The organism is Paenibacillus sp. ACRSA, from assembly GCF_022346845.1.
In the GTDB taxonomy this organism is placed as follows: Bacteria; Bacillota; Bacilli; order Paenibacillales; family Paenibacillaceae; genus Paenibacillus.
The window spans coordinates 115,344-230,686 of sequence record NZ_JAKRNP010000007.1 but is presented as its reverse complement, the minus strand read 5'-3'; the positions used below and the strand labels follow the sequence as shown (position 1 = coordinate 230,686).

The following is a 115,343-nucleotide window of genomic DNA, read 5'->3' as shown; positions in this document are numbered from 1 at the left end:
ATGTTGTGTATTTGTAGGATAAACTACCGTAAGAATTTACACTGCCTCTAGAAGGGCTGCGTATTGTGGATAGGTTGTGTATACGATTCCATTTGGTTCAGGCATGTGTCTTCAATTCCTGTTCTATTTGCCAATCAGCAAGTTGCCCTGCCGTCTCTTGTGGATGAAAAATCGGAAACTGGTGTCCATAAGGAAGCTCTGCACACTTCAAGGAGGTCGGAAGCTCCTGTGGACGCCCGTATCCGGTATCTTCCCTCCCCCACACGAATAGTGTTCTTATCGCTTCATCATAGGTTGGAACGACAGCTCGATCCGGACACTGAATCCAGCGAAGAAGATCGGCATTGGCTCCAGCGATCCGAGGGGATCGCAAGCTAGTAGAGACTCTCTCGGCATATGCTAGAAGTGTTGTTTCATCTATCGTAGTGGAGTCTGCACGTTTGAATTGCCTTACTAGGCGCCGCGGGCTCATTCGGGAGAGTTGTTTTTGCAGCATTCTTCTAGGTAGCTTAGAGGCCAACCGTTGAACTTGGTCCTCAGAAGCTGTCCATACCGGTTGTAGCACAGCCAGTTGAACATTCTCCCGTTTACATTCTCGCAGGACTGCTCCAGCTATGTTTGCTCCAATAGAGTGCCCTACGAGTCTGAATGAACCCGATATCTCATTCAACACCCCCGCAACCGCCGTAACCTGACCTTTAAAACCCACTTCCACTTGCAACGATCCTAGAGCTGGAGAACGACCAAATCCAGCAAGATCCACTAGCCAAATTGGATTCCCCGTTAAACGCTGTAACGCCTGCCCCAGAGGTAACATTTCATCTGCACTACTCATTAATCCATGGATGATTACCCATGGCTCGCCGTGACCTTCGTGGACAAGCACCGCTAGATTGCCTTTTCTTGTCCGCACCCAACCTTCAGGTAGAGCTTTGGCTGCAACGATCGGACTAGTCAAACGATAGTCTAGATCAGCAATGACATGGGGTAGTAACGGAACGACATTAGGTATTTTTTGCCCCATGCGAAGAAATAACTGCTCCGTCTGTTCCACGTCAAAATGCTGCTTCGTAATAAACGAGATGGACTCTGGCGGAATACCGCTAATTCGTTCTCCACCAGCCTTCATCGCTGCATGAATCATTGGAAGAGGAGCCGACCACTGAGGTGAAGGCACGTCCAATGTTGTCGCCATAAGTTGAATGAGTTCCTTCATATTGGGACTGTCCTCCTTTGGCAATAATACAGGGTAAGTACCTCCGTTCGACTCTACTTCTCTGGATAGATAAACAATGGTTTGTGCGACCACATCATTGGATATGAGAGGCAACCAGTGAGATGCTCCCCCAGGAATGATCGGCATTCTTCCCTTACTCATTGCTTGTACAAGCATGCCAATGCCACCTGTTTGTTCTGTTTCCCCCGTTGGATATGCACCCACAACTGTACTTGGGTTCACAACGGATAGAGGATAAGCACACCTCTCCGCGTGTTGACGAATATATGCGTCTGCTTCGAATTTCATATGTTCATAGGCACTCTCGGTATGCAACATGTTGCTGCTCGTGCTACGCCAATTTTCTGATGGAGTGAGGGAAGTTTCCTCAGTAGAACCCTCTGCTTCTGTAGCGTTTTTCCCATACGGACTCATAAAACCAACAACGTGGATTAAATGTTTTAGTCCATGTGCACGATGAATCTCTTCAGCAAGCGCTGCTATTTCCCTAGCCCCATTCATAAAAATACGCTCTGCTACCGTTCGCTCCAGTGTCACATCCATCGTTCCACCCGCATGAATGATGACATTCGCTCCGATTGCTAGCTTATAATCTTCTGTACTAAGCCCAAGTCCCGAAACGGATAGATCCCCTTGAACAAATGTAATTCGACTAAAGTCGGCTACACCGTATGCTTCTAGTGTGGCTTTGGCTTTTACTTTGGATCGTACAAGCAGGATCAAATTCGAGTTTTCATCAATGAGTTGTCTAACTGCCTCCTTACCGATGAATCCAGTGCTACCTGTAAGTAAAATGGTTGTTGCTTCATGATCGGTTAAGCTCATTTCTGTTGTGTATGTACGATATTCCATTATCATATATCCGCCTCTCGAGTAGTACTATGTAGTACTAATTATATTCAAAAAAAGAGCTTCGTTTAACGAAGCATCTGACAAAATGTCCGTACGGACTGCTCTATTACGGATGTATCCCGAGCGGTCTCCGCAAGAACGAGCGAACCCTCTAGTGCTGCAATAAATAGTGAGGATGCAGAATGAGGTTCAATTCCCTTGCGGAATTCAGCGCGATCAAGCCCTTGCTGCAGCAGCTTTTCGACCATTGGCTGCATCTCACGGAAGAAGCGTGATATGCTTTCTTTTACCTCCGGCGCACTCGCTGGTGTCTGCATGTAAAGGGTAATAAAGGGGCAGCTCCCCTCATAATTACGTGCTTCAATGCCTGCAGACAACATGGAGATAAACGAATAGATTCGTTCCTCGACTCCCCGCTCATGCTGGCTGAGCAGCAGATATAGCTGTGACTCATACTGTGTGATCCAGTGCTGTACAACCGCTTGCAGCAGTTCCTCCTTGTTTTTGAAATGATAATAGATGTTAGATTTCGATACTCCACTTGTTCGTACAACCTCATCCATGCTGACATAGCTATAGCCTTGGCGCAAAAACAACTCTGCGGCAACTTCCACCGCTTTTGTTCGATTCAATGGACTTGAGCTCTTAGATCGGGTAGACTGAGTATTCTGAGTTTTGGGTTGTTGTTCTTTCATGATTAGAACTATATAGTACTAATCAATAAAATGCAATATAGATAATAGTGAACCCTATAAATTCGTTAGACCTATCCACATCTAGTCGTTTCTAGTCACAGGATATCCACATGTGGTGGATGAACTGGATAACATGTGCTTAATCGTATGAATCTCTTACTTCGATTATCCACATTTCCTAAAGACAATTTGAGTTATTGTCCGTTCTAGATGAACATTCTTCCTAATTGTCCGGCAGATCACAAGAAAAAGCCAACCAGAAACGATATTCTGGCTGGCTTTACTCGCGTTTTGTGCATTCTTTTACTTTTTTTCATTTCGTTAACTGGTGTGGATAACCTTTTTCTGTGGATAATATTTAATTTTTAGCGAATTCGTACATGTATTGTCATTAGAATAGCTTTTGTTTACTTTTTCAGACTATCCCAGTTTTGCTGCAAGGCATCAAGCAAGCCGTCTTTATCTGATTTGCCTGCTACATAGGCTTGAATCGTGCTACCATATTCTTGTGGAACCCCTTCAGGGAAACGGTTGAAGTTCCAGCTTAATGTTTTGTTCTCCTGACTGTATTTCATAATGTCTGTAGCCAAATCACCCAGATCCTCTTCTGATGCTTCAATCGTACTGAATGCTGGGATGAATTTGAACTCTTTCGTCATGTACTGTTTACCCACATCAGAGGTTACGAGCCACTCCAGAAATTGTTTAGCTTCGTCTTTTACTTGCGAATTCTTGTTCACGACCCAGTAGTTCGGCACACCCACAAACAATTTATCATTTGGTTCGTTCGTAATTGGCATCGGCAAGATACCCAGGTTTAGGTTAGGATCAATTCCGTCAATCTGTACTTGCGTCCAGTTCCCTTGTTGCATCATCGCAGCTTCACCGGTAGCAAATAGAGTTACTTGCGTATTGTAGTCCGTAGTCAACGGGTTTTTGTTACTATACTTCAGTGTTAAATCGAGCAAGTTGATCCAATCTGCAAATACTTGGTTGCCTGGAATTTTCTCTGTTCCTTCATTAAGTCCTGCAATGAATTTCACTGGATCCGTTTGGTTGGCAAATGCTACGTTCACGTTATGATTACCGAGTACCCACCATTCTTGATACCCGTTAGAAAACGGTGTGATTCCTGCCGCTTGTAACTTCTGCGCAGCTTGATCCAATTGCTCCAGTGTCGTTGGAATTTCTGTGATGCCCGCTTGGGCAAACAGATCCTTATTGTAGATGAAGCCGTATCCTTCTAATGCCAGGGGCTGCCCATAGAGCTTGCCGTCTTTCATCATAGGCTCCTTCGCTACTTCTAGTGCATCCTTCGCCCAAGACTCATCAGACAGGTCTTCCAAGTATTCCAGCCATGTATCTAGCTCACGATATCCCCCTACGTTGAAGATATCCGGCTGCTCACCTGCGGCGAACTTCGCTTTCAATGCTGCACCGTAGTCACTACCACCGCCCACGGTTTGAATATCCAATTTGACGCCAGGATGGGCTGATTCATACTCAGCTTTGAGTCGGTTAAGCGCTTCCGCAATTTCCACTTTGAATTGAAAGATTTTAATTGTTTTATCGCCTGTAGCGGCTTCTCCGCTCCCTTGCGGATCAGTGTTAATAGGGCTACCACTTTTGTCGCCATTACCGCAGCCTGCAAGCATAACGGAAAACGCAATGAGCATGAGCAGCGTAAACTTCGTCATTTTTTTCATACATACACTCTCCCTAATGTAGTTTAAATGAAGTGCCCCTCGCATAGCGAGACTTGCCTTATTCTTTCCCAGGATTGTGCCCAAGGCTTGCGGGCATAATCCCCTTCGACTCCCTTCGTGCGAGGCAGGAGCGGAGGGATCAGGATGCGCTGGAGAAGCGAAGCGCTCGCCTTTGATACTCGGTGGCTTCCTTGCATCCATACATTCAGACCACCGAGGAGCAACAGTGATCGAAAGCGCACCTGATCCCAGAGCGACCTCCCTCGGGCACCTGCTTTTGACCTTCTCTTTCCCAGGATTGTGCCCAAGGCTTGCGGGCATAATCCCCTTCTACTTCCTCCGTGCGAGGCAGGAGCGGAGGGATCAGGATGCGCTGGAGAAGCGAAGCGCTCGCCTTTGATACTCGGTGGCTTCCTTGCATCCATACATTCAGGCCACCGAGGAGCAACAGCGATCGAAAGCGCACCTGATCCCGGAGCGACCTCCCTCGCACCTATCCCTTAACTGATCCAGCAGTAATCCCCTGAATAATGTATTTCTGCATCAACAGGAAGAAAATAATGATTGGCATGATGCCCAGGACTAGAGCGGGTAATGCCAAATCCCATTGCTTCGTATATTGACCGAAGAGCGCAAAGGTCGCAATCGGGATTGTACGTAAGTTTGAGCTTTGTAGAATCAAGGATGGTAATAGATAGTCATTCCAGATCCAGAGGGTGTTCAAAATAATGACGGTCACATACATCGGCTTCATGAGTGGGAAGACAATGCGGAAGAATACGCCATAAGCGGAGCTTCCATCCACGCGTGCTGCCTCTTCGATCTCAAGCGGAACCGATTTAACAAACCCGTGGAAGAGGAAGACCGACATCGGTGCACCAAATCCGAGATAACAGATGATTAAGCCACCTAGACTGTCGATCAGACCCAGATTACTTGTTACAGTAACCAGTGGAATCATGATAGACTGAAACGGAATTACCATAGCTGCGATAAACATCCCGAACAAGATGCGATTAAACAGGGTGTTGCTGCGAACCATCCGGTACGCTGCCATAGAGCTGATTAGTACGAGCAGCAGATTACTCACTACTGTCACAATAAGCGAGTTCATCAGCGCAGAAGGGAAATTTATTTTTTCCCATGCGTTAGCATAGTTACTCCACTGGAACACTTCCGGCCATGCTGCTGAGTTGGTAAGCAGGTCACCAAATGTCTTGACTGAATTGACGAACAAGAAGTAGAACGGCACCAGAAACAGAATTCCAAGCAACACCATAACAATCTCAGTGGCGATGGTACTTAACCGGTAGTTACTCTTCGTTTCCATCTAAGCCTCGACCTCCTTGCTCTTCGTCAGACGTACCTGAATCATCGTGATGATGGCAACGATTACGAAGAATATAAGTGCTTTTGCTGTCCCGATTCCGTACCGATTGTTCACGAAGGCCTCATTGTAAATATTCAAGGCTACGGACTCGGTTGAACCGAACGGTCCACCTTTGGTTAAGGACAGATTCAGATCGAACATTTTGAATGACCACGAAATGGCAAGGAACAGACAGATCGTGACACCAGGCATCACGAGCGGTAAAATAATGCTGCGCAGTACCTGCCACCGGCTAGCCCCATCAATCTCAGCCGCTTCCAGCAGGTCAGGGGATACATTGGTCAAGGAAGAAATATAGATGACCATTAGATACCCTGCAGTCTGCCAGACAAATACAATGACAATACCCCAGAAGGCGGTCGGTTCATCCCCCAGCCAGGGAAGGTTGAAGAAGGACCAACCGGTCACGTCGCCAACTGCTGAAAACCCTTTCACAAATATGAATTGCCAGATAAAGCCGAGTAACAACCCACCGATCACGTTAGGCATGAAGAAAATGGTACGTAGGATGTTTCTCGTCTTGAGTGGTTTGGTCAGGAAGTACGCAAGGAAAAAACCAATCACATTGGTCAGGATTACACCGACCACCGTAAAGCGCACTGTGAACCAGAACGCAGTTTGGAACTTCGGATCATTCGTAAAGATATGCAAGAAATTGTCAAACCCAACCCAATTAATACTCGCGGATACCCCGTTCCAGTCTGTAAAGGAATAGTACGTTCCCAGCAGGAAAGGAACTACGATGATGAGAATAAAAAAGACGATGGAGGGACCCACGAACACAAGCTGCTGTAACAGCTGGGATGAATGCCGATGCTTCATATCGTTCTCCCCTTCTATTGGATGAAATTGGTCTCTTCGTCTATTAAACCCCAATGAAGCGCAAGGAAACACCGATGCTTGTGAACAGTTGGGGGGAAAATATTGTCCTTTCCTAACCTGCAACCAGAAGGGGTGCAACGATGACAAAATATTATAGTATCCGTACCAAACTGATCGCATTTATGCTAATTGCTACAACTCTACCTCTGCTCGCGTCCATGAGTATGACGTTTATTCAGACCAAGACAGCCTTGCGGGAGCAGGCCGTTGCCGAGAACAAACGCCTGATCTATCAGGCATCAACCAATCTGAATAACTACATCGATAATGCGGCAAGGGCTTCGCTCGCAGTATATAATGACCCCCATTTTCTACGCAATCTAGCGAAGATTCCTGGGGATTATCGCGCAGTGGCAGAGGTGTACACCACGTTACAGACGATCCGTTCGGCTGTTCCGGATGTATTCCAGCTCTACTTGCACTCATTTGCAGCAAATCAGTCTACACTCATCACGAACCCTTTCCCGAAACGGGAAGAACGTAAGCAGGCTTATTCTGATTCGCTTCATGGACAGACGAATGGAAACCGTCAGGATATATGGATCGAATCAGCTCACGCCAGCCACACGTATGGATTCAAGGCTGCCTCTGCGGATGACCCTTCAAGAACAGTGATTACGCTCCATCGCGTTATCATGGACATCCCTTCAACCGAACGTCTGGGTGTACTGTCAATTGATCTTAATATGGACAGCATTGCGGCGATCAGCAGCCGACTATATGACCCAGCGAAGGAACAGATTTATATCGTGGATCGCCATAATCAGATCATCTATCAGGGAGATTCACAGGTTAGTGATAGCCTTGTATTGAACAAGCAGGTTGCTGCCGAATTAAATGATATTCGTGCGGGGAAGGTACATTTTCAGACAAGTACAGGTCATTTCGAGCAAGAGCATTCCATGTATGTCTATCAACAAATAGGCAGTACATTTGCAGACTGGACCATCATTAAACAGATCCCTAATGAAACGTTATATGCGCGAGCGAACACGCTAACGTGGAACAATGCTCTAATCGCAATCGCTGCACTAATCATGGTCATTGTGGCTACACTGTTTATCTCCATTCGAATTACAGGTCCGCTCAAACAATTGATGCGTTATATGAATCAGATTCAGGCAGGCAGGCTACATGTGGATATCCGCTTAACAAGTCGGGATGAGATCGGCGTTCTTGCCCGTCATTTTCGAGATATGATGGATACGGTGAATAACTTGATCTTGAGGGAGTATCGACTTGAACTCGCCAACAAAACCAATCAGCTTAGAGCCTTACAAGCTCAGATTCATCCACATTTTCTATACAATACGCTCCAATCTATCGGTACACTTGCCCTTCAACAGCAAGGACAACGAGCTTATGCACTGCTCTCTTCCTTATCCAAAATGTTGCGCTACAGTATGCGAGATCAGACTTGTGTAACTTTGCGGGAAGAAGCCGAGCATGCCCGATTATATCTGGAGCTGCAGCAGGAGCGTTTTGGTGAACGTTTAGAGGTGAATCTGAATTTTGCCGAGGATACACTGTCTGTGGAGATGCCGCGCATGACACTTCAGCCGCTGATTGAGAATTATTTCAAGCATGGAGCTGATGTTCAGCCTGGCAAGGGATATATTAGCATTCGTAGTCATCTGACAACCGATCATTGGGTTGAAATTCATCTGGAGAACAACGGTCCGTCGATTCCAGAGGAGAAGCTTATCGAGATCCGGGAATGGTTCCGCGAGGAATTAAGTACATCGGAGATCGTAGGAAAAGAGACAGACGAGAACGAGTCCATTGGGCTACGTAACGTCGGTCAAAGACTGCGGCTCAACTCCTCTACAGAACACCCGGCAATGATAGATATCCGCAATAGGGAGCCACATGGCGTGCAGATCATCGTTAAAATTTACGCGGGAGAGTGAGCAACATGAAAGTACTAATTGTCGATGATGAAAAACACGTCCGCGACGCAATTAAGCTACTGGGGCAGTGGGAAGTTGTGGGAGTAGACACGTTATTGGAAGCAGCAGATGGCCACGAAGCAATTGACATCATCACTGAACATGAGCCGCAAATTATACTGAGCGATATGCGTATGCCAGGCAAAGACGGCATGGAGTTACTGGAGTGGATCTCTGTCCATACCCCACATAGCAAAGTGTTAGTTATCAGTGGGTACGATGATTTTCAGCTTGTTAGGCATGCCATTCGTTATGGTGGGATGGATTATCTATTAAAACCTGTCGAAACGGAGGAACTTAATGCATCCTTGTTAAAAGCTATTAAAGCTTGGCAGGAAGATGAGACCCTTCGTGTGCAGACGATGCAACAATCCATGGTCATGAATACGATGCGCCCGCATTATCATGACCGCTTGCTTACGGAATTAGTCGTTGGGCGTGGCAACAGTACTACTCAAATGGAGAGAATCCGTAATGAGCTGAACATCTCCCTGCTCGTAAGTACATGCAACATCGCCGTCACGAGTCTATCTCAACTCGATGCTGGTTGTCAGGCGAAATATCGCAGCCAGCCTGATCTGCTCGTTTTCTCCGTTCTCAATATCTGTGCAGAGATGTTATCCACTCCTAATGAAGGGGTCGTGTTCCGCCACCTAGATCAGCCAGACCAAGTTGTATTGCTGCACTGGGGTTCGCCATCCTCTATGCAGGCAGTGCTGGAACGTGTGAATACTGGACTGGAACAGACGATTCAGCGTCGTCTTCACTATGGTATTGCTTCTTGTGAGGTATTCCCATCTGGTATTCCCAATACGTATCAGGAAGCGAGCCAGCGGCTGTGGCGACGAAATGCTTTACAGACTAAGCATAAATTCCATGCTTCATTGGACTCGTTCATAACAGCTAAAGGTCTTCGGTTATCCACAATGGAAGAGCCCTTGCGATTAGCAGCGATAAGTGGGCGTGAATCTAATGTATCTGCAACCGTAGCCGAGTGGATCGATCCGCTTACCCGGCTTGATACGGTTACACCTGAACAGGTTCTCCAGTGGGTTCAAGAGATGGAATGGATGCTGGGGCGTTGGCTTGACGACACGGCAAGTATGTCTTCCACAGAGGAAGAGGATAAGCTGGATGAGCAATTCTTACCTTTTGCTGAGCTGCCATTTGATCGTGAAGGGAAGTTGTCTCTCCCGCTCCTTCGCTCTTTGTTAGAACAGCGACTTATCGCTGCTGGGAAAGCTCTAGCAGCGCAGCACCATACAAGCCATGACCCGATGAAAGAGATTGCACGTTATATGGATGCTCATTATCAGGAGGACTTGTCTCTGCAACAGATCTCTGCCCGTTTCTATCTCAGCCGCGAATATATCTCTCGTAAATTCAAACAGCAGTTCGGTCTGAACTGGTCGGAATATCTTGGGAAGCTACGGATTAATAATGCCAAATTACTGCTTCAAAATCCTTCCCTGCGCATTGCCAAAATCTCTGAGATGGTTGGGTTCCAAGACGAGAAGTATTTCAGCAAAGTATTTAAGAAAATGGAGGGACTGACACCTGGAGATTATCGAAAATCTCTAGACCAATAACGACCTAATCCTGTATTAACACGGCAGGCACCACACGAATATAAATCAACTCTCCCGCCAGCTCAACAATCGTCTGCGTAACAATTACAGCAGCCGTTATGGCAGCCCATTCTGCAGGAAGCGCGAGTGCCAAGGGAAGTACAACCAGTGAATTGCGTGTAGAGGCGCTGAAGATCAGTGCCCTGCCTGCACCCACATCAAGTCGGAAGATACGTGCAATTATACGGGAGAATAGCGGCATTACGATCATAAAGGCGACGTATATAGGAAGAACGTTAACAATAACAGCCCACTCCTCATACACCTGCCCGATCTGAGAGGCAACCACGACAATCAGTGCAAGAGCCATCAATGGGACGGGTAGCCAAGCCGTGGCATTTAATACGGCCTCGCCCTTAGGTCTGCCTTTAGATACGACCTGAGTACAGATCGCCAGCAACAACGGAATGACAATCAGGAACAGAAACGCCTCGGCAAAAGGGCCAAGCTGCATAATCTGCGCTGCTTCTGCACCCATGAACAACCATAGATACACCGGTAACATCATCATCTGCACCATGAACAGCATCGGGGTGGAAGCAAGCATAAGTTTCTCATTTCCCCTCCCAAGCTGAGTGAATACAATAACATAGTCAATACACGGAGTTAGTAAAACCAGATAGACCCCTAACGAAACAGCAGATGTTTGCGGGAATACGAGGACAAGTAACCATACAACCATAGGAACCACAACAAAGTTAGCAACTAGTAATGCGCCTATAAACCGAAGATTTGATATCGATTCTCTAAGCTGTAGAAAAGGAATCTGCGCAAACATGCTGTATAACAAACAAGCGAGCACAGGTGAAACGGTATACACCAGAGCCGAACCCCAATCGGGCATACCCAGCCCAATGCCTGCCCCCACAAGCAAAGCAGCTACATAAAACCAAGTCTGTTGCTTCTCCATCACTTCTCTTGTAAACAATCTTCTTCCCCCGATCAGCTCTATTAATTAGCAAAGCGTACTTATTGTTTTATAGATAAATGTACAAGAAGTCCATTATATCGGCATATTATGGATTCAACTTGCGTACATTGGGACAGACTGGGATTAAAATGTGTCTCCATGCGTGAATTTTTCTAGAATCTCATAATGTCTTGGATATTTTTTTGCGTGCTCCTTATTAAAATGTGGGAGAACTGGGTATATTCATTGTAGACTGACCCGTGGTTCATTCATTTCTGTTAAACCAAGGAGGAAATACCATGTCACGTAATAATCCGTACAAGTGGTTAAACGCTATTGGTTTTATCGCTGTTATCATTGTGAACTACCTCTCGAATGCGCTGCCTATTGGCGGCAGAACCAACAAAGAAGTGTCGGATATGTACCCTGTCTTACTAACCCCTGCGGGATATGCGTTCGCCATCTGGGGACTGATCTACCTCTTGCTCGCTGGCTTCGTCATTTACCAGTTTGTCCCGGCATCCTGGAAACGAGATTCGATCACTCGGCTCGGATATTGGTTTCTGGCCAGCTGTGCCTTTAACGTGGCGTGGATCTTTGCTTTTCAGAACCTACAGACAGGTCTCGCTCTACTGATTATCGTATTGCTCTTACTATCTCTGATTGTGTTATATCTCAAAACACGTGCCATCACTCTACCGACAACTGCCGAGATGTGGCTTGTAAAGCTGCCATTTAGCATCTATCTTGGATGGGTGAGTGTAGCCACCATTATCAACGTTGCGGTGTTATTATACAAAATCGGTTGGGACGGCTTCGGCATCAGCGAACCAACTTGGACGATTATTATGCTTATTGTAGGTCTTGTTCTCGCAGTCCTCGTGAGTTTCCCTTATCGCGATAGCGTATATCCACTCGTCTTCACGTGGGCATACATTGCCATTGCATTGAAGCAAAAAGACGTCACTTCCGTCTATTATACAGCGATCTCCTTGGCGATCGTCATTGCCCTTTACGCGGTATGGCTCTTCTTCGCCCGTAATCAGGATCGGGATTAACCTATATATACTTACCACCAGGATGAGTTTTTCAACATCATCCAACACGAATGCTTGGTTGCTCCAAGCATATCATTGCATAGTACATTGTAACTCAAAAAGCCGACTCTCTGGTCGATAAGACCAGAGAATCGGCTTTTTATGTATTTCTATATTGTTGTATGATTTAGCTTGTCCTATTTACGGGCAATAACTTCAATCTCAACAAGTGCATCCTTTGGCAGACGAGCAACCTCAACTGCACTACGTGCTGGGTATGGCTGTGTGAAGAATGTGCTGTACACTTCGTTCACAGGAACGAAATCGTTCATATCTTTCAGGAATACGGTTGTTTTCACAACGTTGTCCATTGTTGTACCAGCCGCTTCGAGGATCGCCTTCACATTGCTTAGGGAAAGACGAGTCTGCTCTTGTACATCTGCACCGAACTCTCCCGTTTGCGGGTTCAGCCCCAGTTGACCGGACGTGTAGATAAAATCACCTGCATCGACAGCTTGGCTGTATGGACCAATAGCGCCTGGCGCCTGATCCGTAGAAATTGGTTTTTTCATGGATTAACTCTCCTTTATGTTCGTACTCATGCCACCTTAGGGAGCAAGCGATGAACTCATTTGTGATGCTTATTATACCACGGAAGCTTCTGTTCCAAGCACATGAATAACTTCATTGGAATAAACATGATGACCTCTTGTTCCCACAAGTGCAATATTGATCATCGCCTGGGCAATGGTTGCAGCAGGGATCGCTCGATATTTAGCAGCCTTGCCTGTCATCCACCGATCCAGCAGCTTCATCGCGTAAGCACCCAACTGCTCGCCAATTCTAGTCTCATTCCGATCTCCTAGAATGAGAGAGGGGCGGAAGATTTGCAATGAGTTGAAGCCAAGGACAGTTAAGGCACCCTCCATCTCCCCTTTGGTTCGGCTGTAGAACACGCGCGAATCCGCATTCGCACCCATTGACGAGATCACTAGCATCTGAGAAACACCGTGCTGCTTTGCAAGTTTTCCTGCTTCTACAACATAGTCATAATCCACTTTGCGGAAATTTTCCTGACTGCCAGCTTTCTTGATCGTTGTTCCAAGGCAACAATACAGATCCGATACACCTGTGAACCAATCAGCAGCCTCATGAAGTTGATCCCAGTCTACGATGTGTTGCTTCAGTTTGGGATGCTCTAGCGTCAATGGACGCCTGACAAATACATGAATCTCACGGTAGGATGAATGCTTAAGCAAACGATCTACTAATAGACCGCCGACAAGACCGGTAGCTCCGATCACCACTGCCTTCTTTTCGATATGCTCCATAATCATCCCTCCTCTTCTCTATATTAAATGAACTAAAGGATATTACACAGGCGACTCTAATAACAGAACAATCTTCTGATCACTCTTATCGCAATAAAACCCGACGACCCAGGGTAAACGTTAAAATTAACATCGCTGCACCTACACCCATCTGAAAGCCATACGCCGAAAACCATGTCATCGGTTCAGGCCAATTCTCCATTTTCTCATATAGCGAGCCCCCAATTAATGGCCCAAGAAAGGAAGTTACCCCGGTTAATGCTGAATATACCGCCACAAACATCGGACGTTCGCTTTTGGGTGTATCTCCAATGGTGAAGTTAAAGGCAAGCTGGTTGAAGCCTCCCACACCAATGCCAAGAAAGATATGAGAGCAAAATAGCGCTACCAAAACTGGCATAAACGACATCAATCCCCATGATAAACAGGAGAGTGCTATGATCGGCAACGTCCAGAACAACAACGTTTTGTTGCTGAATCTAGCATTGAGATTACCCCAGAGGTAGAATCCCATCATCATAACCAAGGTCTGTACTACGGTAATGATGGATACGGTCTGATAGTTTACGTTAAGCAAATCAAGCATAACATAGGAATATAGCGGAACAATTAGCGTTTGAATGAGCAACCAAGCCGCCAAGAAGAGTGTTGCCTTTAAGAACGACTGATCTTGAAATGGCTTCTTGAACATACGCCAAAAACCTTTTTCCGTAGAACGCTCAAAGGGCACATCGGGATAAAAGAAATAAATGACGGTATTCGCAATCGCACAGATCCATACGGGAATGAACAAAATGAGGAAACCCGTCCCGCCTGGAAAACGATCCAGAACAATACCTCCAACAAATAAGCATACGCTTCCAAGAGCGTTCAGAATCGTGTTTCGTATTCCGAAATAACGCCCTCTGACCTTGGCTGGCACAATGTCTCCAATAAGCGATGTCCAGATCATACCGCCGATGGTATTGGCAATAAACGCTACAGTATACATCCCTATAAAAATAGCTACCCACCATTCCTGCGGGAAAAGAAATGGGATAAGCCCTGTTGCACTCCATAGAATGCGGTGCGCCCCAACGAACAACAGGAGCATGCGCTTTCGACTGCGAATGCGCTGCATCCAATAGGCTGCGCCAATCTGTGCAATGTTTACAAACGTCGTAATGGCGAGCACAAAACCAATTTGTCTTGACCCTGCTCCAAGGTACAGCAGAAATCCCGTTAAAAATGGGCCACCCAGCAAAGTCTGTAGAATAATTGCCGGTACACCCTCCCACGTTGCAATTGCTAAATTGGTACGTTGTTTCGAACCCTTACGCCGTAGTTTGCTTGCAAACGAGGGAGGGTTTACTTTGACCATCTTCTGAATGGGGATACACTCCTTAGACCAGGCTTCTAACGCCGGCCAATGCTAGTTGTCACCCCAAATTCTACTCACAGTCCAATCATTGTCAACCCATTTTTTCACGATTCAACGGAAGGTATAAGCGGAAGGTGCTTCCTTTGCCTTCGACACTCTCCAACTGGATGTTTCCATCCAACAAACGTGCCAAATCTCGGCTGATGGACAGACCCAATCCCGTACCGCCATATTTACGACTAATGGAGCCATCAGCTTGTTGAAACGCTTCAAAAATAGACTCAAATTGATCTTCCGAGATGCCAATTCCTGTATCCTTTACCGCGAATACGAGCCAGCGTCCTGGTCTTGAGAGCTTGTTCGATTGTTCGGTGCTTATCGTCAACTGCACTTTACCCTGAGGAGTGAATTTGATAGCATTCGACATCAAGTTTCGCAAGATCTGCTGAACACGTTGGGGATCTGACCATAATGTCTCGGGCACACCTTTTTTGCGCTCCATCACAAGTTCGACACCTTTTTTCTCCGCGACCAATTGAAAGTGACTCATGACATCCTCAATCAATTGAGCGATACTGATATCCTCCAATACGATGTCGAGCCTGCCTGCCTCTACTTTGGATAGATCCAATATATCGTTGATTAACGTTAATAACTCTTGACCAGAATGATCAATCATCGTGGCAAAACGTACGATATCCTCCTGATCCATCGTATCCGCGTTCTCGCTAATCATCTGCGCAAAGTTAATGACACTATTCAGCGGGGTACGCAATTCATGAGACATATTGGCGAGAAATTCAGACTTGTATTGCGAGGCGATCATCAATTGTTTGGCTCGATCCTCTAGCACAATCTGCGCTTTCTGCAATTCTTCTTTTTGCACAGACAACAATCGGTTCGTACTCTGTATAAGTAAAATACGATTCTGTTCATTCTGGAAGTCTCGTAGTATGAAGGCAAAAATAAGACTTAGCAAGAGGCCTGTAGGAAGTGTATAAGGCATGATGTGTGAGAAAAAGTATGCCGCCGGAATAACGCCCACAATAGCAATATTGATCGTGTTGACCACATTTACGATGAGTGTGACGAGAATGCCTTTAATAATCAGCCTGTAGTTGCTGCGCCTCATCCATATATTTAGACCTGCGCACATCACACCCAGCATCGACATATTAATGACGGCGGCCAACGTCGCATCTGTAATGCCAAACGTTAGCCTCGATAGCCCAATCCCCACACCAATGATGATTACGCTATAGGGTTGCCTATAGGTCAGAACGGCAACAATTAGAGGAACGTATCGGAGATCAAAGACGACTTCCTCCGTGAGACGGAATCCAAAAACCGTACTAATCCAACCCGCAAAAATGAGAAGAAGTACCGAACTAATCTGTTTTACCCGAGAAGAGGCACGTATTACGATATATTTATAGAAAACACTAGCGAGATATGCAATCGTAATCAGCATCCCCATATTCAATACGAACATTTTTGAAAATTGCATTCGCTCACTCCTGTTGTCCGACTTTACTGGCTTTAGCGCCGCCTGTCCGTATGTACCTCTATCATATCATGCCCACTTCCGCTTCCGCATTTCTTATTCGTCAAAAGAATACACAAATATACACAAATCAGGATTCAATTTGTGGTCTGGACGTAGTAAAATATATTGTTGTTTAAATTTGAACTAGTTGAATTGTGTGATCATGTTCGTACCTGAACATGAATGAAAGGAGAAAGCCTGCTGTGCAATTATTAAAAAGTAAATCCTACTGGCTGTCGCTAAGCTTGATGCTGTCCTTGGCTGTCATGGGAATGTTCTATGATATTCTGAATAGCCCAGAACGCGGATTCGTTATATTGAGCTCCCCTGTCGACCAAATGATTCCGTTCTTGCCCGCAATGTCCATACCTTATCTCGGCTGGTATCCGTTTGTATTTGGCGTATTGGCGTATCTGTGCGCTAAGGATCGACTCATGTATTACCGCGTCTTGTTGTCTATGAACATCTGTGTCTGGATCTGTTATCTCATTTACTTTAACTTTCAGACCATGGTGCCGCGCCCGGAGCTAACGGGGACAGGTCTTGGTACCTCTATTGTTGGATGGCTCTACAGTCAGGATCGCCCATATAATTGTTTCCCAAGCATTCATGCCCTCCATTCCTATCTGGTCATGCGTGCTGTACTCTCCGTTCCGAGTATTCGTAAATCCATCAAACGATGGGTAGCTGGCGGAGCTGCACTCATTATCGTATCCACACTGTTGATCAAACAACATGTCATCTACGATGCGCTGGGTGCAGTCATCCTCGGAGAATGCGTGTTCACCATCATCACTGGCCTGGCTCTCCACCGCCGACGCAGAAAAGAATCAAAATGGACCCAAGGGATCAGCTAATCTCTTGCCCAGGCGGTTTTTGAAGATGCTGCCGTTGCCGTCGCCACTCGTCAATAAACAAACCTGCAAAATAGGGATCCCACTGGGATCCTTTTCCTTCTTCTAGAATCATTAATGCCTTCTCATGGCTCATCCCGTTCCGATAGGGACGATCCGAGGTCATCGCATCAAATGCATCCGCTACTGCGATAATGCGGCCAAAGAGCGGGATATCCAGTCCTGCCTTACCGTCTGGATAACCTCTTCCATCATACCGTTCATGGTGGGATCTGACGCCAGGTAAGAAGTCTGCCATAGCATCGACCGGCTCGATCTGCAGCAATATATTTTCACCCAGAACAGGGTGAGTTTTAATAATTGCGAATTCCTCATCACTAAGTTTGCCATCCTTCAACAGCACTTCATCAGGTATGCCAATCTTTCCGATGTCATGCAGCAATGCGGATTTGTACAATAAGTCAGCCTGCTCTTCATTCATGCCACTGAGCTTGCCAATAAGAAGCGAGTATTCTGCGACCCGCATGGAATGACCGGCCGTATACTTATCCCGTGCATCCAAAGCAGCGGCTAGCGTCGAGAAATAGCTCTGAAGCAGCTGTCTATTACGCTCCTGCCTCATCTCCAGCCGGTTAATCATCATGTTAAATCCAGATATTAGTGCAGAAAATTCATCTGCATATAAATCCGGGGCTCGTCTCCCCAGATCACCTTCCTGAATTCGGTTCATCTCTTTCGTTAAATCAGCAACAGGATCCCGTACATCGCGGATGAGCAGCCAGCTACCCACAAGCGCAAAGCCTGCCCCTAACACAACAACGAGCACCGCCCATACGATATACTCTTTGGCAAATTCGGGGTCCATGTACTGTAACCGAATAAACGTTGCCAGGAAAAACAAAAACAAGGGAAATAGTCCGATTAGTGCTGTACTAAGCTGGAACTTACGCTGAATCGACACAAGCACACGCCCATCAAGTGAGGGCTCGATCCCAAACTGCTGCTTACCTTGGCGGCGAATTTCTAGCAAAAGCGGCCTTACCGCCCGAACTGTAAGGAAATATTCGATCAGTGCATGCATTACTGCAATCAAAATAGCGCATGCTGCTGCAAGCGAAACATAAAAGGTGGGGAACTCCACCCAACCCCTATCAAGCATCCATAGTGTTAATCCCGCAGCGGGTAGTGAGAATCCTAATAGATGTGGAATCATGATTCGGTAGATGGTTCGTCCTGGAAAACGGTGAATTTTCTCATACATGTTGTCCATCTGTGCCTTTGAATGGCGCTCTGTTGTAACAAAAAAACGCCGGATTGGCATAAGCTGCACACGAAAAGCAAGCCATTCCGCACTCAGCATAAACACAAGCGAAATCAGCACAATCGCTAGTAAACGTAGAAATTGAATATTTGGTATTTGCAAGGTAGATACCATAACGACAGTACCCACGACAAAAACAGCCCCTAATGAACCGATGAGGTAATTTCGTAGCAAACGTAAGATAAAGGAACGGTAAACTTCCACCCAAACCCCTCACTCTCTCTGTGCAACCCACTCTACCTCGATAAACCTAAGGCAGATTAAGGATATAGCTCTTAGGATACTATCGGTTATTTGAGTCCAAAAACTTAATGATTTTAGTACAATCTAAAGCGAGGCAATATTACAATATTTTCATAATCACAATTTAAAGGATCAGAGCCTATGCACATCAAAAAGGCTGCTTCCTAAGAAGCAGCCTTTGGGTCATATAGAGGGAGCGTTATCCTTTTATTTTGGCGGCTAAAATCATCGTACCTCTCGGTTGATCACCCAGTGCATCCGGCTCTAGGGTAATCGCTACGGTATCATAATCATTCACCGATTCTAAGGTGTAATAGACAGCTCCTGTGCCATCACGACTTAAGAAGGTTCCGGCATTCTGCGGGGTACCCCCCTTGATTAACCATACCTGAAATGCCTCTTTCCCCTCTAGCTGAGGCAAGTTCTCCGCTTGCACGACGAGATGAGTGCCCTTATTGTCGATGACAATCGTTGCGAGACCTTGCGCTACAATGTCCTGCGTTGCAGGGCTAAGCTTGACGGCTTCGCCGGTCTGCATGCCTTGGGCAGGCGCTAACGCTGACGCCAGCTGCTCTTGCAGCTGCGCATTCTGCGCCTGCGCCTCGGCGAGCTGCGCTTGCGCTGTTGCTGACCCGGCAGCTTGCTGCGTCAGCAAGCTGAGCTGGCTCTGCAGCTGTGCTGCGTAGATCGCCAGCACCAGCGCAGCCGCCGCAAGGCCAGCGCTCGCCACGCGCCATGCGCGGCTGCCGCGCGGACGCGCGCGCCCTCCAGGCTGCAACGGCTGTGCCTGTGCAGCCTCTTCCGCCCGAGCCGCAGGCACCGCCGTTACCGGCGGCAGGCCTGGCTCGGGCTGCGCCGCCTCTCCGCGGGGCGGCGCAAGATCTGCCTGAAGCACAGCAGGTGCTTCAGGCTGCGCAGGAGCAGTGGCCGGCTTCGCCTCGGCTCCCTCCTGCGATTGTCCGAGCACGTTGCTTAGCACACGTGCTCTCATGCCTGGCGGCGGTGCCACAGGTTCCGCCGCTAGTGGCAGGAAGCCCGTTACTTCCTGCAATTCCTTCACCTCTTGGCGGCAAGCATCACATTCCTTCAAGTGAGCCTCGAATGCCTCCACTTCCTCTGCTTCCAGTCCACCTAGCACATACATCGTTGCCAGATCAGACCACTCCTCATGTCGTTCTATCATGGATGTATGCCCTCCCTTCCCGTGTCTGAATGCAATTCAGCATCAGCAAGCAGCTTCTGTAGCTGTCTCATCGCAAGCCTGACACGGCTCTTCACTGTACCTAGCGGAATCCCGAATCTGCTGGATACCTCTTGTTGCGTTAATCCGGCATAGTAGATCGATTCGATCACCTGTTGCTGATCACCGTTCAACTGGGATAGTGCTTCCTTAATTCGAATACCTTCCCATTTACGCTCTACTTCTGCTTCTGTATTCGTATATTCATCGGCATATGCCGTCAGTGTCTCTTGCTCCACCGTCGTTGTGGCTGCCCCTTTGGACTTACGCCTCAGCATGTCCACTGCAATGTTACGTGTGATCGCAAACATCCATGTGGTCAGCTTCCCCTGTGAGGCCTCATATCGTTCAGCGTTATTCCAGACACGCAAGAACAGCTCTTGAACCGTTTCCTCTGCCGTCATGGGATCACCCACGATTCTGTAAGCAAAGGAATATACAGCCCGCTCGTAGCGGTCATATAAAAGCTCCAGCGCCGAAGCATCCCGCTCTGCAATCTGCCGCATTATTCTGCTGTCATCCATCGATTCTGTCATCCGAGGGCTCCTTTCATTATGCTCCCTCATATTATAACCTACGTTGAAACATTTGAAGAGGATTACACCTTTGAAGAGAAAACATGAAATTTTTCTGATTTTTTTTCATAAGTCATGATATAGTCCGGCGCTCAACTCCACTTTAAGCCATGTCTATTCAGATCATCATATTCACACGGCAGAATGGCTGTGGAACAAGCTCTCTTTCCTTTATCTTGCAAAAAATTACAGAGTGTGGTATACTCTAAGAGTTGGTTTTAAACCTCAAATGATTTTCTGTCTTCTTTTAACCCCGGAATATTTTCTTCATGCTGCGACCGCAGCGAATTGTTCACTAACCTATGGAGATTGAAGAACCTGCATCACATGACCCGGTATAACAGAGTTTCACAAGATTTTCCCATTCACACTGGCGCGGTCATCGGAGCCGCAAGGACAAAAGAGAGGTAGGGCTTTTGTTGTTTTGGAAGTCACTTATTCTTGAGAAGATTGAAAACATACACACACAAAGCACCCGGAATTGGGTTCCGGGTGTTTTTCCATGTCCATTCATATTGAGATCATCCTATGCTCGTGGCAACTTTACCGATCTTATACGCTGGGTAACTCATCCAATGAGACCATGTACAGATGGCTACGTTCCTTGAACAGTAACTGATCCTTTCTTCCGTCCAATACATTCAGTTCATCCGCCTCCCCATCTACACTAACAAAGGAAAACTTCTGTGCAAGACTTAGCTTATTCTCACCATGTTGCTGTAGCAATGAATATTGCCCTTTCTTGTTATATCCGCTTTGAAACAACGCAAAAGTACCATTCGTAGCAACGACATGAGAACCAGACAGCCCTGTCTCAACTAACGATACCTGTGACTGGTCATACGGATCTGTGATCCGTCCTAACTGGAAGTCCGTATAATAATAGAACCACACCTCCTGATCGGACACCACATTCAGTGCATAACAATCTGCAATATCGGCCTTGGTGTTCACATAGATCTGCTCGCCCTGTCTATTCCACGCAATTAATCCAGGTGCACCGACAGGCTCAGTCCACCCGAAATTTCCAAATACCCCTTCATCAAAGTAACTTGTCCATATGTTCCCTTCGACACTTGTCTGTACTCGTTCGATCCCATCTCCCAGCAGCAATTCATGCAGTAATTGACCCTCTCGGTCAACAATTTTGCCATTCAGATCATAGCGATCCTGCCCATAATAGCGGCTTCGTGCTCCAACGAGCAGAAGATCTTCTCCTAGCGGCTGAACATAGTGCAGATTAAAATGCGACTCCAGCGTAGTTATCCCCTGTACACAATTCTGAATGCTGTCCACGATCAGTACCTTATAGACCCGTTTCTGCTGCAGATCACTTTGGACAAACATCCCACGCTCACGTTCTGGAATCTGATCAATCCATAAGATATACAGGTTGCCGTCATAACCAAACGAAGCCGATACAAACACGAACCCATCCTCATATGCCGTTAGATCAAACACTGGTCGTAACTGTATTTCCAGAATCCTCATGCTCTGTGTTGATCTATGTATGGTTTTCGACTTATTCATCTTCTTGGTTCTCCCTAACCCATTTGTTATGTTTGTCTTTTTTGACATCTCAATTACCCCTTCCATCTACCCGTCTCATGTATCTTATGTTCATTTTAAATCCACGTCTTGGTCATGAGCAGGGCATAAGTATGGCGATAATCCTCTTCCATCGGCTTTGTTATCTAAGGTAAGTTTGGATTACAATATGTCTGTGGGCATAAGAGCCAAAGAAAAAAGGCGCCGATCTACTCGGCACCCGCATTACTTCGTTTACACTTTATTCCCTCTCTATAAGAAGCTTTCCTATTCGTCAATTAGATGAACATCGTTTTGGAGATGATGACAAGCAGGATAAACAACACAAGGATTGTTCCCATCGAACCCCAGCTTCCGCCACCTTGCTTACAAGGAGCTGCATAACCGTGGTGGTATCCGTGCATTACAGGTGCTTGGTTAGGTTGATGACCATAACCATATCCATATCCCATAGGTACGCCACATCCATAACCATATGCTTCATGACCTGTGTATTGTCCATACATATGCTCATGACCTCCCATTTGTCCATATACGTGTCCCTGTCCGTTCGGTGAGTTTGGTTTTACTTCGCTCATCGTTCATTCCTCCTTAGCATTTGCCTACACCCCTAAGCTATGTATTTAGCCTACCTCTGGACCGGGCGAAAGCCTTGTTTTTGACAAAATGGGCACTTTGTTTGGTCATATCCGTTTTATGCATCAAGTCACCTACCGAAGCTTGTCTACTAAAAAAACTCCACCGGTTACCCGGTAGAGCTCTTCATCATTATACCCAGAAGGATTTAGTGATGATTACAAGGAGAATGAACAAAACCAAGATCGCACCAGTGGATGTCCAGCCGCCGTATCCTACGCCTCCAACTACTTCGCTCATTGAGAACCCTCCCTTATGGTTAGAATATTCAGATCATGGAAATGTTTTAAACGAGGAACGCCTTAGTGATGATAACCAACAGAATGAACAATACCAGAATCGCGCCAGTCGATGTCCAGCCGCCGTATCCACCTACAACTCCACTCATGTAAAACCCCTCCTTCGATTTGAGGTACAGTTCACTATATGCAGCAGTGCCTCTCCAGACCGGGCTCTAGGTAAAATTGGGCTGATCCCCATGAGGTTATTTAATATTTGAAAATAATTCAAGCCTTTTAGACTTGTGAGACCGCAGTAAGTACATAGCAAAATAGACAAACTCCTGATTCGCCTGTCTGTTTCATACGTATTCCCTTTATTCTATCTCTCAATCTAGACGATCCATGTTGTTGTGCAAACTAAAGAGCGAATCCGCAGGATCACAATCATCCAGCAACATTCGCTCTTTAAACATCGCTATTCATATATACGTATCTAATTAATTCGGGCGCTGAGGCATGGATGCAAGCTTGTCATTCACCGACTGCAGCTTCTGTATGCTTGAGGCATCTGGCTTATCACGACGATCATCAATCTTGACGGAAGTGGAGACGCGCTGGGCGCCTGATAGAAACGGAGCTTCGTGCAGAGCTGCAATCGCCGTAAAGACTTCGTTAAGCGGCCCTTCAATAATGGTGCTCATTGAGGTGAGTTGATATGTAATGCCCCGCTGATGTTCCAACACCTTCTGCATGTCTGCGACATAACTGCTCAAACTCGTCGTGCCTGTTCCAATTGGAATGACTGTTACCTCTGCTATGGCCATGCTGCTTCGCCTCCTCTGGGCATCCGTGAACAACCGTTGCCGCTGAATTTAGTCTATTGGAATCAATTTCATAACTCACTAAAATGGATTAGATGTAGACAAGTTAATTCGTTTTGATCAACATCTAGCCTGGATTGAAGCAGCTAAAGGCTTTATGAAATTGATTCGTTTTTGACACATTTTATTCTACCAGTTGAATACGTAATAATTCAAACTGACGTGTTCACGTCATTCGATTTCGGCGAAATTTTTTTTTGAAGAATCTTCAAATCTTCCAGACCTTTTCCTTTGCGGAATCTCGGCATTTTTGGTATACTCGGAATTACGTTTCACGGTGTCTACCCTGTTTACAAACACTATATGTTGGGTTACAGTATTCTAACAGCAACAAAATGTAGTGAAACTGGATTACCCCGCTTCGATTAGTCACCTTCTGTCTTCTCGTGAAAAACAGGATGAAATCACCTTCAAATGCACGTCCCTGTAGGTGTAAATCGCTTTCTCGAAACAGAGTTGACGTAGAGGTTAACGGGGCTGTTTGGACTGCACCCGGCACCTCAAATTACAGGCACGTCTCTATCAGACCAAAGCTTACATACAGCACCCTGTTCTGTCGAATGAAGCAAGATGTGACAAGCAGGAAGTCAGAGCATCCATGGGCATTTTCAGCCGCAAGGCGGGGAGAATGCTTTTTATATGACCATGGTTTGCATTTGTGCTGCGTTTTGACTCTGTTTTGACCGCTTTAAGCCTTGACCTGTTACCGCCGCTAAGTCCGCAGTATGCAATCGATATGTTCTATCAACGTAAGAAAACACTCAATTCTTTATATAAAGAATTTCTCCAATTTATCTCTTAAACATGCGAAAGCGAGGAATATTCATGCCACAAGTTGTGACCAAGCCGAACAACCGCCAGCTTGCCTTTGACGATATGCGTATCTCTGTATACGCCGACCGTATTCTCGATGGGCTAGACATGCTGGACAAGGAACGTCTGGTAAAAGGAGTGACGAGCAAACTCCGTCGTGATGAAGTTACCGGGGACGAGATCAGTAATGCTTTTATGATGAGCGCACTGGAGCTCGTAACGAAAGAGGAGCCAAACTGGAAGTTTGCAGCTGCACGCTCCCTACTTACTTCTCTATACAAAAAAGCGGCAACCAACCGTAGATACAAATCTTATCCGGACGAGCCTTACGGTGCATTCCATCCTCTCCTCGTAGATCTTGTGAAGAAAGGGATCTATCGGGAAGAACTGCTCGAATGCTATAGCAAAGAACAGATTGACGAGCTAGCGGAATGCATTGATTACCGCAACGATCTGTTGTTCGACTACATCGGCTTGCTCACATTGGCAGAACGTTACCTTGCTCACGATTTTGATGGAAAAGTTATGGAATTGCCTCAAGAACGTTACATGGTTATTGCGATGTACCTGATGCACCAAGAACCTGCTGACAAACGGATGGATCTGGTTAAAGAAGCCTACTGGGCAATGAGTAACATGTACATGACGGCCGCTACACCTACGATGTCCAATGCTGGTAAAAAAGTAGCTGGACAACTATCCAGTTGCTTCATCGACACGGTGGACGACTCCCTTGAAGGAATTTTCGATTCCAACACAGATGTTGCACGTCTAAGCAAAATGGGCGGCGGCATTGGCGTATACCTTGGTAAAGTCAGAGCCCGTGGTTCAGACATCCGTGGTCACAAAAACACAAGTTCAGGCGTTATTCCTTGGATTCGTCAGCTGAACAACACAGCAGTTAGCGTAGACCAACTTGGAACACGTAAAGGTGCGATTGCCGTATACCTGGATGTCTTCCACAAAGACATTCTGGCATTCCTCGACCTAAAGCTGAACAATGGTGACGAGCGGATGCGTGCGCATGACGTATTCCACGGTGTATGTCTGCCTGACTTGTTCATGGAACGTGTAGCAAGCCGCGGCGAGTGGAATCTGTTCTGCCCACACGAAACGAAGAAAGTTATGGGCTGGAAAGACGAGAATGGTCGTGCACTCGGACTTGAAGACTTCTATGACGAGTCCTTCGGCGAAGGAACATTCCGTGAGAAGTACGAAGAGGCTGTTAATCACCCGCTCTTGTCCCGGATTACAGTTCAAGCGATTGATATCATGAAACGTGTGATGAAATCCCAGTTGGAAACAGGAACGCCTTATATGTTCTACCGTGATACGGTTAACCGTACTAATCCGAACAGTGCTCACGGTATGGTTTACTCTTCCAACCTGTGTACTGAAATTATGCAGAACCAATCTGCTACTGTAGTAGAAAAGGAAGAACTGGTTACGAAAGATGGACAAACACGTATCGTCATTTCCAAAGTACCTGGCGACTTCGTTGTCTGCAACCTGAACTCCATTCACTTGGCACGTGCCGTGCCTCATAATGTGTTGGAGCGTCTGGTACCGATCCAGGTTCGTATGCTGGACAACGTAATCGACATTAACAATATTGAAGTACTGCAAGCCCAATACACAAACAGCCAATACCGTGCAGTCGGTCTGGGAACATTCGGACTTCATCACTTGCTCGCTCTTGAAGGCATCCGTTGGGAGTCTGAAGAGGCTGTTACGTATAACGATAACCTGTATGAGAAAATTAACTACCTGCTCGTTAAAGCCAGCATGGAGTTGTCCAAAGAAAAAGGACATTATCCGAAATTCAAAGGCTCTGACTGGGAAAGTGGTAAATACTTCGATCAACGCGAGTACACTTCCGGTGAGCGCGTAGGTGAATTTGTAACGACAGAACAATGGAAAGACCTGCAAGCTGAAGTACAACAAAACGGTGTACGTAACGCTTGGCTGTTCGCCATTGCACCAAACGGATCGACTTCTATTATTGCCGGCTCCACAGCCAGTATCGATCCATTGTATGAACTGTTATCTTATGAAGAGAAAACAACATACAAAATTGCGAACCCGGCACCGGATCTGTCCGACAAAACGATCTGGTACTACAAAACAGCCTTCTTGGTGGATCAACATGCTTCCATTAATATGGCTTCTGCTCGCCAACGTCACGTCGACCAAGGCCAAAGCTTCAACCTGTATGTTCGTCCAGACATCAAAGCAACGGAGTTCTTGGAACTGCACCTGCACGCTTGGAGAGCTGGCTTGAAATCTACGTATTATGTACGTAGCCGTGCATTAACGATTGAAGAATGTGATTCTTGCGCAAGCTGATCAACTAAAGAATATCTACTAGACTTACGATGACCACCAGGGCATCCTGTTTTGAATGCAAAATAGCGTTGCTCTGGTACTTTTTTGCCTAAAACCGATCACAACATCATTTTCGATGTTGATATAGATATTTTTACTACAACAATCATTTAAAAAATTCACCATTAACGAAGAGGACAGAAAAAACCTGAAGAAGCGGAGCGCTCGCCTTTATCCCTGGATTTCCCCCTCGAAAAAGGGAATCAAGAAATCTGGGGATAACAGCGATCGGAAGGTTGTTCTGTCAGCGTAGTTAACAGTGAATATTTCTAAGGAGTGAACGGATTATGCAAGTACAGAAAATTTTCAATACCGAAGCCCCTAACCAATCGACACGTATCATTGAAGGCGAATGCTCAGGGATCTTGAACTGGAACGACATTCGTATGCCTCACATGTACAAGCTGTACAAAGTGTTATTGCTTAACCACTGGATTGCGGACGAAATTCCGATGTCCAAAGATGCTTCCCAGTTTGCTCAACTGGAAGAGGAAGAGAAACGTACATTCAAAATTAACATCTCCCTACTCGCTGTTCTTGATTCCATGCAAACTATGTTTGTTGGTGATGTTAAACGTTATTTTACCGATTCTTCACTTGAAGCGATCTCTGCAATCATTGGACAACAAGAGGTTGTTCACAACCAATCGTACTCTTACGTTCTGTCTTCCATCGTATCTGATCAGGAGCAAAAAGAAATCTTCGAATACTGGAAGCATGATCCGGTATTGTTGGATCGTAATCGGTTTATCGCTGATATCTATCAGAGCTTCCGGGATGAGCCGTCTCCACAGACGTTCTTCCAAGCGATGGTTGCCGATCTGATCCTTGAAGGTATCTTCTTCTATAGTACATTCGCCTTCTTCTACAATCTGGCCCGTGACCAGAAAATGATGGCGACTAGTCAAATGATCTCTTATATTCAGCGTGATGAGAACCAACACTGCTACTTCTTCGCAGAAGTGTACAAGCAACTGTTGGTCGACTTCCCAGAACTGAATACACCAGAGAACATGGAATACGTGTACAAAACGATTGACCGTGCGGTTGAGCTCGAAACGAACTGGGCACACTACACTCTCAGCAACGTTCGTGGCATTGACCTGAATGAGCTGGAAGATTATATCAAGTACATCGCTAACAAACGTCTGCGTTTGATGGGTATGGAAAAAGCGTATGAAGGCGTTGATGTAAACTGCATGCCTTGGATCAAACCATTCTCCGATGAAGCGCTGAATGCAACCAAAACAGACTTCTTCGAAGCTAAATCCCGTAATTACGGTAAAGTCGGCGACGACAACGGCTTCGACGATCTATAAGAGGTAGTTTAAAAAGTTCGCTTTTGATTACGAAACATGCCTAGCGGCATGATCAGCATCGAATATGGAATTCACCCGAATATGCCTAGCGGCATTACCAAAACACTCTCTTAGTGGAAGCCTTCATGGAGGTCTGCTGACGGGAGTGTTTTTTTGACTTTAGACCTTGTACAATGTACATATACAAATTAAGGAAGACTCCGTATTTATAGAGATGAGGTGTAATGATGGAAAGAGAACTACTGGAACAACTGGATGCCTGGCATGAACAGGACGAGTACAAGCGCATTATAGAGCATATTCATAACATCCCGGAATCTGACCGTAGTTACGATATAGTTGGTCAACTGGCGAGAGCTTACAACAATACGGGACGATACCGTCAAGCGATTGAGCAGTTACTATCTGTTCATGAGAGAGGAACCTATGATCCGCTCTGGCAATACCGTTTAGGATACGCATATACCTACATTGCAAGTTATGAAAAGGCATTACTGGCTTTTGAGCGAGCGAATGAGCTTTTGCCACATGACGATTCTACGCTGGAGTTCCTCGAATTGCTCAGGCCCAAAGCGGAAAAGATGCAACAAGACCTGCAACGATATAAAACGGAACGAGATGAATGGGAACGTCGTGGGACATTGAATCACCTTAGAGCCGCCTCTGGAACCTATGCTCCTGTATCATTTTGGGAGCAGAGCGATTATGCGTTAGATAACCATGTCTCCGAGCCTTTTGACGAGGAAATGATTGTATCGATTGAGCGGGAATTAGGGTACAAGCTGCCTGCTTCTTACATTCAGCTGATGAATACCCAGAATGGTGGCGTTCCAACGCTCACTGCATTCCCTACTCAAGGAGCAACTTCCTGGGCCGAGGATCACATTGCGATCACAAGCATCCTGGGCATTGGACGGGATAAAATGTACTCCCTGGGCGGGGAATTTGGAAGCCGGTTCATGATTGAAGATTGGGGATACCCTGATCTCGGAATCGTTATCTGTGATTGTCCATCGGCTGGTCACGATGTTGTAATGCTGGATTATCGCTCCTGCGGCCAGGAGGGGGAGCCTTGTGTAGTTCATGTCGATCAAGAAGATGACTACGAGATTACATACTTGGCTGCTAATTTTGAAGCATTTGTGCGTGGGCTAGTTGATCCCGACACCTTCGAAATCGATGAAGACGAACAAGACAGTTAACATATTTCCAAGGAGGGGCGGATAACAAGGATGCCCTTATAACGTTCACCCGAGGGTTCAAACAGGCCTGTGAACAGCATGATCTCATTCATGACCTGTTCTCCAGAGCTGAACTGGACTAAGGAGTAGTCAGGAGGGTTCTATGACAACTCGTATTTATTTTGCCACCAATATTCTTGGGGAAGTGGCAGAGAAGGATTTACAGAAGGCGCTAGACCACCTCAATCTCGGCACACTCATTCATTATCGCCGAACGGCTGAAGGGGTTATGGGACAGACATTGCATATCCACACTTCTCAGGGTGAATACATCCTCAAAGGCAATCCGTTATATAACGGACAGCTTCAGGAAGAACAGTTTTTTGTAGAGCAGCTTGCAGAGCACACTACTATTCCTGTTCCGATCCCCTATCAGATTCATGAGGATACAGAACTTCTCGGTTGGAGTTATGCCATTATGCCAGAATTACCGGGACAGCATCTGCATGATCCTGCCTTGCAAGCATCACTGAAACCAGACGAGGAACGGCAGATTGCCAGCATGCTGGCACATACACTCGCCGAACTCCATCACTGGAAGGTGCCAAACGCAGGGGAATATGATCCGGTAGCTGAGCGAATTGTACCCTTTGCGGGAACGTATTCGGACTGGCTATATGGCACGATTGAATACTGGTTACAGGATGCTACCCAGTATTCTAGGATTACCGATGAGGATATACAATGGGTGGACGAGCAGCTAAGTCAGGCTAGGTCTGCTTTTGAAGCCATGTCGGTCTATAGTTTTGTCATGGGTGATTATAAGTCCGAGAATTTGGTCATGGAGAAGCAGCAGGAGGCTCCTTATGAATGGCAGATTAGTGGTTTATTCGATTTTACGACTTCGTATTTTGGAGATGGCACCGCCGATCTGACCAAAATAACGACTATGTATCTTCGCCATCGTAAGCCTGAGCTAGCTCAAAGCTTTCTATGTACTTACCGGGAGCTGATCTGCGCGGAGGATGTGAAACGGTGTCAGCATTTTGCTGAACGCCTTCGAGTCCATCTCCTGTACCAGCGTATATTGGTATGGGGTGAAGCCAAAGCGACTCAACAAGTCACTTGGGATGCAGATCTACCTTTTGCCACATGGGCACAGCAGTATATTGACTCGGTTATTGCCCTGCTGGACTAAGTAGGTCTGGAAAAATAAATGTGAAAAACCGGCAGAACGTTGAGAGACTCTCACGTCCTGCCGGTTTTTTCATCTTAAAACATGATAATTATTCAGTCATATACATACTACGCACGGTTTGATGAGTGGAGTACTTCCATGTAAATGTACACCTCAGAATAGTTCAATACTAATATTTATAACAAAATAAATGGATGTTACAATAAAAAGACTTGCAATGACGTTATTTGATAATAAGTTTGTCGAGGTCTATGATTATGATGGAACTCCTAAAAAGAATGCATCAATGCAGTATGAGATTTTAAACAGCTTTGATATGAAGGTTATTCAGGACTATTTTGAATGAAAAAAGAAGCGCTTTACGGCGCTTCTTTAGTTTTATTTTAGTAATTCATCCATGGACCACCTTTTTTATGAACACGTTGAATCGCTCCTCTACCCGTCACAAATCGAATACGTTGAGTTTCATATTCAATGAATGGGAGTTTCACTTCAATGATGTCAAAATTAGGATTGGCATCAAACCAGTCTGCCAAATAACCCATCTGAAAGTGTCCCTCTTTAACCATAGCATCTAAAGCTGCCTTTTCACTTGGAACCGATGCCAATACTGCCTGAGTCACAGCCCCTGCAATACCACCAGGCGTGGATTGTCCGAACATACTCAAAACTCCAACTACATTAGCCAAGTCAGCTACGAGTCCAGCTCTATCTTGTTTAATAATACCTTTGTCGTACATAGCTCGTTGGGCTTTCATCATGTCCAGCACTTCTTTTTTGTTCACCGTTACATTTGCTGCATATTCTTTTGTAAATGCCATAATTAAAATCTCCTTTAATATTATTTTTGAGAGTTGCGCGCTCTTCACTTGCTCTCATATATAAGGGAACTTTAAAGAGGTGTTTAACAACAAACTAATTTAATTTTTTAAAAAAGTTGCTAAATAAAAAGAAGCATATTTATTTATGCTTCCTTTAGTCACTCTTTTTATTAGTTTTTTCTATGACATCAACAGTTTCGATACTTCTTTTAGAAAGTGGTTCCTCTTTTAGGGTTTTAGCAACTAAATTAATTGATTTGTTGAGTTGAACCAGTCGCTGATCCAATGTGTCTAATCTCTTGTTAAAGTCACCTAAAACTGTCCTCAGAAGTATGATAGCCACTAAAATTGGAAACCCCACAGTTCCAATTAAAGATCCAATAGTCTCTAATGAAATGTCTCCCAATCTATTCACCTCCTTCTATTCTCTTTCTTTAGCAAGCACAAACTCTAAGAACTCTAAAATGATTTCCGATTCAGCTTCTTCATCGGGAAGATAAATGAATTTGCTCAGTCGTTTGATATCTTTTCTAAATAGTTCAACAAGTTGTACTAATGCTTCAGGATCGCGATTCTTTGCATCCTCGAGTAATTTTAAAAATTGACTGTCTGAGATAGTCTCTTTAACATCTTGTTTTTCCATCTATTCACCGCCTGTTGACTGATTTCTAGCTGACGTGCAACATCTGCTTCGGTATATCCCTCCAAATATATCTTTTTCAATTACATTTCTTCCATTTTCAGGAATAGAATCCAATAATTGTTCTATGACTATTTTGTCAATTACATTACTAGCAAAACTATTTTGGGGTATAACTTGGTCAACTAGAATACATTCGTTCTTTTTAAGTTTTTTAGCGCGATATTGTAACCTCCATCCAATACGATAAATCTCTGTCTTATAACGTTCATATGCAGTTTGAGAATGATTTTCCATGTAAACACATCCTTTCGATCTATAATTACAGTTACACTATGTAGGGAGTTTTATTGGTATAAACCACAACCAGAAAGAGAACATTTGTTCTTATTTATTATAACATTTTTCACTTATTAATGGTAAATTATTAAAAAACAGATTATTCAAAACTAGATAGGTTGGAACTTTTCTAATACACGATGAAAACAATAAAACGTCAACCCTTTTTGCTTGATTTCAACTTTTTGCAACTTTAAAAAGAGATTAACGTTTCTCCCCATTCAGTTAAAGGAGCGATCGACAGAGTTGCTTTCTGCTCCAAAATTGCATGACTCCCATGCAACAAAAAAGACCTCCTCTACAGAAGGTCTCTTCCCTGAATGAATACATAATTGTTTAATAACCATATCGTGATGGTTCCTTACTAAAATAATCATGCATGTCCTGCATTATAGGATGGATTATCGTAACAACGCGGTAGCAACAAATTACATATTGTGAACAAGCTCAATTACAGATTATCTTATTTTGCATACAAACAAAATTAAAATTGGTCATCACATATTAAGTACAGTTTGCTGATGGGACTATTTTCACGTAAATGTACACCTCAGAATAGTTCAATACTAATATTTATAACGAAATAAATGGATGTTACAATAAGTAAAATAGATAATAAAAAGGAGATCTACTATGCAAAAACGTAGTTACTACATTCTGGCATTAATTATCATACTTTTGGCTATTGGGATATGGTTTTATACAGCGAATAGAACAACCTCATTAGAAGATGCTGCTTGGAAAGGTGTTAACTCTGATACGATAACTTCCATAGATATCGAAAAGGGTCAAGAAAATAAAGTTACCCTAACAGATAAAGAAGAAATCGAAAAAATTATGAGCAGTTTGTCAGACATTGATGTGAAGGAAACATCCACTATTTCTAAAGATATTAGTGAAACATACACGGTCTTTGTGTTTGTTGCAGATAAAAGAAAATTAGGAATGTTTTTATATGATAATAAATATGTCGAAGTTTATGATTATGAAGCAACTCCTAAAAAGAATTCATCGATGAAGTATGAAATTTCGAATAATTATGATATGAAGGTTATTCAGGACTATTTTGAATGAAAAAAGAAGCGCTTTACGGCGCTTCTTTAGTTTTATTTTTAGTAATTCATCCATGGGCCACCTTTTTTATGAACACGTTGAATCGCTCCTCTACCTGTCACAAATCGAATACGTTGAGTTTCATATTCAATGAATGGGAGTTTCACTTCAATGATGTCAAAATTAGGATTGGCATCAAACCAGTCTGCCAAATAACCCATCTGAAAGTGTCCCTCTTTAACCATAGCATCTAAAGCTGCCTTTTCACTTGGAACCGATGCTAGCAGTGCCTGAGTCACAGCCCCTGCAATACCACCAGGCGTGGATTGTAGGAATATACTCAAAACTCCAACTACACCTGCCAAATCAGCTACAAGTCCGGCTCTATCTTGTTTAATAATACCTTTGTCGTACATAGCTCGTTGGGCTTTCATCATGTCCAGCACTTCTTTTTTGTTCACCGTTACATTTGCTGCATATTCTTTTGTAAATGCCATAATTAAAATCCCCTTTAATATTATTTTTGAGAGTTGCGCGCTTTTCACTTGCTCTCATATATAAGGGAACTTTAAAGGGGTCTTTAACAACAAATTAATTAGATTTTTTCTTTCGACAGCAATTCCGATAATCTTTTAGGAGCGGGGATAATTAATTAAGTTATCGCAATTATACTAATCAATTTATTGAGTTTGCTAAATCTAATCTAAAGATTCTATACGATGGTTAGACTTGCCCCCTTTCAGCTGAAAATGCATCCGAAATAGAGAAAGCCGCCAACCTAATCGGTTTGGCGGCTTTCTTTAAGATAATTCTATCCTGAATTAAACGTGCTGTACTGGGGCTTCCTGATGTTTCTGTAAGAATTCCAGCATGCGCCGATACACGAGAATCTCGTTCTCTTTACGAGAGAAGCCATGCCCCTCATCTTCCAACACCAGATACTCGACGTCTAGACCCTTTTTCTGCAACGCCTCCACGATCTGATCTGACTCTGCCTTCACGACTCTAGGATCATTAGCCCCCTGGATGACCAGCATCGGGTTCACCATCTGATCCAGATAGGTAATTGGCGAATCTTTCGTTAAGCGTTCGCGGTCACGCTCGGCATCACCTAACCACTTCTCCATCACGGGTTTCCAATCCTCAGGAACGGATTCCAGGAATGTGAATAGGTTACTTGGACCAAAAATATCAACGGCTGCTCGAAACAGCTCTGGATGCCGCCCTGCGAGAAGCAAGGTCATGTAACCCCCATAACTGCCACCTACAACAAACAGACGGTCTGGTGAGGAGATGTTCTGGTCAAACAGCCACTGAATCCCAGCAACACAATCCAGTCTTGGCCCTTCGCCCCAATCACGTTCAACCATCTTGATGAATTCAGCTCCATAACCGGAACTTCCCCGGAAATTAGGTGCAAAAATATGGTAGCCCTGAGCTAACATCATCTGGAACATCGGACGGAAAAACTTCGACTCCGAGGCTTGAGGCCCACCGTGCGGCCAGAATACCGTATAGCCGTTCGCCAGCTCTGGCTTGGCCTTGAACAACAGGGCTTCAATCTCCAGACCATCATACGAGTTATAGCGGATCACGTCTGGATACACCAGATCATCAGGACTCAGCCCAGTCACCCGATTATTCGTCAGGGGTTCCCACGAATCGCTGCCCGCAGGCAATCGATAAATGTTATGTGGCTGAATAGCTCCACGTCCAAGGATATATAAATTACCTGATTTGCTCACGGTCGCCTGCGCGATCGTATCTAAAGGCATGTCCACCCGCCGAGGCGTAGCGTCCTGTTTGCCCAGGATGTACATTCGGTTCTCCGTGCCCGTAAGTGTCCATAGGTATAACGTTTCGGTTTCTTTGTGCCAACGAAATCTCTCAACATCCTCACCTTCGATCTTAACTACCGGACGGAATTCACGCGTATCTAAGTCATACTCCGCAACATAGGAATACGCCTCGTTATCATTGGTGAGCATCAATAGGCGTTTATGATCCACATAGATGACAAAAGGTACCTGACTCTGCCGCTCTGACACAGGTAAAATGTCCTCGATCTCACCATCCCGATGCAGATGCGCTGTCTGATATGTATTCGAGTACATTTTCACAATAACAAAACTCTTCTCATCTGGACTCACCGCAGCCAAGCTGTTAGACACCTCTTCCCCGCTATGGAGCAAGACATCTTCACCCGTAGCAAGATCAAGACGACGAGAATTCAGATAATTCGGATTGCCAGCACTCGTAAAATAGTACAGACGCTCCCCATCTTCGGATAGATGAGCAAAGTAACAACGGTCATTCGGCTCTGCAGGTACTACCGGCTTCGGTACCCCGCCCTCTGGCGGTATGGCATATAAGTGATAACTCTCGTTGCCATCACGATCAAATGCAGTTAAGATATAACGCCCCAGTGGATCGGGCTTAATAAACATGCTGCTCTGATTTAAGTATGTCAGCGGATAAGGAAACCCTCCCGGCAGATCCATCGCCCAGATATTGGGCTGACCATTCAAGTTGCTATCAAAAAACAAACGTGTCTCATCACTCGATACGGCAAAATGGCTTATCCGGTAGGATTGAAAATACTGCTCTACATCTGGTTTAGGAAATTCAATCATGAGAAACCTCCTTGAGAATGTTTACACATTGAGATTGAGATCGGACATTGACATGTGCAACTAGTTTCATGTGGCATGGAAAGTATTTAACAGTGGTAAAATAAGGTGTTTAAATCCATATTATAGGTGACCCTATGACTTACACAATAGATATGTAAGCTATTTTCAATCCAATTCTTCTACACGTAATCTTTATATGTCCTTATCAAGTTATAAATGAGATCCTACTTGAGTGTTGGAACTTAAGTGTTTGGATGTTCAATTATTCCGTATAAAAGGTCATGTGTGGTTTGTCCTCACGGTAATATTCCAGTCTGCGCTGTAGGTTGCCGGTGTGTAGTTCGAACAGATGTCCATCGAGATCCGTAAAATAAACGGATAATGCGTCCCTCTTATCCCTCGGTCTACCCGGTAGAATGTTCGCACCTGCTTCACGCAACTGTTGTACGGATGCATCAAAATCCTCTTCTGTAACGGTAAAAGCAATATGTGTGTACGTTTGTTCGGTATAATTGCGAATGACATCTTCCTCATTCAATGCGATCCACAAGCCTGCCAGCTCAAAATAGGCTAGCTTACGCCCCTTCACCTGAATGCGAGCACCAAGCGCCCGCTCATAGAATGTTATGGATTTTTCGAGATTAGATACAGAAAAGCACAGATGGTTAATCCCTTGAATATTCATTGACACCTGACACCTCCATCGTATGATCAACATCTCATCTCACACTTCATTTGCGGAGCTATATGGATTGAGTGGATATCCTTATTATGGTATATTCCGCATGTAAAAAACAAATGATTCCTGATCAATACCGCACCTTCCTCTGGGCGGATGCATAGGTTAGCCGTATCAATGAACGTTCGAGGAGGATGTACATTCATGAATCCCGTCTATCCTTTTTATGGTGAGAAAACGGTATGTAAAGAACAAAAGCTAGCTTTTCCACCCCAGCATCAGGATCAACAGCCCGGTCTAGAAACCTTAATGGTACCCGAACCGATCAGCGAAGATCCCGCTTATATTGGCAGCTGCAAATTAGAAGGCAAAGTGGCCATTATTACGGGTGGCGATAGTGGGATTGGAAGAGCGACAGCTATTGCTTTTGCCAAAGAAGGTGCAGACATCGTCATTGCTTATCTATATGAACGAACCGATGCCGAGAGGACCCGCGAACGAATTGAGGAATTGGGACAGCGGTGTCTGCTGATTGAGATTGATCTTAGGCTAAAAAAGAACTGCGAAGCGGTTATTCGCACAACGATGGAAACGTTCGGGAAAATTGATGTTTTGGTCAATAACCATGGGGTGCAGTATGTACAGCCTAGCATTGTCGATATTACAGAGGAACAGCTCTACCATACATTTCAAACGAATGTGTTTGCCTATTTCTTTCTGATCCAAGCAGCTCTCCCCCATTTATGTAAAGGCGCATCGATCATTAATACAGCTTCTATTACAGCGTACAAAGGTAACGTGCAATTAATTGACTACTCCTCCACCAAAGGAGCGGTCGTCTCGCTGACCCGTGTACTCTCTCAATCACTCGCTCCACAAGGGATTCGCGTGAATTCTGTAGCCCCGGGGCCGATCTGGACACCGCTCATTCCTGCCAGCTTCTCTGCTGAGGATGTGCAAGTATTTGGAACAGATACACCCATGGGTCGGGCTGGTCAGCCCTACGAGCTTGCTGCTGCCTATGTCTACCTTGCATCCCGTGATTCCTCCTATGTTACAGGTGAGTGCATTCATGTGAACGGCGGCGATATGGTAACCACATAAGACGATCTGATAAAAGCTGTGTAATGCGTGATGGGAGCTGGGCGCATTGCACAGCTTTTGATTGTGTGCGAACATGCTACAGCTGTGTACTTCTGAACGCTGTAACGTTGATGTCAGAGTGAATTTGGCTCCAGCAGCAGGATATCCCTTGTTCCGTTGCGAAGAGGGTTAGGAGCGATTATTCGGTTATACCGGAACCTGACATCTTGTGACAAGGAGCTGACGTCTGATGCATTTTGATCCACTCTATCAACCGTTCCCCTCTTACCGTGTACCTGTCTATGCCAAACAAGGCATGGTTGCTACATCGCAGCCCCTCGCTTCACAGGCTGGTCTTGAAATATTGAAAAAAGGCGGCAATGCCATTGATGCCGCCATAGCAACTGCGGCAGCACTCACCGTGCTGGAGCCAACCTCCAATGGCATTGGAGGCGATGCCTTTGCCCTCGTCTGGACAGAGGGCAAGCTGCATGGCCTGAATGCCAGTGGCCCTGCGCCTCAGAGCATTTCGATTGAGGTGCTTCAAGCGGCAGGCTATACGGAGATGCCGAAGCTGGGCGTTATTCCGGTGACGGTGCCTGGCGCACCGGCGGGTTGGGCTGAGCTAAGCCGTCGTTTCGGACGGCTCACGCTGGCGGAAGCGCTGGAACCTGCCATCCGCTATGCGGAGGAAGGTTATCCGCTTGCGCCAGGGCTGGCCCGCCACTGGGCACGGGCAGCCGACATCTATGCACGCCAGGGAGATGCCAAGGCAGGGCGTGCGTGGTTTGAGACATTTGCTCCGGGCGGGCGCGTACCCGCCGTTGGAGAGATGTGGCGCTCGCCGGATCATGCGGCAACATTGCGCCGAATTGGCGAGAGCGAAGCGCGAGACTTTTATGAAGGAGAACTGGCAGAGCGCATCCATAACTTTATAGCAGAGCACGGTGGCTATCTGACAAAAGAGGATCTCGCGGCTTTCAAGCCAGAGTGGGTTAATCCAATCTCGGTCTCGTATCGGGGATACGATGTATGGGAAATTCCGCCGAATGGTCAGGGATTGATTGCTCTTGCAGCGATCAATCTGTTGAAGGGGTATGAATTTAGCGAGAAGGAATCCGTTCTCGGTTATCATCGACAGCTTGAAGCGATGAAGCTGGCTTTTGCCGATGGGGAGAAGTACATCACGGAAGAACGTAAGATGGGCGTAACGGTGGAAGAACTGTTGTCTGAAGCCTATGCGGAAGAACGGCGCAAACTCATTGGCGATACAGCACGTGCACCGGAAGCAGGTGATCCACGCGCAAGCGGAACGGTATACCTCGCGACAGCGGATGGTGAGGGCAATATGGTTTCCTTTATCCAGAGTAACTACATGGGCTTTGGCTCAGGACTCGTTGTACCCGGTACAGGCATCGCGTTGCAAAACCGTGGGCATAATTTCTCGCTGGATGCGAGTCATGCGAATGCACTGGAGCCTGGCAAACGAACGTATCATACGATTATTCCGGGCTTTCTCACGCGGGGCAACGAAGCGGTTGGGCCATTTGGGGTCATGGGTGGGTTCATGCAGCCGCAGGGTCATGTGCAGGTCGTGATGAACACGGTCGATTATCATCTGAATCCGCAGGCCGCACTGGATTCCCCTCGCTGGCAGTGGACCAAGGGCAAAACCATTCTTGTAGAACCAGACTTCCCGCAGCATATTGCCCAAGCACTCGCCCGTAAAGGGCATGATATCCAGGTGCAGGTCGATCCGTCCCAGTTCGGTCGTGGTCAGATCATCTGGCGTAACCCTGACAGTGGGGTATTATGCGGAGGAACGGAAAGTCGGGCAGATGGAACCATTGCCGCGTGGTAGACTTGCGTCGATAATTCGATGTGTTCGTGATAGAGGATATGGATGAATGTGAGAAGATGAGTCGGCATCTCCATATGGTCCTAATGGGATATGCTTGCACTGCTGTAGTCATTCATTATGCTGTATAACACATGGCACATCATGTTCATTAGGCAAACTTTCAATCAGAGCCAAGTAGAGATGATTCATATGATCTCTACTTGGTTTTTTTCGTTTTCCTGGGGCGTCTCTTATCACTCCGAATGGAGCATATTTTGTCAGAATTACGTTACAGGGAAGAAACTATTTTGCAAGCGTATCGGGTTATGTCTAGAGAACGTGACGCAGCAAGCAGCAAACGGGTGGCGGAAGATATCTTTAAATGAGATGTAAGACACTCGCTAGTTTTACATCAGCAAACAACTTGTATAAGCGTATATACATATGGTTACGTCAAAAAATGTAAATTGAATGTTTAATTCATGAAATTAGGTTATATTTTCGTAAATTTTCAGCACCTACCATAAAATACAGTGCATCTCTATCCGATATAGATAAGGGGAAATACTCCCTATCCATATTATTTTTTTGCAATACCTCTTGGCTAGATGTTTTTCCTATGTGTTCAAGAAGACACTACAATCAAACTTTGTCATAACAGAAATGAGGATATCACACATGAAAACAAACCATACCACCCGCGTAGGGTTCACCATGATTTCAATCCTAATGGTGTTCATTCTGGGAGCATGCTCAGCAAATCCTACATCAACGGCAACGGAAACCAGAACGAAGGTTGGCATCGTGATGACGGAAGTTGGTCTGGGGGATCGCTCCTTCAATGATGCTGCCTTTGATGGGCTTGTTCGAGCGAGGGATGAGAATAGCATTGTCTTTGACTATCGTGAACCTAATGAGAAGCTGACTGCTGAAGCTTCCTTTGAACAATTGGCAGAAGCCAAATTCGACCTGATTATCGGTCTTAGCGATACCATTCAAGCCGATATGGAAAAAGTAGCGACGAAGTACCCTGATCAGCAATTCCTGCTAATTGACAGTCAGTCCAAACTGCCCAACATCGCCTCCATCTCGTTCCGGGCAGAAGAAGGCAGTTATCTCGCAGGCATTATTGCCGGGATGGCGACCACGGAAGATCATGTTGGCTTCTTAGGCGGCATGGAGATTCCTGTGCTTCGCAATTTTGAGCAGGGATTCGAGCAAGGCGTACTCGCTGCCAACCCGGATGCGAAGGTAGATATTATTTACGCTGGAGACTTTGGAAATGCCAAACTGGGTGAGGAACTTGCTGCACAACTGATTCAGGAGAATGGTGCTGATGTGATCTATGTGGCTGCTGGCTTAACCGGGGTCGGCGCACTCACGGAGATTCAGAAATTAGGAAAATACGCGATTGGCGTAGATACAGATCAATTCTTTTTGGCGGAAAAAGCGATTCTGACATCGATGTTGAAAAATGTGGATGTATCCATCTACAATGCCGTTCACACGTTCATTCAAAATAAACACTCCTTCCCTCAAAAGGAAATTGTCGAGGGTCTGGCTGAGAACGCCGTAGGCCTGACCGCTCTACATAATATCTCGCTCAGTGATGAAGAGCAGCAAACCTTCGAGGATCTGAAAACTCAGATCTCATCCGGTCAAATCAAAATTAAGCTGGAGCAATAACTCAAGCGGATTCGAGGAGGTAAGCACATATGAAATTACAGGGAAAACTATTACTTAACGCTCTAATCTCGCTACTTCTATGCCTTGCGCTGGTAGCTTATATCATTATGGAATTGCTTGGCATGAATGCCAAAAATCAAAATTTAGTACCTGCCATGCTCAAGGTTAGTGAACTAAATGCCAATCAGATTCAGATCCAGCAGGCGCTGGATGTCTATTCGTTCTCCATGACGGCAGGTAATCAGGATGCGGTCACCCGCTTGCTTGAAGATGGTCAAACGATGATTCAGGAGCTTACGGATGATTTGCTAGAAACGGATCGGCAGCTTGAACTTATTCAGACGATCCAAACAAAATTAGCAACACTTAGTCAAGGTGCCACTGAAGCGATGAGCAGTATGAATAGTGCGGAAGCCAAACGCTATAGTACACGAGTTCGAGGTATACAGAATGATATCTATATGTTGGATGAGATTACCCGAGAACGGTACGATCAATATACTGTTGAACTGGAACGTAACATTCAGCAAACGTGGCAGGTCGCTCTCGGCGGTGCCATCGTATTGCTCGTTGCGGTCATGCTGTTCAATATGTACACTTCACGCCAGATCGCCAAGCGTATCGGTACGTTAAAAGTCGCCGCAGGACAAATTGCCGACGGCGACCTGACCGGACAATTACCCGAAGCCAAAGGCAAAGACGAGCTTGATGACCTCAGTCGCTCCTTCCGCCTAATGACCAGCAATATCCGCGGAATCATTCAATCCATTGGTACAGCCGGGAACCGTGTTGATCAAATGGCGCAGGATATCGATCGTGGCAATGATACATCTCAGGCCATTGTGCAGCAAGTCTCTCGTACCACCGAAGAGCTGTCGATTGGCAGCCAGAAAATTGCGGAGGACTTGAGCGAAACTGTGATGGTCGTAGACAAGATGCAGCACACCTTCAACAGCAACCTGGAGGCTACTTCCCAATCAGCTATAGATGGCCGTGAGGTGTTGAATACCGTTGAGGAAGGCAATAAGGCGATCGTCGAACAACTTCGTCTCGCTGAAGTGAATCGTCTTGCGATGTCTGAGGTGGAACAGACGGTACTGGAACTGGAGGAAAGCGCCGAGCGCATCACCACCATGACTGGATATGTCTCGGAAATCGCGAAGCAGACGACGATTCTATCGTTAAATGCCTCCATTGAGGCGGCTCGGGCAGGTGAAGCTGGACGTGGGTTTGCCGTTGTCGCCAATGAGGTGAACAAGCTCGCCGAGCAGTCCGCACAGTCGGTGAAACAGATCTATGCGGCTGTGGATGAGATTACGACATCTATGGAGAAGGTCAAGGGCTCTGTAGCACAGAGCATGCAGCTCTTTGCTCAGCAGGAAGAGGCCACTGGACAAACGCGGGAATCCTTCGCTGCGATTCGTCAAAGTGCAGAGCGTATCAGTACAGGTATCCACCAGCTTGCCGAGGAGATGCAGCATTCGAATGAACTTAGTTCACAAGTACAGCATGCCATCGAAAACATCAGTGCGATCACCGAGCAATCGGCTGCGAGCAGTGAAGAGATTACAGCCTCTACGACGGAGCAACAGCGCTCCTTCGCTGAAGCAACTCTCAAGGTGAAATCACTCCGTGAGATCAGTGCAGAGATGCATGAGGAACTGCAGCGTTTTCGTCTATAGGTAGGCGTCGATATGTAGGGTTACATTAGACGTTGGTAATGTAAATGGTGTTGGCGCAACTTGGTAAACAGCTTCGTCGTGTGAAGCGAGCCTTCCTGATTGATCACGTATGGGGGTTGATCACTGAGGTTGAAGATTAGGGTGAACGAGCAGGTTGAATGTAAAGTTGAGGGTAGGCTTGTTTAAGTTAGGTTCTTCTGGTCGTGGTTTGGCTTGATTAAGTTTGGGCTGGGATAAGTTGTGCTCGTTAGAAGAATCTGCGTATACACATGATAGAACAAAAGAAAACCTCCCGTTTCTCATGATAAGAGAAACGGGAGGTTTTTAAGTTTTATTTGCGTTTGTTGATGGTGGTTGGTCATGTAACCCGGTTGTTGGTGTGATGCCTGTACGATAGGGGATATTATCGCACCGAGCATGTGTATTTTTGCCTGACCTCCCTTGTCCATAATGCAGGGCAACGTGTACTGGGAAATAGACATCACAGTGCGTCGATAATATCTCCTGCGAGCAGAGACGATGGATCACCGCGGAGCAAGGTAGCTCGTTCGGCGGCTTCACCATGCAGATATACGCCGTACGCGGCAGCTTGCTCCGCGCTGAGCCCTTGGGCGAGCAGACCGGCGATCATGCCGGTCAATACGTCGCCGGCACCGCCAGTCGCCATGCCGGCGTGTCCAGTGGTGTTAATGTACGCCTCGCCGGATGGCGTTGCGATGACCGTTCGTGCTCCCTTGAGCACAAGGGTCACGCCCTGCTCGCGGGCGTACCGTGCAGCGTGTTCAATTCGATCACGCTGCACCTCCGGGGTCGATATGCCCAGCAATCGACCCATCTCGCCAGGGTGCGGCGTCAGTATTGTCGCCGCACTTCGCTTGCCCCAGTCGCGAGGCCCATGTGGGCCAGCGTCTGCCAGCATGTTGAGGGCGTCCGCGTCAATGACGAGCGGGCGATCCGTCTGTTGCCACAGACGGCGTATCCAGTCTGTGTCGCCCTTGAAGCGGCCGATCCCGGGGCCGGTCGCAAGCACGTCGCGGCTCTCCGCAAGACGCAGCACAGCGTCTGCGGAAGCCGCGTTCCATTCGCCGCTGTCGCCATCGGCAGCGGCGGCGAGCATGAGCTCAGGCACGGTGCCGATGACATGCGGCAGCAGTGCCGCGGGCAGCGCCCATGTGGCGAGCCCGCAGCCTGCGCGCAGCGCGGCCTTCGCCGAGAGCAGGCCAGCGCCGCTCATCGGCAGACTTCCTGCGGCCAATAGTACATGGCCGTAGGTGCCCTTGTGGCCGTCCGGTGCCCGGAGACGGCTAGTGTCCACGCGCAGCGCACGGCGCAGCACCTCGTCCGTCAACAGACGGACTGAGGAGCCATGCTCTGGCGCAAGCCTCGTGGGAATGCCGATGGCGCGCACTACAATGCGCCCCGCGGCAGAAGCGCCCGGGTACTGCACCAGCCCACGCTTAAGCAGCGCGAGGCATACGGTCACCCGGGCTTGAATGCAGGGCTCGAATACCTCCCCGGTGTCGGCATTCAGCCCACTGGGCACATCGGCAGACACGACAGGCTTACCGCTGTCGTTCGCCGCCTCAATCAGCGCCGCGTAAGCTCCGCGCGGCGCCCCCCGCGAGCCGGTGCCCAGCAGCGCATCCACGATGCCTGTGCACCGGCTAAAGTCCACGGCTTCGCGTCCGTGGACAAGGGCAGGGATGCCAAGCTGCGCGGCGGCATCCCGTTGCACTGCGGCTTCGCCCCGCAGTGCCTCCGGTGCATCGGCGTAGACCAAAGTCACGCCGAGCCCAGCTTCAAGCAAATGGCGCGCCGCCACCAGCCCGTCGCCGCCATTATTGCCCTTGCCGATCAGCATGTACCACTGCTGATCACCGGGTTGCTCCATCGCCAGCGCCGAATCGGCGGTGATGTCGCCACCTCGTCCAGGCCAATCCCCGGGCCCTGTGTGCGCTCGGGACTGTCTTTTTTTCAACTCATCTACCCGCACTGCTCTACCATGTATCTGCTCTTCCCGGCACAGCCGAATGACTTCTTCCGCAATTGCTCTTCCCGCATTCTCCATCAGACTCGCCGCAGGAATGCCTAGTGTATGAATCGTATGCTCGTCGATACTTCTCATCTGTTCAGCCGTAACGATATACAACAACTCATCCCTCCCCAAGCGTATTTCAAGGAATTCGTGCTCCTGTATTCTTTGTTACATTAGATGTGCTCTCTTACAACAATTAGTACGCAACCGTAAAGCGTGATTGAATAAATTGTGGATCATCTAGCTCGTCCACCAGAGCCGCTGCAAAGTCACCAACCGATATTGTGCTCTCGCCAAGATCGTCCGTTACAACACGATTCATCCCGATTCGGAACTGACCTGTCCGTTGTCCTGTCGTAATCGTCGCTGCCGGGCTCATATAGGTCCAATTAATATCCGATTCCGCAAGGATCCCATATGCATCTGCATGAGCCATCGCAAGCGGTTTGACTTCTTCAGGGAACCCCGGTGTGTCCATTAGCATTACATTCGAATCTGTCAGTAAGCTTCCCGCTCCTCCAACAACAACCAGACGAGCCGCCTTACCACGTCGAACACCTTCAATTAAGGAACGCGTAACTTCGAGCAACTCTTCCTCGGAACCAAATTTCGGGCCATACGCACTCACTACCGCTTCCTGACCTGCTGTAAAATCAGCCACCTGATCTGGGTTAAGCAAATCCCCTTGTTCTACACGCAGACGCTCATGCTTCATCTCAACCTTCGATGGGTCACGAACAATCGCAGTCACTTCATGCCCACGATCCATTAACTCCCACAAGATTGTCTTCCCAATTGCTCCGGTTGCTCCAAAAATAGCTACTTTCATATCTAATCCCTCTTTTCTATATATTTCATTATGCGAATGTACCGTTATTGTGATACCTAATCTACTATTATAACCTTAAACGGCTCACGCCATCTTAAACCGAACAGCCTCGCTTGTAAACGGGGAATAGCGATGAATTCAGTCAACCCTCTGTTTTTGCCTCTCAAGTACTCAAGCACGAACCGAGATAATTATAATTAAACATTCGATAATGACAAAAAAAGCCGCAGGTGCGGCCTCCTCTAACCTTGAACAAGTTATCCTTCTTGTCTCCACCACATACCTTCTGATTGTGGGCTAGTATATTCGAAGCCAAACTGAGCATACAGCCGATCCGCTGGAACATCCGCAAGTAGGCTCACCAGGGCGCGGGCAGGTACGTTCTCTTTCAGATATTTCATGATCTCATTCATGATCAGCTTGCCATACCCTTTCCCCTGCTCATCTGGATGTACAACGATATCAACCACTTGATAGAAACAACCATCGTCTCCCACCACTCGTCCCATACCAATAAGCACATCATCTTGTCGCAAACACACTGCAAATAAACTATTCGGCAATCCTCGCTCAGCGCCTTCACGGCTTCTCGGACTCATTCCCGCGATCTCTCGCAAAGATAAATACTCGGCTACGGCAGGTGGTGCGTGTTCAACGATAACTTGATCCATGAAATAACCCCTCCTCATTAAACTATGTATAGAAGAATATTATTAATTGCCAGATTAATCCGATAAATAAGTATATGGTTCATCCATATAACAATGTACTCAGTTTCTCTCCATTCTCTATAGAAAGGCGGAGCCCTATATACAACCAAGAACCAGCCATACATATATGTAGATTAAAAATATTTATTCAGCCAACTCTCTTCATAATACCACTAGCTGCTATTTATGTATCAACCCATTAACCTCGATTTTTCTATCTTTTATTACATCGCTTCCTTCTATAAACAATGAGCAAACCAACTTCAAGTAACCCTATAAATTAAGAGTAAAGTTAAGGAAGTGACTACCTTTGATAAAGAATTCCATCAAACACAAAATCATATGGCCGATCATCATTATTTTTATTGTGGTCATTTCAGTACTTGTACTTATTGTGAATCAATTTACAACGAAAAGTTTGAATAATAAAGGAATTACAACGATGGAGGTAGCCAAAATTTCAATTGAAAATGCTATCTTATCGCGGAAAGCTGCTGAAAATGTCATGGAGCAGGAGATGTTTGGCCAAGCTACATTGATTTCTTATTTAGTAGATCAGAATTTAACCTACGAGCAGGCTGTAGAATTAGTTAACCAATCTGGGATTGATGAAATTTGGGTTACGGATAGCAATGGTCAGGTCGAGCTGTCCACTTTTGATAAGGACGCTAACCTAAACTTTGGAGCTGACCCAAGTCAACAAGCCTATGAGTTCATGGATCTGATTACTGGCAAAAGGGATCAAGTCGCCCAACCTGCCCAGCCACGGACTGTCGATCCCAAAATATATAAATATGTTGGGGTTGGCGGATGGTCTTCTCCTCGAATTGTACAGGTGGGACGGGATGGGCAGCGCCTAACGGAGCTTGATCAGCAAATTGGGGCACAATCGCTGATTGATCAGTTGAAGACAAGCCTAAGCAGTGATGTGTTATTCTCAGGTATTTTGGACGAGAATGGCAATCTGTTGTACTCAAGTGATGGGAACTCGGACGGTTTGGAACCCTTCATTACAGATGCATTCCAAAAAAGTGTACAGTCTTCTTCTACTGAACAAGTGCATGCCCAGTATAAAGGTCAACGTGCAGATTATTATATAACCTCTCTGTCTGATGGTCGTGGATTTATACTCGCTCTATCAACGAAGGTCATTGACGATATGAACATAACAACCCTTCTGTCTGCTACTGCCGGATTATTGCTCGTAATAATCGTCGTATTTCTCGTGGTAAATGCACAAATGCGGCGAGTACGCCAATTGCAGCAAGCTATGGAATCCATCAGTCGTGGGGACGGTGATTTGACTCAACGCCTGCAAGTGAATTCCAAAGATGAAATCGGACAGTTAGCGGAGTCAACCAATCACTTTATTAATCAGATTCATTCCATTGTAACTGATGTCAAAAAAGCAACTACAGCAAGTAAACAGGATGCTGCATCCATTACTGATAATACCCTGCACACGGTAGAGATTACACGTGAAATCCGTATTGCTATTGAGGAGATGGCAAATAACTCTGGCAGACATGCCGAAGATATGCATAACGGAGTCATCGCCATCCAACAATTATCTAAACAGGTAGAGGACACCAAGCATAATACGAACATGTTGTTTGAATACAACCAGGTCATTGGAGACAAGCAAGCCAAGGGTTTACATACTGTAGCGATCTTATCCGATTCGATGACGCAAAATGTACAAGTATTTGTAGATATGTCCAGCAAACTCACACAACTGAAAAATGATATTGATGCGATCGGCCAAATGACAGAGACCATCACTGGCATCTCTCGGGAGACCAACTTGCTCGCTCTGAATGCTTCCATTGAGGCTGCTCGTGCCGGTGAACATGGTAGGGGGTTCGCTGTGGTAGCTGCTCAAGTACGTGTGTTGTCTGAGCAAACCAGCGCATCAGTAGTACAAATTCAGAAACTAATCGAAAATGTTCAAAATTCCGCAGTGGTCACACTCCAATCCATGGTTAAAGCCGAAAATATCGTTCATCTTCAAGAGACGACTGTAACGGAGGTAACGGACGCATTCGCTAATATTAAAGATACACTTACATCTGTAAGCGAGTTTACCGATCACATTGTAACTTCAATGGATAACCTCGTGGACAGCCGTCAACAACTCTCCTTATTGCTGGAGGGAACCTCTGCTGCATCAGAGGAAACTGCTGCTAGCTCCGAGGAGGTATTGGCAAGCACTGAAACACAGGTCAGTCTATTTGAAAATGTCTCCTCGCTTACAACGAACCTCAACGTGACACTAACTGAATTACAGCGCCAAGTTGACCGTTTCAAAGTGTAGAATACCTCATAACATCTCACAATAATATAGCCGAGTCGTCTCCATTCCGACTCGGCTGTTGTGTATGCGTAACATGTTAAGTGCCTTCTTCATTCCCATCTTTCTGCTTGAACTCAACTAATTCCTGTGTAATAGTGAGAGAAGCTTATATTACCAGGGTTTACGCTACACCCAACTTTCGTACAAAGGAGGAACAACAGTGCTGCAACGTTGGATGTTTTTTCTATTCTCATATCCTGGCTTCGTAGCCTTATTGCTCGGAATCATTGCCCTATTCCTAGGCATATACATATGGTCTGCCACCAAAATTAGACGAAGTCGAGAACGACGAACACAAGCCATACGAGATACACTATACATAACGACACCACTGCTCGGGCAACTCACTTTAATTGAAAATAGGCAATCTACACGCACGGAATCCGAGCAGCACGAATTGCTTAACGCCATGCTGGCGTGCAGAACAGCCGTTAGCCTATCGCCACAGCTTCAGGATCAGATTCGTAGCTGCATTCAAGACCCCGATCCTGCGCGGCTAACCTTAATACATAGAGCCCTAGAGCGAGAAAGCTCCAGCCTATCGGAAGAACTCCGCAGCCAGACACAATCGGTGCAGTGGTGGGAAGCTGTCTGGAATGTGATTCGTCCTGCGGTCGAGCCTCTTGCTGTAGCGGCATTGCTCTATCTAATCGCTGATTTCATCATTGTTCAGCAAGGACTGAATCAACCATTCTGGCGTGGCTGGGCCTACGCATTGTTCTGGATTCGCTTCATTTCTCTATGTATTACGGTACTCTATGGTTATCTGCTCTTGGCTAGTCCTCGCCGCGGGACACCAGGTGCCTCAGGCACCATGACCAAGGTGTTATATGCGCTCATTGCACTCTGCTCTCTGCTGCACCTCATTGGACCTGTGACTGCTCCTTACGCACTGGGCTTGCAGCTCATATTGTTCGTGTCCGGTTTCCGTCTGTCAGGTACAAGTTCTCGTAGTGAACGTCCATATGCAGGACATACAGAGCTAGAACCGGCAAAGGAAGCTTCTACGGAGACCGAAGTGAACACAACGCGCAAATCGGGTGCCAAAGTGCACGAGTAGCGCAGGCTCACTGGACTACATTCGCAGTTATCTATGAAACATCACGGCACAACAATAGACCGACCTGCAAGGACGGTTAATTCACAGTATCCACGATACAAAACAAAGAGAAGCTCGCAATCTGCGGCTTCTCTTTGTTTTACCCATCATGCTAACTCTTAGTACAAAACAGTTCTGCTGGAGATATCTTAACAATCTAGTGATGCATCATCTCATGCATCACCCTTGCCTCCATAACACTCCGTCTCACTACATAACACTACATCGCTCTATCCCTTCGCACCGGATGCATTGGAGCCACGCAATGAACGAGGTGTGTTGTTCCGTGCAGCACCGCCGGATTTGGAGGCGCTGCTGGTCGGTGTATTTTCAAAACGCTTACGTTCCGTTCGCTCCATCTGTACAATCTGACCCTCGTGTACCACGATGTGCAGCGACCCAAACTCCATGTCATTGAGCTGTCCAGCGATTCTGTCCATCCATACCTCATCCACTTTCAACGGCTTAGCCATAGAGCCGCCTCCTCTTCTCGGGCTGTGCCCGCAATATTACTTGAAAAGATATGCCTTATATCCATCCCGATTTATAAAACATTCTTATCCAACCTATATACTTGGATTATACAATATCAGGGCTTCCAGTTGCTGTCAATCGGTATTTTCCGTTAACCAGTTGAGGTTTCTTTTTTTATCATACTGAGCCTTGGCTCATCGTTCGCTCACATTCTTATGTCCCAGCCAGCTCTTGACTAGGAGCGTTGCCAGAGCAAGAATCAGTAGCAATGAAGCGACGGCGAAAGATGCCGAGAATTGATATTCGTTATACAAAATCTCGACATGCAGCGGCAATGTGTTGGTCTCACCACGAATATGTCCAGACACGACGGATACTGCCCCGAACTCGCCCATCGCGCGAGCATTACACAGAATAATCCCGTAGAGCAGTCCCCACTTGATATTGGGTAACGTTACGTTCCAGAAGATTCGCCATCCCGAGGCTCCAAGCGTCACCGCCGCTTCCTCTTCACGGGTTCCCTGATCCTCCATGAGCGGGATTAATTCCCTGGCCACGAAGGGAAATGTGATGAACAGCGTCGCCAGTACAATGCCTGGTAGTGCAAAAATAATTTTGATATCATGCTCAGCCAGCCATGGGCCGAACCAACCATTAGAGCCAAACACCAGCACAAAGATCAACCCGCCGACAACGGGAGAAATGGAGAAAGGAAGGTCGATTAACGTGATCATGATTCCTTTGCCCCGGAACTGGAACTTCGTAATGACCCAAGCTGCTGCGACACCAAATATCGTATTGAGTGGTACCGTAATGGCTGCAACGAGCAGCGTCAGCTTCAGAGCTGACATCGCATCAGGCTCGGTCAGAGCGGCGATGTAGACTCCCCACCCTTGTTTCAACGCTTCCATTAAGACGATGACCAATGGCAAAATAAGCAACCATAACAATACAAGACCTGCCAGTCCAATTAACAGCCATTTGACCCATGGAGCCTCCGTAGTTGCACGGTTTGGCCCAGGGCTCCTTGGTATGCGCGAAGCAGGACTCAGCGGAACAGAACCCGCCATACGCAACACCTCCTTCAGTTGGGTAAGTGAAAAGCTACCATCGAATAACACCCCAATGAATGCCTAGATATTCCCGCGGCTCTTGTACACGGTGGATATATCATTCATTAGAATGTACCGATGCGAATCTGTTACGCCCTGCCTGCCTTCCGGCTCCATCGTTGCAAGGAGTTAATGACCAGCAACAGGATAAATGAAACCAACAACAGCAGCAACGCGACAGCCGTAGCTCCTGCGTAATCAAACTGTTCAAGCTTCGCCATAATGAGCAGCGGCGCGATCTCCGTTTTCATCGGCATATTGCCTGAAATAAATACCACCGAGCCAAATTCTCCAATACCTCGGGCAAACGCCAACGCGAAGCCTGTCAGCAACGGGGGAATAAGATCCGGAAGTAGAATGGTACGGAATATCCGCCACCTTCCTGCCCCTAACGTTGCAGCCGCTTCTTCAACCTCAGCCTCCAGCTCTTCTAATACCGGTTGCACCGTTCGAACGACAAATGGAATTCCGATAAACATCAGAGCGAGTGTAATGCCCGCCTGAGAATAGGCTAATTTGATGCCCAGAGGCTCCGTAAACTGCCCAATCCAGCCGTTTCCGGCATACAGTGCCGTAAGAGCAACTCCCGCCACTGCTGTTGGCAACGCAAACGGCAGATCAATCACAGCATCAAAGAGCCGTTTACCCGGGAATTCATACCTCACCAATACCCATGCCAAGAGCAGCCCTAATCCCAGATTGATTAGAGCCGCCACACCTGCGGTCAGAAAGCTGACCTTAAATGAAGCGAGCACGCGAGGATTCGTAGCTGTCTCAACCAACATAGACCAGGTCAAACCTGTAGAGTTAAACACCAGGGCTGTCAGTGGGATCAATACAACAAGGCTGAGGTAAAATACGCTGTATCCCATCGTTAACCCGAATCCCGGAAGCGTGCGCCTCCGGGTTGTTATTCCCTTGCTCATGAACGTCATCCTCTCTTGCCTTCAGCCGGTCAGGCTGGTTGGCTCCTTGCCATAGGATCGAGTACAGATTGCCCAGACTTAACTGCCCGGAACGTAAATTTGGTCAAAGACCCCGCCATCATTGAAATGTTTAGCCTGTGTATCCCGCCATGTGCCGAATACATCGTTCAGCGTGAACAATTCTAGGTCAGGGAACTGATCCTTGAACTTCTCAGCCACGGTATCCAGTGTTGGACGGTAATAGTTTTCCGCTGCAATCGTCTGTCCTTCCTCACTGTACAGATATTTCAGATAAGCATCAGCAACTTCACGGCTTCCCTTTTTGTCGACGTTTTTGTCCACCACAGCTACCGGAGGCTCAGCCAAGATACTCACGGAAGGAACAACAATATCGAATTTGTCCGGACCCAGTTCCTTCACTGACAAGAACGCTTCATTCTCCCAAGCCAGCAGAACATCGCCAAGTCCACGTTCTACAAACGTTGTTGTGGCTCCGCGTGCACCCGAATCCAGTACAGGTGCGTGCTTGAATAGCTCACCTACAAAGGCTTTTGCCGCCTCCTCGTCATTGTTATTCTTCTTGAGCGCATATCCCCAAGCTGCGAGATAGTTCCAACGGGCTCCGCCGGATGTTTTTGGATTCGGTGTAATGACCTGCGTATCACCCTTAATTAGATCATCCCAGTCTTTGATGCCTTTTGGATTGCCTTTCCGTACCAGAAATACAATTGTTGATGTATATGGGGAGCTGTTATGCTCATATTTATCTTGCCAACCCTCGTTAATGAGGCCTTTGTCTTCAATCGCATCAATGTCATAACCCAGTGCCAATGTAACCACGTCTGCGTCCAAGCCATCAATGACGGAGCGGCTCTGTTTACCCGAACCACCATGAGACTGTTTAATGGTCACATCTTGACCTTTTTCCTTCTGCCAATACGCCGCAAACGCCTTGTTGTATTGCTCGTAAAGTTCACGAGTCGGATCATACGATACATTCAACAATTCAATGGCCTTCGGGCTATCGCCACCACTATCCTGCCCTCCAGATGCTCCAGTTGCATTAGAATCGCCGCCATTTGCTCCGCAACCTGCCAGCACGCCTGTCAACACCAGTGCCAGACCAAATAGAATACCTTTTTGAACTCTCTTTTTCATCAATAACACTCCCCCTGTGGATCTGCGTGACTACATGAACAGGCTGAACAGCTTGGAACGCCACCGAAAAACAAATAACGGAGGGACACCTGTACACACCTCTCCCTCCTAAAGTCATGCCGGCTCGCTGCCGTGTATGCTTTATCGCGTTCGATGTGCTGCGGTGTTCCTCCGTCGATACGGTAAGAACGTTATTCTGTTCAGATGACATTCTCTGCTGCTGGACTGAATCATGAAGTTCATCATGTTATACAGTCTTTTTAATTATTCCTACCTGTTTAGTAAGTTATATGTATCATAAAGGCAGCCCTTTTACCTGTCAAACGTTTTTTCCGATTTTTGCCCAATTCATTTTACAACTGGAAAAAGGCAAAAAAGGAACAGAGCATGTATACCCTGTTCCTTCGCCTACTCTCTGATCCATATTCGTCATGGTACTGATGTGACTGAATCATGAGAATCTCAGGCAGAATTCAATACGCCGAGATGCTTGTCCGTTATTGTCCAGCAATGCGGATATTCGGCACTGGAGGTGGATTCATGCCTTCTCCCAGATAGAAGCTGGTATGTGGCGGCTGATTATAGGCTACATTTTGCCAAGCTACGCCCAGACGGTACACCGGATCATGCATCAACGTGTAGATTCGTTTGTCCGTGAGTGCGGTTGTCGTATAAATACGGAGTGCCGAGCTATCGTTGGTTCGCCATACCACTTCCTCTCTCCAATCACCCAGCAGATCAGCCTGAAGATTCGGTGTAGACTTCGTTCCGTTGTTGGAGGAGGCTCCAGAGGCAGTTAACAGATTCACCGTTCGCCCATTCACATAATCCCATTTGTCGATACGGTTACTGTCTAACAGTTCGCGGAGCAGATCACCATCCCACCAGATGCCAAAATTCGTAGACGAAGGTACGGTTGTCCCGATTCTCTGGCCTTTTGCTGTATACAGCACACCATTCGCCCATACCTCAGCCCCTCTGTACCTTGGATCGATATCCGCAGCCATGCCGCGTCCAATGTCCTTCGTTGTTGGTATACCCCAGATCAACTGACCTGTTCCTGCATCGCGGAATTCAATTCCTGCATTAGACGGTGTCTCATGAACCTGGAATACCTCCATCCCTGGGCGATCTGGATCTAGATCACTGAGATGCATAGCATCGCCATGATGCAGCCTTGTGGTGTATAACCCCTTGCCATCATGATCGACTGCCATCGCACCATAGATAATCTCATCTTTTCCGTCGTTATCCACATCAGCCACACTTAAATTATGATTGCCTTGGCCAGCGTAACCTGAATTGCCTGGCGTGTTCGAATCAAATGTCCATTGCTTCGTCAATTGTCCATTCCGCCAATTGTAGGCCACAAGCACTGTCCGGGTGTAGTAGCCCCGTGCCATGACCAGACTCGGTCGCTCTCCATCCAAATAAGCAATCGTAGCTAGAAAACGATCCACACGGTTACCGTAATTATCCCCCCAGCTCGATACACTACCTCGTGCAGGCTCATAATTGACCGTGGAGAGAGCTTTACCTGTCTGTCCATTGAAGACCGTTAGGAACTCTGGCCCTGACAACACATATCCGCTGCTATTCCGATAATCCTTACTGGCATCCCCAATGACTGTACCCACGCCATCTCTCGTGCCGTCCGCGGTTTTCATCGCAACCTCAGCCTTGCCGTCTCCATCCAGATCATAGACCATGAATTGTGTGTAATGTGCACCTGCGCGGATGTTTTTGCCTAGACTGATCCGCCAGAGACGGGTTCCGTTTAATTTGTATGCATCAATAAAGACTTCGCCTGTATATCCACTGTGCGCATTATCCTTAGCATTCGAGGGATCCCATTTCACAATGAGCTCATACTCACCGTCTCCATCCAGATCACCTGCACTTGCATCATTCGCACTGTACGTATAAGCGACACCATCAGGGGTTGTCCCACCAGCGGGAACACTGAGCGGTACTGTCAGATAATTATTCCCCCATACACTTGCTACCTTGGAAGCCGCCTGCTCTGCCCCACCTACGACTGCTCGAACCGTATACTTAGAGTTGTTCGTTCCACTTGCATCCTGAAGGTTGGTGCTGTTCGTAATAGGTGAGGCGTTCACCTTCGTGCCATCCCGGTATACATTAAAAGAAACATTCGACCCTTCCGTACCGAGTAACCGCCAGCTTACAAATACCCCATTCCCCGTCTTCACCGCCACAACGCCGCGGTCTAGAAATTCCATCTGACGTGCTCCTGCTGCATGAGTCACCGACGGAGCGGTTAGACCTAGAGATGTAACAAGCAATGCTGAACTTAATAGTGTAATGCCTGCCGTTCGCAACCTGCGCTTCCATGACGATCGATTGACCATACGATTAGCCTCCCCAAATGATTTGGTAAGCCCGATGCTGCTTAGCGCATCTTTATTGTAAGCGCTTTAATATATACCATTGTAAATTAAACATTTAATTCCATATATAGGTCTTAATTAGTAATTTTCATTTGTTTTGCGTAAAATAATTTCGCTTTTCTCTACTTAATGACACTTTCGTTGTCAGATAGCTATATACAAAACAAAGCTGTAAAATCACGTGCGTACACATGATCTTACAGCTTATATGTGTTGTAAGCACCCATAGCTTACAAATAATATCTTAATCTACAGGAACAATACATACCGGACGTGGAACTTCTAGCTTGAAGCCGGTGTGCGTCAGTCTTCCGTCCTCGCGATCCATCTGGAATGCAACGATATTGTTGCTGTCCTGGTTAGCTACGAGCAGTATTCCCCCTGGCAGTACATTGAAGTTACGCGGAGTCTGTCCCAGTGTGGAAGTCCAATCCACCGCTTCGAGCTCACCGGATTCCTGATCAATATGATAGAGCACAATACTGTCGTCTCCACGGTTGGAGGCGTATAGGAAACGTCCACAAGGGGAGATTCGGATATCCGCAGCCGTGCCTTCTCCCGTATGTCCCTCAGGTAGAGTGGATATATGTTGCACTGTACTAAGCTCTCCCCTGCGTGCATCGTACATGAATGCAGTCACCGTATTATTGAGCTCATTAATGACATAGGCCCATTTGCCATTCTCGTGAAATACGAGATGTCTTGGTCCTGAACCTGGAGGTTGGTTCGTCTCCCGGTGTGTTACCAAACGCCCTTCTTCCAGACGATAGACAATGATCTGATCTAATCCCAGATCGCATACGACTGCATATTGCCCTGATGGATCTGGCTGAATGGAGTGTGCATGTGGTCCTTCCTGACGGTCGTCATTCAGACCTCTTCCGGTATGCTCAATTAACGCGCTCATCTCACCTAACGTATCTTGATCACCTACGGGAAATACGTTGACACTCCCACTACTGTAATTGGATGCGAGTACCCAGTTGCCATCCGCTGTAACGGACACATAACAAGGCGAAGCCCCTTTGGTGCTTTTGCGATCCATGAGGTGCAGCTCACCCGTGGACATGTCCCGGCGATAGACCAGTACCTCTCCCTCATCCGTTTCACTCGCAACATATAGTGAATTTTCACTTGGACTCAAAGCCAAGTAAGATGGATTGTCCACCCCTGCAATATCATGTGCAATCCGCATCTCGCCTGTATCCGAATTCAGCGCACCTACATAAATACCTGGTTGATCCGCTGATGCATAAGTTCCGACATAGAAAAACGTATCCTTGCTCATAGCTTGTCCCATTCCTCCATCGCTCCTTATTCTCTCAAATAGGTATGCTTACATTGCCCTGCATTCTAACTTCAACGCTCATGTTCTAACCTCGAAAACCTCATGTTCATATTGCCTCTCTGTTATGTACTTAACCAATTCCCCTTATTTTGCTTCAGCTTCTAATCGTAAGACGTTCTTCCAGAATGCTTTTTGCTAACGCCCTGTGCATAATCATTGACTCGTTTATTCTACCTCACCATAATACAAGTATGAAACCATATAACAGCTCATCTACCTTACGCAAATCCGACGGATTCCGTATGCAAAAACTAATCGTATTACCTGACCCACTACTAGAGGAAGCCGCGGCTTATCCCGTAACGTCCGGTTTGTACGTTACCGACATTGGATACTTTCATGAGGCGGAGAACCATTACCGGGATCGACCAGAGGGCTGCCCCTCCCATATTTTAATGTATTGTGCCGAAGGTACAGGGTGGTACGCCACGGACGGCGGCAAGAGACAGGATGTTAAGGCCGGTAGTCTCGTTGTTCTCCCTGCCCACGTTGCTCATATCTATGGCGCATACTCAGCCGATCCCTGGAGTATCTATTGGATTCACTTACGTGGTGAACATGCCGCTGTCTATATGGAACCACTGCTGGCTGGAGGTGTGTTAACTATGGCTCCGGCGAAAGCTCAGAAGTGGCTGGAACTATATCATGAATGCTATGGAGCATTGGAGACGGGTTATTCCTTACAAACGATGACGTACACCTCACAGATTGTTGGATATATGTTAGGCATGCTCGCTTACGGACATGGTACGGAGGGCAATATGATTAGCAGCAAACGAGCTGCCGAGCAGTCTGTACAGTACATGCTAGAGCATCTGGAGAGCGGAGTAACACTCAAAGAATTGGCTGCACAAGCCAGCCTCTCTGCCCCGCATTATTCACAACTGTTCAAGCAAGCGACAGGATATTCGCCAATTGATTATTTTCTGCGGCTTAAGATCCAACACTCCTGTCGCTATCTTGATTTTACAGATTGGACGGTGAAGCAGATTAGCTCGAAGCTTGGTTTCAAAGACCCCTATTATTTCTCACGTCTGTTCCGTAAAATGATGGGTCAATCACCTACCGATTATCGGAACAAGTCCAAAGGATAGCTCAATTTATATATCCAAAAATATATATGGAAAAATGCAGCAACCTTTTGCATGGAAGGGTCGTCTATAGGGGCAAATAACTTTAAAACAAAGGGATACCCTTCCTAGAAAAGTGAGGCGACTTGATATGAAAAAAAATATAATTGCTCTGATGACTGCGGGAGCATTACTTACCTTATCTCTTGGTGCTACACCTATTCATGCTGCGCAAGGCGGATTCACAGATCTTCAGGGAGTTGCGGGAGCAGATAAAATCGAAGCATTGCATCACGATGGTTTGATTAAAGGCTTGAGCGACAACTTGTTCAAACCAGAACAACAATTAAACACGGCTCAAGGCATACAGTTGCTTGCAGATGGCCTGGATCTGAATTTGGATGCGATCCGTTTCGTCAAAGAACCTCTACCAAGTGATTCCTTCTCCAAGGTACTTGATCATGTGTGGTACAGCAATGCCTTCATTCGTGCAAAATATAATGGCATCCAGATGGCTGATGATATCGATCCATCCAAACCGATGACTCGTGAGCAATTCACACTGTTCATCATGCAAGGGATTGAAGCCAAAGGCGGCCTACCGATGATCAAGCTTCAACCTGTAGATATTACAGATGAGCAAGAGCTTACTCCTGAGTATCAAGGAGCAGTTCAGCGTTCGTTAGTGTTCAAGATTAACACATTGGATGCCGAAGGCAATTTCCATCCCAAAGAAGTCATTACTCGCGCAGAAGCTGCCGTGATGATGTTTAATGCGATTGAACATATGAATAATTTTCATGCACCAGTAGTCCCGGAAACACCTGAAAAATAATTCGATCATTATTTCTGTAACTGTCATGAGCTAACAGGCAAGTCTCGTTATACTTTCAATTCTATTCAGATATTAAAAAGCCCCTTATCACAGATCACGAGAAGACTTCAGCGAGCAAGATAGCACTTAGTCTAATCGTTGTCTGTACGGTAAGGGGGTTTCTTGGTTGGATGGATGAATGCTTGGTTAGTCGCCATAGTATGTTGGTTAGATGGAAGATTGATTGGTTAGTTGGTTAATATGTTGGCTGGATAGACAGGTAAAATGTTACTCATACGTTCCGATCTCAATTTGACCAGCAACAAATTCATTTTTCGCACGATCGTATGTATAGGTTACTTTGAAATCACATACATATTGCGGTGATGTCCCAATACTCGCACCTAATCTAGAGATGATTCGCTGATTCTCTAAGGCATAGATGACTACCCCGCCAAAGGCAAGCTCGTTTTGATTGGAGTTCGGTGCTAGCTCAACATTAGAATTAAACTGATGTTCTTGGCCTTGCACTTTGACCGTAATTGCTAAAGTACCATCTTCGTTGGCCGTCACGTGAGATTCGATCTGATCTGCCACAATTTCTTCATATTGTTGTACTTTAATCAGAGAGAAGTCTTCCGCTCGAATGACATGCATATCGAAGTGATCCAGCCCTGTACCTTTCCCCGTCTGAATGATAACTACCGCTTCTTCTCTACCATCACCCGTAAGATCTGTATAAAAGACCTGGGGGTTCATATCGGTCCCCGTATTCTGGACACTCCAATCAAAATTTTGCTGCCTGCCCTCGATATCGACCGTCACACCTTCAATCTCACCCTTGGATTCTTGTATCGCATATAGCTTCACACGCTCATCTTCGGAAGATGCAATGAACTTGGGTTTCACCTCAGGCTGTTGCTGCACCATCTCCAGTTCATTCGAAGACTCGTCCGCCTGCTTCAGATCGGTTGCTAGTTGATTGGATGCGCACCCCGATAAACAAATGGCACTTACCAACATCAATAAGGGCAGTACTTTTTTCAACTCACATCACCCTTTCACCTTCAAACTATTAGCTATCCTGCTACAGTGATACCCCACATCAATTTATTTCAATTAATCCTTGGATAATTCGAACGTGCTAGGCTGCAATTCGCCATTATGTAGCCTATACTTCACTATGGCGTTTCCCAAATAATGACCCAAGGAAATTTGAATAGGTAGCTCCGCAACAAGCTCATGATTCTGGACATCGTACCTTACTATATGTTGAACGTTAGGCTGGTCGAACCAGTCGCTTGAGTCTCTGTCATTGAATTCGTACGAATACTCGTGTTCATTGGCCGTTATCGTATAGTGGCGAAGTCCCTGTTCTGTATAAAGTTCAAGTTTCATTTGGTTCATTGCAAACTCTATGGGATCTACTACTGGAATTTCAGTAAAATCAGGTCTTAGAACATGTACTTCTGATTCATGTATACCTGTGCCTGCACCCTTCGTTAATACAACTACAATCAGGTTCTCGCCTTCTGTACCAAGAGAACCACGATAAATGACTGGATAAAACGATGGATTGCTCACATTACTCCAGGAATACGTTTGGGTCGCTTTATCTATTTGGACAGTGAGCGAAGAAAACACATCTCCCTGTGCCCTACCATAGATTGCAACTTGATCATTCTTATTTTCAGTCAAAAGCAAATCTGGGACGGTTGTCGCCAATTCCAAGCTATTTTCCACTGAGTTAGCCTTAGGCAGTATGACTTGATTATCACTACATCCAGAGAACAACAATGCCCCCGTCATTACCATCACGATCTTCCTCAAGATATATCCTCCATTTGTTGAATCATTTGTTCTAACTATACACATGAACGATACCCAATAAGTTTATAAATTGTATTATATTATTTAAAAAATAGAGATAATTGAACCGCCTAACTGTACCTACCCGATTTGATCCACGTAGGCCCGACATCGCTAAGCATCTGGATTCGCCAAATTCATTACACCGCGTGCCATGAGTTTAAATGCAAAACAGCCGCATGTCCTCTCATTTGAGGAACATGCGGCTGTTTTTATACACACCATATGGCGGTGCTTATCGTGGCTCTATCTTAGAAAGAACCTTTAACTACAGTTTCGGACAATGGGAAACGACCTGCTGGACGAGCTGGTTGTGCAGCTTTACCTACAGTGATCAACAATGTCGGGATGTAACGTGCAGGAATGTTAAACGTTTCGACCAATTGTTGTGGATTGTAACCACCCATTGGGCAAGTATCATAACCCAAAGAACGTGCAGCGAGCATAATGTTTTGCGAAGCAAACGATGCGTTACGGATCGCTTCATCACGTGCAGTTTGCGCGCTTTGGTAAGCACCGTTGATTTGACCAACCAATGCATCGCGAACCTCAGCAGGCAATGCGCCAGCTTCAACAGCCTGATCATAGATAAAGGTATTGCGGTTAGCTTCCAAGTCACCTAGGACAGCAATTGTAACCGAGCTGTCTACGATTTGACTTTGGCCATAAGCGATTGGCAGCAATTTAGCTTTGTCCGCTTCGGACTCAATCACGAGGAATTTCCAGTGTTGCAGGTTCCAAGAAGACGGTGCTTCAGAAGCTGCAGTCAAGATTGCATTCAAGTCAGCCTCAGGCATTACAAAACCTTTTTCGTATTTTTTGACAGCGTGACGTTCGCTAATTACGCGAAGTGTTTCATTGTTAGACATGTTCTCCACTCCTAATTCTATTAATTATTGTAAATATCATTGCTGTTTATTTCGCTTTTAATTTCGCAAGGCTCTAATCCAACAACCATGATAAGTGGTGTAGTGACATACCCACCTTCCGAAAATAACATCAGCGCAGAAGATTGACTCTATCTGTGTTCACGTTATGCCCGGAATAATCTTGAAGCCTTTATGAATCGTGAAACCGGGGCAACGTTGTTCTGTTATATAAGCAGTCTACAGTCTCCCCGTAATCACAGGGTATCTGAACTGAGCCTAAATATGAAATATATACATATAAACTGTAGCTATATAAATTCTGTAGCCAGAATTAATCCTTATCTTGTCTCAATAACTCATTCATGGACTTGGATATCCCTTCACTTTTCCCGATCCGATGCTTCACATCCTCGATGGAAATGCGATCAAAATATATGCTCAGCGCTTCTTCTCCTCCGTCATATATGCCTCCCATGACATCCCTCATGTTAGAGGACACAACGCACGGCGAACCTGACTCGCCAGAACACCAATTGGGCCCAAGTGAACCCCCAGCAACCAATCTGTATAATTCCCCAAGCTTGATCTCATCACTTGGACGATTAAGCAAGTACCCTCCGTGAGCGCCTTCTTTAGTCGTCAAATACCCATGCTTCCGCAGCACACTTAGCACCTTACGAACTCTGGCAGGGTGTGTACCCACACTATGAGACAAATCTTCACTATTGGCCATACAGTCTTCCTTCATGGATAGAAACACAAGACAATGGACGGCAATGGTAAATTCGCTGTTCATGACTTACTCCCTTCCCGGCAAAAAACACCGATGGACTTCAATCCAAGGTAAGTACAACTGTTATTATATGAATGACAGTTATGTTTGTCAACTTCTTCTACGGCAGTGCTTGAACACAGGATATCCCTTGATGTGTCTATATATACAGCCTCCTATGCAAGCCAACCTTTGCTTGGTCACTATGTACTTAACCTATATAAGAAAACAAAAAGTGAGCCCTCCGCTTCGCGAAAGGCTCCAATAAGATAGACATATGAAAGGGCTTACTTGATTATTATAATCGGTAATCTTTATTTTGAAAACGCTTTTTTTGTTAAATTAAACATTTCGTATCTTCTGTTATTTTTGCAAAGAGTATTGCAAAAACTAATGACATTAGTTATATTACTAATACCATTAGTTTTAAGGAGGAATTACGATGCGTATTACGCGTGAATATAATGTCATTCAAGTTTCATTCCTCCCTCGACTCTTCCCTGTGAACGTTTATTTTGTTGAAGAGGACGCTGAATTAACTCTGATCGATGCAGGAATGCCTTTCAGTCTCAAGGGTATCCTAGCCACTGCTCAATCTCTTAACAAACCCATTACTAAGGTGATTCTAACTCATGCCCATGGCGACCATGTTGGCGCCTTAGACAGTCTTAAGAATGCACTCCCTAATGTAGAGGTGCTAATCTCTACACGGGACGCTGCACTACTCACTGGAGATGCTTCGCTATTGTCTGATGAACCACAGACGCCGGTACGCGGCAGTGTACCCAAGAACATTCACACCCGCCCAGATCACCTGCTGGAAGATGGTGATCGCATTGGATCGTTACTGGCGATTGCTACCCCTGGTCATACACCAGGGCACATGGCATTTATGGATACGCGCAGCGGTGTTCTCATCGCTGGCGATGCCTATCAACTGCAGGGCGGCTTGGCCGTTGCCGGACAGCTGCGCCCCCTCTTTCCATTTCCCGCGCTAGCCACATGGCACCGCGAGACTGCTCTTGCCAGCGCTAAGCGCTTGGCTGAGCTAGAACCGTCCGTGCTGGCTGTAGGCCACGGACGAATGTTACGTCAGCCAGCAGCGGCGATGCGCGCGGCAACGGCTGACGCAGAGCAACGGCTGCGCCTTGCCGGAGGGCTTCGATGAGCCCGCGGCAAGGGCTGGATCGCGGCATGCTGCTGAATGCCGCGGCCCAGCTTGCTGATCGCGACGGATTCCATGCGCTGACGCTGGCCGCATTGGCCCAGCGGCTCGATGTGCGCTCTCCGTCGCTTTATAACCACATCAGCGGTCTACCCGGGCTTCGCCAGGAGCTTGCGCTGATGTCAGTAGAACAGCTCGGCCAGGCACTAACCGTGGCCGCCGCAGGACGTGTCGGTAGCGAAGCCATTCAGGATATCGCTACCGCCTATATTGATTTTGTACGCCAACATCCCGGGCTTTACGAGGCATCCTTCCATGCCCCTGATCGGAATGAGCCGCAGCTCGCCGCGGCCAGCACTGTAGCGCTACAGTTGTTGCTGGACTCTTTACAGCCCTATAGACTGTCCGAAGCCGATGCACTACATGCGGTGCGTGGCCTACGAAGTTTGTGTCATGGCTTTGCCTCCATTGGCGCACAAGGTGGGTTTGCCATGAATTTTGAACCTAGCGAGAGCCTGCACTTCACCATTTCATCCTTCCTAGACGGGCTAAAACAACGCAGTAAAGACAGTTAACTGTTCCGCTCATAACCTCATAACGCGCAAGAGGGCTGCAGCTAATCCCTGCAACCCTCTTCTTCTATATGGTCGTGTATATGATCGTGGTCTCTTAGGCTCTAGGCACATGACCCTGTCCTACAAAATACACCTACAGTTCAACTCAATTATAGTGTGTCACTGCATGACCCGTTTACTTATCTGCGTGAAGCTCCGAATAAGCCGAACCTCCTGATCCGCCATGCCCTCTTAGACTCCAAATCGCCTTGATAAGTCCATGAATACGGAAGATGTTATTCATCGGTCTGAACCAGAACGATTCAGATAATGCATACAAGAACAGACGCGTGACTTCACGTGCCGTGTACCTTATGCGTGCCAGCCATACTTCAAATAGAATGACTGCCGCAGATAGGAGTGAACCATAGAGCACTAAGAGCATACCCAGCACAACCAGTAGACTGTTCTCCACAAATGGTAGCAGCATACCTACCAATAATAGCAACAGCGTCCCGATCTCCAAAACAGGCCCAATTAACTCTACCATGATAAAATACGGGATCGTCACCATGCCCATCCAACCATACTTCGGATTGCCTGCCATCTCCCGTTGCTCCCACATCGTATTGGTCAACTGACGATGCCAGCGTATACGCTGCTGGTGCAGCCCAGTACATGACTCGGGTACTTTCATACTGCATACAGGGTCGTCAATATATACGATTCGTCCCCTGCCCTTGATCTGTTTCATGTGCTTATGAAGACGCATGATCAGCTCTAGATGAGCCATTCTTGGATCAGGATTAAATCCTCCGATTTCCATAACATAACTTCTTTTGAACAAACCAAAAGCTTCTGACGTAAACAATAACGTATTGATATTGTATCTAACCAAGCCCAATCCACTGATGAGAAATGCACGGATGTACTCAATCCTCTGCATCATAAGCAGTGGACTTCTTGGAAGAGCTGCGGCCGGCTTCTCTCCTTGAATAAGAAATCTGGAGCAGGACATCCTCTGCGAGTTCGCAAGCTCTAACCGCCCGCCACAAGCGATGATCTCTTCACCCGGCAACGCAGCCATAACGGGCTTCATCATTTTTACAAATGCATATTTGTCTAGCATGGTCGTTGAGCCAATGGATGCAAAATACGGATACTGAGACACACGTATCCCCGCATTCAAAGCATCGGAGTGTCCTCCATATTGCTTGTCGACCACGACAAGATTGTCATATCGCAGTGATCGATATGCACCTCTAATCTCTCCAACCGCCTGCCCAATGCTGGAGTAATGGATCTTGCTCTTCACGGTAGACAGCTCATACACTTCCATTAAGCGTTCCATCGTACCGTCTGTTGATCCATCATTAATAACAATCACTTCATAGCATCCATAGTGGATATCAAGGAGGTGGGATACGTCCGCAATAATAGTCTTCGCTCGATTATGTACGGGAAGAAGTACAGACACCGGGGGAGCGAGTGCTTCATTGAGCACTTCATCATAGTGAAGCAGATCCAGATCCTTTTTTCGCACCATCGTACGAACTGCCGCTAGAAATAACCATATACATGCGATGACCACAACAACGAGGTAGATCCATATGCCTTTATAACATAACAGAATTAAACTCTGCAGCAGCTCAAGCCATCTTTCGTTCATACTGCTTCCTTTCCAGCGTTTCTTCCGCTATCTGCCTCGCGTATTTGTCCGGATGTACCCGTGCTACGCAGCGTAATTTCTCGATTCCTCGATCATATTGAGCGAGAGAGTTCGCAGCTTCCTGCCTTATTTCGTAAGCAGGATCACCCATAAGCCCATTCAGATGCTCAATAAATCCCTCTGTGTGAACACGTCCCAACAACCTAGCGTACATGAGTCGTTCTAGACGTGATCGAATACCGCCCTCTTCTTGCCAAGCCAGCAGCAGCTTTTCCTTGGTTCCATCACTCAGCCTACCGATCTGGGCTAAAGCACGAAGCGAAAAGATACGCTGCTCTACATGGTCTTCGAATAGCAGTCGTTCTAGTAATGCCAGCTCTCTCGTCGTTTGCACATTTCGAATGCGCATCGCATCCACGACGTTACACTTTGCCTGCATAGGAAGCTGCTCATAGTGATCAATGACTTTCTCCCAGATCTTATCCGTAACTAATAGCATAATCTGCAAATATTGCGAATCCGACATCGCTGTGTTTTGCCTGAGCAACTCTTTCACTAAGCGTACATAGCCTGTCCTAGCGTACATTCTCAGAATAATAAATCGTTCCTGATTCGTGCATAACGAAGAACGCATCATCTCTTCCAGCCTAGGCAGGAGTTCCGTCATCTGAAACTGCTCTATGTAGAGCAATGTATTAATACGTTGACTCCATTTCATCGAACTAAGCTTGGTCCGGTACAACGCACCAAATACCTGGCCTGCGAGGAGGCGAATCTTTCCCCTTTGGAGATCATCCGTACTTTCCTCTAATTGTTGCAGTAACACTTCCTGTAACGCTTCTTGCTGAACTTTCCTCATATCCAGCAGCTTAGGTGTGATCTCCCCTCTTGCAAAATAATGACGAAGTGCAGAATCATCAGCAATTAGGTCGCGGAATGCTCTTTTTTGGAGTTTTAGCGTTCGTTTCGTCAGCTGATTTCTCCACAACAAGATGAGATAGATAATGAGAAGCGTCACGAACACGCCTCCACAGATTACACCGGTCACCTGAACCAAATAGTTACTTCCCGTTTCCGTCCACCCGGACATGGATCTCCCGAACCCCTGCATTTTGTCTCTCATATACTCACTCATGACTTATCCCCTCAATCGAATAAACCGCCCACCATTGGTTACACTAGTAACCATTTCCATAGCACAATGTTCGTCTTACAACCGGTGCGATATACTTATGATCTGCTGATTATTAGCCGTCCTTAGATACGGTCAAAATGCTTACTAAGCATTCTATCGGCAAACTACGTTTGTGATATAATAGGGAAAGAAAATTCTGAGACTTCACATAATGATCCGAATGGCTTCAGCAATATATTATTCCAGAAAGAGGGATATCTTCGTGGCTCAAATTAGTCCATTTTACCTTCAGATCGGTGCAACTCTGGGTATGCTCATCATGGCGTTGCTTGCCATTTTCATTCGCATGAAAGCTAGTCATCGCCCAGTCACTATTCGTAAAATCCTGATCCCCCCGCTTGGTATGAGCACAGGTTTTCTCATGTTTGTCGTTCCTGAAACACATGTCCCACTGCTGTGGGCAGCCATTGCACTGCTTGTTGGTTGGTTTATTTTCTCGTATCCACTTATTCGCAGTACTCGCTTCGAGCGGATTAACGGTGAAATATTCGCAACGCGTTCGCGCAGCTTCGCTTTTATCCTGCTTGGACTGCTCGCTGTGCGGCTCATATTGCATGAAGTCATCCAGCGTTATATATCCATTCCACAGACAGGTGGACTATTCTTCCTTCTCGCCTTCGGTATGATCGTCCGCTGGCGTGTGTACATGTACAAGCACTATAAAGAAGTGCTTAGTGCAGAGGAAGCCTAAACCCTCTCTGCTCCATTCTATTCACACATATAAACACACCAAAGACACGTTCTCTGCATAGCTATGCGGAAGAACGTGTCTTTTTGGGATAGGCGTTCTATAGGGCTGCATTCCATCGGAATTCAGTCACAGAACCAATATGGAAGTACACTTCATTTCTTCATTTCATCTACATTTACTCTGGATCGGCAACCTTCACCAGTTGTTTACCTAGATTATCCCCTGAGAAGAGACCCATGAATGCTTCAGGTGTCTGTTCGAAACCTTCCACAATATTTTCCTCATATTGAATATGACCTGCTTTGATCCATTTAGCTAACTTCGCACGACCTTCCTTAAAGGACTTGGCGTAGTCACCCAAGAGGAATCCCTTCATCAGTGCTGTATTGGTTAACAGCAGGGTCTGCGGACGCATACCGATATCTGGCTTTTCCAAGTTATAGGAAGAGATCTGCCCACACAATGGAATACGCGCATTTCGATTAATGTGGCGTAACACCGCATCGGAAATTTCACCGCCGACATTATCAAAATATACATCTACACCATCCGGGCATACCCGTTCAATGGCAGCAGACATATCGCTCTCTTGTTTGTAATTCAATACCACGTCAAATCCTAATTTGTCTTTGAGGTATGCACATTTCTCATCAGAACCAGCAATACCTATGACACGAGCGCCTACGATCTTGGCAATCTGCCCTGCGATCATCCCTACAGCACCTGCCGCGCCGGATACAACGACAGTCTCGCCTTCCTTAGGTTTACCGATATCCTCCATCCCGAAATATGCCGTTAGCCCCGTTAGACCAACCGCACCCAAATATGCAGTCAATGGAGCTTCCTCGGTATCGATCAATGAAAGATCTCCCGTATTAACTGCCGCATAACGTTGCCAGCCCCACATTCCCGTCACAAGGTCACCCTTGCGCAGATTAGGCTCCGAGGACTCCACCACTTGACCAATTGCTCCGCCTTTAATCACTTCGTTCAGCGCATAAGGTGGTGAATAGGACTTTGTATCCTTCATCCGACCTCGCATATACGGATCAACCGACAAATATAATGTACGAACCAGAACCTGTCCTGCTTCCGCTTCAGGAAGTGGTGTATTTATAAATTGGAAATTGTCACGGGACGGTGCACCCTCCGGACGAGATGCAAGTACGATCTGTTCATTTTCAGACATCTTAATGACCTCCTTGTAACCAGTGGATCAGAACTAACTCTCGTTAACGCTCATACTCTACCACCAGCACGTTATGTTATTGCGCTTCTTCATAGAAATTGGTTCAAATCGTCCACCGTACTGAAAACAGGACTTTTTGAACACACTCTTATATTTTAAACCGAAACAGGCGGATCACAAACGTGGGCCGCCTTGAAATTACTAAATTATAGTGATTGAGTCTCAGCCATACTACCTTATTGAGCCGTCAGAATCACTGGACCATCTGCTGTAATCGCAATGGTGTGCTCATATTGAGCAGACAAGCTTCCATCCATTGTACGCGCCGTCCAACCATCTGAATCAAGCTTACTACGGAACGTACCGATGTTCAACATAGGCTCAATGGTAATGACCATGCCTTCTTTGAGTCGTGGGCCACGATGAGGCGGGCCATAATGAGGCACCTGCGGCTCTTCATGCATTTTCTCGCCAATGCCATGCCCGATAAACTCACGAACAACCGACAACCCTTCGCCTTCAGCATACGTTTGGATCGCGTGAGAGATATCACCGATTCGGTTGCCGACTACAGCGAGTTCAATGCCTTTATATAGCGAGTTTTTGGTCACATCTAACAGATGTTGTGCTTCTGGCGTAACTTGCCCTACTGCATAAGACCATGCTGAATCAGCAAGCCATCCGTTCAAATTCACGACCATATCAATCGTTACGATATCGCCGTCCTGCAACACATATTTCCCGGGAAAACCATGGCAGATTACGTCGTTTACTGAAGCACATGTCGCAAATTGGTATCCGTTATACCCTTTTTGCTCCGGCGTTGCGCCATTTTTCTTCATAAAAGCTTCTGCAAATTGGTCAATCTCCTTGGTTGTGATCCCTGGACGAATCATTTTCGCTATTTCTCTATGGCATGCGGCAAGAATCTCACCAGCTTTTTTCATCTGTTCAATCTGCTCTTTTGTTTTCAATGTAATCATTCCGACTTCTCCTTGTCCGTTAAGATCTTACCCTGTCTTCTATTGTAACGCGAATCACTCCAAATAAAAAATTCCGTATAAGTAACCCTGTACATAAACGTGAAAAACACCAACAATCTATTATACGCCTGACCCGATCTTTATGAATATATTTTTCTGAAGAAACCCGAAACCCTCTTCCTCGGCTATGCGTATATGCTAAAAACGATGGAAGACGAAAGGATGAAAACTCATGCTCAAAAAAATTCTTGGCAAACTTCTCGACTCCAAATCTTCATCACACCGAAGGCGCCACAGCTCCTCTGACAGACGACGTTCCTATAAACGGTACAGCAGTTCGTCAGGGAAACGTTCCTATAAACGCTACTCCTCATCAGATATGAAATACCGGGATAGCCGACATGGCTCTGGTTACTATAAGAGCAGAAAGTATAGCTCAAGCTAATCAAGCTGCGCGCTCTTGAACGATAAAATGTGCATAGTAGTACTCCAATTTGGGGGTTGGTAAAACTCACTTTGGCGTGCTGTGTTAACTAACAAAAGGGTGTCCACGCTGGCTGTATCCTAAGCCAGCGAGACACCCTTTTTATATATTCGTTCCGTATAATTAAACAACAAAAAGGACCTCCGCTATGAAGTATACAGAGGTCATTCGTCACCATCTTAGCACTACACCTGATGTTAAACTGATCCATGCAGCTTCGGCAGAATACGCTGCATCTCAGCCTGCAGCTCGGGTGCCCCCGCCTCGTACCCAGGTCTAAGCCCCAGCAATCTCTCCAGCATAATGGCCAGATCCGGCTGAAGATCCAGTTCCTCCTGCCAGCTTGCAGGTGCTTTCCCTTTCTCTGGTTCATAGGCAGAGTACAGCATAAACAGAAGAAAATGACCAAGATCCTGCAAATCCTGATCAGACGTTGCTGGTTCATCTTCAGGTGCAGGCAGCTCACGCATACGTCGTTTCAGCTCTGGCAACAACGGCTCCCCCATTTGCCTCGCCAGGCCAAAATCAATCAGATGCAAGTGTCCATCCTTCATAATCACGTTGGGAATTCTTACATCCCCATGGATATAACCCTGCTGATGAACATGAGCGATCGGAGATAACAATTGGCTCGCCAGCTCAATGCATTCTCGTTCGCTATATCGCTGACCCTGTTCGAAGATATACGTCTCCAACGTCTCGCCTCGAATATATTCTATGGCGATGTAACTTCTTCCCTTATATATAAATGCATTCAAAAGTTTGGGAATCGCCGGGTGCTGTAGCCGGCTCATCACATCTGCTTCTCTACTCAGCAATCGGGCGGATAACTTGCCTTTGCTGGGCTTCGAACCTTTTAACGCAACCTCATCTCCTGTTTGTTCATCTATACAGAGGTATGTCAGTCCATAGCTTCCCATACCAAGCAATTCACATATCGTATATCTTCCCGCTATTTTTGCTCCCTTTGACAAGGGTCGATCTGTCCACAGTCCCAGCAATCTTTGCCAGCTTCGTTGCAGCTCCACTCATTATCCCCCACTAGCATACGACCGCTACTACTCCATCAAGATCATGCAGAGCAACCTTCGTTTGCTGATTTTCTTGTTGTTATGGAGCTTATTATAACAACAGCGCGGTGGGCAATCATAGCACGAACAGCAGTGAATCTTATGCTGTGTGCCCGCTTATACTTATGCCTCCTTATGCTTCTTCGGCAATAGTCCAAATAACATGCGGAGTGTGGTTCCTTTAGGTTTGCGCTTTCTTCCCTGATAGCTGCGTAAATTGGTCACTAATTCACGATCTCGCTCTTCCTCCAACTTTTCATTCATCCATAAACGCTGCTTCTCCATCTGCTCTTGGAGAGCCTGGTGCGTATCGGCAAGATGCTTTAGGGTTAATTCTAATTCATCCACTCGGTGCTGTAGCTGCTGTACTCGATCATCCTGCGGCGCCACTGCACCAGCCGTCACTTCAGTAACTAATTGTCCTAATCCTTCATATGATCTCAAGCTATTCGGCAGCTCAGCTTCTTCCGGGAATAACGCGGGCATAATCGTTGCCGCGCATTCGCTTTCTGACGTATCACCTATCTCAACTGTGGATGCTTCTGGAGATAGAACGGTGACCACAGCATCCACCAAGGGCAAATTATGTTCTCTCAGCTCCGTCATCAGCCGCTCGATGCATTCCACATCCTCGGATCGAAACAGTCTAGATTTGTTGGCAGAACGTTCAAACCGGTAGCCCTGCTCCTCAAGTGCTGCTGCATATTTTCGAAGTGTACTGGCTCCAATGCCCAGACTCTTAGCCGTTTCCGTCGTAGCTCCTGCTTCTTCAATCATCATTATTCCCTCCCGGAATGAAGTCTTTTGAAATTCAAGGTCGTGACTTCAGCGTCTACCTTTTGTAACAACCATCGGATCGGGGCAACTTGTCTACTCTGCATATACATGCACAATACCTACACATGCACTGCATTATGATTCGCTTGCCCTTATGTATTCGTCAGTTCTGCTTGTGAACCCTTTGACGCTTTAGTTCTGTTTCTGTGGATTCATAAGAACTTTTGTCAGACCATTTATTCGCATAAATCCCTGATGATCCGACAACCTACAAGAATGGTGTCATGTCGAATGCGGTCCGTGCAAATGCCGTCAAAATTTTGGAAGCACCACTATTCATGTCAATTTTGTTAACTCCGTTGCTCCAATACGCTCCCGCGATAACGGATATCATTGCTGTATCGCTTTTTCATGTGTTATCTTATGTAACGTAGAAGCTATTCTCAGCATAAATTATAGGACAATACTTAACATAGGACCATGATAATCGGAAAATTCAAAAGGATATGGGGGATGAACGGCTGTGTTAGGCAAATCAGGTAAAGTAGCGGTGATCGGGGCAGGTCTTGTTGGTTCAAGTTGTGCATATTCAATGATTAATCAGTCGATCTGTAGGGAAATTATGATGGTCGATCGGACATACGATCGCGCTGTAGCGCAGGCTTTAGATTTTTCCCATTGTATGGACTTCACACATAATCGCACCAAAGTATACGCGGGTACTTATGCTGACTGTGGCAGTATGGACGTAATCGTGCTTACGGCTGGGGCGAACCCTAAGCCTGGTCAGACACGTCTAGATATTCTAGAAGAAGCCGAATCCATTGCCAAAGATATTGTTGTGCCTATCATGGAAAGTGGTTTTAGCGGGATTTTTGTCGTCGCAGCGAATCCGGTTGACATAGTAACTTATATGGTATGGAAGCTGTCAGGTCTTCCGCGTGAACGCGTCATCGGCACAGGGACTTCCATTGATTCCTCCAGACTCAAAACGCTATTGTCCGAAGTCTTCTCCATTGATCCTCGCAGTGTGCACGGCTATGCTCTGGGTGAGCATGGAGAATCACAGTTCGTCGCTTGGTCGCACGTTACCATTGGTGGCAAGCCGATCTTGCACATTATGGAGCAGCACAAGGATCGTTTCAAACATCTCGATCTGGAAGATATTGCTCGTAAAACGAAGGACGCCGGCTGGGAGATATTCACTCGCAAAGGCTCCACCCAGTTTGGCATCGGTAATGCACTTGCTTATATTACACGTTCCATCCTCAATGACGAGCATAAGATCATCGCCGTCTCCGCGATTCTAGAAGGAGAGTATGGACAGAACAATGTATGTGCGGGCGTTCCCGCGATTATCGGCGGCAATGGCATCCAAGAGATCATCGAATTGAATTTGGATGCATCCGAACGTGAGAAATTTGAACGCTCCTGCGCTGTGTTATCCGGAAGTATAGATCGCCTTACCATGGTATAACTTAGTGAAAAAGGAACTCAAAGACGCCAGTGACCATTCCCGAGAGGAATTCACTGGCGTCTTTAATTGTATACTTATCTATTTATCTCAATTAATTAGGTGCAAGCTGCGGCTGATCGGCCGGACCCCATTGCTGGAGCACCCTTTTCAACTCACTAAGCATAACAGGCTTGCTGATGAAGTCACGCATACCAATCTCTAGGCAAGCCTCCTTATCCTCCCGTTTCGAATTGCCCGTGACCGCAATAATCGTTGGAAGGCGATCTTGTGGAATCAATCGGTGTACAAGATCTGTCGCCTTAAGCCCATCCATAACAGGCATTTGAATGTCCATGAGTACAATATCATAAGTTTTCTGAGATATAGCCTCGATCGCTTCAACACCATTGGTACATACATCCGGTGTGTATCCAAGCTTCTCTAGATATTCTGTTAGAATCTTCCGATTCACCGGATGATCCTCAGCAACCAGTATACTGATCGGTATCTTGTCACCTTGACGTGTACGATCATGGGAGAATTGGCGTGCAGCCTCCTCCTCCGGTACATCGACACTTGTGGCAGGAACGGCGAACCGGAAGGTAGAACCTTCTGCTTCCTCACTCTCTACACTGATGCTACCACCCATAATCTCGACAAGGCGTTTCGAGATGACGAGTCCAAGCCCCGTACCTCCATACTTCCGGTTAATGACCGGATGCAATTGGGAGAACGACTGGAACAACTGATCCAGCTTATCTGCGGGAATACCGATACCCGTATCCTTAACAGCAAAATCAAGCACGCTAGATTCAGGTCTGCGTCCCTTAATAATGTCTACCGTGACATCAATACTTCCCTGATCCGTGAATTTGAGTGCATTACTAACAAGGTTCACGAGGATCTGTCTAATCCGCATCGCATCACCGACCATGAATTCCGGAATGCTAGGATTGAGGCGATATCTGATTTTCAGTTGCTTCTCATTGGCCCGAGACTTGAACAGCTCCGCCACCTGTTCTAACATTTTGCGTAGCGAGAAAGGTTCGTAGGCTAGCGCCATCTTGCCAGATTCCAGCTTACTGAAATCCAGAATATCATTAAGAATATTCAGCAGTGCGTCGCCGCTCTCTTGAATAATCTGGGCATATTCCCGTTGTTCCTCAGACAGATCTGTTCCGATTAGAAGCTCTGTCATACCAACGATTCCATTCATCGGTGTTCGAATCTCATGGCTGACCATAGATAGGAATTCAGACTTAGCCTGCGCCGCCAACTCCGCTGTCTCCTTGGCACGCACAATTTCACGTTCGCCAGTAACATCGTTGAATACGACAACAGCTCCTTGAATCTGACCTTGATCTATAATCGGCGTCACCTGGTATTCCACCAAGAAGCTACTGCCATCCTTACGCCAGAATACATCCTCTTTGATCAACCGCCGCTGTCCATCCATTACAGTCATATGGATAGGACACTCTTCTACTGGGAAATAACTTCCATCCGCACGGGAATGGTGCATGATTGGATGCGAGCTTTTACCCACAAGCTCCTTGACTTCATAACCAAACATGGATGCCGCTGCGGGATTCATGAACATTGTAATCCCGTCTGCATCTAGACCATAGATACCTTCGGTAACCGAATTTAGAATCAGCGTATGCTGCTTACTAAGCTCTTGAATCCGTTCCGTATAATCCTTCCGCTCTGTAATATCAGATAAAATACCGTATACTCCGACCAATTCCTGATCCACAATAATAGGTACATTCATGATCGATACATCAATCTTCCTGCCTTTAGCATTCACGACACAGGTCTCATAGTGCTGTGGCTTCCCCTGCTTTACTTGTTCAAAGTAGGTCTTACCATTTTGCACTTCACTTTTGTCTAAGTTGTTCAGAAAGGAGCGCCCAATCAATTCACTGCGCGGAATATTCAGTAATTGAACAAGATTACGGTTAACCGAACTATATCTACCTTCCAGATCCAGCGAATACACAGCCGCCGGGGTATGCTCAAATAATGATTTGTACCGCTGACGACTCTCTCTTAAGCGTCGATCTGCATCCTTGTGCTGTGTGATATCTCGGCTGATACTTACAACCTGCGTATCTTCACCTTCTCTGCCTGATACAGGCTTCGCCAACGTTTCCATCCAGATGTAGTGCCCTTTTTTGTGCAAAACACGCATTGTACATCCATTGCCGATTACGGATACATCTAATGGATCAGGGTAGTCCCCTGGATAACAGTAGTCTTTGAAGGACTTACCCGTCACCTCTTCTGGTCGATAGCCAAGCAAAGGATACACCGAGGGAGATACATACAACAACTCTCCATCTAGCGAACATTTCGTAATAAGATCCTGTGCATGTTCAGCCAGAATCTGATATTTTTCTTGTGTCTCATGAAGCTTACGCTCCACTTCCATGATCTCGGTTACATCCTTGGCAATGCCATATATGCCTACGACTTCTTCTTCTGCCGTGATCGGCACATAGGTAATATCCGCCTGTCTCAGTGAGCCATCTCTATGATAGAACTTGAGAGAGTTACTGACTGAACGTCCAGCCAACACTTCATCAATACATTGTTGACGTGATTTCTCGCTATCCGGTGGACAGAGATGTTCCCGGTTCATGCGAATTAAGTCTTCGAGTGTGTGCCCTGAAATCCGCTCAACGGAGGGATTAGCATCAATATAGTTTCCATGGATATCCATAACATAGATGGCATCCGGGTGGTTAAAAAACAAGGATTGGTGTGAACTTCCCTCAGAAATTATTCGTTTTAGGGTTTCCGTTTTATTCATTTCCAAGGCTTACCCCTCTTTTCTTAGCCCAAAGCTTCTTATAACAACGACAAATAATGATTTGGTTATAACTAGGCTTACCCTCGAATAACCATGTGAACACGCCTAGAAACAACTTTTTTTATTTTAACAGATTCCAATATGTTTTGAATTAATATCTCGTCTTAAATTCTCAAAATCTCTCTATAAAAAAATGGAAACTCATTCAATGCAGTGTCATTTCATATACAGACGTTTATTGCTCATGAAAAGATTGTTCCAAATTTATACAAAATTAACGATACATTTTGTATCAAACAAGTTATAATGGATACTAAAAAAGGATGTGCATATGTCAGTGAAAAAAGAGAAATTAATTGAAATTTATTTTCTCCGAAGTATCTCATGTCTAGCCATCGTACTCACACACTCGATCGGTTTCTCCACCAAGTTTTATGCCGACCTATTACATTCATCGCACGTCTTTGGAAGAAACATTTTGGATAGTCTGAACCTTCTTCTCAAATTCGGCACCCCAATGTTTGTCTTTATCTCCATTCTCCTACTCTCCTACTCATACCGCGACGGAATTCGAAAGGGATTTCTCTTCAAACGCTTCAAGTACATCTTCATTCCATTTCTTATTTTCAGCGGAATATACAGCGGACTTGCTGTATCTGGATTTCTTGACGCCGAGAATCGGAGCTTCGGGAGCCTACCCAGTGTATTGTTCCAACATATCTTCCTAGCAGGATTCCACGGATACTTCGTAGTGATTATCTTTCAATTCTACATACTGTTCTACTTGTTCAAAAGACATCTCGACCAATGGAACCCCTTAACTGTAATCACAGTCTCATTCATCATTAATATTGCTTATCTTGGATTTTTCAATTTTGTAGGCAAAATCGAAAGCATCCCGCTATCTGGCATCATCTGGAGTAGCTTTAATTGGCTGCCGTTTGTAGGCTGGTTGTTTTACTTCTCACTCGCCTACTACTGCGGTCGAAATATAGAACAATTCAAAGCTCTTCTTGCCAAACATAAAATCTGGGTCAACACGCTTCCATTTGTTCTGATGGGAATCGTATTGTTCCTGTACCATAGCGGAGTCCTTCCTGTCTCTGATTCTAAACGCATTGATATGCTCTTGCTCACGACCTTTCTCTTCTTCGGACTATATCAATTCGCAAGCCGTCTTCAGCGCGTTCCACGAAGCTTACTGCTCATCAGTGATTACTCCTTCGGGATCTATCTTGTTCACTGGTTCTATCTTCATCTGATGGCACAGTTGCTACAAGCCGCTTCCTTATCATTAGGTTACTTCACTATTCCTGTTCTGTTCCTAGGTGCTCTCACTTTCTCCATCATCACCGTGTATTTACTCAATCGTGTTCGCGTTGGAAAATTCGTGGTGGGTCAGATTGGGAAGGGACGAAGTGCTACTCCTGTTCAGGTGGAGCACAGCACCACAGGGGAAGTACCCGCCTAAGCTTTAGATTTGTTTTCAATTCAGGTCTGAATTAAAATTTTCCTCTTCATTTATAGAAGTGACGGATCATGCCATTAGGCATACTTCGTAATCAAAAGTGGACTTTTCGATAAACCTCCAGAAAGGATGAAATTGAAGATGGTATTTCCGAACAAGGTGAAGATTGCATATGGTAAGATGCGGGGATGGGCTGTGTTCGGAAAAATACAACCTACACTTGGATTACTGCCGAGAATAAGAGGCAAAGTGTATTTGAACAGATCGGGAGAACTACAGGTAGGCAAGCGACTTAACATCATCAGGAAACCATGGGGAACCCAGCTCACAGTCGTCAAAGGAGCCCGTCTAACGATTGGTGACGATGTCCTGATTAACGCAGGCGTAGGAATAGCAGCCAATATTGAAGTTGTCATTGGTAACAATGTGATGATTGGACCGCGCACAAGTATATTCGATAGTGCATATCACCGTATTGATTCTCTGGATGACGGGAGTGAGATGGCACAGCGAATCACGATTCAGGATAATGCCTGGATCGGAACAGGAGCTCTCATTCTTCCTGGTGTAACGATTGGCAAAAATGCCGTGGTCGCTGCCGGAAGCACCGTCACCAAAGATGTGCCTGATAATACTCTTGTGGCCGGAGCACCCGCCAAAGTCATCCGAGAACTAACCATCCATGACGGATGGATTAGAAGATAGAAAATAAACTCGTGCTATAAAGCGAAAAAAGATCCCCTTCGGGCATTCACGCAGATCATGTCTGCATGCTGTGCTTGAAGGGGATTTCCCCTTAGAAGAAGGGAATCAACAAAATCTGGGGATAACAGCGATCGGAAGGTTATTCTGTCATCGAAGTGGTAAGTGTAAACCTTCTTTAGTTGAACTTATATATACCGAGAAGGAGCAAGGGAGCATACGCCATCAGATCTCTTTTTTCTTGAAATAGAGCACACCTGCAAGAATAAAAAGAACAGCACTTCCAACAACAACCGTCAGCATCGTTGCCAGTGGAACGTTGTAAGCTCCAAATCCCCCGCCCTCCATCGGTGCCATAAGAATGACCGGTTGCGCCCACGGATAATAAGGGCCAAATGTCACCGAGTTCACGATCAGAATATTCGGTACCGTTAGAGCAAAGTTCAGCGCTAGCGGTGCGGCAAAGCTACTCCAGATCAAGGACACCAGCAGTTGTAGAGCAGCGAGCGGCACACAGGCAAACAATCCAAGTGATAGCTTACCCGCAATTAATCCCCACGGTATTGGTTCCGTTATACCATGAACGAGACCTGCCAGCATAATGGCTGCAAATAGCAACACTTGCGTACCTGCAAGGAGTAACAGCACTATGGTGAGCTTGGCAGCATATACACCAGTGCGTGTAAGTGGTAAAACCAGCATCTGCTTCCACCCTCCGCCCGAATGTTCGAATCGGCAGACAAATGAAGTAAATACGCCGGTCAGAATTGGGAGCAGCAATAAACCATGCAGGAGCACCATCGTACTCATTAGTACTTCCCATTGCCCCGAAGGCGTCGCCAGCAGCCCGATGAGTAATGCGATTAACGGGCTAAGCAAGATTAGAAGCCAGATAGGTGATTTCCCCATTTTTAATCGTTCAGAAGACAGGATACGGAAATAGGTTGTCGCAAAGCTCATCTAAGCCACATCCTTCCGACTGAAATGCACCATGCCCATCAGCATAATCAAGATACCTACACCTAAGCCCAATGCAGGATAGATCAAGGAGCCTTTCCATGCCATCATCGACCAGGCAAGGGGGAAATGTGGTGAGATCGTCAGAGAAAACATGCCTGTTACTGCAAGAACAATACCAAACGTTACAGGTAAAGCCTGATTTTTAGAAACCATGGTCAGCCATAACTCGACCGATAATACAGGCAGTGCCCCCGCCAGCGGCAGGATACCTAATTTAACAATAGATATCCACGGAATCACACTTGCGTCGAACCCAAAGATTAATCCCAGACCGACAGTACCAACGGATAACAGTAAACAAGAAATGATAAGCAGCATACATGTCATAATGAACTTAGCTAAGTACACCGCTGGTCTTGAAATGGGTAAGGCCAATAATTGCTTCCACGAGCCCTGTTCATGCTCTACATTCGCCATCATGGAACTGATAATGGTTGCTCCTAACATGAGCGCCAGGGGTACAAAGACGATGACATTCTCTAGCAGACCTTCCCATAGGTCACCGCCATAAATACCTTTTAGATAGTCCAATCGTAACCCAAAATTCAACGCCTGCATCAGTGTAAGACCAATCGGAGCTAGAAATACAAGAAACCAAATGCCCTTGCCACGAATCTTAAGCCAATCCGATGTTAAAGCACGCCCCGTCATACGGTCGCCCCCTCACCAATCACCCGCATAAACAGGTGTTCCAATGATTGGCGATGTTCCTCCACGCGGTAGATGGCATGATCTTGCTCAACCAGACGCCTTACTAATAATGCGATTGCGCTATTATCCATGTACGGGAACGTCAGCACGGAACCTTGTCGTTGACCGAATTGTCCTTGCTCTCTAGCGAGCTTAATTGCGTCTTCCGGTTCGGACACCGTCAATTGAATTGAGCTGCCCGTTTGACTGTGTAGATTAGCGATGGTATCCTGCAGCACCATTTTACCTTCGCGAATAATGCCAACTCGGCTCGCCATCTGCTCCACTTCACTTAATAAGTGGCTGGATACAAGAACCGTAATACCATGTTCCAGCGGCATGCGTTTGATCAATTCACGGATCTCCTGAATACCTGCTGGGTCAAGCCCATTCGTAGGTTCGTCCAAGATCAATAACTCAGGCTCACCCAATAGGGCACTCGCGATACCCAGACGTTGCTTCATCCCCAGGGAATATCCTTTCACTGGACGTTTGGCATCCCGAGTCAGATCAACGATGGAGAGAACCTCCGCAATTCTCGACTTCGGCACATCAATGATCCGGCGCAATGCTTCCAGATTCTCCACCGCATTCAGATGACCATAGTACGAAGGATACTCGACAAGTGATCCTATACGCCGCAGAATATCCATGCGATCTTTGCGAATATCTTGATCGAAGATTCGAATAACGCCCTTTGTTGGCTTAATTAAACCTAGTAGCATGCGAATCGTGGTTGTTTTACCCGCACCGTTCGGACCTAAGAAGCCGTAGATATCTCCTTTTTTGATATGCAGATCAAGCTCACGTACTGCTGCACGATTACGATATGTTTTCCATAGATTAGCCGTTTGAATAATGTTATCACTCACTGTTTAATCACCTCGGATTACATCGTAACCCGCCAAGGTTAAAATCAACGTTATCTGAAGTTTAAGTTTAGTTTAAAAATGAGTTTTGTCGCCTTTCACTCCTGTACCGCTATAGAGATAGATTCGAACCCCTTGGGCTGAACTGTCCACTTTCTTGCGAAGACCCATCTCACGAACCAGCAGATCAACGATGGATAGACCAAGCCCTGTTCCCTTCGTTCCTGTATCCTCCAGCATGCCCGGGCCATGATCCTGAATAAGCAGAGCCGTCTGTCCTTGAATCTGCTCTGTCGAGATGCCAATATATTTGCCGGTTGCCGCATAACGAATAATGTTCTGAAACAGATTATCGAGAATACGACGCACGCCTTGTTCATCTACCTGCCAGAGTAGAGGCTCGTCCGGTAGATCGATGTCGATATCAAACTGTTCCTTTTCCCATACTGGATACCATGCCGCAGCCGCCTCCCTAACAATCCGCAGCATATCCTTCTCCGCCAGCTTCAATGTATACTTTCCACTCGTCAGCAAGTTGTAAGATAACATGTTGTCGATAAGTCCACCCAGATCCTCCATCTTGGCTTCCATTCGCAGTAATGAACTATTGCCCGTATGACTTAGCTCCTCTTTGTGCAGAGCATGCATATGTCCTCGAATGACCGTCAACGGTGTGCGAAGATCATGGGAAAGACCCGCAATGAGACGTTTACGCAGCTGCTCTTCCTCTCTCTCCCGCTGCCGGCTGTCCGTAAGCTGACGCACCATATCATTGAATGACTCTTCCAGATGACCAATCTCGTCCTCTCTTCGGATATCGACAGGTAGCGGGATGCCTTCCTTCCCCGGTGCCATCATTGCCGTCTGTAAGCGGACTAACCGTTTGCGAATGCGAGCGAAGAAGAGAATCGACATCAGAATAAAGAACAGAAAGATGATGCCCATGAATAACCCTAAGTACAGGAGCTCCATCGGCCAGTTATTTTGTTGTTTCTGCATCAAGTAACGAGGAACCTCAATCACCATGAAGCCTTTCCCCTTATCCTGATCGCCGCCTTCAATAAAAGAAACCACCGTGAGTGGATCTCGATAAGTTGCTTCCTTCATAAATTGCAACGTACTCGCCGCATCCCACACCGTTGGCACTTGCGTCACGATGGTCTTCTCGTCATCCATCGTCCATCTCAGCGTCTTCATGGTTGTATCGCCCGACGACACTTCTGACAGCGTTACTCCCTCACCTACTAACATAAAACTCGTATCCCCACGTTCATCCACACGGTACATGGAAGACTTCGGATACTTGTTGTGTAGCTGCTTGATCCGTTGATCAATCTCGGTTGAAGAGGCATCGCCTAATTTCATCGCTTCTTTAGACCAGAGGTTGCTAATGTGGTTAACGTCACCATACGGTGCATCATTGTTATAGCCGTTGCTCACCACAACCACGTAAATGATTGATGTGATCGGAAGAACGACAGGCACGAATAACACGGCTGCCAGAATAAGAAACATATAACGGGACATTAAGGAACGGCCGAAACGGAGCTTTTTCTTTTTCCCCGGCTTCTCCTCTTGCCGCTTCTTCGCCTTACGTGAGCCTGATCTCCACCAGGTCATGGCTTTTTCACGCGGTAACCGACACCACGGATCGTCTGAATAATGGTCGGATTGGCTGGGTCACGTTCCAATTTCTCGCGGAGATGACGAATATGTACCATTAACGTTTTGTCCCCATCCAGATAAGGCTCATTCCAGACCGCTTCATAGATCTGCTCCTTCGTTCGAATCATGCCCATGTGCCTGAGCAGGTACGCAAAGATATGAAACTGTTTCCCAGATAGAATGACTTCTTCCTGCGTAAGCTCATTCACAATTCGGTTATCCTTCTCATAGATGGACAGATGATCAAGTTTCACAACTTCATCCGCAGTAATGTTCGTCCCTGCCTTACGCAGTTGGACTTCGATTCTAGCGGCTAATTCATCCGGGTGAAAGGGCTTCGTGACATAATCATCGGCAAAATCAAGCCCGTGCAACTTATCGTCAATCGACGTTCTAGCCGAGAGCATCACAATTGGAATGGTAGGATGTTCTTTTTTGAGTCGCTGTCCTACCGTAAATCCGTCCAGACCCGGAAGCATGACATCAAGGATAATCAGAGAGCAGCCTTTCGCCGCCTCCGTTGCACCTTCACCACTTTCCAGCCAGATCACCTCATATTCACGTTCTTCTAGATCTGCTCTAACCCATGTCGCAATTTCGACTTCATCTTCAATGTATAATAGTTTCGGCTTCATACGCTCAATTCGTTTCCCTTCTTTACCCTTTGGGTTAAATATATATTTGAAGCATATTAGAGAATGTTCAACATGTCTGCTTTTTGAACCTGCATGATTAGGGCAAGCTTGTTGTATTCAATCAATACAAATTCATGACATCGGGGTACAGTGACCCCTCTACATTCCATTATAACCTAATCACTCATCTGGGAAATGTTACATAAGCACGTGGTGCTCTGCATCGTGTGGAGTAGTCGTCCACATTCGAGGGATTACGATCCAACATGCCAACATACGCTGTGTGTTACGACGGGAGGATACTTACTATGCTGCTGGAAGCCATCTATCATCAACCCAAACGCAATTGGGCCTATGCCTATGACAAGGATACTGTTCGCTTGCGTCTACGCGCCAAGAAGAATGATCTCACCGAGGTACACGCCTTGACTGGGGACAAATACGCTTGGGAACAAACGAAAGAATTGATCCCTCTAACAAAGTATACATCGGACTCGATGTTTGATTATTATGAAGGGCAAGTACGCCCTCCTTATCACCGTCTGAAATACTCTTTCCTCCTCAAAAGTGGAGAAGAACAAATCTGGATGACCGAAACCGACTTCCAAGAGGAAGAGCCGGATGAGCCGGGGCGAATGTTTCAGTTCCCCTACATTCATGAAGGTGCGGTATTTACGCCACCTGCTTGGGTGAAAGATGCTGTCTTTTATCAGATCTTCCCCGAACGGTTCGCGAATGGCAATGCTGAACTTAATCCAGAGAAGGTGGAGCCTTGGGGAGGCGAACCGACACCATTTAATTTCTTCGGCGGTGATCTACAGGGTGTCATTGACCATCTCGATTATCTCAGCGAGCTTGGCATTAATGCGATTTATTTTACGCCAATCTTCGAAGCGACAACCAATCATAAATACGATACCGAAGATTATATGCGGGTAGACCGGCACTTTGGAGATGCAGAGACTATTAAACGGCTTGTGCAGCTGTGCCATGATCGTGAGATTCGTGTCATTCTAGACGCAGTGTTCAACCATGCTGGGAAGACATTTGCACCATTCGTCGATGTACAGCAGAACGGAGCAGAATCCAAGTATAAGGACTGGTTCCACGTCCATGAATTTCCGTTGGATGTGAAGGACGGCATTCCCACTTATGAGACCTTTGGCTTCGAAGCCCACATGCCGAAGCTGAATACAGAGAATCCTGAGGTGAAAGCGTATTTGCTGGAGGTTGCCGAGTATTGGATCAAAGAGGTTGGCGCCGATGGCTGGCGGCTTGATGTCGCTGATGAAGTAGATGATGCCTTCTGGCGAGATTTCCGCCGTGTCGTGAAGGCTGCCAATCCGGAAGCCTACATCCTGGGCGAAGTGTGGAACGAATCTTCTGCTTGGCTGCAGGGCGATCAGTTCGATGCATCGATGAATTATCCGTTTACCGAAGCGGTCAATCATTTCTTTGTCAAAAATACAATGCATGCTGAGCAATTTGCCAATTCCATAGGTCGTCAATTATCACGCTATCCTCATCAGGCGAGTGAGGTCGCTTTTAACTTGTTAGACAGCCACGACACGCCCCGCTTGCTCACCCTCTGTGAAGGGGATCAACGGAAGATGAAGCTGGCTGCGTTATTCCAATTCAGTTTCATGGGTGCACCATGTATCTATTACGGAGACGAGATCGGACTAGACGGTGATCATGACCCTGGTTGTCGTAAATGTATGGAATGGGATGAGGCGAAGCAAGACCGCGAACTGTTCGACTTTTATCAAAGACTTATTGCACTCCGTCACGCTCATCCCGCTTTACGCGCAGACGGTACCATTCGATTCCTACAAGCCCGCGAAGGCGGTAGCCAGCTTGTCATGGAACGTCAGAATGAAGAAGAACGCATTCTAATCCTGTTCAATCGCTCAGAAGAAACTGCCATTGTTGAGCTGGAGACGGATACAGATGATTGGAATGAGCTGTTTGGCGAGAAGCACCGAATTGCGCTGGAAGAAGGCATACTTGCGATCGAGCTTCCTGCCTACGGATATGCGGTGTTAGGCATGGCTCTGGAATAATATGAAGTACATGCGAAGCTTCATCCAGAAGCCTTGCATGATGTCAGCGCTCGACGCGCGCCGGGTGCTATAATTGGTATGCGGTACGAATTTGACACAGTACAAATACTACCCTTATGCCAGCTTTCCGTTTCGAACCCATGTACGCCAAAGAGGCGCCAGCAGAAGGTTACTACACTGCTAGGCGCCTCTTTATATGTTATTCTGAGGCAGAATCTGCTGCCCCGTCTGTTTCTAACTCTGGTTCCGGTGCACGTTTTGCCTTCGGTTTAGCAAGCTTCTCCATCATTTTCCGACCTGTCGGGGTCTGAGCCAGCCCACCCTGAGCCGTCTCCCGATGCCTACTTGGCATAGCACTACCTACTTCAAGCATGACATCAATGACTTCATCTGACGGAATGGCGCTACGCACCCCAGCAAGTGCCATATCAGCAGCGGCTAGAGCGGTCACGGCTCCGAGTCCGTTGCGGACGATGCATGGAATCTCGACGAGACCTGCGACTGGATCGCAGATGAGTCCGAGTGTATTTTTTAACGCCAAACCTACCGCATGAACGACCTGCTCCGGTGTTCCTCCACGTAACTCCACCATAGCACCTGCCGCCATACCAATCGCGGAGCCTACCTCAGCCTGACAGCCACCCTCAGCACCAGAGATAAACGAATTGTTCGCAATCACATAACCGATCGCTCCAGCGCAGAATAGTCCGTTGACCAGATGCTCGTCAGTCCAGCCAAAACGTTCCTGGGAACTGATGAACACACCAGGAATAATGCCGCACGAACCCGCTGTTGGTGTAGCGACAATTCGCCCCATAGATGCATTGACTTCAGAGACACACAGGGCGTATGCCATTGCAAGTGCCGAAGCATCACCTGAGCAGGTCTCCCCTTTACGAATGTATTCCGCCATCCTCTTACCGTCTCCACCGGTCAGACCACTACGGGACACCGTATCTTCATTCAGCCCTTTATGAACCGCTTCCTTCATCACCTGATAATATTCAGACATCTGCTGCACAACATCTGCTTCCGGCGTATTCGTCTCTTGGACTTGTTCTTCAATCATCAACTGAGCAATAGTCTTGGATTCAGCCGTGCAGATCGTATTCAGTTCATGCAAATGCTTAAATCGCATCTGGACTCACTCCCTTCTTCAAATCTATTACACGAATATCCAGCACATGATCCAGCGACTTCAAACGGCTTAACATATCCGGGTCTGGTGCTCCATCCATCTCCATTGCAGTCAAAGCTTCACCATCCCGAGCTTTCCGATCTACCTGCATATAGCCGATGTTCACGCCTGAGGAGCTAATCGTAGACGTGACAGATGCGAGCACCCCTGCTTTGTCAGCATGACGCAGCACCAATGTTGGGAACTCCCCACTGATCTGGACGCGAAAATCATTCAACGCGTGCACCGATACACTGCCGCCGCCAATGGACGCACCGATCAATGAGCATTCACGGTCACCGTGCCACAGCTCAATTTTGACCGTATTGGGATGGGGTGCAGGCAAGCCACTTGTGAAAAACTCAACCTCCATACCCGCCTGCTCTGCATACTCTTCAGCATCCGGTATTCGCGGATCATCTGTCGCATAATCAAGCAATCCGCCAATCAGGGCAAGATCTGTGCCATGCCCTTGATACGTATCGGCAAAGGATCCGTATAGTGTCAACCGGGCGCGCTCCGGCGTACAACCCAACCACTGACGAGCAATTCTGCCAAGTCTAGCCGCTCCAGCCGTATGTGAACTTGAAGGCCCCGTCATTGACGGACCAATAATTGAGAAAACATCTTTAAAACGCATCAAAAACCCTCCATTTGTATTCGTCATGTTCATCCAGATACTTAACCATAATGTTCCATTATTACTGAATGATGACATCAAAAAAGGACAGAAGAAGGCCTCAAGCCCTCTCTCTGTCCTCGATACCTGAGAGTTTCATGACCAACAGCGTTCAGTCGATACAGTGCATGCCTTGTTCTTACACATACTGTACCAGGCTGTTTAATCATATACCCCTTGGGTGGCGCATCATGCGCACTCTCCAGAGTTGCGTCCAACGATGGTACATTTACCTGAGAGATTAACCGCCGCGCCGGGTGCGTAGGCAGCTTGCTCCTTCGGTGCCTGATCGCAGGCCATCTTACTTAGCCAGCTCAGGTCTCTCCCGCTCGTTATCATCCGCTGTATGGAATTATTCTGATGAGATCAGAATGATGCTGATTATGATTCACAATAGTGACATTGAAGCTAAATCATATCGTGATCCGATGAGAAGACACTCTTACTCATTAAGATTAATCGACCGGAAGTTTCATGTCAATAAACTTAACGATTTGTTGGTTCTTTACCAAATGTAAGCGTTATCTACTGTGAACTTTTGTCACATCATCACTAATGTTGCTCATTTATCTACATCTTTGCTGTTAATTCTATGTATGTTCAGGTGTGTCCAATGGTTCGGGTATTAAGGCAAACTTCTGTTTAAAACCTTCTGTCCGAGACCTTCTCCCCTATAAGACACACCAATGCCCAACTTACTTACTTACTTACTTACTTACTTACTTACTTACTTACTTACTTACTTGTCGAGCCGTTTCATTTCTGCAATTCGTTCTCCACAGCGGTTCAACCTACTTCAGCGTTGCACTCTTCGTCACAGCCTCTTGATAATACGAACTTCTTGAAGGAAGCAAGCTAGTGATCCATAAGATAAGTGCCACTAACATCATGGCTGCTGAGACAACCGTATACACAAGACGAAGGGATAAATATTCTGCCACTACCCCTGCAATCAAAATAGAAACCACCTGAAGCGCACTCAGCATCAGTCCGATGACACTGCTCATCCTGCCCATTAGATCTACCGGAATATTATTCTGGTAAAAGGTAACCAGGCCTGTGTTGGCAAGTGCTGAACACAATCCAAGCAGGATAAAGGCGAACGCTGCCAGCTCGAAGGAAAACGAGCGTGCAAACAGGAAATAACCAAGCGAGACCATAAGCACGCCAATCCCCATCATATGACGGATCGGAATATGTTTGGCGAGCAGGGTGACAAGCAACGAACCGACTAGATAACCGATGCCGGTAACACTCATCAATGCCCCATATTGAGATTCAGACAAGTTCATCACCTGACGAATAAACACAACTTCCTGTGCATCCAGCGACATGCCAATGACGAGAACAATCTGAAATATGACGTATATCCCGACAACGTAACCGCTCTTGCGACTAAACCTCAGCACGGCTTGCCAGTCCTGAGCGATGATCCGTGGTGACAATCTCGACTTCCCACCACTCTGCTCACCTATACCCAGTTTCGGTAACAGCATAAGAATCAGTGCGGACACGGCAAACGAAACACTATTCACGTAGATCGCCGCTGCAGGGGATAAATAGAACAATAATACACCAGCCACAGCAGGCCCTGTAATAAAAGCTCCTGAGCTAATGAGTGCCTGCAACGAATTGAATCGTTTGCGCCGCTCAGCCGGTACAAGCCGAGTAATGTACACCTGGGAAGAAGGTACAAATATCGAGGATGACATACTAATTAGAAACATCACAGCGTACATCATCCATAGACTTGAAAATAAGGGAAGTGTGGCTACCAGCAATGCCCGCACGATATCCGCACCAATCATCAACTGACGTTGATCGTAGCGGTCAATAACACTGCCTGACCAGAACTTGGTGCATACTGAAGCGATTGGCGAGATGATCCATAACCCCGCTACAGCCGCTGGAGATTGCGTCATGTTCAACACCATCAGGTTGATAGCCACAATGTAGATGAAATCACCCAGATTGGATATGCCAACCCCACCCAATAATAGTCCAGCATGCTTCCAACCACCAGGCTTGTTGCCAGGCTGCTCTACCCGCCCCTGGTTGTCCTTCATCTGTCGTTTCCTCCTCGACTCTTAATAGAAAGAACTTGTGCTTATACCGGAACTCTGGATGGAGAAATAGGTCTATCGGCTTCATCCGGCATGGCAAACGGAATTCCGAAGAAGTTTCCATGGTTCGTTCACGGCTTACTACGCACAGCGTGCTGAGCAGCTTGATGCATCCAATTCTGGACGGCAACTACATGAGCTTGATCCAAGAAAGTCGCCTTCCAGCCACCACGGTTTACCATCAATGTTGCTTGCACAGTTAGCAGTGACTTCGCGTGTTGGCGGGATGTTGCTATAGCATTCACCGTAACCACATGGGGACGGCGCATTAACACGGTTAATCGGGAGATCTGCCTATGACGAATCAATAGCTGCTTCCCATATATGTTCAGCCCTTCATCCTTGTAGCGTGCATATCCCCACAAACCGAACACAGGCAGCAGCAGTGGGAACAACCCCATACCCACCATGCCAAAATATATCGTTCCGGCGATTCCAACTAGCATGGCAATCAGCAGTTTCCAACGGAGAAAAAACCAGAGCGCCCGTGACGGCGGCTTCGCTATATCCGCTTGTAATTCATATTGTGGCACGATGCTTGCAAGCAGTTCATTCACCTCACGCATAGGTAGCAACGGGTGAAGCATCATTTTTTTCTCCTTCTCGGAAGTCAGTACATAAATCTCAACCTCCGCATACCCGAACGGTTGACGCAGCAGTCCTTCTCGAATAGCTACTGCCTGCACCTTGGTAGGTGAAAACACATGCTTTTTGCGTTCCAGCAGACCCGAGACAATGGAGATATTCCCACCCTCGCGTTCTACCGTGAACCCAGCATACTTAATCGTAAATAACACTGCTGATAGAATCCAAGCGAGCAGGAACATGAGAGGAATAAGACCTAGCCACCAAATGGCTGGCAAACTCCCCGCTTCCTCCACTAGACGTCGATAAAAATGATCTGGTAACAAATCATCTGCGAAGGAATAGGTTCCTGTAGCAAAAACGAGAAGAAGCGGCAGATTCATGGTTGTTAATGCCCCCACGAACAGTCTACCCGCCGACAATCGCAGTAATGGCTCCTGCTGCACAGGCATTTCCGTTTCAACAGCTTCAATAGACTCTGACCCATCAACTCTGTTAGGTCTTGAATCTGCACCAGACTCATAAGCTGATCCTAAATCAGGATCTATACCATGCTCACGCTCAATTCCGGTATACTCATCACGTATTCCTGTCTCTGCACCAGAAGTCCCCATCGGTTGTCCGGGTGTGATTGCAGCAGGTTCTTTCACCACTGCTTCATTTCGCTTCTGATACAACCACCGCTCTACTCGCTTCGCTTCGTCAACACGGAGCGCGGGTAACACGCCATCCGCCTCTTTACTGCCACCAGGCGTCTCAATCTTAAGCTGTGCGATTCGAAGCATTCGCTGAATGAGAGGCTGTTGTGTCTGTACAGCATGGATCCGGCTAAAATAGATAGACCTTTCTTCCCGTACAAACATCCCCCGCCGTAGCACGATGCGATCCTCTTGCAGGGTATAGCTGAATTTTCGCCATTTCAACCAGCCATATAAGAGAGAAGGTAGCGTTACTAAGGCGCCCCCTCCTGCGTAGAGATACCAAGGAACTGCACTCCAATTCAGTCCTTTAAGGATGATTAGGACGAAGAACGGCAGTAACGATTTCAGCACACTGAAAAAAGGAAATATAATATAACTTTTGTGTAGACGCCTCTGTTCATTAATCTCATTCCGTTCATTCATCTCGATCTTCCACCTTGGCTAAATGCCCGATATTTCGTTTGAGCTGCTCCGCTTCCTCACGCTCCAGACCAGCGATCTCAAGTGTAGCTGCGGCAGTAACGATGCTAACCTTGGCTAACCCATACTTTCGCAGCAACGGGCCACTCTCCAATTCTACCTGTTGCACACGTGTCATAGGCACAATCGTATCGGTGATCCACAGCCAACCGGAATGAATTTCAAGCTCATCCTCAGCAACTCGGAAACTGAAATAACGATATTGAAGAGCTGGCAGAGCCCAGCCAAACCACATGAAAGACACGATGAACAGCCCTAATGCAGCCCAGCCTGGCCACAACGTCCAATCTCTAGCCCATGCGACAATCAGATATCCAATGGCCAAAAGAGTCAACAGCCCATTGACCATAAGGGCCGTCAGGGCTGTAGCTTGTTTGACTTTTGGGTGGAGACGCCGCAGTTCTCTGTTGTTAAGCTCTGTGTTATCCATTGCGTGACTCACACTCTCCTACAATTCAAATTAAGTCTAATTTGAAAGCTTCAGTTCCTTCGCCCAAGCCTGAAGCTTCTCCATCTTCCATTCTTCGTTCTCACCCATAATGGAGTAACGCAATCCATTCTCAGTCCATGATATGTTTCGTATGCTCTTCATATACGAACCCTCGGTACCCCGAACTTCCACCTTGGATTCATCGGGCAGCAGTGTATTATCAACATTTTCATCCGGCGCATTGAATACCGTTAGACTCACATCAACCTTGTCGTTGTTGATGTAATACAAGGTCACTTCATTCCTGCCAAACTCTCCGCTTGATGAATACATCTCAATCCGTGATAGTTCCAACTCACCGTTCATATCCTGCAAAAAGGGTTGTCCCAAAGCTTGTTCGGCTTCTTCCAGACTCACTTCCGAACTCTGAGCCAGATCGTTCAGATCCTTCACATCGACTTCCTTGGGGATGTCAATCACGAACGTATCCTCAGAAAATTCCGGATCATATTGTATCGGATCATAGACCATTTCTGACTTTTCATCACCATATGTGCTGATGACTTTAACAATCATCCATGTTTTAGGGTCTACCCAATACTCGGAGGAAATGGATAAGGTGCCCTCTTCCTTCGGCTTCAGCTTAATGTGAATGACTTCCTGTTCATGAAGTTCTTCCTGTCCCATCATATCCACATCATGGGAATCCCGCAACCTTTCCAGCTGATTCACCAGCATCTGTTTTTGAGTCTGTTCAGGCTGTTGTCCCATGGCAGATACGTTCATTGAATACGCCGTGCCCGTCTCTTTTTCGTAAATGGTAATGTTCGTTCCGTCATTGACCGCGTAGCTGATATTGCCATTCTCCTCTGTTTCTGTGCGCTTACGTCCTGTCTCTCCATCGACCCATTCCTTAATGTGCATCGTATGACTCAATTTGTCATCCGACCACATTTTCATTACACCTTCGGCATAGTATGAGGCGGGTTTCGTTTCTGCATGGACAACTTTCTCGATCATCTCATCTCCTGACAGGCCAACCAGATCCTTCTCCGCGCAACCTCCGAGCAGTGACCCTGCAAGTAGGGCTGTACCGAGCATCATCCATCCTTTTTTCATCATTGTCATTCATTCCTCTCTCATTTCGTTTAAGGGCTTTACATCTCAGGCAATCGGCATGCAGCCAGCGTACCTAATCCTTCTGCCGACCACATGCGCATCTCACCTCCATGCTTGATGGCAATCCGTTTGGCTATGCTTAATCCCAAACCCGAACTGCCCGCGTACGCCTTCTCTTCCTGGTTCTGATGTTGAACATAAGGTTCAAAAATACGATTCAGCTGTTCTTCGGGAATAGCAGGCCCTTCATTTTGCACCAGAATTAATGTTGATCCCGTTCTGAAGTTATCTAGCTCCAACACCAGTGTTGATATGATCCATTCTGGAAGCTGCTGATCTGAAGCAATAACACCCAGGCCCACCACACCGTTTGTGCTTGTGTGACGCAGTGCATTGTTAATCAAATTATCTGTCAGACGCATCAGTTGCTCGGGATGAAGCCGGTAGAGGCGGTCTGTGCGGACAACCGTTTTCACATCAATCTGTCCATGCTCGACGAGTCCCCCATAACTTCCGAGAAGCATATCGAAGAACTCTTCTCCTTCCACCTCAACCATGGCCATCTCCAGTTCACTGGAACCCAGCGCCGTATACATTTCAAGTTCACCAATCATGTGCTTCATCCGGTTCACATTACCAAACAACACATCCCGGTAGTCCCGTCTCTCTGAAGGTTCCAGCGGAGTACCAACACTAAGTGCCTCCGCATAGGCACTGATGGACATTAATGGAGTCTTCAGATCATGAGACAGCGAAGCGACCATGAGCTCTTTCTCTTTTTGTTCCTTCTCCACCTCTGTCTGAGTCTGCCTGACTTTCTCCTGCATCGCATCGAATTGCTCTAGCAGCATACCCATTTCATCCCGACGTGCCGCCGGTACGTCATCCATGGGAATTTCCCCTCGCGCAAATGCATGCATTCGGTCCATCAGATGTCTCATCGGACGAAAAAGCTTTCTGGATAGCAGCCAGAGCACCGTGCCATATAATAGAATAAAGAAAACACCGGCGAATCCAATGACCCAAGTTGTCCGAATCGAGATACCTTCCAGCCACTCTCTGCGAAGCATGGTAATCTCGTATATCCCAATCAGCTCGCCTTTTTCCCATACTGGCTTTTTCAGCGTAAACGTACGATGACGAATCTGCATGTCGTACAAATTGCGATATAGCTCCGAACCCCTGACGGTATAGGCTCCGGCTCCAGCAGACAAGGCATCCCCGCCGGATGTATACACCCGGATACCTGAAGGTAAATAGAGATCTACGTTCAATTGATCACTAGCCAGTCCAGAGAGCGAAGCATAGGCATCCGAAGATTGCAGCCGATACAAACCCGGGTCAGACAACCTCTGCTCAATGGGAGCCAGCCGTCCGGATAACTCTATATATTCCGCTACGGAGCGCTGGTCGCTATGGTAGTTGTACAGGGAAATTAGCGCCCATCCTGCAGCGACAGGAAGCAGCATCACAATAAGAAAGGCAATCATCAACCAGTACTTCAGCTTCATTCCACTACCTCTCCTATAAATCGGTATCCGCTGCCCCACACAGTCTGAATCCAGCGTGGTTGATGAGGTTCGTCACCCAGCTTGGCTCGCAGGCTCTTTACATGAACGGTAACCGTACCTGAGCTTCCCGCAACTGGCTGATTCCACACATGTTCATACAGCTCAGCTTTGGTGAATGCACGGCCTGGATGAGAGGATAGTAGCGTGAGTAAAGCCCACTCCTTGCCTGTCAGTACAACATCTTCCCCGCGAATCTGGACCTGTTGATTGAATGGGTCGATCGACAACTCGTCGTTGTATTGTTGATGGGTTGATTCCGGCTTGACACCCTGGTATCTGCGATATCTGCTCAGGTGGGATTTAATGCGGGCTGTAAGTTCTGCCAGGCTGAACGGCTTGGTAATATAATCGTCAGCGCCCAGACCGAGACCCCTGACCTTACTCTCTTCTTCAATGCGCGCACTCATCATAAGCAGCGGAATGTCACTGATCAGGCGGATATTTTTACATACCGTGAACCCGTCCATCTCCGGCAGCATCAGATCTAGCAAGACCATTTGATACGTTCCCTCCCTGAAATCTTCCCAGCTCTCCAAACCGCTCGAAGCCCAAGTTACTCCATATCCCTCACGCCGAAGATGGTCCATCAAAATGCGGGCGATTTCCGGATCATCCTCCACCAGCAATATGTTCACATTGTCTCTCATCGCTGTTTCATCCTCTCATGACTGTATTGTAGCGAAATCCATATACCTCTCCGCAGAGTTTATACTTTCTTCATAAATTCGTTCTTCAATATATGAAACAATACGTACGCAAAAAGAGCCTCCTGAGTTCAGGACGCCCCAATTACATTGGTTGACGCATGTTGTCGTGATATCTTCATCTCTGTGTTATGCATATTATAATTCAAGAAGATACTGCCATTCTCGAACGTCTTCCGAATCAGGCCAAAGTCCTGACTGGTAAAGATGCCCCTTCTTCCAGCTTATTATCGTAGCATGATTGTTTTGACTGTGGCAAACTTTCCCATATTATATTTACTTAAAAAGCTGAAAATATTTACCCTGTAGATGTAAAAGAGAGCATAAACCTTGGCGCGTTTGCCCAAGAATTATGCCCTCTTATTTCTCTATATGTTCTATCCTACATTAGTTCCGATGTTCTCCAACCACTCCAGTTGTCATTAACCGAAACGTCCCATAATGTATTCCTGTGTTAGGCGATTGTCCGGGTTGGTAAAGATATGCTCTGTATTCCCGTGTTCAATCATGCTACCCAAATAGAAATACGCCGTAAAATCCGAAATACGTGCTGCTTGCTGCATGTTGTGCGTTACAATAACGATCCGTAGATCTTTCTTCAGTTCGGAAATTAATTCCTCCACTTTACCCGTAGATACCGGGTCAAGTGCAGATGCTGGCTCATCAAGCAGCAAAATCTGCGGGTCAACCGACAGTGCGCGTGCGATACACAGACGCTGTTGTTGTCCACCAGATAGTGACAAGGCCGACTCGTTAAGTCTGTCTTTTACCTCATCCCAAAGGGCTGCACGGCGCAAGCTTTTTTCCACAATCTCATCCAATGCCTTTTTACTTTTCGTACCGCGATAGCGGGGGCCAAACGCGATATTGTTATAAATAGACTTATGGAATGGGTTGGGCTTCTGCCATACCATGCCGATCTTCTGGCGAAGCTTGATTACATCCGTACCCGGCTCGTTCAGGTCATTGCCATCCATCCAGATATGGCCTTCCGTGCGAGAGCCAGCGATCTCATCATTCATCCGATTCAAAGAACGAAGAAACGTTGATTTACCGCAGCCTGACGGACCAATAAGCGCCGTCACGCTCGCTTCAGGGAATGCCAGACTGATCTGTTTAACCGCCTGGAAATGCCCATAATATATGCTTAACTGTTCCGTACCAAAAGGTATGGCCATGTGGGATTCCTCCTTATTTCGAAGCTGTCATGCGACGGTATACAACCCGACCGATCCAGCGTGCACTTAGATTGAAAGCCAGCACGAGAATGACAAGGACTGCGGACGCACCTGCTGCAACTTCCTTGGAATCTGGGCCAATGCCTTCACTGTTAACTTTCCAGATATGAACGGCCAGCGTCTCTGCTGGACGGAATGGGTTGAGCGGTGATCTAGGGCTCGTTGGATTCCAATCTGTGAAATCTAGCGGTGGACTACTCATCCCTGCTGTAAACATGAGGGCAGCCGCTTCACCAAAGATCCGGCCAGAAGCCAGAATCGTACCCGTAATCAAGCTTGGCAGCGCTACAGGCAGCAAAATGGATGTGATGATCTTCCATTTGGACAAGCCCAGTGCCAATCCTGCTTCCTTCTGCTCCTTAGGAACTGCACGGAAAGCCTGCTCTGTCGTACGTACCATCAGTGGCAAGTTGAAGATCGCAAGCGCCATCGCACCTGAGATTAGGGAGAAGCCCAGGCCAAATGTATTTACAATGAGTAAGAGTCCGAACAAACCGATAACGATCGACGGGAAGGATGACAATACCTCAACGACCAAGCGAATGAAGCTTGTAATACGTCCTGGCTTGGCATATTCCGCCATATAAATTCCTCCGCCCCATCCGAGCGGAATGGTAATAATGAGTGTTAACACAAGCAAGAATATCGAGTTGAAGAGTTGTGGTCCAATACCGCCTCCACCTTTGAGCATTTGCGGTGCACTGGTCAGGAAGTTCCAGTCGATGTGACCGATGCCTCGTGCCAAGATGAAACCAAGTAACCCAAGCAACAATACTACGATGAACAGTGCGAGCACAACGATGACGTAAGTAGCAATTTTATCTACTGTTTTGGCCTTCATTCTCATACCCGGTTTCTCCTTTCAAGCAAGCGAACCAGAATAACGAATACAAAGGTCATTACGAGCAATACCAGTGCCATACTCCAGAGCGCATTATTATGAACCGAACCCATTGTCGTATTACCCATACTTAAGGTGATAACACTTGTTAACGTTGAAGCCGATTCAAGCAGGGAAGTCGGTACATGTGGTGCATTACCGATAACCATCTGCACAGCCAGAGCTTCACCAAATGCACGAGCCATACCCAATACAACCCCTGTCAACAAGGCAGGTAGAACCGTTGGGATGATGACACGATAGATCGTTTGCCAACGTGTAGCACCTAGAGCATAAGAAGACTCACGAAGCCCTTTAGGAAGAGCGGAGAGCGCATCTGCCATAATACTCGTTACTGTAGGTAAAATCATAACAGCCAAAACCAAACATCCAGCTGCGATCCCGACGCCAGCTCCACCGAAAAGAGTACGCATCAAAGGTACAATTACACTCAGACCGATAAATCCATAAACAACGGATGGGATCCCAGACAACAGCTCAATCGCAGGTTGTAAGATCTTTTTTCCTTTGCCCGGTACAATCTCCGTCATAAAGAGTGCTGCACATAGGCTGAGTGGACTTGCAATCAAAGCCGCCAGCAAGGTGGTTGTAAAGGAACCCGTGATGAACGGTAATGCTCCATAGGCTGATGGTTCCGCAGACGGGTTCCACGTTCTTCCGAATATAAATTCACGTAAACTCACGCCATCCCGGAAAAAGGTCGTCAGACCCTTGGACGCCACAAAATACACAATGGAAAACATAACAACGATCAGAAAAACGACACAAATCGACGTATAAATACGACCTGTCCAATCTTCCCAGTAATGTTTCTCTCTCAAGGGCCGGCGAGGTTTCATGTTGCTGTTCATTACCGTTCCCCCTTCGGTCTGTTCCATAACAACCATCCTTCATCGTATAATTAATGTAAAATATGGGATTATTTCATAAACCGCGCAAAGAGGCTGGACCTAGGTCCGCCTCTCTCGCTGTATGAGCAAGTTCAAAGATTATTGAGTCACTGCGCCAGTTGCATCGCGTTTAACTTTCATACCGGATACTGGAATGTAGCCCAGTTCTTTAACGTCTGTCAGTTGAATTTCGTCACTCAGCATGTAATCAAGGAATGCTTTTGTAGCTGCATCCGGCTCGCCTTTTGTATACATGTGTTGGTAAGCCCATACTGGGTATGTTCCAGCTTCAACATTCTCAACGGATGCTTCTACGCCTTCGTATTTCAGGACTGTCAAGCTGTCATCCAGGTAAGAAAGTGCAAGGTATCCAATAGCTCCTGGCGTTTCGGAGACCAATTTCTTAACTGTACCTGAGGAATCTTCTTGAATAGATCCTTGGATATCTTCTACTTTTGTACCCAGTGCGAAGTTCTCGAATGTTGCACGAGTTCCGGAACTACCAGGACGGTTAACGATAACGATTGCTTGATCCGCACCACCAACATCTTTCCAGTTCGTGATTTTACCGGAGAAAATGTCGATCAGTTGTTGTTTTGTCAGATCTGTTACACCTGCATCTTTGTTGCTAACTGGAGCAATAGCGACAACTGCTACTTGGTGGTCAATCAATTCTTTTGCTTTTGCTTCGTCTTCCAACTTCTCTTCAGCAAATACGTCAGAGTTACCGATTGTAGCTTGTCCGTCAGACACTTGTGTCAGACCAGTACCGCTACCGCCGCCTTGCACTTGTACTGTTACGTTCTTATATTCATCAACTGCCATAAATTTCTGTCCAGCTTGCTCAACCAGAGGTTGTAATGCTGTAGATCCAACAGCCAGAATGTTACCGCTAAGCTCAGCAGCTCCTTCTGTTGCAGTGCCTGAACCATTACTTGCAGAACCCTCTGTTCCAGCGTTATTGTTCGATCCACATGCTGCAAGCACGAGTACGAACGACAAGGTCATCAAAATAAACGGCAACTTTTTAAACATAGTTTTGTTTTCCTCCCCCAATTTGGTGATGGCGTTTTGTGAATTTGTTTGTTCACCATCAACTCTTTAATCATTGTAGTGTCGGTATGTCATCTCAAAATCATTGTTTTGTAAACGCAATGTTAAAAATGTAGGCTGTTCATTGGAAATCATTTGGGATTCTATTGTGCGCTAAGTAGGACGCTCCGGGAACGGACGTTGTTTCAATCGCTGTTATCCCCGGATATATATGATTTAATTTTTCCAAGGAAAACATCCGGGGATAAAGGCGAACGCTCCGCTTTTCCATAATCGTTCCGTTCCCTGCGCTATGTCAGCGCTCATCAGGACTCCCAAAACCTTTCAATCTACAGCCTAGGAGGAGGGCAGAAAAGAGCAGACTGACAAAAGAATTATTCCACAGCCAATTGTTAACGGTGTTTAACAATTAGCGATGGAATTCAGGAGAGGCTGGAGTAAGAGTTGTTTCTTCTATATAAGAAAGGCAAAAAGAAACACATGAGAAATTGCACAAAAATTAGCGCTACCCCAGAAAACAATCAGCAATACAAAAAACTGCTCACAGTGAGTGCATCAGCACCAACTGTGAGCAGTTTTATACTAAATTGTTTTTATAACCTAAACATTTACACGAGAACGGAGAGGACAGAAATAACATGGAGGAGTGGAGCGATCGGAAAGTTGTTCTGTCATCGTAGTAGAAAGTGTACCTATTTTAGTTTACTAACCTAGAATCCACAACCATAATGCTAGACCCGCAAGCGTAATTAGCAATGTCGGTATGGTTAAGATTATGCCAACCTTGAAATAATATCCCCATGTGATCTTCACACCTTTACGTGATAACACATGCAGCCATAGTAACGTTGCAAGTGATCCGATTGGTGTCATTTTGGGACCTAGATCAGACCCGATCACATTACCGTAAATTAACGCTTCACGCACAATGCCTTCGGCATTCGAACCATGGATTGCTAAGGCGTTAATCAGCACGGTAGGCAGATTGTTCATCACCGAGGATAACACTGCAGCAATGACACCCATTCCAACAGATGCTGCCAGTACCCCATGTTCTGCGATCGCATCAAGCCAGCGACTCAGATGGTCAGTCAAACCTGCATTACGAAGTCCGTATACGACGATATACATGCCAACGGAAAATACAACGATCGACCACGGTGCTTCCATCACTACCCGCTTCAGATTAACAGCTTCGCTCTTACGCGCAAGCCAAGCAAATAGCAGCGCTACAGCACCTACGATAACCGAAACTGGAATTGGGAGAAACTCACTTAGCGCATACGCAACCAGCAATAGTACCAACATGAACCATGCAATGCGGAACACACGTGGGTCGCGAATAGCTTCCTTTGGATCACGCGCAGCGGTGATATCATAACGAAGCGGTATGCTTTTGCGATAAAACAAAAATAACATCACTGTGCTCGCGACAATGGAAAATATATTGGGCACAATCATCTTCACCGCATATTCCAGAAACGTAATCCCAAAATAATCAGCAGATACGATGTTAACTAAGTTACTGACGACGAGAGGCAGTGATGTTGTATCCGCAATAAAGCCACTGGCCATGACAAAAGCTAGCACCATGCGTTCATCAAACTTGAGCGCTCTTACCATAGCTAAGACGATTGGTGTCAAAATAAGTGCTGCGCCATCATTGGCAAAGAGTGCAGACACAGCCGCGCCAAGCAAGATTGCGTATATAAACAACCTGCGTCCATCGCCTCTAGCAAGCCTCGCCATATGTAGCGCTGCCCACTCGAAGAACCCCGTCTCATCTAGGATTAATGAAATCATAATAATGCCGACAAAAGCTAGCGTCGCGTTCCATACGATGGAAGCGACATCGGATGCATCATTTAAGCTGACAACACCGCAGAGCAGCGCTAGGATCGCTCCACCCATAGCAGACCAACCAATCCCCAGCCCTCGCGGCTGCCAGATGACCAGTGTAATGGTTAAGATAAATATTAAGATGGCTATATAAGTCATGAATCCTCCTGCGCCCCTATCGTGCAATTCTTCTATTATACGATTACACCGCATCCGATACGGAATAACCAGACGATCTAGTTATACAGGGCAACAGGAGGATTGTCTATATTTATTTTCTTGCAGTGGATGGTTAGCGCGTTAAGCCTTCATCTCTTAAGATTTGTCACTCTTCTTCGGCGTATCTTCTACCATCTTGAACATTCCCAGGAGTCCTTGAAGCTGTTCAGCCATGCTATTCAAATGTGCCGAAGATGAAGCAATCTCTTCAACAGATGCTAATTGTTCTTGAGACGAAGCCGATACGGATTCGGTGTTCGCTGCCGATTCTTGCGTTACGATAGAAATATCATTCATCGCTTGCGCTACTTGAGATGCGCCGTGTTCCATCTGTTTCGTTGTTTCAGACAGATCATCAAGTGTATGAACAACGTCTTCTACAGCAGTACGAATCTGAGCAAATGATTGCCCTGATGTATTCACGGCTTGAATACCATCGCCTACACGAGTCTGAGCCGCATTCATCGCATGAAGGGCTGCATCCATATCCGTTCGGATGTTATGAACCAAATCCCCAATCTGTGCCGCAGAGCTTCCGGATTCCTCAGCAAGCTTGCGCACTTCTCCAGCTACGACGGCGAAACCTTTACCTGCATCACCCGCTCTTGCTGCTTCAATGGACGCATTCAGCGCCAGTAAGTTAGTTTGTTTCGAAATGGATGCGATGACGTCAACCATGCTGCCGATCTCTACGGAACGGACATTCAAGGATTGTACTACTGTCGCCAGTTGTTCCACCGTTTCCTGAATGCTATTCATCTGTTCCATCGCTTCACTTGCTGCCTCATTACCCGATTGAGCTGCTCCTGAGGTATGACGCATGTTCGTAGTAATAGACTGGACACGCTCAGACATAAGACGTACATCTTCCGCCATACGGCTCATTTGGCCTGAACCTTCTTTGACACTCTTCACTTGCTGCTCTGCACCTTCGGCAAGCTCCTGTACCGCCAGCGTAGAGTGCTCAATCGCTTTGGTTGTTTGTTCTGCACTAGCGGACAATTCCTGCGAAGAAGCCGATACTTGCTCTGTCGTTTCTTGCACACCCAAAATCATCATGCGTAGATTATCAACCATTCGTTCAAAGTACTTCGCCAGATCACCCACTTCATCTTTGCGACCTGTTTCCATTTTGACAGTCAGATCACCCTTACTTACAGCTCGAGCTGATTCTTGCAGTCGTTTGATTGGACGCAGCATGGAACGCGTAAACCAGATGATAAAGATGAGGGTAAGGAAGGTAGCCGCCAAAATGACAATAAATGTTGCCATGCGAATATCTTTACTCGCTTCGGTTACTTCACTTTTAAACATCGTGCCGGCAATTTTCCAGCCTGTTGCTTCATTAGTTGAGAATATCATCATTTTGGGTTGGTCATTGTAAACGTAATCGAACTGACCCTCTTGCTTCTCGAACATCTCATTTAAGGTGTCGCTTGTATCCTGCGTTCCAGCTTCTACAACTGGAGAAACGACATAATTTTTGTTGGTATCCATAATAATGACGTAGCCTTCTTTACCTACCTTGATGGATGCCTGTTCACGCAGATCTGTCAGATCCATGGAGAGGCCAATTACAGCAGATTGATCAGTCAACGTTTTGGAGATAAATACAACGGCTTTTCCATCCGTATTAAGGGACACATTCGACACGGTGGCTGTGCCTGGCGTGGCCATCGCAAGCTTGTACCACTCGCGTTCCCTTGGATCGTAGGCATCGCCCCGCAAGCTACTTTCCGTCGGTTTTCCCCGAACCATGACTCCCTCTGTTGTACCTACAAAAATATTATTGGCATCTGGATGCAAACCCAGATACTGCTCCAGCTTCGCCTGAAGCTCAGTGCTATCGTTCTCTCCCTTAATTAGGCTTGAATCAAGAGAATCAGCAAAATAATTAATGTCGTTGATTTTATAACTGACTTGGCTCTCCACGATGGAATTCGCCGTACTCACACTTTGCACAGCACTATCCATCAATTGTTCTTGCACGCTGTCCTCAGCAATAATTAACGTCACGAAGCCGATCGCTATACTAGGCAGAATCAGAACCGCCAAGAACGAAACCAATAGTTTGTTTCTTATGTTCCAGACAAAACCTTTCTTTTTACTCTTCTTTTTATTATTTTTTGGTTTGGCCGGTTTAGCTGCTTTGGTTTGCTTTTGATCCTGGCTCATCACGTTTCTCCCCCTCAAATATCTAAATTGCCCTCATTCTCTTTTATGTATGGACTAATCTTAAAGGCCTATATTATATATCGGCTAGAAGGGGGTAATTATTTGATATAAAAATGGACATTGCACGCCAAACAAGCCACCTTCTATACGAAGTGACTTGTTCGAGGCTTCAGGGCATATTGGGTACATGATCATATTTTCAATTCGAATAGGTTGGAGGCTGTGCTGAAGGTTTCCCAAAATAATATCCCTGTGCCAGCTCTATGCCAGCAGAACGGCAAAAATCAAACTCCTCAATGCGTTCCACGCCTTCAGCAAGCACTTGGCCGCCAAATCGTCGAGACATCTCGACAATATGTATGATCTTCTGCTGTTTCACAGGATCATCGTCACAATGATCAATGAGACTCCGATCAATTTTGACAAAATCCGGTTCCAATCGATTCATCAGTTCGATCGTCGAAAATCCGGCTCCCACATCATCCAGCGCTACAGACATCCCGTGATTCCGATATACCTGAAAAATATGTTGCAAGGCATCCATATGCTTAATCGGCTCAGTTTCGACAACCTCAAAGACAAAGTCCTTCGGGTCAAGTCCTAATCGTTCAATCACTTCAAATGTATGTGTTAAGCAATATTCGGGGTTGTATATAGAGGAAGGCAAGAAGTTAACAAAGCGCTTAATTCCTTGTGGCAAAAAAACGGAACTCGTCTCGATGGCGGAGATCCGTGCTGTCCGGTCTAGAAAGGAGTGCAAGCCCGTATCCCGAGCAATCTCAAACAATTCATAGGCATTAAATGATCTTCCATTCTCAGCAGGACGAAGGAGGAATTCATATCCAATAATTTGCTGTGAAGCATCCACAATGGGCTGCATATGGCTACTGAATTTTTTCTCTAAAATAACGGAAACCATATCTGCATGCTTGAACCGATTCTCTAGCAGCCCCAGACTAATCCAGTCTTCCTGGTCTGCCTGCTCTCGCATCGCTCTCACTTGAAACGAGATAACCTCCAATACGGATGGATCCAGTCTCCCGATCTTCTCCAGATCACTCTGCAGCATATCAAGATTGTCAAAATTCACCCAGATATAGATATCTGAATGCTCAATACTCATCCCCTGCGTTTGCAGCGCTTCCAGCAACATGGGGGAAAACGGACGCAGATACAGAGTACCTTGATCCTCAATCGGATAAATTGGACTGCAGCCACTGCAATTCATGTAGGACCCCCTTGCCATTCATTAATGTTATTAGTATATACCCAAAGTTTGTAAATATTATAGCACGGGTGTTGAAATTAATCTCTACTGTTTTGGTGACTTCCTCTATGACGGGAATTGAACTTTCAGCAATCAAAAAGACCGACAGTCTCAAGACTGTCGGTCGTCATTCTGCATATTAGGAAGCAGGAATTATGATTTTCTGTCCAACTTTCAAATTGTGCACATCTTTAATTGCATTTGCCGTTACGAGTTTGCGCCAGTCCACACCATATTTCAAACCGATACGGTACAGGTTATCTCCTTTTTTCACCACATATACAACGTTGTCCTTTGTAGGTTTTTCCGGTTGTGGCTTAGGTGTTGGAGCCGGTGTAGGTGTCGGATTTGGTGCTGGAGTAGGTTCAGCTCCTGTTGTTGGAGTTGTCGCCGTGTCTCCTGTCAATTTCAATCCATACTCAGCAAAACCATCTTCATTTGTGCCGATGAAAGACATCGCTGGATTAGCTTCAACCAGAGCCTTCGCATCTGGGGAAGAAGCAAATACTACTTCGAGGTCATTCAATGCTGCAGCAGTTACACCTGCTGACGGTTTAATTGGTGCCAAAGACCAGTTCCCATCAGCTGTTGGGTTAATCGTTTTGTTCTCACGGATATAATCAATAATCACCTGACGGTTCTCATCCGGAGCGGCCAGAACGATACGTTTACCGTCTGGATTCGCCAACTTGGATGAAGAAGCACGATAGTTGTTAGTAGCTACGATGAACTTTTGTTCTGGATCAACCGGTTTGCCTTCAAAGCTCAAGTCTTTAATTCGGCTTGCCGATTCATTAATAACTGTTGCTTTGGCATCGTATTTTGCCGGTTGTGTCACATCGATCTGATATGTCACCCCATCAATAACGTCAAAGTTATACGTTGGGAAGTCCATATTGATTAATTGTTGCTGGCCACCTTTGGCAGGGTCGATCTGATTGAATTGTCCCGCAGACCATTCGAGCCATTCTTTAAGTTCAGCACCGTTAATTTCAACGGCATGTACCGTATTTGGATATACGTACAGATCCGCTACGTTCTTGATTGCAATTGTTCCTGCAGGAATGTTCGTGTAGTACGAAGCACCTGAACGTCCGCCTGCTTTGAACGGCGCTCCAGCAGACAACACAGGGATATCTTCATACTCTGTTCCTTGCAAATGTTTCTCAACATACCATTTCTGTGCATTGGTTACGATCTGAATGGATGGATCATCCTGAACCAGTGCAAAGTAGCTGTTAATTGGTGCAGTTGTCTCACCAACCGGACCACGAACATACTCAAGCGTACCTTCGTGCTCTTCGTGAACAGCGTCAATGATCTCTTGGTCAGCGTCCACCAACGGTTTTTTGTTCGCTGTGTCATAGATTGGGCGTGCTTCTGTAGAAGAATCTACTACTTTCCACTCGCCGTCTACTTGCTCCAGATCCAGATCGATAATGCCAAGATGATCTCCCCAGAAACCTGGCTCAACAGAAGGAACGCCGTTAATTGTACCTTTTTCAAGGTCTACACCTTTTTTGCCTGCAAAATCAGCACTCGGGAAAATTTTGTGTGCATGTCCAAACAAGATCGCATTAATGCCTTCAACTTGGCTCAGATATAATACGGAATTCTCCATCAGGTCTGTTTGAGGGATATCCTCGAAACCGGAGTGAGGAATAGCCACAATAATGTCTGCACCCTCAGCTTTCATTTGTGGAACGAATTTTTTCGCAGTAGCGATAATATCTTTGGCAATAACTTTGCCCTCAAGATTAGCGCTATCCCATTGCATAATCTGTGGTGGAACGAAGCCAATTACACCCACTTTGATCGTGTGCTCCTTGCCATCTTCGTCCGTTACTTTTTTGTCTAGAATTTCGTACGGTGTGAAGTAGTTCTTGTCATTTGTTTCATCATCATCACCGTCATCGATGTATACATTGGCATTGATATAAGGGAAATTAGCGCCTTCCAGCGTCATATCCAAGAAATCTAGCCCATAGTTAAACTCGTGGTTACCAATGTTCCCTGCATCATAATCAAGCAGGTTCATTGCTTTATATACAGGGTGAGTCTCACCCTTTTTCAGTGGATCAATCTTGGCAACATAATCCCCCAGTGGGTTCCCTTGAATCAAGTCACCATTGTCAAACAACAGGCTATTCTTCGCTTCTTCACGTGCATTTTTGATCAGGGTTGCTGTCTTAGCCAATCCATACTGATCGGTTTCCTTGTCAGAATAATAGTCATAGTTGTGCAGATTGACGTGAATATCTGTCGTTTCCATAATCCGCAATTTAACTTTGGCAGCGTCTGCAGCCGATACAGGTACTGGAAATACCGCAAGCACGTTAAATGCAATCAAAGCGGCAGTCAGGCTTGATAATACTTTCTTACTCTTTTTCAAAATAACCCCTCCCGGTTATGTACATTAAATCATGCATTAGTACGCAAACGAACAAGCGCAGACCAAGATAGATTCCATGGGTTGTGCGTGCTGAGCTTCTGATGAACCCATCAAAACCTCAGGTTAGTTTATCTCACATGAACATCTATTCATATCTGTGCGTGTCGTTTACATTCCAAATAATACCGCAATGTGAAGTCATTGAAAAGCTTTATTTTTTTACGTTATCCGCACATACCCGCATCACTTTACATAATCATGCGTAATTTCGACAAATTTCTCGCACTTTTATGTAAAAACAGTTTACTTCCCTTGCCAAATACGTATATTACACCTATCTTACATGTATATCCATTTTAGAACGATTATGTCTAACCTCAAAAAACCGCGAAGCCACATGGCCTCGCGGTTGAAACCTCTTCCGAAACAGTGCATTGACACATCGTTCGCAAAAGGTGATTCATACGTACGAATCTTATTGTTCCCACACTTGATGTTCATGATCTTTCCCTGTATATTCAATCCGCGTTGGTGTAATGTCCAGAATGACATAATTCGGATCCTGAGGACCGTCAAACCATGCCTTCAATTCATCATTCCACACCTGCTCACGCAAAGCTTCATTCTTCGTAATTTCACACGTTCCTTCAACCTCAACGACTTCTTTGGAGCCACCCGACTCATAACCAAGCAGAAGGCTTACATTCGGATTGTTCTCCAGTTCCTCTACCTTATGAGTACGACGATTCGTTGCGAGATGAATATTCATTCCATCGTTAAACAGAGCCATGTAACGAGATTTGGGTTTGCCATTTTCCACTGTTGAGAAGCTGCAAAACGGATTATTCTCTAATGCCTTTACAATGTTCTGTTCCAATTCAGTCCGGTTCATGGGAATTGCTCCTTTCGGGTTTGGGGAGTTGTATATAAGCCTGTACTTATAGTGTACCCACCTCATCATTGGTGAATCCATGAACCGGACTAGCAAACGTGACAATACTGGAAATTTTATTTGTAAAAATGTTTACATATCAAAGTAGGCACATCTATTTGATTCACTACTGTTAGTTCAGATCACCAAGATAGATCTTGGAGGAATCCTGTGCGAGCAGCATCTCTCCGATTTTTTTCGGATATAAACGAACCTTAGACAAGTCTTCAAGCGCGATCCACTCCACACCCACCTGATGGTTGTCTGGATTAGAACCTTCATAGTTCGTAGCTGCCGGATCTATTAAACTGCATGCAAAATAAAATTCGACCTGATGGTAATCCGCATCCCACTCGGCGAACTCATGATTTTTACCGATATACTCCCGAATGTGCATCAAGTCCCCAACCGCAACTGCTTGTCCAATCTCTTCGAGACATTCCCGCAGTACGGTGTCCTTCAACTCCTCATATTTGTCTTGTCCCCCACCAGGGAAAATATAAGCTGTACCATACTGATCCTCCACACGAATCACGAGCAATCGTCCATCCTGTACAATCACAGCTTTCGCTGAATTACGTATCGGTTTAGTCATGTTTATCTCTCCTACTCATCCATTTGTTCCTATTGCAGACAGGGTAATCCCCTCGGTCTCAAGCATAGCACGAATCTGGCGTGCAAACGTAAGGGCATGTGCCCCGTCACCATGTATACATATCGTCTCCGCTTTAATAGGTACGCTCGTTCCTGCAGTAGTATCAACAAGCCCCTCCTTCACCATACGAAGTACCTGAGCAAGCGATTGTTCTGTATGCTGGATAAGCGCCCCAGCCTGACTACGCGGGGTCAACATACCATCTGCACCATAGGTTCGATCTGCAAATACCTCGCTCACACTACGCAAACCTATGCGATCTGCTGCTTCAATCATCGCGCTGCCTGCAAGACCGTATAGATACAGTTCAGGCTGGACCTGATAGATAGCCTCCGCAATTGCCTCTGCCAAACCAGCATCCACCGCAGCCATATTGTACAGAGCTCCATGAGGCTTCACATGATGCATCTTCCCCCCTTGAACACGGACAAACGCATCCAAAGCACCCAGTTGATAAACCAACATATCATAGGCTTCTCGTGGCGTGATTTCCATGCGTCTTCTGCCAAACCCTTGCAGATCAGGTAGACCCGGATGGGCACCAATAGCGACATGATGTTCCATGGCAAGCTCTACAGTACGTCTCATCGTCCCCGGATCGCCGGCATGAAATCCACAGGCAATATTGGCAGAAGTGATTAAAGGCAGTATCCCTTCGTCCGATTCCATTTGATAGATTCCGTAACTTTCACCTAGATCACAGTTCATATCCACTTGTTTCACCGAAGTTCCTCCATTCCCGCTGCCATCCTACTGCGAATGAAATTCTCAGCCAATCGTAGATGCTTCTCCTGTTCAAGCCATAATATCTCTGCTTCCCTAGATTTAATCCGTTTAAAAGTAACCCTTGTTCCAGGTCTAGCCTGCGCCAAAATAGGTAGATCAACCTTGGCAACCTGACCAAGTACAGGATAGCCGCCTATCGTCTGATGATCTGCCATCAAAATGATCGGCTGACCGTCCGCAGGAATCTGCACTGTTCCATAGGTGACCGCTTCAGATAATCGATTCTGGCCTTGCTTCCGTTCCAGGACAGCACCTTGCATGCGATAGCCCATTCGATCCGATTGAGGCGATACAAGGTAAGGGTCTTCGTAAAATTTTCGTAAGCTTTCTTCCGTAAATCCACGATCCTCTATGCCCGGTACAATACGGATAACAGGCTCCGCGTGGTAGCCAGGCCATTCATTGCTGGAGAAATACCATGCAGTTGCTTTCACATGATGAACATCAGACTTCCGTTTCGTCCCCCAGAAATCCAAGATCATGCTCGCTTCTGTAGAAGGGTTCCCGATACTCAGCTTGTCACCATCACGCAATGCGCGTCCATTGATACCACCAATTCCGGTCTTCAGATCTGTACTCCGACTTCCCATGATCACAGGTACATCGATGCCACCTGCAACCGCCATATATGTTCGAAGCCCTGAGCGACATCGTCCGAATCGTAAGACTGCTCTGGCAGGAATTACAATGGGTCGCCACATGGGAATATCTATATCATCTACCATTGCTGACAGATCAGCTCCGCATAAGGAGATCAACTGGTCTTCCTCGAATCGGAGCTCTGACCCTGTCATCGTCATCTCAATTACGGCTGCATTCCGAGTATTGCCCACTAACATGTTAGACACCCTCGCAGCAAAGGTATCCATAGCTCCTCCGGGATGAATCCCGTATCGACGTTGTCCAAATCTACCTTCATCCTGAACGGTGGACAACAGACCTGAGCGGATCACTTCCATGCTCATGACTTAGCCCCCTGATGTTCGAAATACTCTTGAATGGATATAGGTGTGAAGCGAACCCGATCCCCCGCAGACAATAAACTAGGTGGATTGTTATCCGGACGAAACAATGCGATTGGGGTTCGCCCAATACATTGCCACCCCCCAGGAGTCGCGAGCGGATATATACCCGTTTGCTCACCGCCGATTCCAACTGTGCCAGCTTCCACACGAAGTCTTGGCGTTGCCCGTCTCGGTGTGGCAATACGCGCAGATAGTCCACCCAGATAAGGAAACCCCGGGGCAAACCCAAGCATTTGTACCAAATATTCACCTGCCGTATGAATAGCAATTACCTCATCTGGCGTTAATGCATGCACTGACGCTACATATTCGAGGTCCGGCCCAAACTCCCCCCCATAACATACAGGTATCGTAACCGTTCTGGTTTGTTTGGGTGATACCGATTGTAATCCTTGTAAAGAGGTGAGGAGGAGGTTACGCAAGTATATGTAAGGGGAGGAGGTTGATGCATCAGCTCGTGAGCGTTGGTATAATCCACCTATTTCTATTATCGTAGATGTAGAATCTAGACTGCTAGACATATATTCCATCAGCAGATACGGGTCGTAGAAAAGTGTGACCGATGCAAATGATGGAACAGCCTCTATTAATCCTGGTATAAGCATATGATCCAACATGGAGCAGACGGACATCACTCGCTGGTGAACCTCATCGGAGATCATATCCCCGCAACGTATCATTATTCCTGACTCACTTATAGGAGACAACATCTCTTCGGTCCATAAATACATTGGTGTATTCAAGCTCTCTCCTCCTCACCTCAGATTAGTCATCACCTTTCAGGTTGGATCCATATTGGATGCTGATTATGCCGATAAGCATATCGCGTCAAAGACTGGCTTTATCAATAACCTTTATAATTTCGTGACGAACAAATGTAAACGGCTCTGCCTCTTCTGTCCGAATTATAAAATATAGAGTTTGCAGAAAGACTCGTACATTCATCGCCTGCTGGCTGGTCTCTTGCAGTGTCTGGGTTCCCCTAGAATTCGAACGTTGAAGAGAATCTATCCAACTTGCAATATCATCTAACTCCAACATATTCCGGCGGAGAATCGTTACGACAGCGTACGCGATCCGTTGATCCTCATCGTAGATGTACACTGTACTGGGTTCCGTTATTTTCACAGCAAGTGCTGCCAATAGCTGCCTCAAGCCAGATCGATCGATATTAGACGATTGCGCGAGATCCTCGGCGGCATCTGCACCATGGGCTGGGGCATGCGCCCATCCCTTATCCTCAACGTACCCTCGAATATCCATCTCTTCTTTATAGTACGTAACTAAACGTCCCTGAACAAGCTCGATATCTGCATTTTTCAGAAAAGAGCTTTGCCGATCCATACTAAGAATAGGGGGTATGAGCAACACCGAAAATGTTCTTGTAAACACACTGTCCGTCCCCTGCTCACCCAGACGATAGAAGAGATGTTCATCATCTATTGCTATATGCAATATTTCCCGTAGCTGAGCAGCAGAGAACACACCATGCGCAATCCATGTTGCAAATGTAACATAGATAAGTTCATCCCGCAGAACTGGATCCGTGCTCCCAATATGTCGCAACATATGCAATGCCACTTCATATGGGTTCTCAATGTCAGACGGCGATGTATCGTCCCTTCTGAAAAACTGCAACTGTTCTTTAAGCGCTGAAGCTTCCATCTATCGCGTTCCTTCGGTAGTATTCAGATGTACGCTGCAGTTGTACAACTCACAACCCCAAGCCTCTGCCTTCTTTTCGATCCGGGTAACGGAAGTATTGGACAGCTTAACACTTACATCAAGTTCAGGCAGCAATCCTCTAAGAGTGTTACGGAGTATCGCTCCATGGCTAACGACAAGTACTCGATCATGTGGATGCTTACGGCAGATTTCTTCAATGACCTCCATGCCACGTGACGTTCCCGCATCAGCTGTTTCTCTTCCCAACTCTATGCTGCTCCAATCTGCGCCCCACCGTGACACCCGTTCCTCTTCTGTTGTTCCTTCGACCTGACCTCCGCCCATTTCACGTAGACGTGGATCGAGGTGAATCTCCTTGATCTCCAATCGATCACCGATGATTCGAGCGGTCTCGCTGGCGCGTTCCAGATCACTAGCGTAGATCGCATCCCATGAATCTGAGCTAAGTCTTGCGGCAAGCAATAACGCCTGTTCTCTGCCTTCTTGATCCAGCGGGTTGTCCGTCTGTCCCTGTGATCGCTTCTCTTTATTCCAAGCTGTACTCCCATGACGAATTAGAGTTAATTGTGTCATTTGGGTTCCTCCCTTTTAAGTTCCTCGTCTGTAAAATGCTTTGTCATCTTAGGCTTGGCGAATTTCTCGCCATTATAGAGGTTAGACCCATTTCGCGGAATGGATAAGCTATCCCATGACGTCTCTTTGAGCATTTTGGCGACATAAACGATCTGTCCAACATGATACGGATAATGTGCTAGCTGGCGGATGATTGCCTCCATGACGGTATGGCCCTCATTACGAATGTATATGATATGGGATAATTGATCGGGTGTGAACGAACGAATCGCGCTCAACAGACAGTGCCAACCTTCCTCCCATTTATCCAGCACTTCCTCCCGAGTAGACAGATCGTTGATAAATTCAGCATCACGTTCCCGCCACGCCTTCTCTCCATCTGTCGTCAACACATCTGTCCAACGGGATAACATATTGCCCCATAGATGCTTCACAATCACAGCAATGCTGTTCGTATCTTCATTCCAGGATTGAAATAATTGCTCAGGCTCCAGTTGTGCTATGGCTTTATCCCCGAGCTGTTTATAATATAAAAATTGTTTCTCGGCAGTCTCCAGAAAGCTTTGATTGAGATTCATAACATCACACCTTTCCTAATATGAGAATGTTAATTTCAATTTCCACATAGCGATCAGATGATTAAGCTCATCCTGTTAAGGTTTATATGATTAGAATCAGCACTTATCTAACTATTCCGGAAAAGAAAATGATCCATCTTCATTTGGGCTAAAATCGAGAACCTTGTGCACGGCATCCAGATTAAGCTGACCATAAATATGTGGGAAAAGTTCGTCTAAGTTGTACAAATCCTCATATACCATTTCTGCTTGTAATACTTTCTCATCTATACCAAGCAGGAGCAGATCGGTACGTCCTTCATAATATTGCCCAGCTACCCACGGAATCTGCTCTTTCGTAGAACAATGAATGAATCCATCTGTCTTCAAGCTGTCAGGAGCATAGAAGCTCTCCCCCGATAGTTGCTCCCAAGTGGAGCGGGATATGATGCTGTAGATCATCGCTATACCTCCTGTATTCATATGTAAAGTTCAAAGCAAAACCAATGTTATAACATTACAACTTAAATCCGTCATTCATGTATTATAGATCATCCCGAATTCGGGAGTATATTTTCTGATCCGTGAAGACACCTTTGATTTTCAATTGCTTACGCAGTATACCTTCATATGACATACCTATCTTCTCCATCACCCGCGCAGATCCTATATTACCTGCATTGCATTTACCACCTAGACGATTGCAGTCGAGCTCTTCAAAACAATAATTTACAATCGGCTGCATCGCTTCAGATGCAACACCTTGATTCCAATATAAACTAGATATAGCATATCCTAGTTCAGCACTCTGCATAGACTCATTCAGATCAAAGATCCCGCCTCTTCCAATCAATCGACCTGTCTCTTTCCAGATAAAAGCCCATATATGGACTGTTTTACGCTCATAGTTGTCCAAGACACGTTGAATATAATAAAAGGAGTCCTCCATCGTCTCATGACAATTCCACAAGCTCTGTTCACTCACACGTGGATCTGAAGCAAATTGGAAATACTCCTCAACATCACTCATAGTGAGACGTCTTAGTAACAATCGCTCTGTCTCAAATTCCGGGGATTCACTAAACAGCTTGTCCACATTCATCATCAGCATCTCCTTATCGATACCTCTATCGGTACCTATACTAAAACCTGCTTCCCATCTTACATGTGATTGTGATTGATAT

At 46.4% G+C, this 115,343-nt stretch carries 102 protein-coding genes and 2 riboswitches (1 of these 104 only partly in view); of the genes, 24 read left to right on the top strand and 78 right to left on the bottom strand.

All coding sequences use genetic code 11. From position 1 onward, the window contains the following. Window positions 1-97 precede the first annotated feature (97 nt). From MH215_RS20430 to MH215_RS20405, 6 genes are all read right to left on the bottom strand, one after another. Window positions 98-2,089, bottom strand: a complete 1,992-nt coding sequence (locus tag MH215_RS20430; RefSeq protein WP_239293057.1) for an alpha/beta fold hydrolase — start codon at window positions 2,087-2,089, stop codon at window positions 98-100. A gap of 65 nt (window positions 2,090-2,154) precedes the next feature. Beyond that, a complete protein-coding gene (locus tag MH215_RS20425; RefSeq protein ID WP_239293056.1) occupies window positions 2,155-2,721 on the bottom strand; it encodes a TetR/AcrR family transcriptional regulator in 567 nt (188 codons plus the stop codon). A gap of 470 nt (window positions 2,722-3,191) precedes the next feature. After that, a complete protein-coding gene (locus MH215_RS20420; protein WP_056704121.1) occupies window positions 3,192-4,490 on the bottom strand; it encodes an ABC transporter substrate-binding protein in 1,299 nt (432 codons plus the stop codon). 23 nt (window positions 4,491-4,513) lie between these two features. Further along, the gene (locus tag MH215_RS20415; RefSeq protein WP_239293055.1) at window positions 4,514-4,915 is read right to left on the bottom strand and encodes a hypothetical protein; all 402 of its coding nucleotides are present in this window, start codon (window positions 4,913-4,915) and stop codon (window positions 4,514-4,516) included. 68 nt (window positions 4,916-4,983) lie between these two features. Beyond that, window positions 4,984-5,820, bottom strand: a complete 837-nt coding sequence (locus MH215_RS20410; RefSeq protein WP_056704116.1) for a carbohydrate ABC transporter permease — start codon at window positions 5,818-5,820, stop codon at window positions 4,984-4,986. After that, the gene (locus MH215_RS20405) at window positions 5,821-6,702 is read right to left on the bottom strand and encodes a carbohydrate ABC transporter permease (RefSeq protein WP_056704114.1); all 882 of its coding nucleotides are present in this window, start codon (window positions 6,700-6,702) and stop codon (window positions 5,821-5,823) included. Between the two features lie 140 nt (window positions 6,703-6,842). Between MH215_RS20405 and MH215_RS20400 the strand changes: the two genes are divergently transcribed. After that, on the top strand, window positions 6,843-8,672 hold the full coding sequence (locus MH215_RS20400) for a cache domain-containing sensor histidine kinase (protein WP_239293054.1): 1,830 nt from the start codon (window positions 6,843-6,845) through the stop codon (window positions 8,670-8,672). A gap of 5 nt (window positions 8,673-8,677) precedes the next feature. Beyond that, window positions 8,678-10,300, top strand: a complete 1,623-nt coding sequence (locus MH215_RS20395) for a response regulator transcription factor (protein WP_239293053.1) — start codon at window positions 8,678-8,680, stop codon at window positions 10,298-10,300. 4 nt (window positions 10,301-10,304) lie between these two features. Here MH215_RS20395 and MH215_RS20390 read toward each other — a convergent pair whose 3' ends face one another. Then, window positions 10,305-11,249 carry an arsenic resistance protein gene (locus MH215_RS20390; RefSeq protein ID WP_239293127.1) on the bottom strand — a complete coding sequence of 315 codons (945 nt, stop codon included), beginning with the start codon at window positions 11,247-11,249 and terminating at the stop codon, window positions 10,305-10,307. 299 nt (window positions 11,250-11,548) lie between these two features. Here MH215_RS20390 and MH215_RS20385 point away from each other — a divergent pair, with 299 nt between their 5' ends. Then, complete coding sequence (locus MH215_RS20385; protein WP_239293052.1) at window positions 11,549-12,307, top strand: tryptophan-rich sensory protein; 759 nt, start codon at window positions 11,549-11,551, stop codon at window positions 12,305-12,307. A 176-nt stretch (window positions 12,308-12,483) separates the two neighbouring features. Here MH215_RS20385 and MH215_RS20380 read toward each other — a convergent pair whose 3' ends face one another. The 4 genes from MH215_RS20380 to MH215_RS20365 all read right to left on the bottom strand — a co-directional run bounded on the left by MH215_RS20380 (window position 12,484) and on the right by MH215_RS20365 (window position 16,484). Further along, window positions 12,484-12,858, bottom strand: coding sequence for a RidA family protein (locus tag MH215_RS20380; RefSeq protein ID WP_128100087.1), 375 nt, complete (start codon window positions 12,856-12,858; stop codon window positions 12,484-12,486). Window positions 12,859-12,930: 72 nt separating this feature from the next. Next, window positions 12,931-13,608, bottom strand: a complete 678-nt coding sequence (locus MH215_RS20375) for an oxidoreductase (protein ID WP_239293126.1) — start codon at window positions 13,606-13,608, stop codon at window positions 12,931-12,933. Window positions 13,609-13,702: 94 nt separating this feature from the next. Next, the gene (locus MH215_RS20370; protein WP_239293051.1) at window positions 13,703-14,977 is read right to left on the bottom strand and encodes an MFS transporter; all 1,275 of its coding nucleotides are present in this window, start codon (window positions 14,975-14,977) and stop codon (window positions 13,703-13,705) included. Between the two features lie 91 nt (window positions 14,978-15,068). After that, window positions 15,069-16,484: a sensor histidine kinase gene (locus MH215_RS20365; RefSeq protein ID WP_239293050.1), complete on the bottom strand. Its 1,416-nt coding sequence runs from the start codon at window positions 16,482-16,484 to the stop codon at window positions 15,069-15,071. A gap of 242 nt (window positions 16,485-16,726) precedes the next feature. Here MH215_RS20365 and MH215_RS20360 point away from each other — a divergent pair, with 242 nt between their 5' ends. Continuing rightward, window positions 16,727-17,380: a phosphatase PAP2 family protein gene (locus tag MH215_RS20360; protein WP_239293049.1), complete on the top strand. Its 654-nt coding sequence runs from the start codon at window positions 16,727-16,729 to the stop codon at window positions 17,378-17,380. On the opposite strand, the gene MH215_RS20355 is transcribed toward MH215_RS20360, so the two are convergent. From MH215_RS20355 to MH215_RS20320, 8 genes are all read right to left on the bottom strand, one after another. Continuing rightward, the gene (locus MH215_RS20355; protein ID WP_239293048.1) at window positions 17,373-18,902 is read right to left on the bottom strand and encodes an HD domain-containing phosphohydrolase; all 1,530 of its coding nucleotides are present in this window, start codon (window positions 18,900-18,902) and stop codon (window positions 17,373-17,375) included. The genes MH215_RS20360 and MH215_RS20355 overlap by 8 nt on opposite strands. A gap of 238 nt (window positions 18,903-19,140) precedes the next feature. Beyond that, window positions 19,141-20,124, bottom strand: a complete 984-nt coding sequence (locus MH215_RS20350; RefSeq protein WP_239293047.1) for an anti-sigma factor — start codon at window positions 20,122-20,124, stop codon at window positions 19,141-19,143. Then, entirely contained in the window at window positions 20,121-20,717 is a 597-nt protein-coding gene (locus tag MH215_RS20345) for an RNA polymerase sigma factor (protein WP_239293046.1), read from the bottom strand. The genes MH215_RS20350 and MH215_RS20345 overlap by 4 nt, the downstream gene beginning before the upstream one ends. Before the next feature lie 591 nt (window positions 20,718-21,308). Next, entirely contained in the window at window positions 21,309-22,286 is a 978-nt protein-coding gene (locus MH215_RS20340) for a hypothetical protein (RefSeq protein WP_239293045.1), read from the bottom strand. A gap of 296 nt (window positions 22,287-22,582) precedes the next feature. Next, window positions 22,583-22,882 carry a hypothetical protein gene (locus MH215_RS29345; RefSeq protein WP_481857465.1) on the bottom strand — a complete coding sequence of 100 codons (300 nt, stop codon included), beginning with the start codon at window positions 22,880-22,882 and terminating at the stop codon, window positions 22,583-22,585. Window positions 22,883-23,072: 190 nt separating this feature from the next. After that, window positions 23,073-23,180, bottom strand: a complete 108-nt coding sequence (locus tag MH215_RS20330; protein ID WP_217363767.1) for a YjcZ family sporulation protein — start codon at window positions 23,178-23,180, stop codon at window positions 23,073-23,075. A 46-nt stretch (window positions 23,181-23,226) separates the two neighbouring features. Then, the gene (locus MH215_RS20325) at window positions 23,227-23,328 is read right to left on the bottom strand and encodes a dihydroorotate dehydrogenase (protein ID WP_200956226.1); all 102 of its coding nucleotides are present in this window, start codon (window positions 23,326-23,328) and stop codon (window positions 23,227-23,229) included. Between the two features lie 330 nt (window positions 23,329-23,658). Next, entirely contained in the window at window positions 23,659-23,985 is a 327-nt protein-coding gene (locus tag MH215_RS20320) for an MTH1187 family thiamine-binding protein (RefSeq protein ID WP_056704065.1), read from the bottom strand. An 882-nt stretch (window positions 23,986-24,867) separates the two neighbouring features. On the opposite strand from MH215_RS20320, the gene MH215_RS20315 reads away from it, so the two are divergent. From MH215_RS20315 to MH215_RS20300, 4 genes are all read left to right on the top strand, one after another. Beyond that, window positions 24,868-27,201 carry a ribonucleoside-diphosphate reductase subunit alpha gene (locus MH215_RS20315; RefSeq protein WP_239293044.1) on the top strand — a complete coding sequence of 778 codons (2,334 nt, stop codon included), beginning with the start codon at window positions 24,868-24,870 and terminating at the stop codon, window positions 27,199-27,201. Between the two features lie 326 nt (window positions 27,202-27,527). Then, on the top strand, window positions 27,528-28,559 hold the full coding sequence (locus tag MH215_RS20310; protein ID WP_056704060.1) for a ribonucleotide-diphosphate reductase subunit beta: 1,032 nt from the start codon (window positions 27,528-27,530) through the stop codon (window positions 28,557-28,559). Between the two features lie 224 nt (window positions 28,560-28,783). Then, a complete protein-coding gene (locus tag MH215_RS20305) occupies window positions 28,784-29,761 on the top strand; it encodes an SMI1/KNR4 family protein (protein ID WP_239293043.1) in 978 nt (325 codons plus the stop codon). 142 nt (window positions 29,762-29,903) lie between these two features. Continuing rightward, window positions 29,904-30,938 carry a phosphotransferase family protein gene (locus tag MH215_RS20300; RefSeq protein WP_239293042.1) on the top strand — a complete coding sequence of 345 codons (1,035 nt, stop codon included), beginning with the start codon at window positions 29,904-29,906 and terminating at the stop codon, window positions 30,936-30,938. Window positions 30,939-31,321: 383 nt separating this feature from the next. On the opposite strand, the gene MH215_RS20295 is transcribed toward MH215_RS20300, so the two are convergent. The 4 genes from MH215_RS20295 to MH215_RS29340 all read right to left on the bottom strand — a co-directional run bounded on the left by MH215_RS20295 (window position 31,322) and on the right by MH215_RS29340 (window position 32,696). Beyond that, a complete protein-coding gene (locus tag MH215_RS20295; protein WP_239293041.1) occupies window positions 31,322-31,759 on the bottom strand; it encodes a hypothetical protein in 438 nt (145 codons plus the stop codon). Between the two features lie 154 nt (window positions 31,760-31,913). Next, complete coding sequence (locus MH215_RS20290) at window positions 31,914-32,165, bottom strand: hypothetical protein (protein WP_239293040.1); 252 nt, start codon at window positions 32,163-32,165, stop codon at window positions 31,914-31,916. 15 nt (window positions 32,166-32,180) lie between these two features. Beyond that, window positions 32,181-32,402 (bottom strand): helix-turn-helix domain-containing protein, encoded by a 222-nt coding sequence (locus tag MH215_RS20285; protein ID WP_239293039.1) that lies wholly within the window; start codon window positions 32,400-32,402, stop codon window positions 32,181-32,183. Next, complete coding sequence (locus MH215_RS29340) at window positions 32,403-32,696, bottom strand: hypothetical protein (RefSeq protein WP_481857461.1); 294 nt, start codon at window positions 32,694-32,696, stop codon at window positions 32,403-32,405. It abuts the gene before it with no gap. A 675-nt stretch (window positions 32,697-33,371) separates the two neighbouring features. On the opposite strand from MH215_RS29340, the gene MH215_RS20275 reads away from it, so the two are divergent. Continuing rightward, window positions 33,372-33,812, top strand: a complete 441-nt coding sequence (locus tag MH215_RS20275) for a DUF5301 domain-containing protein (RefSeq protein ID WP_239293038.1) — start codon at window positions 33,372-33,374, stop codon at window positions 33,810-33,812. A 38-nt stretch (window positions 33,813-33,850) separates the two neighbouring features. On the opposite strand, the gene MH215_RS20270 is transcribed toward MH215_RS20275, so the two are convergent. The 3 genes from MH215_RS20270 to fosB form a co-directional block, all read right to left on the bottom strand. Beyond that, window positions 33,851-34,288, bottom strand: coding sequence for a hypothetical protein (locus MH215_RS20270; protein ID WP_239293037.1), 438 nt, complete (start codon window positions 34,286-34,288; stop codon window positions 33,851-33,853). Between the two features lie 324 nt (window positions 34,289-34,612). Next, window positions 34,613-36,424, bottom strand: a complete 1,812-nt coding sequence (locus MH215_RS20265) for a S9 family peptidase (protein WP_239293036.1) — start codon at window positions 36,422-36,424, stop codon at window positions 34,613-34,615. A gap of 262 nt (window positions 36,425-36,686) precedes the next feature. Continuing rightward, window positions 36,687-37,109 (bottom strand): metallothiol transferase FosB, encoded by a 423-nt coding sequence (gene fosB / locus MH215_RS20260; RefSeq protein ID WP_239293124.1) that lies wholly within the window; start codon window positions 37,107-37,109, stop codon window positions 36,687-36,689. Window positions 37,110-37,307: 198 nt separating this feature from the next. Here fosB and MH215_RS20255 point away from each other — a divergent pair, with 198 nt between their 5' ends. The 4 genes from MH215_RS20255 (at window position 37,308) to MH215_RS20240 (ending at window position 43,394) form a co-directional block, all read left to right on the top strand. Next, on the top strand, window positions 37,308-38,207 hold the full coding sequence (locus MH215_RS20255) for a glucose 1-dehydrogenase (RefSeq protein ID WP_145050262.1): 900 nt from the start codon (window positions 37,308-37,310) through the stop codon (window positions 38,205-38,207). 229 nt (window positions 38,208-38,436) lie between these two features. Further along, window positions 38,437-40,047, top strand: a complete 1,611-nt coding sequence (locus MH215_RS20250) for a gamma-glutamyltransferase family protein (protein WP_239293035.1) — start codon at window positions 38,437-38,439, stop codon at window positions 40,045-40,047. A 657-nt stretch (window positions 40,048-40,704) separates the two neighbouring features. Continuing rightward, on the top strand, window positions 40,705-41,712 hold the full coding sequence (locus MH215_RS20245; RefSeq protein WP_239293034.1) for a BMP family lipoprotein: 1,008 nt from the start codon (window positions 40,705-40,707) through the stop codon (window positions 41,710-41,712). Window positions 41,713-41,741: 29 nt separating this feature from the next. Then, the gene (locus MH215_RS20240; protein WP_239293033.1) at window positions 41,742-43,394 is read left to right on the top strand and encodes a methyl-accepting chemotaxis protein; all 1,653 of its coding nucleotides are present in this window, start codon (window positions 41,742-41,744) and stop codon (window positions 43,392-43,394) included. Window positions 43,395-43,875: 481 nt separating this feature from the next. On the opposite strand, the gene MH215_RS20235 is transcribed toward MH215_RS20240, so the two are convergent. From MH215_RS20235 to MH215_RS20225, 3 genes are all read right to left on the bottom strand, one after another. Next, complete coding sequence (locus MH215_RS20235; RefSeq protein ID WP_239293032.1) at window positions 43,876-45,543, bottom strand: NAD(P)H-hydrate dehydratase; 1,668 nt, start codon at window positions 45,541-45,543, stop codon at window positions 43,876-43,878. Between the two features lie 82 nt (window positions 45,544-45,625). Next, window positions 45,626-46,258 carry an NAD(P)-dependent oxidoreductase gene (locus MH215_RS20230; RefSeq protein WP_239293031.1) on the bottom strand — a complete coding sequence of 211 codons (633 nt, stop codon included), beginning with the start codon at window positions 46,256-46,258 and terminating at the stop codon, window positions 45,626-45,628. Between the two features lie 257 nt (window positions 46,259-46,515). Then, window positions 46,516-46,929: a GNAT family N-acetyltransferase gene (locus MH215_RS20225; protein WP_239293030.1), complete on the bottom strand. Its 414-nt coding sequence runs from the start codon at window positions 46,927-46,929 to the stop codon at window positions 46,516-46,518. 349 nt (window positions 46,930-47,278) lie between these two features. On the opposite strand from MH215_RS20225, the gene MH215_RS20220 reads away from it, so the two are divergent. Then, window positions 47,279-49,282 (top strand): methyl-accepting chemotaxis protein, encoded by a 2,004-nt coding sequence (locus MH215_RS20220; RefSeq protein ID WP_239293029.1) that lies wholly within the window; start codon window positions 47,279-47,281, stop codon window positions 49,280-49,282. Between the two features lie 199 nt (window positions 49,283-49,481). After that, window positions 49,482-50,381, top strand: coding sequence for a hypothetical protein (locus tag MH215_RS20215; RefSeq protein ID WP_239293028.1), 900 nt, complete (start codon window positions 49,482-49,484; stop codon window positions 50,379-50,381). A 269-nt stretch (window positions 50,382-50,650) separates the two neighbouring features. Here the strand turns inward: MH215_RS20215 and MH215_RS20210 are convergent, their stop codons facing one another. The 6 genes from MH215_RS20210 to MH215_RS20185 form a co-directional block, all read right to left on the bottom strand. Beyond that, a complete protein-coding gene (locus MH215_RS20210) occupies window positions 50,651-50,893 on the bottom strand; it encodes a YezD family protein (RefSeq protein WP_056704017.1) in 243 nt (80 codons plus the stop codon). A 195-nt stretch (window positions 50,894-51,088) separates the two neighbouring features. Beyond that, entirely contained in the window at window positions 51,089-51,964 is an 876-nt protein-coding gene (cysW, locus tag MH215_RS20205) for a sulfate ABC transporter permease subunit CysW (protein ID WP_239293027.1), read from the bottom strand. Window positions 51,965-52,095: 131 nt separating this feature from the next. Further along, window positions 52,096-52,932 (bottom strand): sulfate ABC transporter permease subunit CysT, encoded by an 837-nt coding sequence (cysT, locus tag MH215_RS20200; RefSeq protein ID WP_239293026.1) that lies wholly within the window; start codon window positions 52,930-52,932, stop codon window positions 52,096-52,098. A 78-nt stretch (window positions 52,933-53,010) separates the two neighbouring features. Next, window positions 53,011-54,090 (bottom strand): sulfate ABC transporter substrate-binding protein, encoded by a 1,080-nt coding sequence (locus MH215_RS20195; RefSeq protein WP_239293025.1) that lies wholly within the window; start codon window positions 54,088-54,090, stop codon window positions 53,011-53,013. A 497-nt stretch (window positions 54,091-54,587) separates the two neighbouring features. Beyond that, the gene (locus MH215_RS20190) at window positions 54,588-56,462 is read right to left on the bottom strand and encodes a rhamnogalacturonan lyase (RefSeq protein ID WP_275446245.1); all 1,875 of its coding nucleotides are present in this window, start codon (window positions 56,460-56,462) and stop codon (window positions 54,588-54,590) included. Between the two features lie 283 nt (window positions 56,463-56,745). Further along, window positions 56,746-57,801 carry a lactonase family protein gene (locus MH215_RS20185; RefSeq protein WP_239293024.1) on the bottom strand — a complete coding sequence of 352 codons (1,056 nt, stop codon included), beginning with the start codon at window positions 57,799-57,801 and terminating at the stop codon, window positions 56,746-56,748. A gap of 290 nt (window positions 57,802-58,091) precedes the next feature. Here MH215_RS20185 and MH215_RS20180 point away from each other — a divergent pair, with 290 nt between their 5' ends. Both MH215_RS20180 and MH215_RS20175 read left to right on the top strand, forming a co-directional pair. Further along, the gene (locus MH215_RS20180) at window positions 58,092-58,943 is read left to right on the top strand and encodes an AraC family transcriptional regulator (protein WP_239293023.1); all 852 of its coding nucleotides are present in this window, start codon (window positions 58,092-58,094) and stop codon (window positions 58,941-58,943) included. Window positions 58,944-59,070: 127 nt separating this feature from the next. Continuing rightward, window positions 59,071-59,754 (top strand): S-layer homology domain-containing protein, encoded by a 684-nt coding sequence (locus MH215_RS20175; RefSeq protein ID WP_239293022.1) that lies wholly within the window; start codon window positions 59,071-59,073, stop codon window positions 59,752-59,754. 267 nt (window positions 59,755-60,021) lie between these two features. Here MH215_RS20175 and MH215_RS20170 read toward each other — a convergent pair whose 3' ends face one another. From MH215_RS20170 to MH215_RS20155, 4 genes are all read right to left on the bottom strand, one after another. Beyond that, entirely contained in the window at window positions 60,022-60,780 is a 759-nt protein-coding gene (locus tag MH215_RS20170) for a hypothetical protein (RefSeq protein WP_239293021.1), read from the bottom strand. Between the two features lie 72 nt (window positions 60,781-60,852). Continuing rightward, entirely contained in the window at window positions 60,853-61,563 is a 711-nt protein-coding gene (locus MH215_RS20165) for a hypothetical protein (protein WP_239293020.1), read from the bottom strand. A 290-nt stretch (window positions 61,564-61,853) separates the two neighbouring features. After that, window positions 61,854-62,471: a nitroreductase family protein gene (locus MH215_RS20160; RefSeq protein WP_056703986.1), complete on the bottom strand. Its 618-nt coding sequence runs from the start codon at window positions 62,469-62,471 to the stop codon at window positions 61,854-61,856. Between the two features lie 331 nt (window positions 62,472-62,802). Next, window positions 62,803-63,267, bottom strand: coding sequence for an RrF2 family transcriptional regulator (locus tag MH215_RS20155; RefSeq protein ID WP_239293019.1), 465 nt, complete (start codon window positions 63,265-63,267; stop codon window positions 62,803-62,805). A 418-nt stretch (window positions 63,268-63,685) separates the two neighbouring features. Between MH215_RS20155 and MH215_RS20150 the strand changes: the two genes are divergently transcribed. Both MH215_RS20150 and MH215_RS20145 read left to right on the top strand, forming a co-directional pair. After that, window positions 63,686-64,411 carry an MBL fold metallo-hydrolase gene (locus tag MH215_RS20150; RefSeq protein WP_239293018.1) on the top strand — a complete coding sequence of 242 codons (726 nt, stop codon included), beginning with the start codon at window positions 63,686-63,688 and terminating at the stop codon, window positions 64,409-64,411. Next, a complete protein-coding gene (locus MH215_RS20145) occupies window positions 64,408-64,983 on the top strand; it encodes a TetR/AcrR family transcriptional regulator (RefSeq protein WP_239293017.1) in 576 nt (191 codons plus the stop codon). The genes MH215_RS20150 and MH215_RS20145 overlap by 4 nt, the downstream gene beginning before the upstream one ends. A 175-nt stretch (window positions 64,984-65,158) precedes the next feature. Here MH215_RS20145 and MH215_RS20140 read toward each other — a convergent pair whose 3' ends face one another. Continuing rightward, a complete protein-coding gene (locus tag MH215_RS20140; protein WP_239293016.1) occupies window positions 65,159-66,631 on the bottom strand; it encodes a glycosyltransferase family 2 protein in 1,473 nt (490 codons plus the stop codon). Beyond that, complete coding sequence (locus MH215_RS20135) at window positions 66,612-67,766, bottom strand: HEAT repeat domain-containing protein (RefSeq protein WP_239293015.1); 1,155 nt, start codon at window positions 67,764-67,766, stop codon at window positions 66,612-66,614. Before MH215_RS20135 ends, MH215_RS20140 begins: the two co-directional genes overlap by 20 nt. A 262-nt stretch (window positions 67,767-68,028) precedes the next feature. Here MH215_RS20135 and MH215_RS20130 point away from each other — a divergent pair, with 262 nt between their 5' ends. Next, complete coding sequence (locus MH215_RS20130) at window positions 68,029-68,517, top strand: CcdC family protein (protein ID WP_200956224.1); 489 nt, start codon at window positions 68,029-68,031, stop codon at window positions 68,515-68,517. A 175-nt stretch (window positions 68,518-68,692) separates the two neighbouring features. On the opposite strand, the gene MH215_RS20125 is transcribed toward MH215_RS20130, so the two are convergent. The 4 genes from MH215_RS20125 to MH215_RS20110 form a co-directional block, all read right to left on the bottom strand. Continuing rightward, window positions 68,693-69,706, bottom strand: a complete 1,014-nt coding sequence (locus MH215_RS20125) for an NADP-dependent oxidoreductase (RefSeq protein WP_239293014.1) — start codon at window positions 69,704-69,706, stop codon at window positions 68,693-68,695. 236 nt (window positions 69,707-69,942) lie between these two features. Then, window positions 69,943-70,689: a type I methionyl aminopeptidase gene (gene map / locus MH215_RS20120; protein ID WP_239293013.1), complete on the bottom strand. Its 747-nt coding sequence runs from the start codon at window positions 70,687-70,689 to the stop codon at window positions 69,943-69,945. A 681-nt stretch (window positions 70,690-71,370) separates the two neighbouring features. Then, on the bottom strand, window positions 71,371-72,201 hold the full coding sequence (locus tag MH215_RS20115; protein WP_239293012.1) for a serine/threonine protein kinase: 831 nt from the start codon (window positions 72,199-72,201) through the stop codon (window positions 71,371-71,373). A gap of 165 nt (window positions 72,202-72,366) precedes the next feature. Continuing rightward, window positions 72,367-73,023: a hypothetical protein gene (locus MH215_RS20110; RefSeq protein ID WP_239293011.1), complete on the bottom strand. Its 657-nt coding sequence runs from the start codon at window positions 73,021-73,023 to the stop codon at window positions 72,367-72,369. Between the two features lie 520 nt (window positions 73,024-73,543). On the opposite strand from MH215_RS20110, the gene MH215_RS20105 reads away from it, so the two are divergent. Beyond that, on the top strand, window positions 73,544-74,497 hold the full coding sequence (locus MH215_RS20105; protein ID WP_056703949.1) for an L-lactate dehydrogenase: 954 nt from the start codon (window positions 73,544-73,546) through the stop codon (window positions 74,495-74,497). Window positions 74,498-74,588: 91 nt separating this feature from the next. On the opposite strand, the gene MH215_RS20100 is transcribed toward MH215_RS20105, so the two are convergent. Then, window positions 74,589-77,291, bottom strand: a complete 2,703-nt coding sequence (locus MH215_RS20100) for a PAS domain S-box protein (protein WP_239293010.1) — start codon at window positions 77,289-77,291, stop codon at window positions 74,589-74,591. Window positions 77,292-77,622: 331 nt separating this feature from the next. Between MH215_RS20100 and MH215_RS20095 the strand changes: the two genes are divergently transcribed. Then, window positions 77,623-78,762, top strand: a complete 1,140-nt coding sequence (locus MH215_RS20095; protein ID WP_239293009.1) for an acyltransferase family protein — start codon at window positions 77,623-77,625, stop codon at window positions 78,760-78,762. 138 nt (window positions 78,763-78,900) lie between these two features. After that, on the top strand, window positions 78,901-79,464 hold the full coding sequence (locus MH215_RS20090; protein ID WP_239293008.1) for an acyltransferase: 564 nt from the start codon (window positions 78,901-78,903) through the stop codon (window positions 79,462-79,464). Between the two features lie 222 nt (window positions 79,465-79,686). Here the strand turns inward: MH215_RS20090 and MH215_RS20085 are convergent, their stop codons facing one another. From MH215_RS20085 to MH215_RS20065, 5 genes are all read right to left on the bottom strand, one after another. Then, on the bottom strand, window positions 79,687-80,421 hold the full coding sequence (locus MH215_RS20085; protein WP_239293007.1) for an ABC transporter permease: 735 nt from the start codon (window positions 80,419-80,421) through the stop codon (window positions 79,687-79,689). Then, window positions 80,422-81,132 carry an ABC transporter permease gene (locus MH215_RS20080; RefSeq protein ID WP_239293006.1) on the bottom strand — a complete coding sequence of 237 codons (711 nt, stop codon included), beginning with the start codon at window positions 81,130-81,132 and terminating at the stop codon, window positions 80,422-80,424. Then, window positions 81,129-82,043 carry an ABC transporter ATP-binding protein gene (locus MH215_RS20075; RefSeq protein WP_239293005.1) on the bottom strand — a complete coding sequence of 305 codons (915 nt, stop codon included), beginning with the start codon at window positions 82,041-82,043 and terminating at the stop codon, window positions 81,129-81,131. Before MH215_RS20075 ends, MH215_RS20080 begins: the two co-directional genes overlap by 4 nt. A 72-nt stretch (window positions 82,044-82,115) precedes the next feature. Continuing rightward, window positions 82,116-83,660, bottom strand: a complete 1,545-nt coding sequence (locus MH215_RS20070) for a HAMP domain-containing sensor histidine kinase (RefSeq protein ID WP_239293004.1) — start codon at window positions 83,658-83,660, stop codon at window positions 82,116-82,118. Further along, entirely contained in the window at window positions 83,657-84,340 is a 684-nt protein-coding gene (locus MH215_RS20065) for a response regulator transcription factor (RefSeq protein ID WP_239293003.1), read from the bottom strand. Before MH215_RS20065 ends, MH215_RS20070 begins: the two co-directional genes overlap by 4 nt. A gap of 308 nt (window positions 84,341-84,648) precedes the next feature. Here MH215_RS20065 and MH215_RS20060 point away from each other — a divergent pair, with 308 nt between their 5' ends. After that, complete coding sequence (locus MH215_RS20060; protein ID WP_239293002.1) at window positions 84,649-86,403, top strand: alpha-glycosidase; 1,755 nt, start codon at window positions 84,649-84,651, stop codon at window positions 86,401-86,403. A 199-nt stretch (window positions 86,404-86,602) separates the two neighbouring features. Here the strand turns inward: MH215_RS20060 and sdaAA are convergent, their stop codons facing one another. From sdaAA to MH215_RS19925, 27 genes are all read right to left on the bottom strand, one after another. Next, window positions 86,603-87,541: an L-serine ammonia-lyase, iron-sulfur-dependent, subunit alpha gene (gene sdaAA, locus MH215_RS20055; protein WP_239293001.1), complete on the bottom strand. Its 939-nt coding sequence runs from the start codon at window positions 87,539-87,541 to the stop codon at window positions 86,603-86,605. Next, window positions 87,531-88,220, bottom strand: coding sequence for an L-serine ammonia-lyase, iron-sulfur-dependent subunit beta (gene sdaAB, locus MH215_RS20050; RefSeq protein WP_239293000.1), 690 nt, complete (start codon window positions 88,218-88,220; stop codon window positions 87,531-87,533). Before sdaAB ends, sdaAA begins: the two co-directional genes overlap by 11 nt. Before the next feature lie 111 nt (window positions 88,221-88,331). After that, window positions 88,332-88,467: riboswitch (glycine riboswitch) on the bottom strand. 4 nt (window positions 88,468-88,471) lie between these two features. Continuing rightward, a riboswitch (glycine riboswitch) is annotated at window positions 88,472-88,597 on the bottom strand. 453 nt (window positions 88,598-89,050) lie between these two features. After that, window positions 89,051-90,325, bottom strand: a complete 1,275-nt coding sequence (locus MH215_RS20045; RefSeq protein ID WP_239292999.1) for an MFS transporter — start codon at window positions 90,323-90,325, stop codon at window positions 89,051-89,053. 128 nt (window positions 90,326-90,453) lie between these two features. Continuing rightward, the gene (locus MH215_RS20040; RefSeq protein WP_239292998.1) at window positions 90,454-92,091 is read right to left on the bottom strand and encodes a PH domain-containing protein; all 1,638 of its coding nucleotides are present in this window, start codon (window positions 92,089-92,091) and stop codon (window positions 90,454-90,456) included. Continuing rightward, the gene (locus MH215_RS20035) at window positions 92,084-92,578 is read right to left on the bottom strand and encodes a PH domain-containing protein (RefSeq protein ID WP_239292997.1); all 495 of its coding nucleotides are present in this window, start codon (window positions 92,576-92,578) and stop codon (window positions 92,084-92,086) included. Before MH215_RS20035 ends, MH215_RS20040 begins: the two co-directional genes overlap by 8 nt. 36 nt (window positions 92,579-92,614) lie before the next feature. Continuing rightward, entirely contained in the window at window positions 92,615-93,700 is a 1,086-nt protein-coding gene (locus tag MH215_RS20030; RefSeq protein ID WP_239292996.1) for a LolA family protein, read from the bottom strand. Window positions 93,701-93,735: 35 nt separating this feature from the next. Continuing rightward, a complete protein-coding gene (locus MH215_RS20025; RefSeq protein ID WP_239292995.1) occupies window positions 93,736-95,208 on the bottom strand; it encodes a sensor histidine kinase in 1,473 nt (490 codons plus the stop codon). Further along, a complete protein-coding gene (locus MH215_RS20020) occupies window positions 95,205-95,915 on the bottom strand; it encodes a response regulator transcription factor (RefSeq protein ID WP_239292994.1) in 711 nt (236 codons plus the stop codon). Before MH215_RS20020 ends, MH215_RS20025 begins: the two co-directional genes overlap by 4 nt. Before the next feature lie 479 nt (window positions 95,916-96,394). Continuing rightward, window positions 96,395-97,150 (bottom strand): phosphate ABC transporter ATP-binding protein PstB, encoded by a 756-nt coding sequence (pstB, locus tag MH215_RS20015; protein WP_056703901.1) that lies wholly within the window; start codon window positions 97,148-97,150, stop codon window positions 96,395-96,397. Window positions 97,151-97,163: 13 nt separating this feature from the next. Next, on the bottom strand, window positions 97,164-98,051 hold the full coding sequence (gene pstA, locus MH215_RS20010; RefSeq protein WP_239293122.1) for a phosphate ABC transporter permease PstA: 888 nt from the start codon (window positions 98,049-98,051) through the stop codon (window positions 97,164-97,166). A 2-nt stretch (window positions 98,052-98,053) separates the two neighbouring features. Then, window positions 98,054-98,989: a phosphate ABC transporter permease subunit PstC gene (pstC, locus tag MH215_RS20005; RefSeq protein ID WP_239292993.1), complete on the bottom strand. Its 936-nt coding sequence runs from the start codon at window positions 98,987-98,989 to the stop codon at window positions 98,054-98,056. Between the two features lie 111 nt (window positions 98,990-99,100). Next, window positions 99,101-100,036, bottom strand: a complete 936-nt coding sequence (locus MH215_RS20000; protein WP_239292992.1) for a phosphate ABC transporter substrate-binding protein PstS family protein — start codon at window positions 100,034-100,036, stop codon at window positions 99,101-99,103. Between the two features lie 723 nt (window positions 100,037-100,759). Continuing rightward, on the bottom strand, window positions 100,760-102,052 hold the full coding sequence (locus tag MH215_RS19995) for an arsenic transporter (protein WP_239292991.1): 1,293 nt from the start codon (window positions 102,050-102,052) through the stop codon (window positions 100,760-100,762). A gap of 156 nt (window positions 102,053-102,208) precedes the next feature. Further along, window positions 102,209-104,287: a methyl-accepting chemotaxis protein gene (locus MH215_RS19990; RefSeq protein ID WP_239292990.1), complete on the bottom strand. Its 2,079-nt coding sequence runs from the start codon at window positions 104,285-104,287 to the stop codon at window positions 102,209-102,211. A gap of 199 nt (window positions 104,288-104,486) precedes the next feature. Next, window positions 104,487-105,515: an EAL domain-containing protein gene (locus MH215_RS19985; RefSeq protein ID WP_239292989.1), complete on the bottom strand. Its 1,029-nt coding sequence runs from the start codon at window positions 105,513-105,515 to the stop codon at window positions 104,487-104,489. Between the two features lie 178 nt (window positions 105,516-105,693). After that, entirely contained in the window at window positions 105,694-107,946 is a 2,253-nt protein-coding gene (locus MH215_RS19980; protein ID WP_239292988.1) for a bifunctional 2',3'-cyclic-nucleotide 2'-phosphodiesterase/3'-nucleotidase, read from the bottom strand. A 475-nt stretch (window positions 107,947-108,421) separates the two neighbouring features. Next, window positions 108,422-108,838 (bottom strand): pyridoxamine 5'-phosphate oxidase family protein, encoded by a 417-nt coding sequence (locus tag MH215_RS19975; protein ID WP_145050166.1) that lies wholly within the window; start codon window positions 108,836-108,838, stop codon window positions 108,422-108,424. Between the two features lie 172 nt (window positions 108,839-109,010). Beyond that, complete coding sequence (locus MH215_RS19970) at window positions 109,011-109,472, bottom strand: NUDIX domain-containing protein (RefSeq protein ID WP_239292987.1); 462 nt, start codon at window positions 109,470-109,472, stop codon at window positions 109,011-109,013. A 15-nt stretch (window positions 109,473-109,487) separates the two neighbouring features. Continuing rightward, on the bottom strand, window positions 109,488-110,255 hold the full coding sequence (locus MH215_RS19965) for a LamB/YcsF family protein (RefSeq protein ID WP_239292986.1): 768 nt from the start codon (window positions 110,253-110,255) through the stop codon (window positions 109,488-109,490). Continuing rightward, window positions 110,252-111,283: a 5-oxoprolinase subunit C family protein gene (locus MH215_RS19960; protein ID WP_239292985.1), complete on the bottom strand. Its 1,032-nt coding sequence runs from the start codon at window positions 111,281-111,283 to the stop codon at window positions 110,252-110,254. The genes MH215_RS19965 and MH215_RS19960 overlap by 4 nt, the downstream gene beginning before the upstream one ends. Further along, entirely contained in the window at window positions 111,280-112,086 is an 807-nt protein-coding gene (pxpB, locus tag MH215_RS19955; protein WP_481857458.1) for a 5-oxoprolinase subunit PxpB, read from the bottom strand. Before pxpB ends, MH215_RS19960 begins: the two co-directional genes overlap by 4 nt. A gap of 85 nt (window positions 112,087-112,171) precedes the next feature. Next, window positions 112,172-113,008 carry a DUF2785 domain-containing protein gene (locus MH215_RS19950; protein WP_239292984.1) on the bottom strand — a complete coding sequence of 279 codons (837 nt, stop codon included), beginning with the start codon at window positions 113,006-113,008 and terminating at the stop codon, window positions 112,172-112,174. Continuing rightward, window positions 113,009-113,602 (bottom strand): histidine phosphatase family protein, encoded by a 594-nt coding sequence (locus tag MH215_RS19945; RefSeq protein ID WP_239292983.1) that lies wholly within the window; start codon window positions 113,600-113,602, stop codon window positions 113,009-113,011. It abuts the gene before it with no gap. After that, complete coding sequence (locus tag MH215_RS19940; RefSeq protein ID WP_239292982.1) at window positions 113,599-114,180, bottom strand: DUF1572 family protein; 582 nt, start codon at window positions 114,178-114,180, stop codon at window positions 113,599-113,601. The genes MH215_RS19945 and MH215_RS19940 overlap by 4 nt, the downstream gene beginning before the upstream one ends. A 111-nt stretch (window positions 114,181-114,291) precedes the next feature. After that, window positions 114,292-114,621 (bottom strand): DUF952 domain-containing protein, encoded by a 330-nt coding sequence (locus MH215_RS19935; RefSeq protein WP_056703862.1) that lies wholly within the window; start codon window positions 114,619-114,621, stop codon window positions 114,292-114,294. Window positions 114,622-114,703: 82 nt separating this feature from the next. Then, on the bottom strand, window positions 114,704-115,264 hold the full coding sequence (locus tag MH215_RS19930) for a GNAT family N-acetyltransferase (RefSeq protein ID WP_239292981.1): 561 nt from the start codon (window positions 115,262-115,264) through the stop codon (window positions 114,704-114,706). 56 nt (window positions 115,265-115,320) lie between these two features. Next, window positions 115,321-115,343: the 3' portion of a ribosomal maturation YjgA family protein gene (locus MH215_RS19925; protein WP_239292980.1), read on the bottom strand. The gene runs 373 nt beyond the window's last position; the window shows 23 of its 396 coding nt (coding positions 374-396); its start codon lies off the right edge, out of view; its stop codon occupies window positions 115,321-115,323.

Excerpts from the sequence above, each read along its gene's own strand:
- MH215_RS20430 (WP_239293057.1), bottom strand. The coding sequence starts at position 2,089 with ATGGAATATCGTACATACACAACAGAAATGAGCTTAACCGATCATGAA.
- MH215_RS20420 (WP_056704121.1), bottom strand. The coding sequence starts at position 4,490 with ATGAAAAAAATGACGAAGTTTACGCTGCTCATGCTCATTGCGTTTTCC.
- MH215_RS20415 (WP_239293055.1), bottom strand. The coding sequence starts at position 4,915 with ATGGATGCAAGGAAGCCACCGAGTATCAAAGGCGAGCGCTTCGCTTCT.
- MH215_RS20410 (WP_056704116.1), bottom strand. The coding sequence starts at position 5,820 with ATGGAAACGAAGAGTAACTACCGGTTAAGTACCATCGCCACTGAGATT.
- MH215_RS20405 (WP_056704114.1), bottom strand. The coding sequence starts at position 6,702 with ATGAAGCATCGGCATTCATCCCAGCTGTTACAGCAGCTTGTGTTCGTG.
- MH215_RS20400 (WP_239293054.1), top strand. The coding sequence starts at position 6,843 with ATGACAAAATATTATAGTATCCGTACCAAACTGATCGCATTTATGCTA.
- MH215_RS20395 (WP_239293053.1), top strand. The coding sequence starts at position 8,678 with ATGAAAGTACTAATTGTCGATGATGAAAAACACGTCCGCGACGCAATT.
- MH215_RS20390 (WP_239293127.1), bottom strand. The coding sequence starts at position 11,249 with ATGGAGAAGCAACAGACTTGGTTTTATGTAGCTGCTTTGCTTGTGGGG.
- MH215_RS20385 (WP_239293052.1), top strand. The coding sequence starts at position 11,549 with ATGTCACGTAATAATCCGTACAAGTGGTTAAACGCTATTGGTTTTATC.
- MH215_RS20380 (WP_128100087.1), bottom strand. The coding sequence starts at position 12,858 with ATGAAAAAACCAATTTCTACGGATCAGGCGCCAGGCGCTATTGGTCCA.
- MH215_RS20370 (WP_239293051.1), bottom strand. The coding sequence starts at position 14,977 with ATGGTCAAAGTAAACCCTCCCTCGTTTGCAAGCAAACTACGGCGTAAG.
- MH215_RS20365 (WP_239293050.1), bottom strand. The coding sequence starts at position 16,484 with ATGCAATTTTCAAAAATGTTCGTATTGAATATGGGGATGCTGATTACG.
- MH215_RS20350 (WP_239293047.1), bottom strand. The coding sequence starts at position 20,124 with ATGATAGAACGACATGAGGAGTGGTCTGATCTGGCAACGATGTATGTG.
- MH215_RS20345 (WP_239293046.1), bottom strand. The coding sequence starts at position 20,717 with ATGACAGAATCGATGGATGACAGCAGAATAATGCGGCAGATTGCAGAG.
- MH215_RS20340 (WP_239293045.1), bottom strand. The coding sequence starts at position 22,286 with ATGAATAAGTCGAAAACCATACATAGATCAACACAGAGCATGAGGATT.
- MH215_RS29345 (WP_481857465.1), bottom strand. The coding sequence starts at position 22,882 with ATGAGCGAAGTAAAACCAAACTCACCGAACGGACAGGGACACGTATAT.
- MH215_RS20330 (WP_217363767.1), bottom strand. The coding sequence starts at position 23,180 with ATGAGCGAAGTAGTTGGAGGCGTAGGATACGGCGGCTGGACATCCACT.
- MH215_RS20325 (WP_200956226.1), bottom strand. The coding sequence starts at position 23,328 with ATGAGTGGAGTTGTAGGTGGATACGGCGGCTGGACATCGACTGGCGCG.
- MH215_RS20320 (WP_056704065.1), bottom strand. The coding sequence starts at position 23,985 with ATGGCCATAGCAGAGGTAACAGTCATTCCAATTGGAACAGGCACGACG.
- MH215_RS20315 (WP_239293044.1), top strand. The coding sequence starts at position 24,868 with ATGCCACAAGTTGTGACCAAGCCGAACAACCGCCAGCTTGCCTTTGAC.
- MH215_RS20310 (WP_056704060.1), top strand. The coding sequence starts at position 27,528 with ATGCAAGTACAGAAAATTTTCAATACCGAAGCCCCTAACCAATCGACA.
- MH215_RS20305 (WP_239293043.1), top strand. The coding sequence starts at position 28,784 with ATGATGGAAAGAGAACTACTGGAACAACTGGATGCCTGGCATGAACAG.
- MH215_RS20300 (WP_239293042.1), top strand. The coding sequence starts at position 29,904 with ATGACAACTCGTATTTATTTTGCCACCAATATTCTTGGGGAAGTGGCA.
- MH215_RS20295 (WP_239293041.1), bottom strand. The coding sequence starts at position 31,759 with ATGGCATTTACAAAAGAATATGCAGCAAATGTAACGGTGAACAAAAAA.
- MH215_RS20285 (WP_239293039.1), bottom strand. The coding sequence starts at position 32,402 with ATGGAAAAACAAGATGTTAAAGAGACTATCTCAGACAGTCAATTTTTA.
- MH215_RS29340 (WP_481857461.1), bottom strand. The coding sequence starts at position 32,696 with ATGGAAAATCATTCTCAAACTGCATATGAACGTTATAAGACAGAGATT.
- MH215_RS20275 (WP_239293038.1), top strand. The coding sequence starts at position 33,372 with ATGCAAAAACGTAGTTACTACATTCTGGCATTAATTATCATACTTTTG.
- MH215_RS20270 (WP_239293037.1), bottom strand. The coding sequence starts at position 34,288 with ATGGCATTTACAAAAGAATATGCAGCAAATGTAACGGTGAACAAAAAA.
- MH215_RS20265 (WP_239293036.1), bottom strand. The coding sequence starts at position 36,424 with ATGATTGAATTTCCTAAACCAGATGTAGAGCAGTATTTTCAATCCTAC.
- fosB (WP_239293124.1), bottom strand. The coding sequence starts at position 37,109 with ATGAATATTCAAGGGATTAACCATCTGTGCTTTTCTGTATCTAATCTC.
- MH215_RS20255 (WP_145050262.1), top strand. The coding sequence starts at position 37,308 with ATGAATCCCGTCTATCCTTTTTATGGTGAGAAAACGGTATGTAAAGAA.
- MH215_RS20250 (WP_239293035.1), top strand. The coding sequence starts at position 38,437 with ATGCATTTTGATCCACTCTATCAACCGTTCCCCTCTTACCGTGTACCT.
- MH215_RS20245 (WP_239293034.1), top strand. The coding sequence starts at position 40,705 with ATGAAAACAAACCATACCACCCGCGTAGGGTTCACCATGATTTCAATC.
- MH215_RS20240 (WP_239293033.1), top strand. The coding sequence starts at position 41,742 with ATGAAATTACAGGGAAAACTATTACTTAACGCTCTAATCTCGCTACTT.
- MH215_RS20230 (WP_239293031.1), bottom strand. The coding sequence starts at position 46,258 with ATGAAAGTAGCTATTTTTGGAGCAACCGGAGCAATTGGGAAGACAATC.
- MH215_RS20225 (WP_239293030.1), bottom strand. The coding sequence starts at position 46,929 with ATGGATCAAGTTATCGTTGAACACGCACCACCTGCCGTAGCCGAGTAT.
- MH215_RS20210 (WP_056704017.1), bottom strand. The coding sequence starts at position 50,893 with ATGGCTAAGCCGTTGAAAGTGGATGAGGTATGGATGGACAGAATCGCT.
- cysW (WP_239293027.1), bottom strand. The coding sequence starts at position 51,964 with ATGGCGGGTTCTGTTCCGCTGAGTCCTGCTTCGCGCATACCAAGGAGC.
- cysT (WP_239293026.1), bottom strand. The coding sequence starts at position 52,932 with ATGAGCAAGGGAATAACAACCCGGAGGCGCACGCTTCCGGGATTCGGG.
- MH215_RS20195 (WP_239293025.1), bottom strand. The coding sequence starts at position 54,090 with ATGAAAAAGAGAGTTCAAAAAGGTATTCTATTTGGTCTGGCACTGGTG.
- MH215_RS20190 (WP_275446245.1), bottom strand. The coding sequence starts at position 56,462 with ATGGTCAATCGATCGTCATGGAAGCGCAGGTTGCGAACGGCAGGCATT.
- MH215_RS20185 (WP_239293024.1), bottom strand. The coding sequence starts at position 57,801 with ATGGGACAAGCTATGAGCAAGGATACGTTTTTCTATGTCGGAACTTAT.
- MH215_RS20180 (WP_239293023.1), top strand. The coding sequence starts at position 58,092 with ATGCAAAAACTAATCGTATTACCTGACCCACTACTAGAGGAAGCCGCG.
- MH215_RS20175 (WP_239293022.1), top strand. The coding sequence starts at position 59,071 with ATGAAAAAAAATATAATTGCTCTGATGACTGCGGGAGCATTACTTACC.
- MH215_RS20160 (WP_056703986.1), bottom strand. The coding sequence starts at position 62,471 with ATGTCTAACAATGAAACACTTCGCGTAATTAGCGAACGTCACGCTGTC.
- MH215_RS20155 (WP_239293019.1), bottom strand. The coding sequence starts at position 63,267 with ATGAACAGCGAATTTACCATTGCCGTCCATTGTCTTGTGTTTCTATCC.
- MH215_RS20150 (WP_239293018.1), top strand. The coding sequence starts at position 63,686 with ATGCGTATTACGCGTGAATATAATGTCATTCAAGTTTCATTCCTCCCT.
- MH215_RS20145 (WP_239293017.1), top strand. The coding sequence starts at position 64,408 with ATGAGCCCGCGGCAAGGGCTGGATCGCGGCATGCTGCTGAATGCCGCG.
- MH215_RS20140 (WP_239293016.1), bottom strand. The coding sequence starts at position 66,631 with ATGAACGAAAGATGGCTTGAGCTGCTGCAGAGTTTAATTCTGTTATGT.
- MH215_RS20135 (WP_239293015.1), bottom strand. The coding sequence starts at position 67,766 with ATGAGTGAGTATATGAGAGACAAAATGCAGGGGTTCGGGAGATCCATG.
- MH215_RS20125 (WP_239293014.1), bottom strand. The coding sequence starts at position 69,706 with ATGTCTGAAAATGAACAGATCGTACTTGCATCTCGTCCGGAGGGTGCA.
- map (WP_239293013.1), bottom strand. The coding sequence starts at position 70,689 with ATGATTACATTGAAAACAAAAGAGCAGATTGAACAGATGAAAAAAGCT.
- MH215_RS20110 (WP_239293011.1), bottom strand. The coding sequence starts at position 73,023 with ATGATGATTGAAGAAGCAGGAGCTACGACGGAAACGGCTAAGAGTCTG.
- MH215_RS20100 (WP_239293010.1), bottom strand. The coding sequence starts at position 77,291 with ATGAATAAAACGGAAACCCTAAAACGAATAATTTCTGAGGGAAGTTCA.
- MH215_RS20095 (WP_239293009.1), top strand. The coding sequence starts at position 77,623 with ATGTCAGTGAAAAAAGAGAAATTAATTGAAATTTATTTTCTCCGAAGT.
- MH215_RS20090 (WP_239293008.1), top strand. The coding sequence starts at position 78,901 with ATGGTATTTCCGAACAAGGTGAAGATTGCATATGGTAAGATGCGGGGA.
- MH215_RS20085 (WP_239293007.1), bottom strand. The coding sequence starts at position 80,421 with ATGAGCTTTGCGACAACCTATTTCCGTATCCTGTCTTCTGAACGATTA.
- MH215_RS20080 (WP_239293006.1), bottom strand. The coding sequence starts at position 81,132 with ATGACGGGGCGTGCTTTAACATCGGATTGGCTTAAGATTCGTGGCAAG.
- MH215_RS20070 (WP_239293004.1), bottom strand. The coding sequence starts at position 83,660 with ATGACCTGGTGGAGATCAGGCTCACGTAAGGCGAAGAAGCGGCAAGAG.
- MH215_RS20065 (WP_239293003.1), bottom strand. The coding sequence starts at position 84,340 with ATGAAGCCGAAACTATTATACATTGAAGATGAAGTCGAAATTGCGACA.
- MH215_RS20060 (WP_239293002.1), top strand. The coding sequence starts at position 84,649 with ATGCTGCTGGAAGCCATCTATCATCAACCCAAACGCAATTGGGCCTAT.
- sdaAA (WP_239293001.1), bottom strand. The coding sequence starts at position 87,541 with ATGCGATTTAAGCATTTGCATGAACTGAATACGATCTGCACGGCTGAA.
- sdaAB (WP_239293000.1), bottom strand. The coding sequence starts at position 88,220 with ATGCGTTTTAAAGATGTTTTCTCAATTATTGGTCCGTCAATGACGGGG.
- MH215_RS20045 (WP_239292999.1), bottom strand. The coding sequence starts at position 90,325 with ATGAAGGACAACCAGGGGCGGGTAGAGCAGCCTGGCAACAAGCCTGGT.
- MH215_RS20040 (WP_239292998.1), bottom strand. The coding sequence starts at position 92,091 with ATGAATGAACGGAATGAGATTAATGAACAGAGGCGTCTACACAAAAGT.
- MH215_RS20035 (WP_239292997.1), bottom strand. The coding sequence starts at position 92,578 with ATGGATAACACAGAGCTTAACAACAGAGAACTGCGGCGTCTCCACCCA.
- MH215_RS20030 (WP_239292996.1), bottom strand. The coding sequence starts at position 93,700 with ATGATGAAAAAAGGATGGATGATGCTCGGTACAGCCCTACTTGCAGGG.
- MH215_RS20025 (WP_239292995.1), bottom strand. The coding sequence starts at position 95,208 with ATGAAGCTGAAGTACTGGTTGATGATTGCCTTTCTTATTGTGATGCTG.
- MH215_RS20020 (WP_239292994.1), bottom strand. The coding sequence starts at position 95,915 with ATGAGAGACAATGTGAACATATTGCTGGTGGAGGATGATCCGGAAATC.
- pstB (WP_056703901.1), bottom strand. The coding sequence starts at position 97,150 with ATGGCCATACCTTTTGGTACGGAACAGTTAAGCATATATTATGGGCAT.
- pstA (WP_239293122.1), bottom strand. The coding sequence starts at position 98,051 with ATGAAGGCCAAAACAGTAGATAAAATTGCTACTTACGTCATCGTTGTG.
- pstC (WP_239292993.1), bottom strand. The coding sequence starts at position 98,989 with ATGGAACAGACCGAAGGGGGAACGGTAATGAACAGCAACATGAAACCT.
- MH215_RS20000 (WP_239292992.1), bottom strand. The coding sequence starts at position 100,036 with ATGTTTAAAAAGTTGCCGTTTATTTTGATGACCTTGTCGTTCGTACTC.
- MH215_RS19995 (WP_239292991.1), bottom strand. The coding sequence starts at position 102,052 with ATGACTTATATAGCCATCTTAATATTTATCTTAACCATTACACTGGTC.
- MH215_RS19990 (WP_239292990.1), bottom strand. The coding sequence starts at position 104,287 with ATGAGCCAGGATCAAAAGCAAACCAAAGCAGCTAAACCGGCCAAACCA.
- MH215_RS19985 (WP_239292989.1), bottom strand. The coding sequence starts at position 105,515 with ATGAATTGCAGTGGCTGCAGTCCAATTTATCCGATTGAGGATCAAGGT.
- MH215_RS19975 (WP_145050166.1), bottom strand. The coding sequence starts at position 108,838 with ATGAACCGGACTGAATTGGAACAGAACATTGTAAAGGCATTAGAGAAT.
- MH215_RS19970 (WP_239292987.1), bottom strand. The coding sequence starts at position 109,472 with ATGACTAAACCGATACGTAATTCAGCGAAAGCTGTGATTGTACAGGAT.
- MH215_RS19960 (WP_239292985.1), bottom strand. The coding sequence starts at position 111,283 with ATGAGCATGGAAGTGATCCGCTCAGGTCTGTTGTCCACCGTTCAGGAT.
- MH215_RS19950 (WP_239292984.1), bottom strand. The coding sequence starts at position 113,008 with ATGGAAGCTTCAGCGCTTAAAGAACAGTTGCAGTTTTTCAGAAGGGAC.
- MH215_RS19945 (WP_239292983.1), bottom strand. The coding sequence starts at position 113,602 with ATGACACAATTAACTCTAATTCGTCATGGGAGTACAGCTTGGAATAAA.
- MH215_RS19940 (WP_239292982.1), bottom strand. The coding sequence starts at position 114,180 with ATGAATCTCAATCAAAGCTTTCTGGAGACTGCCGAGAAACAATTTTTA.
- MH215_RS19935 (WP_056703862.1), bottom strand. The coding sequence starts at position 114,621 with ATGATCTACAGCATCATATCCCGCTCCACTTGGGAGCAACTATCGGGG.
- MH215_RS19930 (WP_239292981.1), bottom strand. The coding sequence starts at position 115,264 with ATGATGAATGTGGACAAGCTGTTTAGTGAATCCCCGGAATTTGAGACA.